Origin of the sequence: Rhodococcus sp. IEGM 1354, from assembly GCF_030056855.1 — a bacterium.
Classification (GTDB): domain Bacteria; phylum Actinomycetota; class Actinomycetes; order Mycobacteriales; family Mycobacteriaceae; genus Rhodococcoides.
Genome location: NZ_JASHKT010000013.1, coordinates 1 through 103,124 on the forward strand (window position 1 = coordinate 1; position 103,124 = coordinate 103,124).

Here is a 103,124-nt window from a genome sequence, read left to right on the forward strand (position 1 = left end):
CCCCGACCATCACGGTCGGGGGTTGTTTGCATTCGAAACCAACACCCACACAACAGTATTCGCCGCTCTCGTTGAACTGAACGCGCAGGCATCGACACCTGCACCCCCAGTCCCATCATTCGCTAGACGGGCCGCCCGTCCAGCCACCCCCGGCCGCGAACGCGCGCGCACTCGCCACACGCGAGCACAACAGCGACACCACACCGCGCGCACCCGACAAACGCGCGCGCGTTTGCGGGTCGCCGAACAGAACCAAACCCCAAGAAGTCGACTACTGCGATCGAAGCTTGGCGACCAAGCGTCAGTCGGCTCACTCGACACCTGGAATCTGCACATGCGCTCCCATTCGCGAGGCGCGCGCAGAATCGTCATCGATGTCGTCAGCGTTCGACAAACGCGCTCGCATTCGCGAGAGAGGCCGGGCACAGGACGGTCGAGTCGTCAGCGATGAAAACGTCAGGGGCGCAGCGCACTGCACCTGCCGAGCCCATCGATCGGGTGGATCAGGCGTGAACGGATTCGGCCTCGTCGGCGGAAACCTTCACGTCCTTGGGGCTCGCCAGAACAGTTTCTGCGGATCGTCCGCGAAGGGTTACTCGATCACCGAATTCCCAGCGGTCCGCTTCGTTTGTGGCAGCACCGTCTACCGCTGTCTTGGAAGCGAGTATCGCACCGGGAGCGTTCTTGGCCAGTTCCGACAGTCGCGCAGCCTCGTTGACCGGATCGCCGATGACGGTGTACTCGAATCTCGACTTTGCTCCCACATTGCCGGCAACGGCTCGGCCGGCTGCAACGCCGACGGCTGCGCTGCACTCGGGTACTTCGACCAGCAATCGGCGGGCAATGGCACGTGCGGCAGAGAGTGCCGATCCGCAGTGATCCGGAATGTCGTTCGGTGCTCCGAAGATGGCGAGCGCCGCGTCGCCCTCGAACTTGTTGATAAAGCCGCCGTGTTCGTCCACCTCGTCGACGACGACGGCGAAGAAGCGGTTGAGCAGGTCAACAACCTCGGTCGGTGGTCGTGATGCGGCCAGTTCGGTCGAGCCCACCAGGTCGATGAAGAACACTGCGATATCGCGCTCCTGGCCCCCGAGTTCACTCTCGGACTGCAGTGCCTTCTCGGCTACCTCGTGTCCGACGTGTCGTCCGAACAGGTCGCGGATCTTCTCTCGATCGCGCACACCGTCGGCCATCCGGTTGAAACCGCTCTGCAGTTCGCCGAGCTCGGTGCCGTCGTACACCGCGAGTCGGACATCCATGTTGCCCTTCTCGACTTCGGCCATGCCCGCCCGCACGTTGTTGATGGGGGAGGTGGTCGCGAAACCGCCCAGGACGGTCAGGGCGAATCCGAAGACGATGGTGATGCCGCCGAGCGCGAGGATGGACACAGCGAGCTGGTTTGCACTGGTCTCGGGTCGAAGGAAGCGGAACACCGCGATCATCATCAGGCCGGAGACCGGAACGCCGGTTCCCAACAACCACGACAGGATGGAACGTCCCATGACTCCGGCGATCCGGATGCGCCGTGGGTCACCTGCTTGCAGGGCACGAGCCGCGATGGGTCGCAGAGCGAACTCACTGAGCAGGTAGCTGAAGGCGCACACGACCGTACCGCCCGCGGCGATGGTGAACGCCACCTTCGGGATCGCCTGGGGGTCGATGATGCCGTCGATCGTCGTGAGCAGAATCAGTCCACCCGTCCACAGCGCAACCTGCATGCGCGTCAGGCGCCAGGGCATGGCCAGCGTCGCGACCTGCTCGGATCGGGTGGGCTCGCGATCCTCTATGCCCCACCGCAGACTGCTGAGCGCGCGTGTGGTGCCCCAGACGACACCGACCAGGAATGCCAGAAAGACGTACACCGGGACGACGATGAAGTTGACCCACCAGTAGTACTTCATGTCCAGAACGTCCGGGCCTGGAACGACCACACTGATCAGAACGCCGACGATCACGGCGCCGATCAAGTTCGACAGGACCAGGAACACTGTCAGCAACAGCTGGATTCGGATCCGGCGTCGGCGTGGCGATTCGGTGGTGTCTCCGAGGAGCCGGGAACCCAGCGGAGCGGCAGATCGTCTGAATTGGGGCATGGTGGTCACAGAGTAACGGCCGTGCTGCCTTATGGTGGTCGAGTGCGTTTAGTTATTGCTCGTTGCCAAGTGGACTACATCGGCCGCCTCACCGCACATCTCCCTTCCGCTCGACGCCTGCTGCTCGTCAAGTCCGACGGATCGGTCAGTGTGCACGCGGACGACAGGGCGTACAAGCCCCTCAACTGGATGTCTCCGCCCTGTTGGATGGTCGAGACCACCGAGGACGAGACCATCAAATGGGTGGTCACCAACAAGGCGGGCGAAGAACTCCGCATCACGATCGACGACGTCGAACTCGATTCAAGTCATGAACTGGGTATCGATCCAGGGTTGGTCAAGGACGGTGTCGAGGCTCATCTGCAGGAGTTGCTGGCCGAACATGTCAACACCCTCGGTGAGGGGTACACCCTGGTGCGGCGCGAATACATGACGGCCATCGGACCGGTGGATCTGTTGTGCCGCAACGCAGATGGTGGCACTGTCGCTGTCGAGATCAAGCGTCGCGGTGAGATCGACGGTGTGGAGCAGTTGACTCGGTACCTGGAACTGCTCAACCGCGACCCGTTGCTGGCACCGGTCAGCGGTGTGTTCGCCGCACAGGTCATCAAGCCGCAGGCGAAGACTCTGGCCACTGATCGCGGTATTCGTTGTCTGACACTCGACTACGACGTTCTCCGCGGCACCGACAGTACCGAGTTCCGACTCTTCTGACGTCTGTCTGCTGTACCGGCACGATTCTCTACACTGGATGCGTGCCTCGACGCAATCAGCCCCGCAAAGCGAGTCGGAGTGGTCCGAGCAGTCTCGGCCCGGCCACCGATTCCGTCCTGGGCGGCAATCGCGTCGAGGTGGGTCCTGACGGGGACACGTACACGACGCGGATGATTCCCGGTGCCAAGGCCGTCAAGACCTACCGTTGCCCAGGCTGCGATCACGAGGTACGGCCAGGGGTCGCCCACATCGTGGCGTGGCCGTCGGACGACTTCGGGGGAGCCGACAACCGCAGACATTGGCACACCGGGTGTTGGAGCGGCAGAAACACGCGAGGCCTCACCCGTAGATGGTCCTAGCGGGGGAGGCCGAGCGTGTGCTGCGAAGTCAGGACGCCGAGTCGGCGGATTCCTTCTCTTCGTCGTTGTCCTTCTCGGCCTTCGCCGCAGCCTTCTCTTCTTCTTTCTTGAGGATGGCCGTCGGGTCGGGGTTGTCCAGCAACTCGCTTTCGCGGTTGACCGAGGCCAGCATGGCCGGTACCGAATCGAGCTGGCCCCGGATACCCAGTAGCTGAGCGAGGACGCGACTTCGCAGCACGCGCAGCTCCTCGGCCAATTCCTTCGAGTGCGCGATGCGCCGCTCGGCCTGCTCGCTCGCGGACTGCAACCGGCGTGCGGCCTCGGTCGTCGCCTCTTCGATACGGCGAGCAGCATCGGCCTTGCTCGACGCTTCCAGTTCTTCGAGCGCGGTGAGCACCTTGGTGCGGCGCTCGGCCATCGTGATCTCGAAGTCTTCCTGAACCTCGGCGCGCTTGGCCTCGGACTCGGCAGCCAGCTTGTCGCGCTCTGCCTGTGCGGCCTCGACGACGCGCGCAGCCTCGGTGCGTGCCTGCGCCATGGTCTGCTCGTGCTCGGTTTCGAGTGCCGTGCGGCGCTCCTCGAGTTCTGCGACCAACGATTCGTGACGGCTTCGCAGGCGAGTGCTCTCCTGCTGCGCAACCGAGATCATCTCCTCGGACTCCGCGTGCGCCTTCGCGCGAACCTCGGAGGCCTCGTCCGACGCAAGTCGCAACATGCGGGAGATGCGATCGCTCATGCCTTCCGCGGTGGTCGGCGGCACCGAGAGACGGTCGATGTCCTTGCGCAGTTCGTCGATCTCGTCGCGAGCGTCGTCGAGTTGCTTGGCCAGATCACGCGCCTGTGCCGCGGCGGCATCACGGTCGGCCGTCGTCAGCCGTAATTCGGCGTCGAATCGCTCGAAGTAGTTGGTGACTTCGTCGCGATCGAACCCCTTCCGAACGATGGAAAAGGGAAGTTGCACCGTGGAAGTGCGTTCATGATCGATGGCCATGGCCGTCAATTTACCGGTGAGTCAAGTGGAGAGCCATACGGCGTAATCACCGAGTTCGGTCAGTGCGCGTTGTGGTTCGGTTCGACCAGTTCGATCAGTACTCCGCCTGCGTCCTTGGGGTGGACGAAGTTGATACGCGAATCGGCCGTACCGCGGCGGGGGGCGTCGTAGAGCAACCGAACGCCGCGAGCGCGCAACTCGGAGGAGATCTCCTCGATGTCGGTGACCCGATACGCCAACTGTTGGAGTCCGGGGCCGTTTCGATCGATGAACTTCGCGATGGTCGAGGATTCGTCGATGGGCGCGAGCAACTGCAGTGCTGCCGACTTTTCGCCTGCCCCGGGGAACGAGAGCATCGCCTCGCGCACGCCCTGTTCCTCGTTGACTTCCTCGTGCATCGCAACCATCCCCAGGTGGTCGGTGTACCAGGCGATTGCGGCATCGAGATCGGGTACCGCGACACCGACGTGGTCGATAGCCGTCACCAGGTCGGAGCGGAGTGGGGCGCCCGTGTAAGACTGCGTGCTGGAGGTCATGGACAAGACGTTATCGTCAGCTGCGTCCCGGTGTTCCGCCAGGCTGGTATCGGTAGGGAGCCTGGCGAGCGTTGATCTCCACAAGGCCGTCTTCACACTTTCGGAGGAAATCGTGACCACAACAGTCATCGTCGCCGGTGCTCGTACGCCCGTCGGGCGCTTCTCGGGTGCGCTCAAGGACTTCTCGGGTTCCGACCTCGGCGGATTTGCCATCAAGGGCGCACTCGAGAAGGCCGGCGTCGCTCCGGATCAGGTCGACTACGTCATCATGGGCCAGGTCCTCACTGCGGGTGCCGGGCAGATCCCGGCGCGTCAGGCCGCCGTCGCTGCAGGTATCCCGATGACCGTTCCGGCCCTGACCATCAACAAGGTCTGTCTCTCCGGCGTCGACGCCATCGCGCTCGCTGATCAGCTCATCCGCGCGGGGGAATTCGAGATCGTCGTGGCCGGCGGCCAGGAATCGATGACCCAGGCACCGCACATGCTGGAGAAGTCGCGGGCGGGATTCAAGTACGGCGATGTCACCATGCGCGACCACCTCGCATACGACGGCTTGTACGACATCTTCACCGATCAGGCCATGGGTGCGCTCACCGAGCAGCGCAATCAGAGCTCGGAGGCGATCAGCCGTGAGGAGCAGGACACCTTCGCGGCCGGATCGCATCAGAAGGCTGCCGCGGCGTGGAAGAACGGGGTCTTCGACAACGAGGTAGTGCCCGTGTCGATTCCGCAGCGCAAGGGTGAGCCCATCCAGTTCACTGCCGACGAAGGAATCCGGGCCGACACCACGGTGGATTCCCTCGGCAAGCTTCGCCCCGCGTTCGACAAGGCGGGCACGGTCACTGCCGGATCCGCGTCGCAGATTTCCGACGGTGCCGCCGCCGTCGTCGTGATGAGCAAGGACAAGGCCGAGTCGCTCGGATTGACCTGGCTCGCCGAGATCGGCGCGCACGGTGTGGTGGCCGGCCCCGACTCCACCCTGCAGTCGCAGCCCGCTCGCGCCATCGCCAAGGCCTGCGCGAAGGAAGGCATCGACCCGAAGGACCTCGACGTCGTCGAGATCAACGAGGCATTCGCGGCGGTCGGAATCGCGTCGACGCGTGAGCTCGGCATCGATCCGGAAATCGTCAACGTCAACGGCGGGGCGATTTCGATCGGCCATCCCCTCGGAATGTCGGGCGCTCGCATCGCACTGCACCTGGCTCTCGAGCTGCAGCGGCGCGGTGGCGGAGTGGGTGCCGCAGCATTGTGCGGCGGCGGCGGACAGGGCGACGCGCTCATCGTTCGAGTCCCGAAAAGCTGAGTCGGTAGTGGCTCCGGTCCGATGAGACCAGAGCCACTACGTTCTGTCGTAGCAAACCGGGCACAATAGCGGGCATGACGAATTTCTTCGACCTGAGCAGCACGGCCAAACGCTTCCGTTTCATTGCCGTGCTCGAAGCGTTCACCTGGCTCGGACTACTGGTCGGCATGGCGTTCAAGTACCTGCCGGCCGACGGCAACGAAATCGGCGTGAAGATCTTCGGGCCCATCCACGGTGCGGTGTTCATCGTGTACCTTGCCGTTGCCGTTCTGACGGCCGTCAAGCTGAAGTGGGACGTCAAGGCCACGCTGCTGGCGCTGGTCGCGGCATTTCCGCCGTTCGGAACCGTGGTCTTCGAGATCTGGGCCGTGCGTACCGGACGCCTTGCCGAGCTGAGCACCGGCCGACCCGCTGCCGACGCGAAGGTTCTGTCCTGACCGCCCGCCAGTGGATGACGCATCGCGTTAGTGACAAACTGTAGGGCGTGACTCGACCCGGTTCCCGTCCTCCTGTCCGCCCGTCGGCCGCCGTCCCCGCATCCATTGCCGGAGCCGTCGACCTGTCCGTTCTCAAGGACCGTCCGGCACCTGCTCCCGCTGCCGAAGCCAGTGGCGATGCGGGAGGGTTGGCTCCGATCGTCGACGTGACCACGGCCAATTTCGAAGCCGAGGTTCTGCAGCGATCGATGCAGGTACCGGTCATCGTCGACCTGGGATCGGCTCGGTCGCCGCAGTCCCAGGCGTTGACGCGTCAGCTCGGGCAACTTGCCGTCGAGGCCGGCGGCACGTGGGTACATGCTCGCGTCGATGTCGACTCCAATCCGCAGATCGCGCAGGCATTCGGAGTGCAGGCCATTCCTACGGTGGTTGCCGTCGCGGGTGGGCAACCGCTTGCCGATTTCCAGGGCACGCAATCCGACGAGCAGTTGCGTCAGTGGCTGCAGGCCGTCGAGCAGGCAACCGCCGGAAAGCTGTCCGGTCCACCCGGGTCGGCTCCCGCCGCCGAACCGGAACCGGAGGTCGAGGACCCGCGCATCGTCGCTGCGGAAGAGGCGATCGACGAGGGGGACTTCGACAAGGCAGCGGCGGCGTATCAGGCCATCATCGACGCCGAGCCGAAGAACACCGACGCCGTCGCCGCGCTGCGTCAGGTCAAGTTCTTGGCTCGGGTGCAGAACGTTGCACCCGATGCCGTCGAGGTGGCCGACGCCGATCCCAATAATGTCCAGGCCCGCATCGATGCGGCCGACGCGGAGATGGCCGGGCAGCAGCCGGAACAGGCTTTCGCACGGCTCATCGACGGAATCAAGATCAGTGCAGGGGACGACCGCACGGCCCTGCGTACCCGCCTACTGGAGCTGTTCGAGTTGTTCGACGCCGCCGATCCTCTGGTGGTCTCGGCGCGTCGTAAACTCGCGTCCGCTCTGTACTGAATCCCTCAGCTGTAGCGCGAATCGCACAGGGGTTTGCCGCCGAGAACTCCCGAGCGGAAAGCGTCGACTCGGGAGAAGCCGGACGGCAGCGTCGTTCCGTTGACGTCGCTGGCGGCCAATCCGTCGCTGAGCAGACCGGAGACGGCTTCGTCGAGATCGCCGGGGGAGAGCCGGATTTCGAGAGCGGCCTCGTTGGATTCGGCGCTCAACGCTGCGGTGATGACCCCGGACAGGCATGCGGATCGAAGTGCGGTCTGAGGGTCGTCGAGCGTCTGGCCCGCTTCCTTCTGTACTGCGAGGGTGTAGCGAGACGCGAACAATACGTACGCGCTGTAGTCACCGGATACGTTGAGTGGCAGGATGTCTCCGCGCTGAGGTGTCTCGGGTTGCCCTATTTCGGCCAGGTCCTCCACATCGACACCGATGGTGTTGCTCGACGGGCAGTACGACACCGGAGTGGTGGCCTCGGCGTCCGTGCACCCGGTGTCCGATCCCGAGAAGTCCACGGTCGGGGGATCGGCGACGGGAAGCGCCGTCTCGAACGATCGCGTGAATGCGCCCAGGGAGTCCTCGGTGACCGGTAGCTCGCCGGAATCGTCGGCGCTGTCGAACTTCTGCGGCAACGACGCTCGGCGTGAATCGATTTCGGTCTCGTCGATGCGTGTGCAGGCAGCTGCACCGTCGGTGAACCCGATCTGCACGGCGGTCACTCGCTCGAATGCGGACCCGTGTACCGATTCGGGATCGTTGGGGTCCACGTCGCGCACCGCGACAGTCGCCGCGAGAACACCGTTGAGCCCATCCGAGGTGTTGATGGTGAAGTGCGGCGAATCGCCCTCTGCGACATGGCGGATGAATGCGCCGGCGAAACAGTCGGCTTGCTGCTCGGCCACGATGGTCGGGGTGTCGTCGCCGACGAGTCCCGACTGATGCTGGATCGCGTGGCCGTATTCGTGCGCGATCACCATGACCACCGACATCGGCCCGAACGCGTCGACCAACGCCGGAAGCAGAATGGTGCGGTCCCACCCGATCGAGTCGTCGCGGGTGCAGTACGCGGCATTGGGGACTCCACCGGTTCTGTCTCCACAGAACCGGATGCCGGATCCCTCGTCCTCCGACGCATCCCACGAGGTCAATGTCGAGACCGGAGTGAACGAGCCCTTGAACAAGGCCGGATACTGCTCGGCCCAGAACTGCTGGATGTCGTCGATCGCGTTGGTTGCCAAGATGTCCGAGTCGGTGCCTTCGGCGTTCTCGACGGCGATGGTCGAATCCGGCACTCCCGGACGCGGTCCGCTCGGTCCGCTGGTGACCGGAAGGCCGGCGACCGTGAACGGATTCTCGTAGATCGACACTGCATTACCGCCGACGGTGGCGGCGCACGATGTCAACAGTAGTAACCCTGCAGTAGCGGCCGCAGCCAGAAGTCGTGGTCTGCGGCCGCCGGTCATCTACTGCTCCAATTTGATCCAGATCGCCCCGTTGGCGGGAAGTGCAACCTGGCCTGATGCCGGTCGACCGTGCCACGAGTGCGATGTTGCCGTCACTTCACCCAGGTTGCCCATTCCGGAGCCGCCGTACTCCGTTGCATCGGTGTTGAGGATCTCGATCCAACGGCCTGGTTCCGGTAGTCCCACACGATAGCTGCCGTGCTCGGAACCGGAGAAGTTGAAAATACACGCGACAACCGAACCGTCGGAGCCGTACCGCAGAAAGCTGAGCACGTTGTTCTCGGTGTCGTTGGCGTCGATCCACGAGTAGCCACTGGGCGAGGTGTCCAGCGTCCACAGTGCCGGATGCGACCGGTACGTCGAGTTCAGATCTGCGACAAGCGATTTCACACCTCGGTGCAACGGCTCCTCGTCGATCTGGTACCAGTCCAGGCCTCGCTCCTCGGACCATTCGCGAGTCTGACCGAACTCCTGGCCCATGAACAGCAACTGCTTGCCCGGATGTGCCCACATGTAGGCGAGCATTCCGCGCAGCCCTGCGGCCTTGGCGTAGTCGTCCCCGGGCATGCGGGTCCACAGCGTGCCCTTGCCGTGCACCACCTCGTCGTGGCTGATGGGCAGCAGGTAGTTCTCGCTCCACGCGTAGACGAGCGAGAACGTGATCTCGTGGTGGTGGTAGCTGCGGTGGATGGGATCGCGCCCGACGAAGCCGAGGGTGTCGTGCATCCACCCCATGTTCCACTTCATGTTGAACCCGAGCCCGCCTACGTTCGTCGGGCGAGTGACGCCGGGCCACGCGGTCGACTCCTCGGCGACGGTGACGACTCCGCGGTGCTTCTTGTGCACCGTGGCGTTCATCTCCTGCAGGAAGGACACGGCTTCGAGGTTTTCTCGGCCACCGTAGATGTTGGGCGACCAGCCACCCTCGGGGCGCGAGTAGTCCAGGTACAGCATCGAGGCGACGGCGTCGACGCGCAGTCCGTCGATGTGGAATTCGTCGATCCAGTAGAGCGCGTTCGCGACCAGAAAGTTGCGGACCTCGCGTCGGCCGAAGTCGAAAACCAGCGTGCCCCAGTCGAGTTGCTCGCCTCGCTGCGGGTCTCCGTGCTCGTAGAGCGGCCCACCGTCGAAGCGGGCGAGGGCCCATTCGTCCTTGGGGAAGTGAGCGGGGACCCAGTCGACGATGACGCCGATGCCGGCGCTGTGCAGGTGATCGACGAAGAACCGGAAGTCGTCCGGACTGCCGAACCTGGACGTCGGTGCGTAGTAGGACGTCACCTGATAGCCCCAGGATCCGCCGAAGGGGTGCTCGGCGACTGGGAGCAACTCCACGTGAGTGAAGCCGGTCTCGATGATGTACTCGGCCAGTTGCTCGGCCAGCTCCCGGTAACCCAGGCCCGGTCGCCACGACGCCAGATGGATCTCGTAGACGCTCATCGGAGCCTGCGTGGGTTCGATGCCGGCTCGGGTGTCGAGCCATTTTTCGTCGTTCCAGGTGTACGTCGACGCGGTCACGACCGACGCGGTGGACGGGGGAACCTCGGTGGCGAAGGCCATCGGGTCGGCCTTGTCCTTCACCGAACCGTCGGAGCCGTGGACGCGGAACTTGTACAGGGCACCGGGTTCGATGTTCGGGACGAACAGCTCCCAGACTCCGGTGGAGCCGAGGACGCGCATCGGCCAACTGCGGCCGGTCCACCCGTCGAAGTCGCCCACCAGCGTGACGCCCTGGGCGGCAGGGGCCCACACCGCGAACGAGGTGCCGGTGACGGGACCGTCGGGAGTGGCGTACGACTGCTGGTGCGCTCCGAGGATGTCCCACAGACGCTCGTGGCGACCTTCGCCGAACAGGTGCAGGTCGAGTTCACCGAGAGTCGGTAGGAACCGGTACCCGTCGGCAGATTCGGACACGTGCCCACCTGGCCAGGTGACCACGAGCCGGTAATCGATCAGGTCCTCGACCGGCACCAGCGCAGAGAAGAGGCCGTGGGCGACGTGGGTCAGCTCGTGATCGACGCCCCCGACGCGCGCGATCACTTTCTCCGCGTCGGGCTTCAGCGCACGAATCGCTGTTCCGCCGGGCACGGGGTGCGCGCCGAGCACGGAATGCGGGTTGTAGTGCCGACCAGCGGCGAGAAGATCGAGGTCGTTGTCGGACGGGGCTGCGACGGTGTCTTCGGGCGTCGTCGGATTCTTGGTCACGTTGAATCCACTCACTTTCGGTTGCCGCGGTAGGCCAGTTCGATTCGTGCCGGATAGGGAATGTGGGGGAGCGTGAATATGTGCGCCACCGAGGTCCAGGGCTCGAGTCGGACGAAGTTGGTGTGGCCCCAGTCGTAATGGACGCCGCTCACCTCGTCCTTGATCGTCAGGGTGTCCTGCCAGTCGTGACCGAGTGCGGGCATGTCCAGGTGGACGGTGCCCTCTTCGGCTCCGAACGGGTTGAGGTTGATGACCACCAACACCGAGTCGCCGGTCTGCGGATCGAACTTGGAGTATGCGATCAGCGCTTCGTTGTCGATCGTGTGGAAATGGATGTTGCGCAGTTGCTGCAGTGCCGGATGGGCACGGCGAATGGAATTGAGGGTGGTGATCCACGGCTCCAGCGATTCACCGCGGGCGAGCGCACCCTCGAAGTCGCGTGGTCGCAACTGGTACTTCTCGGAGTCCAGATACTCTTCGCTGCCCTCGCGTACGGCCTGATGTTCGTACAGCTCGTACCCGGAGTACACGCCCCACGTCGGAGCCAGTGTCGCGGCCAGAGCTGCTCGCAGAGCGAACATTCCGGGTCCACCGTGTTGCAGGCTCTCGTGCAGGATGTCCGGGGTGTTGACGAACAGGTTCGGACGCGCGTCGTCGGCGCGTCGGGCATGCTCCTCGGCGAACTCGGTCAGCTCCCACTTCGCGGTACGCCACGTGAAGTATGTGTACGACTGCGTGAACCCACGTTGCGCGAGACCGTACATGCGTACCGGCCGGGTGAACGCCTCGGCCAGGAACAGCACGTCCGGATCGGTCTTCTTGACCTCGGCGATGAGCCACTCCCAGAAGTCCGGTGGCTTGGTGTGTGGATTGTCGACTCGGAAAATCTTGACACCCAACGAGATCCAGTATCGGACCACGCGTAGCACTTCCTCGTAGATGCCACGACGGTCGTTGTCGAAATTGACCGGGTAGATGTCCTGGTACTTCTTCGGCGGATTCTCGGCGTACGCGATGGTGCCGTCCGGCAACACGGTGAACCACTCGGAATGTGTTGCAGCCCATGGATGATCCGGAGCGGCCTGCAGGGCAAGATCGAGCGCCACTTCGAGGCCGTGCTCCCGCGAGGCGTCGACGAACGCACGGAAGTCGTCCTCGGTTCCCAGCTCGGGATGGATCGCGTCGTGCCCGCCGTCCTTGGATCCGATCGCCCACGGCGAACCGACGTCCTCGGGGCCCGGAGTCAACGTGTTGTTCGGGCCCTTGCGGTTGATCGTGCCGATCGGGTGGATCGGAGGCAGGTAGACGATGTCGAAGCCCATGCGCGCGATGCGCGGCAACTGCTCGATGGATGTCGCGAACGTGCCGTGCCGCGGTGATCCGTCCTCGTTCCACCCGCCCGTGGAGCGCGGGAAGAACTCGTACCAGGCACCGTTGAGGGCCAGGTTTCGGTCGACCCACACGTTCACTGCCCGCGATCTGGTCACCAGCTCGCGCAGCGGGTGCTGGAACAGCAGTTCGGTGACCGACGATGCGAACGCCGAGGACACGCGCGCGGGCAGCGGGCGGTCGGTGTCGCGCAGGCCGGCGGCGACGTCGGCGAGCAGCTGCCTGCTCTCCGCAGGAACGCCGGTGGCAGCGCGGAGGAACAGGCGCGCCCCGATCTCGAGGTCGTTGGCGAGTTCGTGGGCGCTCTGGCCCACTCCGAGCTTCGCCTCGACGGCGTGGCGCCAGGTGCTGATCGGATCGCTCCACGCCTCGATACGGCAGATCCAGTAGCCGGGCCGGGAAGGGACGAACACCGCGTCGAACGTGTCCGGCTCGTGGCCGGGCGTCATCGGGATACGTTCGAGCTTGCCTCCCGGTCCACGCACCGACAGCGTCGCGGCCACCGCGTCGTGACCCTCGCGCCAGACGTCGGCGGAAACTGGAAACGTCTCGCCCACCACCGCTTTCGCGGGGTATTTCCCGGTCGTCGTATCTGGAAGGACATTGTCGATACCAAGTCGACCTGTCACTTCACACTCCATTCTTCGTTAGAGGTATGGCTGCGCGGGCGCAACCTCTGATCGAACCGATATTTGGTGTGCTTCTACTCGTCAACCGTAGTGCAGCAGCGCAGATGGCGCGTGCGCCGACGCATACTGACCGCGACGGGCGCACGAGGAAATTTTCGCCGAGCGCCCCATCGACACAGGTATCCGTGGGTAGGGTTCGGCTCTGTGAAAGCCTTGCGTCGATTCACCGTCCGAGCCCACCTTCCCGCCCGTCTGAATGCCCTCGCCGAGCTGTCGACAAACCTCAGGTGGTCGTGGCATTCGGCCACGCAGGATCTTTTCGAGCACATCGATCCGCTGCTGTGGACCGAACTCGAACGCGATCCGGTGGCCGTGCTCGGTGCCGTCGCACCCGGACGGCTCGAAGAACTCGCCGAAGACGCATCGTTCCTGGCCGAACTGGACGCCGCCGAGGCGGATCTACACGACTACCTCGCCCGACCTCTCTGGTACCAGAACGAGCTCGCCGAGGGGAGAGCTCTGCCGTCGGGCATCGGTTACTTCTCGATGGAGTTCGGGGTCACCGAGGTACTGCCGAACTACTCGGGTGGGCTCGGCATTCTGGCCGGCGACCACCTCAAGGCGGCGTCGGATCTCGGGCTACCGCTGATCGGCGTCGGACTGCTCTACCGCTCGGGGTACTTCCGGCAATCGCTGACGGCCGACGGCTGGCAGGCCGAGCGTTACCCGTCCCTGGACCCGCACGGTCTGCCGCTACGACTGCTCACGGACGACAACGACTCACCGGTGTTGATACACGTGTCGATGCCGGGATCGCGCGTGCTGCGGGCCCGCGTGTGGATCGCTCAGGTGGGACGCGTTCCGCTGCTGCTGCTCGATTCCGACATCGCCGACAACGATCCCGAGCTCAGAGGAGTCACCGACCGCCTGTACGGCGGCGATCAGGACCACCGCATCAAGCAGGAGATCCTCGCCGGAATCGGCGGAGTACGCGCGATCAGGGCCTACACGCTCGCGCACGGACTGCCCGATCCCGAGGTGTTCCATATGAACGAGGGCCACGCCGGCTTCCTCGGGGTCGAACGCATCCGTGAACTCGTCACCGGTAGCGGGTTGGATTTCGATTCGGCGTTGGCCGCCGTCCGGGCGGGCACAGTGTTCACCACCCACACCCCGGTGCCTGCCGGCATCGACAGGTTCCCCGCCGATCTGGTGCGGCACTACTTCGGCGGTAGCGACGGTGCACCGGACTCGGCCCTGTTGCCGGGATTGCCGATGAGCCGAATTCTGGCGCTGGGCGGCGAGAGTGATCCGTCGGTGTTCAACATGGCACACATGGGCCTTCGCTTGGGGCAGCGCGCCAACGGAGTGTCGAAGCTGCACGGAATCGTCAGCCGCGAGATGTTCAACGGCCTGTGGCAAGGATTCGACGCGTCGGAGGTGCCGATCGGATCGGTGACCAACGGTGTCCATGCGCCGACGTGGGCGGCGCGGGAATGGGCCGAGGGGGAGACCGACGGGCCGTTGTCCTCGGAACAGGTGTGGTCCACTCGAAACGCGTTGCGCGCGCAGTTGGTGGACGAGGTGCGCCGAAGGGTGCGCCGTTCGGCTCTCGAGCGGGGGTCGACCGAGGCCGAGATAAGCTGGACTGCAAATGTTTTCGACCCCGACGTGTTGACCGTCGGCTTTGCTCGACGCGTACCGACGTACAAGCGTCTGACGCTCATGCTGCGCGAACCCGAGCGATTGCGGGCGATGTTGCTCGATCCCGCCCGCCCGGTTCAGCTGGTGGTAGCCGGAAAATCGCACCCGGCCGACGACGGTGGAAAGGCGCTCATTCAGCAGATCGTCAAGTTCGCCGACGAGGCCGATGTGCGACACCGCATCGTGTTCCTACCCGACTACGACATGTCCATGGCTCGCTTTCTGTACTGGGGATGCGATGTGTGGCTTAACAATCCGCTGCGACCCCTCGAGGCCTGCGGTACGTCCGGAATGAAGTCGGCGCTCAACGGCGGCCTCAACCTGTCGATTCGCGACGGATGGTGGGACGAGATGTACGACGGCGAAAACGGGTGGGCGATCCCGACGGCCGACGGCATCACCGACGACAATCGTCGCGACGATCTCGAAGCCGCTGCCCTCTACGAATTGCTCGAGCAGGCGGTGCTACCGAAATTCTACGATCGAGGGGAGGACGGTGTGCCGGCTCGCTGGATCGAGATGGTGCGGCACACACTGGAACAGCTGGGACCGAAAGTGTTGGCATCGCGGATGGTTCAGGACTACACGCTCGGCTACTACGCACCCGCTGCGCACTCCGCCCGCGCTGTGTCGGCCGACGGCTACCACGGCGCGAAGGATGTCGCGTCGTATCGCGGCCGCGTCGAGCAGGCGTGGCGCAACGTGAAAGTCACCCGAGTCGACAGCGAGGGATTGCCGGACACACCCGTCATCGGTGCCGAATTGTCGCTGCGCGCCATCGTCGATCTCGGCGGTATGGAACCGGGTGCCGTCGTGGTGCAGGCCGTGGTGGGACGGGTCGACGAGGGTGAGGACCTCAGCGATATCCACACCACCGAGATGTCGCACGTGGGCAGCGAGGGCGGCGAGCACGTGTACGCGGGCGAAACGCGACTGCCGCACAGTGGAGCGGTGGGCTACACGGTGCGGGTGTTGCCGCGGCACCACGGGCTTGCCTCCGATGCCGAGCTCGGTTTGGTGTCGACGCCGTAGGGAGCAGCTACTTTCCGGCCAGGCGGGTGAGGGCCTTGCGGACCACCTCCGGGTCGGAGGTCTCCCAGAACGGCGGCAAGGACGCGCGCAGGTAACCGCCGTAGCGAGCGGTGGCCAATCGCGAATCGAGCACCGCCACAACGCCTTTGTCGTCCACGCTGCGGAGCAACCGCCCGACGCCCTGGGCGAGCAGCAGAGCGGCATGGTTGGCGGCGACGGCGAGAAAGCCGTTGCCGCCGCGGGATTCGACGGCCTGCTGCCGAGCCACCAGTAGTGGATCGTCGGGCCGGGGGAACGGAATGCGGTCCAGGATCACCAGGCTCAGCGACGGGCCGGGTACGTCGACGCCCTGCCACAGCGACAGCGTCCCGAACAGTGAGGTGGCCTCGTCGTCGGCGAACTTCTGCACCAGTGCACCGGTGGAATCGTCACCCTGGCACAGGATCGGGGTGTCGAGGCGCTCCCGCATCTCCTCTGCGGCAGCTTTCGCGGCGCGCATCGACGAGAACAGCCCCAGCGTCCGACCACCGGCAGCCTCGACGAGCGATGCGATCTCGTCGAGCGAGGACTTGGACAGGCCGTCGCGTCCGGGCGGAGACAGATGTTTGGCGATGTACATGATGCCGGCGCGAGCGTGATCGAACGGCGAGCCGACGTCCAACGAATTCCAGCGAATGGATCCGTTGTCCGAGGGTGGTTCCACTCCCGACGCCATGGCGGTGTCACTGCGGGAGGGTTTCTCTGCGGGCAGGCCCCAATTGACGGCCAGGCCGTCGAAGGATCCGCCGACGGTGAGCGTCGCCGAGGTCAGCACCACGGTGGATTCGGCGAACAACCGTGCCCGCAGCAACCCGCCCACCGAGAGCGGAGCAATGCGAACGGTGCGTTTGACGTTTCCTCGGAAATCGTCGACGGCGTGCCAGACGACGTCCTTGCGCTTGGCTGGATCGGGCTCGTCGAAGGCAGTGAGGACTCGTACGGCGCTGTCGTGCACCTCGTCGACTGCCACGAGTGCTGCGCTTCGGGCCGCGGCGGCCTCGGGATCGCTGCCCGCCATGCCCTGTTTGTTCGGTCCGATCGCGGTGCGCACGGCCCAGGCGGCGTCACGGACGGACGCCAGAGCCGGTCCGACGCCGTCGGGTAGGGACTGCCATCGACCGGCCGGCAGTTCGTCCAGGATCGCGGCCCAGTTCTCGGCAGCTCCTTCGAGCTGATCGACGGTCTCTTCCTCGATGAGCTTGGCGCTACGGCGTGCGGCCGCGGTGACGGTGGCAGCCGAAAGCTCTTCTGTGGCAACGCCGGTCACTCGGTCGACCAATTCGTGGGCTTCGTCGACGACCACGACGTCGTGTTCGGGCAGAATCTGAATTCCGGTGATCGCGTCGATCGCGAGCAGTGCGTGGTTGGTCACGACCACGTCGACCTGCGCGGCCTCGGTGCGGGCACGCTCGGCGAAGCAGTCCTCGCCGACGGGGCATCGTGATTTGCCGAGGCATTCGCGGGCGGTGACGCTGACCTGACGCCAGGCCTGGTCGCTCACGCCGGGCACCACGTCGTCGCGATCTCCCGTTTCGGTCTCCGAGGACCACTTCGTCAGCCGGACCACCTCGCGGCCCATCCGCGAAACGGCGAACGGGTCGAACAATTCCGCGTCCGGTGCCTCCTGTGCGGCCCCGGTATGAATTTTGTTCATGCACAGATAGTTGTTGCGGCCCTTGAGGATCGCGAACTTCGGACGCCGACCCACAGCCTCGGTGAGTGCATCGGACAGGCGTGGAAGGTCGCGGTCGACCAACTGTCGCTGCAGCGCGATCGTGGCCGTCGAGACGATGACGGTCTTCCCCGATTCGACCGCATGCCTGATGCTGGGCACGAGGTACGCGAGGGACTTGCCGGTGCCCGTGCCCGCTTGTACCGCGAGATGTTCACCGGTGTCGATCGAATGCGCCACGGCAGAGGCCATCGTCAGCTGATTGCTGCGTTCCTTGCCGCCGAGCGAGTGCACCGCAACCTGCAGGAGAGCGGGAACGGTGGGCAACTCGGTCTTCGACGGCACCGAAGCAGACTACTGCCGATCGCCCCACGGGTTCGGCACCGACACCGACCCTAGGCGTCGACGAAGCGGGTCGGTATCGCCGGTTCGCCCTGGGACAGTGCGAGCCCCTCCCACGGCAGGCTGACCAGGCGTCGAGCGAGGAGCTCCCGACCCTCGGCGAGAGTCGGTAGATCGGCGACACGTCGGCCGCCACGCATCAGCGGCGTGGTCAACGTCTCCACCGTCAGACCGTCCTCGACCGTCGGTGCAGCGTCGAACGGGTGCACTATTTCCTCGACGGCCGTACCGGTCCCACGTGCGGTCCGCAGCGCAGCTTTGGTACCCCCGCGCGATTCTTTGTGACTGCTGCGCTTGGCGACGGGAATGCCGTCGACAGTGACCAGCTTGTAGACCATTCCTGCCGTCGGCGCGCCCGAACCGGTGACCAGCGACGTGCCGACGCCGTACGAATCGACGGGTTCGGCGCGCAGCGCGGCGATCGCGTACTCGTCGAGGTCGCCGGAGACGACGATCCGCGTATTCGGCGCGCCGAGAGTGTTCAGTTGGTCGCGGACCTGACGGGCGAGGACACCGAGGTCGCCGGAGTCGATGCGGACACCGCCGAGCTCCGGACCGGCCACCTCGATGGCATTGGCCACGCCCTGCTTGATGTCGTACGTATCGACCAGCAAGGTCGTTCCCACCCCGAGCGCTCGGACCTGAGCGGCGAAGGCGGCCTTCTCGTCGGGGCCGTCGGCGGTGGTGTGCAGCAGCGTGAACGAATGCGCCGATGTGCCTGCTCCGGGGACGCCGTGGCGTCGGACGGCTTCGAGGTTGGACGTCGCGGTGAAGCCGGCCAAGTAGGCCGCGCGCGATGCAGCGACCGCCGCCTCCTCGTGGGTGCGCCGCGATCCCATTTCGATGATCGGCCTGGCCTCGGCGGAGGCGACCATGCGCGCTGCCGCAGAGGCGATTGCGCTGTCGTGATTGAGAATCGAGAGCACCACGGTTTCCAGGACCACGCACTCGGCGAACGTGCCGCGGACCGTCAGGACGGGGGAGCCGGGGAAGTACAGCTCGCCCTCGCGGTAGCCGTCGATGTCCCCGGTGAAGCGGTAGTTGCGCAGCCACTCGACGGTATCGGCGTCGAGAAACTTCGACACGACACGCAGCTCGTCCGGGCCGAATCGGAAGCGATCGACGGCGTCGAGAATGCGCCCGGTGCCGGCGACGACGCCGTACCGGCGGCCGCCGGGAAGCCTGCGGGCGAAGACTTCGAAACTGCACGGTCTTTCTGCGCAGCCGCTGGCCAGAGCCGCGGACAACATCGTGTACTCGTACTGGTCGGTCAGCAGTGCAGTGCTGACTCCGTCGCTGGAAAGCGTGTGATCGGTGGTCGCGTCATTGCTCACCTCGATCACACTACGAGCGCAGGGGCGAACGTGTGGGGTCGGCCCGACACGCCGTACCCTGTTGCCATGCCTTGGTTGACGGTGGATGGATCGCTTCTGCCCGTGGACGGCTTCTCGGCACTCGAGGTCGCGGCGTCGTCGCCGCAGGCGGTGCCGGCCGAAACCGAGGCCGTCGCTGCCGACGAGGCGCACGACACTCCGTGGGTCACCATCGTCTGGGACGACCCGGTCAACTTGATGCACTACGTGACCTACGTGTTCCAGAAGCTCTTCGGCTACAGCAAGGCCAAGGCCACCGAGTTGATGATGCAGGTGCACTCGGAGGGCAAGGCGGTCGTGTCGAGCGGCGAACGCGATGCGATGGAGAACGACGTCAGGAGGCTGCACGCGGCGGGCCTGTGGGCCACCATGCAGCAGGACAAGTAGTCAGCAGTTCGCCACCTCTACGTCAGAGAAGGACATCACCGACAGTGCGCACGTGGACGAGACGGAATTCGTTGTCCGGGGTCAAGATCAAGTCCGAGATCGACGCTCGTGAGGCGGCGGTGCTCAAATCTCTCGTCGCATCCGTTCTCGGCCTGTTACGCGATCGTTCCGCCGCGGCACCCACCGACGAGCTCGCCGCGCTGACCGGGCTGCGCACCGGCCACAACAGCCCGCCGGACGATGCGGCGCTGGCACGGTTGCTTCCGGACTTCCACCGCGCCGATCCCGAACACGACGATCAGGATCCGGCCGATCTGAACGGTGCCCTCCGCGGTTTGCACGAACCCGAGATCATCGACGAGAAGTTGGCTGCCGGGTCCGTGATCCTCGCGACCCTGCCCGAGTCCGGCGGGAAGATCGTGCTCACCCAGGAACAGGCCGACGCGTGGTTGACGGGTCTCAACGACGTGAGGCTGGCGCTCGGGACCACTCTCGGCATCAGTGCGGACACTCCCGACGTACTCGACGAGGGCGATCCTCGTGCTCCCCATCTGGACGTGTACCACTGGTTGACCTGGATGCAGGATTCCCTCGTCCAGGTCCTCGTTCCCTAGGACGCTGACGTGACCGCAGCCTTCTCGAAGCCCGGGCCCCGAGACTGCTTGACCGATGTGGCGGGTCTGTTCGTCGGCCATCATCACGAACTCGACGACGACGCCGCGATGGGGTCCGGTTCGGCCACCGGGTGCACGGTGGTGCGCGTCCTCGGTGGGGCGACGGCGGCAGTCGACGTGCGGGGCGGCGGACCGGGAACGCGCGAGACCGATCTGCTCGATCCGAGCCATTCGGTTCAGCAGGTCGACGCGATCCTGTTGACCGCGGGCAGTGCGTACGGTCTTGCGGCCGCCGACGGCGTCATGCGGTGGCTCGAAGAACACGAACAGGGCATCCCGATGGACAGTCCGGCTCACGTCGTGCCGATCGTGCCGGCTGCGGTGATCTTCGATCTTCCGGTCGGCGACTGGGCCGCGCGCCCCACCGCGGAGTTCGGCTACCGTGCCGCGGCCACGGCGGCGACCGAGTTCGCGACGGGATCGGTCGGGGCAGGAGTCGGTGCTCGCGCCGGCGTGCTCAAAGGTGGGGTGGGCACCGCGAGCACGGTGATCGAGGGCGGTCCGGCCGACGGAGTGACGGTTTCGGCGCTGATGGTCGCCAACCCTGTGGGCGCGGTGTTCGATCCGCGCACCGGGTTGTTGTGGGGCACCGGCACACTGGGGCCCGCGGAATTCGGCATGCGCAGTCCCGACGTCGACGAGGTGCGGACCGCGGCGGCGCTCGAACCCAAGGCCACAGCTCTGAACACCACGATCGGCGTGGTTGCGACGGATGCGCCGCTGTCGTCGGCGTCGTGCAAGCGAATAGCCGTCGCGGGTCACGACGGACTCGCGCGGGCCATCAGACCTGCACACTCGCCACTCGACGGTGACACCGTCTTCGCCGTGTCCACGGGTAGCAGGGCCGTCGCCGCCGAGTCCTCTGTGCCCGCAGCATTCTCCCCGGAACTACCGGTACTGGCCGCGGTCACCGAAGCCGCGGCGATCGTCGTCGAGCGAGCCATCGTCCGGGCCCTGCTCGACGCCACCTCGGTGGCCGGCATCCCCACCTATCGCCAGATCTTCCCCTCCGCATTCACGGCATCGCGTCCCTGACCGGCGGGTAGCCGCTACCGGTACCGTGGAGAGACAGAGGCTGGAGGCGATCATGAGTGAGACCGGCAAGCTTCCCGGTGAGCGAGAGCGGCCCGCGTGGATGCAGGCAGCCGTCTTCGTCGGGGGCTTCGTGGCGCTGTTGTGGATCATCGAGATCATCGATGTCGCCAGCGGATCACGGCTCGAGCAGAACGGTATCGAGCCTCGTTCCGCCGACGGGTTGTGGGGCATCCTGTTCGCGCCCGTGCTGCACGACGACTGGCAGCACCTGATCGCGAACACGGTTCCTCTGATCGTGCTCGGATTCCTGGTGTTGCTCTCGGGGATTGCGCGTGGTCTGGCTGCCACCGGGATCGTCTGGGTGATCGGTGGCGTCGGTACTTGGCTCACGGCCGGCACCTACAGCAACACGATCGGCGCATCGATTCTGATCTTCGGCTTCATCACGTACCTGCTCGTTCGTGGATTCTTCACCCGACAACTCGGCCAGCTCGCGATCGGGGTCGTGGTGTTCGTGCTGTACGGCAGCGCTCTGTGGGGCGTGCTGCCGAGCGATCCGAACATCTCCTGGCATGGTCATCTGTTCGGCGCGGTGGGTGGGGTCGTCGCGGCGCGGCTGCTGTCCGCCGACGCTCGGGCCGACAGAGCGCGCGCCAGAGCACTCGATCGTCCCACTCCGTAGGCGGTAGGTAACCGCGAGCACAGCTGTGTTCGGGCATGAAATTCGCCGACTCGCGCCGTCAATACTGCCCGAACGTTTCGAGTGACGCGCTCGGCGTGGCAGCATGGCTTTCATGCGAATTACCGTCCTGGGATGTTCGGGCAGTGTGTCCGGACCCGATTCACCCGCGTCGGGTTACCTCCTGGAAGAAGAGGAGACCGCGCCGGTCGTTCTCGATTTCGGGCCCGGCGTCCTCGGGGCGTTGCAGCGTTATGTCGATCCGGGTGACGTGAGCGTTCTGCTTTCGCATCTGCACGCCGACCACTGCCTCGACGTTCCCGGTCTGCTCGTGTGGCGTCGCTACCACCCGAACCCGCCGGAGGGGCGCGCGATCGTCTACGGGCCGAAGGACACTGCGTTTCGGCTCGGGGTGGCGTCGGCCGAGTGTGGCGGACAGATCGACGACATGTCCGACACCATCGATCTGCGCCGTTGGGTGGACGGCCGGACCATCGAATTCGGACAGCTGTCGATTCTGACCCGGCAGGTGTTCCATCCGCCGGAGTCGTACGGCATGCGGGTCACCACCGGTGGCGGAAAGACATTCGCGTACAGCGGCGACACCGGTATGTGTCAGGCGGTGCAGGATCTGGCGCAGGGTGCCGATGTCTTTCTCTGCGAGGCGTCGTGGACCGACAGCCCGGATCGGCCCGAGGGCGTCCACCTGTCCGGTATCGAGGCAGGTCGCATAGCTCGAGAAGCCGGAGTGGGGGAGCTGCTGCTCACACACATTCCACCCTGGACCTCGCGTGAGGACGTCATCGCCGAGGCGAAGGCGGAGTTCAGCGGACCGGTGCATGCCGTCGAGCCAGGGGACGCCTTCACCGTATGACGACGCGCTAGGCTTCGAGTCGTGTCCAGACGAGAAGACGGCAGAGCGGACGACGAGCTCCGCACCATCAAGATCACCCGCGGATTCACCACTCACCCGGCAGGGTCGGTGCTGGTCGAATTCGGCAACACCAGGGTGATGTGCACGGCCAGCGTCGAGGAGGGCGTACCGCGCTGGCGGAAGGGATCCGGCCTCGGCTGGCTCACCGCCGAGTACGCGATGCTTCCCGCTGCCACCCACACGCGCAACGGACGTGAGTCCGTCAAAGGCAAGGTCGGCGGACGCACTCAGGAGATCTCCCGACTGGTCGGACGATCACTGCGCGCGTGCATCGATCTGGCAGCGATCGGCGAGAACACGATCGCCCTCGACTGCGATGTGTTGCAGGCCGACGGCGGCACTCGTACTGCTGCCGTGACCGGGGCGTTCGTGGCTCTCAGCGACGCCGTCACCTACCTTCGAGCAGCCGGGCGCCTGGCCGACCCACAGCCGATCTCGTGCATGATCGCCGCGGTCAGTGTGGGCGTCGTCGACGGCCGGGTGCGACTCGACCTTCCGTACGAAGAGGATTCGCGAGCCGAGGTCGACATGAACGTCGTCGCGACCGATACCGGCACTCTGGTCGAGATTCAGGGAACCGGCGAGGGCGCGACCTTCCCGCGCACGACCCTGGACAAGCTCCTCGATTCTGCGTTCGTCGGTATCGACAAGCTGTTCGAGGTGCAGAGGGAGGCGCTGGCGTTGCCGTACCCGGGGGATCTGCCCGAGCCTGCCACCGCAGAAACGAAGAAGAAGTTCGGTGCCTGACACCAAGCTGCTGGTAGCCAGTCGCAACGCCAAGAAGCTGCGAGAACTGCGACGGGTACTCGACGCCGCCGGCCTCGTGGGTATCGAGTTGGTCGGTCTCGACGAGGTGCCGCCGTTTGCGGAGGCACCCGAAACCGGAGCGACGTTCGAGGACAATGCGGCGGCCAAAGCGCGCGACGGTGCGGCGGCAACCGGATTGCCCTGCGTCGCCGATGATTCCGGGATCGAAATCGACGCATTGAACGGAATGCCCGGTGTGCTCTCTGCGCGCTGGTCCGGAACTCACGGGCAGGACGAGGCCAACACGGCGCTCGTGTTGGCGCAGCTGAGCGATACCCCCGACGAACGGCGCGGGGCTGCTTTCGTGTCGGCGTGTGCGTTGGCGGTCCCGGGCGGAGCCGAGACCGTCGTTCGCGGTGAGTGGCGCGGCGTTGTTGCGCGAGAGCCATTGGGCGACAACGGTTTCGGATACGATCCGATCTTCGTTCCGGAGGGGGACGGCCGCAGTGCCGCGCAGTTGGCTCCGGACGAGAAGGACGCGGCCTCTCATCGCGGCCGCGCGTTGCGCAAGCTGGTTCCTGCTCTCGAAGCGTTGACGGGGCGATAGTCGTGGCGGCGCGGGCAGTGTTGACAAGAACCACGGTCGTGCTCGCTGCCGCTGCCCTGTGTTCGGTGGGCATCCCCGCTTCGGCAGCGCCGGTCGCGGGATCGTTCGCCGAGGCCTTGGTCTACTCGGTGGCCCATCCAGGTGCGACGCCGTCGGGCGCGAACGATTACTCGTGCGTTCCCAGCGCTCGACATCCCGAACCGGTCATCTTGGTGCACGGTTTTTTGGAGAACTCCTACGCGAACTGGTCCTCGCTGTCTCCGGCCCTGGTCGATGCCGGGTACTGCGTGTTCGCACTCGACTACGGCAACACCGGGCCGGTGCCTGCGTTGGGAGCTCTGGGAACGATTCCCGAGAGTGCCGCGGAATTGTCCACGTTCGTCGATTCCGTGCTCGCGGCGACGGGTGCACAGAAGGTGTCGATCGTGGGCCACTCGAAGGGCGGCACGGTGCCGCGCTACTACGCCCGCTTTCTCGGCGGTGATCGCACCGTCTCGCGCATAGTGGCGCTGTCTCCGCCGAACTATCCGACCGCCGGTCCGCCGGTGCAGGACGACGTGCTCGAGCGGCTGAACGAGGGCAGCGACACGGTCGCGGGAATCGATTACACGACGATCGTGACTCGATACGACCAGGTTGTCGTTCCCTACACGGCGTCGTTGCTCACCGGAGCGGGGAATACGAACGTGGTGCTGCAGGACGTTTGCCCCGGCAATGTCGTCGAGCACACTGGAATCTCGTACGATCCGCTGGCTCAGCGGCTGGTGGAGAACGCGCTGGATCCGGAGAACGCGCCGCCGATCACCTGTTGACGTCAGACGCCGAAGTCGGCCTTGACCTGCTCGGTGCGCTTGTGCTCGACGTAGAACGACAGGAACGGAACAGTTCCGGCCAGCAGGGTGCCGATGGTCCGACCGGCCGGCCACCGCACCTTGATCGCGAGGTCCACCGTGAGCACGAGGTAGACGATGTAGACCCAGCCGTGCACGACGGGGATCCACGTCGGCAGGTTTTCGATCTTCAGAATGTACTTGGCGACCATCTCCGCCACGAGGACGAGCAACCAGATACCGGTGACGTAGGCGAGCACACGATAGCGCAGCAGCGCCGACGCGATCTTCCGAGTCTTGTTGGTGGACGCCTTGGTCTTGTCCGGTGCCGAACTCACGTGGTGCTCCTGTCGGTCCCGCGGGATTCGTTCAGCTCCGCGAGGTAGCTGTTGTACTCGAGAAGTTGTCTGGCCTCGGGGTCGTCCAGATCGGCGAAGTCCGGGTCTGCCGCGCGGCGCTGGGGGAGGAGGTCGAGAGGGACCTCGGTGGGCCCGTCGGGCTGCCCGGCGTCGGGCTCTTCCTGGTCCTCGTCTTCGAGGCGGACGAACTTTCGGTAGGCGTAGACGACGAACGCCGCGAACAAGGGCCACTGGAACGCGTAGCCGAGGTTCTGGCCGTTGCCGCCGACTGCCTCGAAGCGTTCCCACTGCCACCAGCCGAGACCGAGGCACACCGCCGCGGACACGATCACCAGCGCAATGAGCGCGGGTCGACGCTTCGGGCGGGATGAGGTCACCACTCGACGGTACCGGAGCAACTACTACCGAAGGTAGTCACGTCGGGTGGTCGGCCGGTGATTCTCACCATGAACGAGCCGGGTGCGACTCACGACCGACGACGGTTCGCCCGTGCTTCGGCAAGTTGCGCGGCACCGGGACCGGTGATGTCGGCGAGAGCACTACTGCGCCCCGTCAGCACCAAGGCCAGGGTGCCCGCCGATCCCTCGACGACGGGCCCCTCGCCGCGACTCCAGTCCACATCTGTTGCGCGCCATTGCAGTCGAAGCTCGGGGCCGTTGAACGGTGCCGCACCGCTTTCCGGCACCAGGAAGTCGAGCATCGTGGTCATGCGGTGCTCGGGAACGTGGTGCTCGATTCCCAGCGGCCTGCACACATCGAGCCCGTGCACGATGACGTCGGACAACGGCGCCAGCGGACCGTGGCCCGGTGGGGTGAATTTCTTGTCTGCATGAGCGGTCAGGAGCGCGGGCAATTCGTCGCCGTGCTTGCGCTTGATTCGCTGGGTCATCATCTGATTGGCCCGGTCGAAGTTCCCTCGGGTACGCATCATGGCGAGTCCGAACTGCCAGAGCGGGATGATCAGGGGCACCACGAGATGGGCGGCGACGTCGCGGACCGTCCAGGCGTCGCACAGCGATGGGGTGTCCCATTGTTCGGGTGTCAGTGTGTCGAAAGTGCGTGCGAGAGAGCGTCGTTCGTCGGAAGTTTCGGCGAAGATCGCGTCGTTGTCGGGATCGCTGGACATACGAGCCACCTTCACACGTCGGAACCTGTAGACCTGGGAGTCTCGAGAAAATCCGGGTCGAAAGACCGTTGTGCGCGAGGGGGGACTTGAACCCCCACGTCCTGAGACACTGGAACCTAAATCCAGCGCGTCTGCCAATTCCGCCACTCGCGCGTGCCGGTGAAGTCTACAACCGATGCTGCTGTGCGTGCGACGCGGTTCTTCGAGCCACGTCGACGTCCGATTAGGCTCGCCGGGTGGTGAAGAAGGAGAACTCGTTCGATCCGGCGCGCATCCTCGAACTGCTGTGGCGGGTCGACGCGAAACCGAGCCGAACCGGCCTGAGCGTCGATGCGATCGTCGACGCGGCAATCGAGATGGCCGATGCGAACGGGTTGGAGTCGGTGTCGATGCGCAATGTGGCCGAGCATCTCGGGGTCGGTGCGATGTCGCTGTACACCCACGTGCCGGGGCGTCAAGAGTTGACGGACCTGATGATCGATCGGTCTCTGGCAGATCTGTACACACACGTCGACGAGCCGGCATCGGTTCCCGGTGGGTGGCGGTCCGCGTTGCGATTCGTTGCCGAGCGCAATTGGGATCTCTATCAACGACATTCGTGGCTGCTCGACGCCGTCGGTGCGCGTCCGGTGCTCGGTCCGCACACCAACGACAAGTACGAGGCAGAGCTGCGCACCCTCGTCGGTACCGGGCTCGGTGATGTCAAGATCGATTCGGTGTTGACACTTGTTCTCACTCACGTGTCGGGGACCGCGAGGGCCTCGGCCGCGGTCGATCGGGTGAAGAAGCAGTCGGGAATGTCCGACGCTCAGTGGTGGGCGGCTACTGCACCCGTCATCGAGCGGGTGATGACGCGCGAGCGTTTTCCGGTGTCGTCCCGCATCGGGACGGCCGCGGCGACGTCGTACGACGCCGCCAGCGACCCCGTGCATGCCTATCGTTTCGGTGTGGAGTGCATCCTCGATGGCGTCGAGGTGATGATCTCGCAGATGTGATAATTCTGCAGAGTCAGCCCGCCGATCGGAGCGCAGCCTCGGAGTGACGCTGCGGCGGTCTGCGCAGCTTGTGCTGGTAACGCCAGAGCGCGTGCTCGAGCGAGGCGAGATCGATGTGGAGTGCGTCCGCTGCGGCGTCGAGAATCACGGGGCAGCGTTCCTCGGCGATGTCGGCGGCCAGGTCTCGATGGAGTGGTTCGAGAGCGTCGGCGACGAACGCGGTCAGATGTGCGGTCGCCTTGTCGGTGCGTATGCCGAGATGCATGAGCATGCACTCCCAGGTGGTCTCGCCGAGGCCAGGGATCGCGCGGAACGCGTCGAACTGTCCCGCGGTGTGCGCCACGAAGTCGGTCGAACAGCACAACCCCACCGAGATCAACGTCTGTGCCGCCACAGCGGCTGCCGCCGCCTTGGTTCGGCTGTTTCCTGGAACGAGCTGACGGTTGGACAGGATCTGCACGAGCTGATCCGGATCCGAAGTCAGTTCTGCAAGGGTTGTCAAGTCGTCCAGTCGGTTATCGCCGCGGTGTGACCGCCACCGTCCGATGACCGCTCGCACCCCACTGGTCGGTCCTCCGTAAGGAGCGCGCGCGGAGAAGATGGCGTCGAGTAGCGCCGCCTCGGATTCGCCGCGCCACCCCGGTGTCCAGTGCGGCGAATTCGATTGCGAGGCAATCAATTCGATGTGCGATAGCATTGCTTCGAGCTCGCCCGTCGTGCAAGTGTCCGTAACCGATGAATACATGAATTCCCCCCGGAGTTCGTCGACCGCCCTATCGGATGCGGTTCGTAGGAGAAAGCTAGGCGACCTCACCGACAGGTCACCGGACGCGCTTGGAGTGCTCGAGATCACATCACAAAAAGATAACGAAAAACGCGAGGGTTCCCTCATGTTCTGCCGTCGCCGCCGAGTCTCCCGCCAGGGTCGATGCCGGTTACTCACGAGTTGGGTAAACAAAAAGTAAAGGCGGTTGTCGGGACGTACTCGCTGGTAGCACTCGGACGTCCGAGCAAACCTGAGGATTTCCTCATGATTTTGTGTCAACCTGGAGCAGCGCGAAGGAGACCTGTCGACGAAGACAGGCTCACGCTCTGCCCTGTTGCCCACGACGCACTACGGCAGTCATCACAGCGAACGCCTCGACCCCCCGAGACGTCCACGAGAGGAATCTTCAGCCTTGACGATCAACGAGAGCACACCATCACACGGACGCGGCTCGCGAAGCACAGGCAACGCAGGCAAAGCCCCTAGAAGCAGTGGCGGCTCTCGGACTCTGGCAGATCGATTCGCCGCGGGCGAGCCGTACGCTCTGGCGTTCGGTGGTCAGGGTGCCCCCTGGCTGAGTTCGCTCGAAGAGCTCGCGCGCGATTCCGCACTCGAGCCCGAACTGACCGATCTCGTCAACGAGGCCGCAGCAGTGCTCGCGCCCGTGTCCGACGAGCTGCTGGTCGTCCGCTCGGTCGGCTTCGACCCGATCGGTTGGATGCTCGAGCAGGACCTCGCCGACGACGACACCGCCGGCTCCTACGGGCCCTCCGAAGCGGCACTGACCTCGGCTGCGGTGTCTCTGCCGGGCGTCTTCCTCACTCAGGTCGCCGCGTTGCGCGCGCTGAAGCTGCAGGGCCTCGACCCCGCCCAGACCCCGCCGGTCAAGGTGGTCGGACACTCGCAGGGCCTCATCGCCGCCGAGTCCGTCGCCGCGGACGGCGCACAGGACGCCAACTTCCTGGCCATCGCGCAGTTGGTCGGTGCTGCTGCCGGACTCGTCGGACGTCGCCGCGGCATCATCGGTGCCGGTGACCGTGCGCCGATGGTCTCGGTCGGCAACGTCGAGCCCGAACGTCTGCAGGCAATAGTCGACGAGCTCGCGCTACCGGGAGCACCCGAGCGCTCCGCCGCTCTGGCCATCCGCAACGGTCGTCGCCGCGTCGTGCTGTCCGGGCCGCCGGCTCAGTTGGCTCGCGTGCAGGAGAAGTGCGAGCAGATCGCGGCTCGGGAAGAACGTGAGCGCGATGCCAAGAAGCGCGGCGGCGCGGTGTTCGCACCCGTCTTCGAGCAGCTCCCGGTCGAGATCGGCTTCCATCACCCCGCATTGAACGACGCCGTGGAGCTCGTCGACGCCTGGGCGCAGCGTTGCGGTCTCGACGCCGCCCTGGCCCGCGAACTGGCGCAGAAGATCCTCGTCGATTCCGTGGACTGGGTCGACGCCATCGACGGTGTCGTCGAGGCCGGCGCGGACTGGATCCTCGACCTCGGACCCGGTGACCTCCTCACCCGCATGACCACCCCGGCGCTGCGTGGACAGGGCGTCGGCATCATCGCGGCATCCTCACGCGGCGGCCACCGCAATCTGCTCACTCCAGGAGCCGCTCCCGAGGTGCAGCCCGCATGGTCTGCCTTCGCGCCCAAGCCCGTGACGCTGCCCGACGGTCGCGTCGTCGTGGAGACCTCCTTCACCAAGATGACCGGACGTTCGCCGATTCTGCTCGCCGGCATGACGCCGACGACGGTCGACGCGAAGATCGTCGCGGCCGCAGCCAACGCAGGCCACTGGGCCGAGCTCGCCGGTGGCGGCCAGGTCACCGAGGACATCTTCACCGACCGCGTCGCCGAGCTCTCCACGTTGCTCGAGCCCGGCCGCGCCATCCAGTTCAACTCGCTCTTCCTCGACCCGTACCTGTGGAAGCTGCAGCTCGGCGGTCGCCGCATCGTGCAGCGTGCCCGTGCAGCGGGTGCGGCCATCGACGGCGTCGTCGTCACGGCAGGCATCCCCGAACTGGACGAGGCAGTGGCTCTCATCGAGGAGCTCTCCGAGGCCGGCATCAGCTACGTCTCGTTCAAGCCGGGAACCGTCGCGCAGATTCGCGCAGTGATCCGCATCGCCAACGAGGTTCCGTCCTACCAGGTCAACGTCCATATCGAGGGTGGCCGCGCAGGCGGACACCACTCGTGGGAGGACCTCGACGACCTACTGCTGACCACCTACGCCGAGCTCCGCTCGCGCCCCAACCTGGTGATCTGCGTCGGCGGCGGTATCGGAACACCCGAGCGGGCCGCGGATTACCTGACCGGAACCTGGTCTGCCGTGCACGGATACCCGAAAATGCCTCTCGACGGCATCCTCGTCGGTACCGCTGCAATGGCCACTCTCGAAGCCACGACGGCTCCCGAGGTCAAGCAGCTTCTCGTCGATACTCCGGGAACCCCCGACTGGGTCGGCGCCGGAACCGCCAACGGCGGAATGGCCTCCGGCCGCAGCCAGCTCGGTGCCGACATCCACGAGATCGACAACGCGGCATCACGTTGCGGTCGACTGCTCGACGAGGTCGCCGGTAACGCCGACGCCGTGGCCGAGCGCCGCGACGAGATCATCGCCGCACTCGACGGCACCGCCAAGCCGTTCTTCGGCGACGTCGCCGAGATGACCTACCAGCAGTGGCTGAGCCGCTACCTGGATCTGGCCATCGGAACGGATTCACGCAGTGAATTCGACTGCGGTGGCGAGTTCACCGATGCGGTTTCCGAGGCCCGTGAGTCGGTGTGGCTCGATGTCACCTGGCGCACCCGCTTCCTCGAAATGCTGCAGCGCGCCGAGGCACGCTTGCACCCGGTCGATCGCGGACCCATCCCCACCCTGTTCGCCGACGCAGAGGTACTCGAGCGTCCGCGCGCTGCACTGAAGTCGCTGCTCGCACAGTTCCCCGACGCCGGTGACGTGATTCTGCACCCGGCCGACATCACCTTTTTCACCTCGCTGTGCCGCATGCCGGGTAAGCCGGTCAACTTCGTCCCCGTCGTCGACGGTGACGTGCGCCGCTGGTGGCGCAGTGACTCGCTGTGGCAGGCACACGACGCTCGCTACTCCGCCGATCAGGTCTGCATCATCCCCGGAACCGTTGCCGTCGCGGGTATCACTCGCGTCGACGAGCCGGTGGGCGAACTGCTGAACCGCTTCGAGAAGGCCACCGCGGACCAGCTTCTCGCCGAGGGTGTCGAGCCGGCGGCCATCGCCAGCCGACGCCACGCCGAGATTGCACCGGGACTGCTGGGCATCGTGCTGGCTGCTCCCGACGTCACCTGGGCCTCGCGTATGACGCAGAACCCCGTTGCACGCCTGGGTGATCCGGCCGACTGGACCGTCGACTCCGACACCGTGGCGACGCACCCACAGACCGGCTCGTCGCTGACCGTGCTCGACTCCGAGCACGTCGAACTGCTGGTCCCGCTCGCCCCGGGCAAGGAAGTACGCATCCGTCTGACGGTGCCGGCCTCCACCATCGACGGCGGCGCTCCGGTCGTCACCGCAGAGGATGCACAGCAGGCCATGTCGGCACTGCTCGGAGTTGCTGCCGGCCAGGAGCTTCCGGCCGTCAAGGGCGGCGTTGCGCGGCTGAACATCGCGTGGATCCCCGATCTGATCGCCGATCACGCCGGCGTCACCGGATCCGGACTGCCCGACACACTGACCGTCAGCGGCAAGGCCGTTCCCGACGTTCTCGTCGGTGCCTGCTGGCCCGCCGTCTTCGCCGTCCTCGGTGCGACCCGTAACGCCGAGGGCATCGACGTCATCGAGGGCATGCTCGACCTGGTTCACCTCGATCACAGTGTCAACCTCGTCGGTGAATTGCCGACCGACACTTCGATTCTCGTGGTCAAGGCCGCTGCAGGGGAGGTGCTCGATACCGACCTCGGTCGCGTCGTCGAGGTCACCGTCGAGATCGGTGCCATGCTCGGTGAGGGTCTCGACGCCCCGGCCGTCGCAACCCTGGTGGAGCGCTTCGCCATTCGTGGACGCACCGGCAAGGGCGAGTTGGTGGATCCGGCTCGCGCCGGCGGTTCGCTGAGCGCCGATGCCAAGGACACCCCGCGTCGTCGCCGTCGCCAGGCCACCATCGTGGCCCCGCGCAACATGGCCGCATTCGCGCAGGTCTCGGGCGATCACAACCCGATTCACACCTCGGATGCCGCGGCATTGCTCGCCGGCCTCGGAAGCCCGATCGTGCACGGCATGTGGCTCTCGGCTGCGGCACAGCAGACCGTCACCGCAGTCGACCACGAGGACACCAAGACTCCTCCGCGTCGTCTCACTGCCTGGACCGCTCGTTTCCTCGGGATGGTCCGCCCCGGAGCGGAGATCGACGTTCGCGTCGACCGCACCGGATTCGATCAGGGTGCCGAACTGGTCGAGGTGTCCTGCCGAGTCGGCGGCGAACTGGTCATGGTCGCCACCGCACGCACCGCCGCGCCGAAGACCGTCTACGCGTTCCCCGGCCAGGGCATCCAGCGCCCGGGGATGGGACTGGACGCACGCGCTCGCTCCAAGGCCGCGCGTGAAATCTGGGAGCGTGCCGACAAGCACACGCGCAGCGCGCTCGGCTTCTCGATTCTCGCTGTCGTGCGCGACAATCCGACGTCGCTCAAGGCCCGCGGGGTCACGCACAAGCATCCCGACGGTGTGCTGCACCTGACGCAGTTCACCCAGGTTGCGATGGCCGTTCTCGGTGTCGCCCAGGTTGCCGAACTGCGCGAATCCGGAGCGTTCGTGGAGAATTCGATTCTCGCCGGCCACTCGGTGGGTGAGTACAACGCTCTAGCCGCCGTCGCCGGTGTGCTTCCGCTCGAAGCCGTCCTCGAGGTTGTCTTCCAGCGTGGCTCGGCCATGCACGCACTCGTTCCCCGTGACGAGAACGGCCGCAGTGACTACCGCATGGCTGCCATCCGCCCGTCCCAGATCGGCCTGGCCGACGAGGACGTGCAGGGCTTCGTCGCCGGTGTCGCAGAAGAGTCCGGTGAGTTCCTCGAGATCGTCAACCTCAACTTGCGTGGCTCGCAGTACGCCATCGCAGGCACCGTTGCCGGCCTCGGTGAACTCGAGAAGAAGATCGCCATCCGCCGGGCAGAGTTCGGCGGCAAAGCGGCCTACATCATGGTTCCGGGCATCGACGTGCCGTTCCACTCGACGGTTCTGCGCGGGGGAGTCGACGACTTCCGTAGCCGCCTCGAGACCCTGCTGCCCGAGCAGCTCGATCCCGCGATCCTGGTCGGTCGCTACATTCCGAACCTGGTGCCCAAGCCGTTCTCGCTCGACCGGGCCTTCGTTCAGGAAATCGCCGATCTCGTACCGTCCGAGCCGCTGAACACCGTTCTGGCGGAGTTCGATTCGTGGGCCGCACGGCCGAGCGATCTGTGCCGCGTGATCCTGACCGAGCTGCTGGCATGGCAGTTCGCCAGCCCGGTCCGGTGGATCGAAACTCAGGACCTCCTCTTCGCAGACGAGTCAGACGGCGGCATGGGCGTCGAGCGTTTCGTCGAGATCGGTCTCGGTGCAACGCCGACCGTGGCCAACCTCGCGTCGCAGACTCTCAAGCTGCCGGGCCGCTTCGGCCACCCGGTCGAGGTACTGAACCTCGAGCGCGACGCCGCGATCGTCTACGGCACCGATACCGACCCGGCTCCGGCCGACGAGGACGAGGCAACTCCCGCTCCCGAGACCGCTGCTCCCGCAGCAGCGGCTGCACCGGCGGCAGCGCCCGCTCCGGCAGCTGCACCGTCGGGCGGACCTCGACCCGACGACATCGCGTTCGTCGCCGCCGACGCGACCAAGATCCTCATCGGACTGTGGACCAAACTGCAGCTCGATCAGATCGGGCCCGCCGACACCATCGAGGCACTGTGCGACGGCGTGTCCTCGCGTCGTAACCAGCTGCTCGTCGACCTCGGCTCCGAGCTCTCGCTCGGTGCCATCGACGGCGCAGCCGACGCCGACATGGGTGCGCTCTCGGGCACGGTGAACAAGCTGGCTCGTACGTACAAGCCCTTCGGTCCCGTGCTCAGCGACTCCATCAACGATCACCTCCGCAAGGTCTTCGGCCCCTCGGGACGACGCCCGGCCTCCATCGCCGACCGCGTCAAGAAGACCTGGGAACTGGGCGACGGCTGGGCGCACCACGTCACCGCCGAGGTCGCTCTCGGTACCCGTGACGGTGCCTCGGTTCGTGGTGGCGCACTCGGTGGCCTGGCCGACGGCGCACTCGCCGACGGCACTGCCGTCGACAACGTCATCGACGCCGCGGTTGCTTCGGTTGCCGCTCGTCGCGGAATCGCAGTGTCCATGCCGCAGGCAGGCGGTGGAGCCGGCGGAACCGTCGACGCCGCTGCGCTCGGTGAGTTCACCGAGCACATCACCGGCCGCGACGGCGTTCTCGCCTCCGCCGCCCGGTTGGTGCTCGAACAGCTCGGCCTGGCGGACGCACCCAACGCGGTGCTGGCCGAGAACCCCGATGCTGCTCTGGTGGAGCTGGTTTCGGCCGAGCTCGGATCCGACTGGCCTCGCCTCGTCGCTCCCGCGTTCGACGCCAAGCGCGCCGTGCTGATCGACGACCGGTGGGCCACCGCCCGTGAGGATCTGGCTCGGTTGTGGCTCGGTACCGCAGGTGACGTGGCCGTCGAGTCCTTCGCCGGTGCAGGCAATGCCGTTGCAGCACAGGCTCAGTGGTGGAAGGCAAAGGCCGACTACGAGAACAAGGCCGTACTCGCCGAGACCTTCGGACGCATCGCAGACATCGCGGTCGCATCCGAGGACAAGGGACAGTGGGCCGACGACGTCGCAGTCGTCACCGGCGGCAGCAAGGGATCCATCGCCGCGGCCGTGACCGCTCAGTTGTTGGCCGGGGGAGCGACGGTCTTCGTCACCACCTCCAGGCTCGACGACGAGCGCCTGGGCTTCTACCGCTCGCTCTACCGCGACAACGCTCGCAACGGAGCGTCGCTGTGGGTGGTTCCGGCCAACATCGCGTCGTACACCGACGTCGATGCCCTCATCGAGTGGATCGGCAGCGACTACATCGACACTGCCGGTGGCGCAAAGACGTTGGTCAAGGCAGCTGCCACTCCGACGATGCTGTTCCCGTTCGCCGCACCTCGGGTCATGGGTGAGATGTCCGACGCCGGAGCTCGCGCCGAAATGGAAATGCGCGTGCTGCTCTGGTCGGTCGAGCGTCTGATCACCGGACTGTCGAAGGTCGGCTACGACAACGACATCGACACTCATCTGCACGTGGTGCTACCCGGATCGCCGAACCGCGGAATGTTCGGTGGCGACGGTGCCTACGGTGAGTCGAAGGCCGCACTCGATGCAGTCGTCGCGAAGTGGGGCTCGGAGAAGAACTGGGCCGAGCGGGTGTCCATCGCGCACGCTCACATCGGGTGGGTTCGCGGAACCGGCTTGATGGGCGGCAACGATCCCATCGTCGAGGCCGTCGAAGCCGAAGGTGTCCGTACCTGGTCGACCGAGGAGATGGCGACAGAGCTGCTGCGGCTGTGCACCTTCGACGCACGTCGTCGGGCCGCGCAGGAGCCCATCGTCGCCGATCTGACGGGTGGCTTGGCCAACACCAAGCTCAACCTCGTCGAGCTTGCTCGCGACGCGGCCGCTGCTGCGGCCGAGAAGACCGAAGAGGCCGTGGACAGTTCGGTCATCGCCGCACTGCCCGCACCTCCGCGGCTCGCCCCGACCACTGCTCCGGCGTGGCCCGCCCTCGATGTCGATCCGAAGGACCTGATCGTCATCGTCGGTGCAGGTGAGCTCGGACCTTACGGTTCGGCGCGTACTCGCTTCGAGATGGAGGTCGACGAGCAGCTCTCTGCCGCAGGCGTTCTCGAACTCGCGTGGAACACCGGCCTGATTGCCTGGGAGAACGATCCCAAGCCGGGCTGGTACGACATCGAGTCCGGTGACCTCGTTCCCGAGGAGGACATCGCCGACAAGTACCACGACATCGTGGTCGAGAAGTGCGGTATCCGCACGTACGGCGACGACGGCGCAATGGTCGGTAACACCGCTCCGCTGATGACCTCGATCTTCCTCGACAACGACCTCACGTTCGTCGTTGGAACCGAGATCGACGCACGGTCGTTCGCGGCTGCCGATCCCGAGCACACGCTGATCACACCGGTTCCCGATTCGAGCGACTGGCAGGTCACTCGCAAGGCGGGCACCGAGATTCGCGTTCCGCGCAAGATGAAGCTCACCCGTACCGTGGGTGGTCAGATTCCGACCGGATTCGATCCCACCAAGTGGGGCATCTCGCCCGACATGGCGAGTTCGGTGGATCGTGTTGCCCTGTGGAACATCGTCACCACGGTCGACGCTTTCATCTCCTCGGGCTTCAACCCGTCGGAACTGATGCGCTGGGTGCACCCGACGTTGGTTGCCAACACTCAGGGCACCGGCATGGGCGGCATGGAGTCCATGCGCTCGCTGTACATCGACACCCTGCTCGGCGATGCTCGTGCGAACGACATCCTGCAGGAGGCTCTGCCGAACGTCGTTGCTGCACACGTGGTTCAGTCGTACATCGGTAGCTACGGCGCGATGGTTCACCCCGTCGCCGCCTGCGCCACCGCGGCTGTCTCGGTCGAGGAGGGCGTCGACAAGATCAAGCTGGGCAAGGCGCAGCTCGTGGTCGCCGGCGGATTCGACGACCTGAGCACCGAAGGCATCATCGGCTTCGGCGACATGTCGGCCACGGCGGACTCGGCAGCGATGTCCGCCAAGGGAATCAGCGATCGACGCTTCTCCCGGGCCAACGACCGCAGGCGCGGAGGATTCGTCGAATCGCACGGCGGCGGAACGATTCTGCTCGCTCGCGGAGATCTGGCACTCGAGATGGGCCTGCCCGTCCTCGGAGTGGTGGCCTACGCACAGTCGTACGGCGACGGAGTGCACACCTCCATCCCGGCTCCGGGACTCGGCGCACTCAGCGCCGGTCGCGGCGGCAGGGATTCGGCACTTGCGCTCTCGCTCAACGCACTCGGCGTCAGCGCAGACGACGTGGCCGTGATCTCCAAGCACGACACCTCGACTGCAGCCAACGACCCCAACGAGGCCGAGCTGCACACCCGCCTGGCCAAGGCCATCGGTCGTTCGGACGGCGCTCCGCTGTTCGTCGTCTCGCAGAAGTCCCTCACCGGGCACTCGAAGGGCGGAGCGGCTGCCTGGCAGCTCATCGGCCTGTGCCAGGTGCTGGCCAACGGCGTCATCCCGCCGAACCGCAGCCTCGACTGCGTCGACGACAAGATGACCGGTTTCGAGCACCTGGTGTGGGCTCGTGAGCCGCTGCGCTTCGGTGACTCGGTTCCGCTGAAGGCGGGTCTGCTCACCTCGCTCGGCTTCGGGCACGTGTCCGGACTCATCGCGCTGGTGCACCCGCAGGCATTCCTCGAGGCCGTTCCGGCCGAGCGGCGTGCGGAGTACATCGCGAAGGCGAACGAACGTCGTATCGCCGGTCAGCGCAGGCTGATCTCCGCGATGGTGGGTGGCGACTCCCTCTACGAACGGCCCGACGATCGACGACTGGGACATGACGGGACGCCGGCCAAGGCGTCACGCGAACTGGAGGCCAACGTGTTGCTCAACGAGTCCGCTCGCCTCGGCGAGGACGACGTCTACTCCTCCGGTCTGCCGGGTGCCATCTGATGGCAATCCTGGGAGTGGGTTTCGACCTGGTGACGGTGTCCGACTTCGCCGAGCAGATGGAGAAGGTCGGCACGACGATGATTCGCGACAGCTTCACCGCGGGTGAACGTCGGCACGCGGCGACCAAGAGCTCCGACCCGACGCGGCATTACGCAGCACGGTGGGCAGCCAAGGAAGCAGTTCTGAAAGCTTGGGCGACATCACGTTTCGCACGGCCGCCGCAGATCGGCGACAATCCGTACCCGTTGATCGAGGTCGTCAACGATGCGTGGGGCCGACCGTCCATCAAGCTGCACGGCATGGCGCAGGAGTTTCTGCCGACGGTGAAGATTCACCTGTCGCTGACGCACGACGGCGATATCGCCGCCGCGGTGGCGATCCTGGAGGAGTAACTCCGCGCTGAACGACGACGAAGGCCCGTCCGATCCACGAGATCGGGCGGGCCTTTCGTGTGGGTGAAGCGGGCGGGTCAGGCGTCGTCGGTGTTGACCGACCCACCCGAGCGCCTGCTCTCCTTCTCTGCGACGAGCAGATACGCCATCATGATTCGCTTGAGTTCGGCCACGGCATCTTCGTGGCTCTGGCCGTCTTGCACCGAGAAGTTCAGCATCGAGTAGACGATGTGCACCAACACCTGGGCCATCAGATTGCGACGATGCCGCGGTGTGCGCGGCGTCAACGGTCCGAGCATGCGTGAGACCTGATCGGCGAACTCGCGCTCGTGAATGACCCCGGTGGCGCGGGTGGACGGTGTCGACTGCATCGCGAGCCATACCTCGCGGCGCGACGGGTCCGTCATCCACATGCCGGCCATGTGGTCGACGAAATTGTTCAGGAACCGCACCCAGTCCAGGGACGGGACCTCGCCGTCGAACTCTGCCAATTCCTGTTGGACGCCCACGAGGTCCTGACGATTGAGTTCGCAGACGATGACGTACTTGTTGGCGAAGAACTGGTACAGCGTGCCGATCGGCAGCTCTGCCCGTGACGCGACTTCTTCACAGGTGAACGACTCGAAGCCCACGTCGCTGAGCAGTTCACGCGACGCCTGGAGCAACGCGTCGAATTTGCGTTGGCTGCGTTCCTGCGTGGGACGGCGCCTCGGCATCAGCTCCTGAGTCTGCGCCGTCGACTCGAGCGCGGCGTCGAGACGGCGCGAGGACTGGGCACGAGCAGAGGATTCCACCCGGTCAGGCTATCCGTCGCGGGTGCACGGTATCCACTTCTGTCGTGCGGGTCGCATCGGCCACTCCGGATTCGGTCGTTCTTGTGGGGGACTGCTGTGTGCGTCGACAGCTGTCGGGCTGTCTTGCTGTGACAATCCCCAAGTTCAATATGGGCCAGCCAAACGGGCAACCGGTATGGTTATAGGTATCGAATCAATTTCCGTGCAGGGTGGCCGTCGTTCGTGTCTGTGGGACGACGTTCATGGTCGGGAGCCTCACCCCGAGCACAGGGAGACTGCAGTGGCAACAATCGGTACAGCGATCGAATCCGGCTCGATGCAGACGGTCCTGCTCGAGCCGACCTCGGGGGAGGTGCTCGCGCACTCCACCACTTCGCTCGACCCCGACATGACCGCCGTTCTACCGCGCGCGATCTCGGATATGCGTGCCGAGGCAGCAACGCTGAACGTGTCGGTCGACGCTGTCGCCGTCGTGCATCGGTCCGAGTCCGAGCGCGCCGAACTCGCCACGGCAGTGACCGACGAGTCGACGGTGTTCGTCTCGGCATCCCAGTCGTTCCTGTCCTGGTTGGCCCGTACGAAGGACCTCGCCGACGCGAGCACGGTGCTGCTCTACTACATGGGCGAACACGGCGTATCCATCTCTCTCGCCGACGCAGTCGATGCCACACTCACGCCCGCCAAGAATGCTGCCCTGGACTCGATGTCCCCCGAACGAATCGGCAGCACGATTCCGCTGGCCTGGGAAGTGGTCGACGAATCCGGCAAGAAACCACAGGCGGTGGCGCTGTTCGGAGACAGATCGAGCAACCGGGACTTGATCGACATTCTCTCCCTCGGTCTCGGTGTGCCCGTCGTGCGGGTGGGTGCCGCTGATCGGGTCGCCGCCTGCGGGGCGGCCTGGCTCGCGTCGGTTTCGGTCGAGGATCAGGCCGCTCTCGTGGAAACGGAGAGGGCCGACGACGCGGAAGAAGCCGCAGTACCGGAGACGGTCCCTTCGGTGCTGGCGTCCCCGGTGACAGCAACGGGCAGGTCGAGTTCAACGACCGGTGGTCGCAAACTGATCTTCGCTGCGGTTCTGCTTGCCGGGGTGGCCTCGGCCGGTGTCGCCGTTGCAGCCACGCTGCCGAGTAATGGGGATGCGACCGCCGAACAGAGCGTCGACCGACGCGACAGCGGTGCCGATTTGGCCGGCGCAACGCGATACGTCGATCCGACCACTATTGCGCCTGCGCTGCCGGTCGACGCCCTGCCCAAGACGCTCCCGCCCACGGCGGATTCAGCCCTCGAGCCGACGACCACACCGCCGACTGGGACGACGCAGCAGTGGACTCCACAGCACGGGACTCCTCAGCAGTGGACTCCGCCGTCCTGGGTGCCGCCGGGCGCTGCGCCTGCAGGTACCCCGAAGCCCGCTGCGGCGACTGTGGATCCGCCGCAATTGACTCTGCCCACCGTCGTTCCCGAGCCGGGCAAATCCCAGGAGCAACTCGAGCAGGAAGCCTGGGATCGGCACTGGCAGCACACAGGTGAGTGGATTGCGCAGGAATTGGCCGGAGGCTGATGTGTCGCTTCGGTAGGTGCGAGCAAATGACAGACTGGCCAGAGCCCGTCTGTCATTTCTCGTCTGGAGGAATCATGCCGACCGATGCACGCCCCGCCGACATTCGATCCGCGATCGCGAAGTCGATGCCTCGTGCGAAATCGGAGCTGGCAGAACTGGTCCGGTTCCGATCTGTGCACGATCCTCGGCAGTTCCCGGTGGAGGAATGCGTCGGTGCAGCGCAGTGGGTGCAGCGGGCGTTCGTCGACGCCGGAATTCCCGACGTGCAGTTGATCGAGACCAACGACGGCTCACTGGCTGTCGTCGGTTCGCGGCCGGCACCGGCGGGGGCACCGACCGTTCTGTTGTATTCGCACTACGACGTCCAGCCTCCCGGCGACAGGAGCTATTGGGACAGTGAGCCTTTCGAGCTGAGCGAGCGTGACGGTCGGTGGTACGGCCGAGGCGCGGCCGACTGCAAGGGCAACATCTTGATGCATCTGCTGGCGCTGCGCGCGGTGGGGGAGTCGCTCGACGTCGGCGTGCGGATCGTCTGCGAGGGTTCTGAAGAGATGGGCACGGGCGGGCTCGAAGCACTCGTCGACGAGCGGCCAGAGTTGTTCGCTGCCGATGTCGTGGTGATCGGGGACACCGGCAACACTACGGTGGGTCTGCCGACGGTCACCACCACTCTTCGTGGGATAGCCAACGTCGTCGTACACGTGGAAACGCTTGCCGGAGAGGTGCATTCCGGAATGTACGGGGGACCGGCACCCGATGCGCTCGGCGCGCTGATCCAGGTGCTGGCGACTCTGCGCAACGAGCACGGTGACACCACGGTCGACGGTCTCGATGGCGCGCAGACCTGGGATGGGGTGCCGTACGACGCCGAGCAGTTCAAATCCGACGCCGGGGTGCTCGACGGAGTCGCTCTGGCGGGTTCGGGCACCGTGGCCGACGCGGTATGGGCGCGCCCAGCTCTGACCGTTCTCGGAATCGACTGCCCACCCGTCGTGGGCTCGGCCGCCGCAATCTCCCCTCGAGCCTCGGCACGGCTCAATTTGCGAGTTCCGCCAGGGATTGATCCGCAGCAGGCGCAGGACGCGTTGGTGGCGCATCTGGAGGCACGCACGCCGTGGAATGCGCGTGTCACCGTCGAGCGTGAGGCCATCGGTTCGCCGTTCCAGGCCAGAACAGACGGCCCGGGGTACGCGGCGCTGTCAGGTGCCTTGGAAGAGGCATTCGGACGTCCCATGGGGACGGCGGGGCAGGGCGGGTCCATTCCGTTGTGCAACGCGTTGGCGGAGGCGTTGCCGGACGCCGAGATCGTGCTCATGGGCGTCGAAGAGCCTCGATGCCGGATCCACGCCCCGAACGAGAGCGTGGACCCGACGGAAATCGAGAAGATGGCCGTCGCCGAGGCGCTGTTCCTGCAGCGGCTGGCCGGTTCAGACGGCTAGGTCGCGGCGGAGCTTGGCGACGTGGCCGGTGGCGCGAACGTTGTATTGAGCCACCTCGATCTTGCCCTCCTCGTCGACCAGGAACGTCGAACGAATGACGCCCTCGTAGACCTTGCCGTAGTTCTTCTTCTCCCCGAACGCACCCCACGCCTGCAACGTCGTCTTCTCCTCGTCGGAGAGCAGCGGGAATGTCAGCTCCTCCTTGTCGCGGAACTTGGCGAGCTTGGCCGGCTTGTCGGGGGAGATGCCGACGACCTCGAGGCCTTCGCCGTTGAGCTCGGCGAGGCTGTCGCGGAAGTCGCAGGCCTGCTTGGTGCAGCCAGGGGTGCTCGCGGCGGGGTAGAAGTACACGATCACCTTCTTGCCGGCGTAATCGGCGAGGGAGACGTCGTTGCCGTCGGCATCGGGCAGGGTGAACGCCGGAGCGGTGTCGCCCGGCTCGAGCTTGCTGTATTCGGTCACCGCACGAGAGTATCGAAATACCGCCGTGCTCTAGGCTCGAGTACGACCAAGACTATTTGCAGACAAGTTGGAGGACACGTGGCCAAGGACACCGACCGAATCGAGCGCGAGATCGAGGCCGCTCGCAATCAGCTGGCCAGCACGCTGGACGAGCTGAGCGTCCGTGCCAGCCCCAAGAACATCGTCGCCAACACCAAGCAGACGGTGGTGGCCAAGCTCAACGAGCCGGCCGTGAAGTTCACTCTGCTCGGAGTCGGCGCAGTGGTAGCAGTTCTCGTGGTTCGCAGGATCTTCAACTGACGCAACAGGTGCTCCGACCAGCCGATTTCACATCTGGCCGCATCTGCTGTTAATGTTTCTCCCGCACCGCAGAGAACACGCGGTGCGGATCGGCGCCATTAGCTCAGTTGGTTAGAGCAGCTGACTCTTAATCAGCGGGTCCGGGGTTCGAATCCCTGATGGCGCACACCGAAACACCCCGTCACCAGCGCATAGCTGGAGGCGGGGTGTTTTGCTTTTGCGGGGTTTTGCACCAACTCATCACTTACTCATCACTTTGAGGGCAAAGTGATGAGTTGCTCGCTCCGTTGCTACTAGGAGCTCTGCGCGACCCCCTGGAGGTCGTCTTCGCGCCTGCGGTCCGTTTATGGTCTCGAAAGTTCAAAGACAGATCGGTTCCAGGTTGCGGCGAGCGCGATCGGTCCCGCCCGCCGAGATCCGGCCAGAATTGCCGATGATGGGGCCAGGGCCAACTGTCCACGCGACCGGCTCAGCCGGACCTTGATGCCTGGGGAGGCCTAAGTCTTGGGCGCAAACTTGTTCAGCGCGTCGCTCATGTCTGGGGCCAAGGTCACTCGCTGGATGTAGTGCGCTTCGGTGACCCTTGTGTTGGCGTGTCCCAGCTGAGCCTGAGCTGCTTCGACCCCGTAAGTCTCCTTCACCAAAGTGGCCACGGTCTTTCTGAGCGTGTGAGGAGTTACCCAGTCGAAGTCGTCGCCGCGTGCAGCTCGCCATGATCTCCGAACGTTCGCCGGCGACACCCAATTGCCGGTGCCCGTCACGAACAGCGCGTTCTCCGGGTTGTGAAACGTTGGCATAGCGCGCCTACGTCGGAGTGCTGTGACTGCGAACGGCGGGAGCACCACCGTAAGCGGAGGTGCATCACCCTTCCGGAAGTTCTGACGGAAGAGGCGTTCGCCTACCGCTCGCGGAACAACAAGAGTTGCGCTGAATGTGACGGTCGGGATCGGCGAGTCCAGATCGACTTGGTCCCACTTCAACGCCAAGAGCTCACCGATGCGCGCACCTGTGGCAATCAGGAGCATAAGAATGTCCTCGAGATCGGCACCGGGTCGTTGTCCGAGCTTCGGCCGTACGACCCCATATTCGTCGATGGTCTGGTGGCGAGAGTAGTTCCGCACGCGTTCGCGCAATTCGTCGAGCTCGTCGGGAGTCAGCGCGCGGACTGCGGACTTCTTTGGGGTCGGTCTCGGCGTATCGCGAACTGGATTGTGGCTGAGGAAGTCGAACCGTACGGCGATACCGAGCATGCCGGACATCACGATCCGCGACATCCGAGCGCCACTCATGGTCCTCTCTCCGATCGAATTGATCAGAGTGTCAACCTTCCCTGCCGTCATTTCACGGATGAGGATCTCGCCTACAGCTGCCGCGCAGTAGGCGTTCCATGCTTGCCTGTAGCCCGTTATTGTCTGCGGCGAAACAGTTTTCGTCTTCTGAGCTATCCAATAGGTGAACAGCTCCGACATCGTGGACGTCTTGCTCAGTTCAGCACGCTGAGAAGGATGTGGCGGTTCGCGGTTGACAATTTTTTCCTGCAGTTTGCGTCGCGCTTCGGCTGCGGTCTTTCCACGAGCTTCGACCAGCCGTCGCTTGCCGTCCTGATCTCTGATGCGAACGCGCGCCACGCTGACGCCACCCGACGTCGTAGTCGAGATTCGACCCCACTCGCCAAGTCTGAAGGGGTCCCTAGCCATCTAGTTCGTCTCCGACCGCCATTCCCAGTTCGGTCATCTTGTGAAAGAGGTCCTCCGACCGCCTGCGCGCATCCTCGTAGGCCATTTGCATGGTTTCGATGTGCTCTGCCGATTCGCTCTTCGACAAACCGTTGCGCAGTTGAACTCGCGCGCGCCGCATCGTCTGTAGCGACTGGAGCCATTCGCGCGTGATGCCGACACGGTCGTTTCGAGGCTCGAACTGCTCACGTACCCACACGCCGACCGACTCTTCGGTGTCGGCCTCGGTCCAGTCTGGCGACGGCTTCATGAGACCTGCTTCGCCGCTGAACCATCTAAGAGCCTCGTGCGATTCTTGCTCCAGCCCAGGAAGGATCTCGACTGGGCCTTTGGGTAGGTCAGGGTACAGAAGTTGGGCCGGCGATACGCCGAGTGCTGCTGCCAAGACAAGTAATTCAGCAACATCGATGCTCTTCTTGCGCCCTGTCTCCAGATCGGCGACTACCGACCGTGAGATCCCGAATCCGATATCGACTGTGCGATCCGAGAGCTTCGCCGCTGACAGAGCCGAGTGCTCCTTACCTCGGAGCCGTCGAACTTCGCCGGCGACGCGGGCCACTAGCTGTTCAGCCCAAGACTGTGTCATAAGCACGCAGTCTAGCTGATTTTTCACAAGTGTTGTGGCAGCGCTACTGAATTGCTACGTTGTGGTGGAACCACATGGATAGGACTCGGTCGAGTGCGCGATTGTGGCTTCGTCACACAGAATGTGGAAAGGAAACACCATGTCTCGACGGTTGTATTCGGTCCAGGAAGCGATGGCTCGGACGGGTCTCGGACGCTCCAACCTGTTCAACAAGCTTGCGGCCGGTGAGATTCGCAGCGTCAAGGTCGGTAAGCGCCGACTGATTCCCGACACGGCCATTGACGAGTACATCGTCGGACTGGAGGAGGCGGCACGCGTCAGCTCGGGCGTTGCCTGACATGCCTCTCACTGCAGACCCGTACGAACTAGAGACGCCCCCGGCGAGTTCCGGTGTTACGAGCACCGGTGCCGAGGGCGTCCTCGAAATCCCCACCTTGCAGGAAGGAGCTTCGTCCTCGGATACTAATCGGTCCTGACGCGCCTCACAAGGCGTTTTGCCGCGCTCATTCCCTCACTCTGCTTCGGGATGTTGTCGACGCAAGAGCGGGGATGAGTGGAGGCCGGATTTATCCATGTCTAGGTGAATCCATCTGCGTACACACTGTTTTCGCGGTTGTCTATGTAACGCCGTACCCCTGCGTGGGTCCGGCGTGCCGTTGAAGTCCGCCCGCAGTCGCTGTCGCAGCGTCGTTTTCTGGCAGAGCCCGACGAACAACCAGCCTGCCGCCGGCCTGTGCACCCTTTGTAAATCCTCGGAGACCGGCCCCGAGGCACCACCAGCTCGACTGATCATCGAACCGGTGGCGATACCGATTAGCCGCGCGCCCACCGAGGCGCGGGGCTATCGGGCGTGGAGCGGACAACGTGGGTGCGGAAATTGGCTCAGGGGCCATGGGGGGTCCGGAGGGAACGAACGAAGTCCCTTGTCTTTCATACGTAACCACTATGGAGGTACCAGTTGAGCTCCCGACCCATCTGCAATGCTGACATCGCCAAGTTGTCCGGCATGACGAACCGTCATTCAGGCCTCGATCTTTCAGTCCACGCCGCTCGATTACTCGTATCCGTTGTGCACGTCGATTCCGTGAAGATCCATACAGAGCAACAATTTGGCTGCTTCAAATCGTGCGCGGCAGTTCGCCGGTGCAGGCCGCTCCCGCTAGCGGTGCGGCGGCGTTCCGCAAAACTGACGTACCTGAATTACCAGCAAAGAGTGCCTCAGATGACTCGCTGGCGACGGGCGTCATACATCCCGCAGTGGCCATACCTCCAATGCCTGCAAAGGATGAGAGTCAAGCTCGGGATGTGTTGTTGGTAAATGCTTCTCATGCCACTATGGCGCGTCTTTCGCCTACGGCAAGGGAATCACGCATCGAGCCCCTTACCTGCAATACATCCAACACTTCTACAGGGTGCGACTCATCCTTCGGTTCCAAGGCGTGCATGACATCCCATTCCCGCTATACCCCCAGTTCGTCCCATTCATCCATGGAAAGTGAGACCCACCATGCCCGCTGACATCTTTGCGTTCTGCAACCAGAAGGGCGGAGTGGGCAAGACCACCACCGTCTTTCACCTCGCCTACGCCGTTGCCCAAGCGGGGAAGCGAGCACTCGTTATCGACGTGGATCCGCAAGGCAACGCCAGCACAGTCCTGACCAGGACCGAGTTAGAGAGCGACGATGTCGGTGTTGCCGACGTACTCGCCGAGTCGTCGAACGCGACCATCGCCGATGCTGTTGTCCCCACCATCTGGCCTGGCGTAGACCTGGTACCCACGTCACCGGGGAACGAGTCCCTGGCCTATGTCCGCGATCAATTGGTTGTCGCCGGGGCCGGCCGAGAACGGCGGCTTCGCGACGCAATCGACGTCGTACGAAGCGTGTACGACGTGATCCTCATCGATTGCCCACCTAGCCTCGATCTGCTGACGATCAACGCCCTTGTTGCAGCGCGCGCCGCCGTCGTCGTGACTCAGTCCGCGCTGTTCTCAGCCAATGGACTCGCGCGATTGCTGCGCACCATCGATGCAGTCAAGCGCAGCTACAACCCGGACCTCGCCGTGCTCGGTGCGATCGTCAACCTCCACGAGATCGCGACTATCAGCGGCCGAGAACAATTGATCGAGATCGCCGCGAGCATCAACATCCTCGGTGACGCCGTACCCAAGCGGGTTGTCATCAAAGACTCGATGGAGGGCCAAACCAGCCTGGTCGACTGGGGGACAACCCAATCTCGCAGCCTATCGACGATCTACCGCGACACTCTTGCGCTGCTCACGAACGGACACCTGTAATGGCCCGCCCCGAACGTATGAAGAGCGCACTCGCCGGATCGAGCCCGGTCGATCCGCCAGAGCACACGCGGTACCCCCACGACACCGTTTCGTCGGCCGAGACCGGTGCGCAGCCGTCACCGGACAACGCAAAACAGAAGCGTTCGTACTACCTGTACCAGTCCACCGTCGACGATCTTCTCAACGCAGCCGAAGCGCTGTCCGCAACGCCCGGCGCGCCGCGGGGCCCGTCGGACCTCGTCAATGCGGCAATCGAAGACTACTTGGAATTGTTGCGCAACAGATTCAACGACGGTGCGCCGTTCCCGCAACGAACGGGCCCCCTCGCACGAGGACCGAGAATCCGATGAGCCGATCACACTCCGCGGCAACCCCGTTGACAACGAAGCCGTCAGACGTCGTTGGGCTCCATCCAGCGATCTTGCAGTGGGCCCTCGCAACGGCCGTTTCGCTGACAGTAGGCATTGCCGGGGCGTCCTTCTGGCTCAGTTTCGCTGTGTTGCGTGATCTCGCGGTGATGGCTGGGATCGGTCCCGGCGAGGCGTGGGTGATTCCAGTGGTGTTGGACGGCGCAATTGTCTCGACAACAGTGACAGCCATTGCGCTGTCGAATCACACGGACAACCGCACGATCAAGGGCCGTCGCTTCGTCGTCACGATCTTGCGTGTTGCCGCATCGGCGTCGATTGCTGGTAACTCGTACCACGCAGTGTTGAGTGCGACCTTGCTTCCGGCCGTAGTCTCGGCGGGTATTGCCACCATTGCACCTATTGCGCTCCTTGCGATGACCGAAGTGCTGGCCGTCATACTTCGTGCGCCCCGCGAGGCCGTCAGAGTGGAATTCGCTCCAAGTGCTGCCACAGCGGAGCCGCACTGTACAAATACCGAGTTCAGCCAAGAAGGCCCCAGTCCGAGCCGGGATGATTCAGAGGGCGCAGACGGCACGCGGGGAGAACACGTCGACACGGCGGACTCGCCTCGACTGCAAATAGACGACCTCACACCGGAAGTTGCGGAAACAGCGCGGCTCCGACACGCCCACCGCGAATGGTCGTGGGCACGAATCGGTAGAGAAACAGACGGCTCCGTTGCATCGACCGCGATGCGACGATATCGGAAGTGGGAAGAAGTCACCGCAGGGATCATCGATGGCCACCAGGACGGGCAATCCAAGTTTGATCACAAGCCAGCCAGCGAGCGTGACCGCATGTCCGCGGGATAGAAGTGCTACCGCGACATCGAGCCTGGTTGCTTCCCGTCGCTCCCGCGCAATCACCCCAGGCTGTTGATGGCTGTGAGGTGGTCGCGCCCGGATGGCTCAGTCTGCGTCGAGGCACGCGCTGCCCTGGGACCACCTCCGGCGGTCTCCGGATTGAGCTCCGCTGCGCTCCGCACAGCAGAAAGAACAATTTCCTTCGCACATCTGGCTCCGATCGAGCATGCAACACCCTGACCCGTCTTACCCAACCCTGACTCCGCGTTGCTCCGGCCCGATGGGCTCCGAAAACTTTTCAAAGCGCCTGCGGCTGAAAACTTTCCGGATCAGGGCCAGGACGCCGGTCCAGTGCGCCGCCTTCTCTCCTTCGAGCCAGATGACGGCGAAACAAGTTGGCAGAGCGAAAGGGCCGGGGGAGCCGGTCCCGCAACAGAAAGAGAGCCCGACATGCCGCAGAATGTTTCCAGCACAGGACGACGGACCACCGCCGCACACAATGCCCGGACCACCGGAATCGTCACCCACACCACCGTCCTGGTCTCCGGACCCCAGCAGGCCACTATCACCGCTACCTCCGCAGGAACCGACGAAGCGCAGATGATCGTTGCACTAGGTCACGTCATGATGACCTTCCGCAGCGCCGAAACAGTATCCGCAGTCATCACCGGATTTGCCACCGTTCGGGCCGCACTCGCCGGAGCCGATGGACAAGCACCCCATCCTGCGCAACCAGGCGCAGAATTCGGGGCCGCCGCGATCTCCGTCCTGTGGCTCGACAGCCCCGAACACACAGCAGTGCCGCACCACCGCTACAGCTCCGAACAACGTCGCACCATCCACTGGGTAGACCTGCACATGGGACCTGTCACCTGGCGCATCACCGACCGCATCGGGTACGACACCCTGATGGCCGAACTCCGACGCGTTCACCGCGCCGCCGTCGGAGTATTTCTCGACGGCAGCCGCTACCGCCGCGACCCCGCCAAACTCCTCGATGTCTTCGACGACGTCTAGTACCACACGTTCGGCCCCAACCCCGGGGCCGAACGTCGTTTATCCACAGGCTGACTCGACACGACAGTTATCCACACCCTCGCTCGATCGGTACCCGCAGCGAACGCCTTGTTCCGGACCTCGTGTGACGCTCGATTGAAGCAGCTGGCGGCACGAGCGACAAGGAACCAACGATGATCACCTGGACAGTCACCACACACCCTGAGGACAACCCGGAAATTCTGACCGCAACCGGAGCAGAACCTAATCTCCAGGTTGCGAAACGCGCCGCCGCAGATGCCGTCCGTACCGCCCTCCTCGACGCGCGCGAGCACGCATCGTCCGACAACGGCAGCCCGCCGTCCTATCTCGTCACACTCGACGGAACCCGTGCCCTCATCGTCGGACTCGGAAGCTGCAGGCCCGAGAACTACAACGCCGTCCTCGACAGCCTCGAGCAGTTCGACGGCACCGCACCACCGAACCTTCTCTACATCTGACCCACACCTCCGCAATGACGACGAACGCGGCATAGCCAAGCAAAGCGCGACCGGAATATCGAATCCAGTTCTCCCGCAACAGACCCGCGAATGGAAACGAGGCGAACAGATGACCCCGTTGAGAGCAGTCGAACCCGCCGACGACGATCACGCTGATCTGACGGACCATCCAGAGACGGCACCGGAAGCACTGGCGATCTGCGCACTGATGTGGTTGCAGAACACCGACGAGGCCGCCCGTATCGCAGCGACATTGCAGGCCAACGATTTCCACGATCCTGTCTATCGCGAGCTGTACGGCATCGTGCAGGGGCTGATCATCGACAACCTCCCGCACGACCCCGCGAGTGTTCTGGGCGTTCTTGTCCGGTCGGGTGCCAGTGGACACCGCGGTGCGCGGTTGCGTCGAACATTGACCGATGTCACCGCAGCGAACGCATGCGGAGCATCGGCGACCGACTACGCCGGCATGGTTCTGTCGGAAAGTTACCGACGTAGTTTTTTCGACGCAGGGATCAGAATTCAGCAGCTCGCCGAGGAAGCGCCGGAAGAATTTCTGTTCGACCAGCTCGTCGAAATTGGAAGGGCGCAACGTGTAGCGACGAACCGCCTGAACGCCTTCCGCAGAGGCAGCGCACAGTGACGGCGCGGGGAGAGACAGAGTCGGGCGATGAGCGGCGTCGAGCTGCCCTCGCTTCTGTCCGGTTGGCCGTCGCAGATGTCGCGCATCTCAATGGAGACGAACTCGAGGACCTCGCTGTCGGTTGTGAGATCCATGATGCTATGGCCGCCGGCAACACGCTCAGTGAGGTTGCGCGGTCCATCGGGTACACCGAGGCCGTCGCTTCAGATCTTCTGGGCAAGTTCCGAGAGTTCCGCGACAGTCTCGCGGCGCGCAACCAAATTCCCCTGTTCTGAGCAACTTTCCACGCACACCTCGCATTGCCGCCAGACTCGAAAAGGCCGACGCCATGAACTTCATCCGCATCGACACCGACCGAGGGACCCTCTACGGGCCGTCCTTCGCCGCGACGTTGACGCACTTCTTCGGGCAGAACCAGCACGTCGAATGGGACTGCCACCAGCTGACCGCTGGATACTCCGGTGGGCGGTGCACAGTGTCGACTGCAATCCGAGTGCATCACCGCGGACAGTGGATTGTCGCAGCCAGGTCCTTCGGCTCCCACACCGTGGACGCGATCCCCGAGTGCGCAGTTCGCAGCGAATCGAATTTCGCCGTCGCACCGTTCGACGCACCTAAGTTGCCACGCTGGGTTTACGAGTGGGCGCATGACCTAGTGATCTGACCCGCACGGTATCGATCCACCGTTGCAGACCGGATACAAACCTGCATCAACGCCACGACGCTGAGGCGGTGCGCACCCGTGCACCAAGCAACGTCCTGCCCACACCGCAAGATCGGCCGCCTGCCGAAACTTCGACCAGTCGTTTGGGGTGCTGCGCAGCGCGCCGCAATTCGAACCCACCACACGAAAGGAACCCGGCCCGTGCCAGCACAAGCCTGGATCACCTTCATAGTCGGCGTCTTCGCCGTCATTGGCGTCGCCGGAACCGTTAACCAACGCACCCGAGCGGACAACCGCTCCCAATCCTGGCAACGAATTACCTGGTGCCTCGAACGCACCGTCAGCGACAACCCCGACGAGGTTGCCCTCGGCTGGACAGTGTTCGGCACCGTTGCCGCGACACCGTTCATCGCCAAGACCGACCGTCGCACACTCCGAGCAATCGCGGACCGTGACATCGACCCCGGCAGCGACGATCTGGCGGAAACCGACGACAATAGTGACAATGGACCCAGACCGCGAGGAGCGCTCATGACCACCACCGAACCACGCCGGGCATGGACCCCCGAGCAACGCCGGAAGGTCCGCGCCGCAACCGCAGGAGCCTCGATCAAGCTCCGTGAATACGACAACGATCCGGTCCCGCAGTGGCTACGCGACGTCGCCGCAGGCAAAGACACCAAGCCGCCGACTGACTGACCAACCCATCAACCCGACAAGGCCCGCCCCCAAACTAAGGGCGGGCCTTCGTCATGTCGCGCACATCGGGAATCGATGCCGTCGACTACGCAGAACGAGTGGCCGCCATGCGGGCGGCAGGCGAATCGAACTCCACTGCGCTCCGTCCTGCCACAGCCCGGGCAGCGAAGAGAACACGAAGCCGCCGCTCGCGTAGACGCAGGCGGCTCACCGCCTGTCAGTGTGCGGCGTTGTACGCCTCTTCAATATTCGCTGGGATGCGGCCACGTTCGCTGATCTCATAGCCTTGGTCGAACGCCCACTGCCGAATCGCCCGCGTCTGCTCTGGATCGCGCTTGGTTGATCCGTCGGCAGCTGTAGCGGCCGACGCTGCAGCGGGGGAGGGCTTGCGCTTGCGGCCACCGACTCGCGTCGCATGCCCGACGTAGTAATCGAGCTTCTTGTGAAACTCGTTCGCGTTCTTCGCTTTTAGGTCGATCGAGTACTCGACGCCGTTGATCGCGAAATCGATTGTCTCGCCGGATTCGTCGTCGATGACCGACCCATCGATATCGTCCACCAATTGGGTTGTCACTCGTTTGGCCATAGCCGGAAAACCTTTCATCGACACAATCGCAATGCGCAACGGCATTTCTCTCCACCAGGATAACAAGCACGATATCCGCGTTCTCCATCGCACGACAATCTGAGCTGCTATAAAGTCGCGCGCGATTTCTCGCAGTCGGGCGTGCAGGCTCCGAGCTAGTAATACAGCTGGCGCGCTGGTGAGGCTACTCCGGCGACCGTAAACATTGCAGTGCAACACCATTCGTCAGCATGGTCGCGTCCGCCCGTCCCTCCGAGGCCGCCCCGTCGGGGTCACCAATCTCGGTCCTACGAGTCGATCGAGTCCGACATGCCGGGAACCTGACCAGACAATCGATGCTACGCAAGCTCCGCTTTTTTCGGTCGATTGGCCGCCTCGTCATGTCGATAGGGGCATCTCACCCGAACCGCTGGAAGGTGTCTTCCCAATGAAGTTCTACGAATCGCTCAGCGGTTAGCAGTTCATCACTGGGCTAATCGGCGCAACCGGGAACGCCCCCGACGGAGATCCGCGTGCGCCCCGGTGAACCACCGAAGCATTCGCGCTGGCCAGTGCAGCAGAGCTTCGCATCCTCGTCGCGAAGGCTCGGACCCAGTAGCTGTTATGTGCCCACACCTGGTTCTGGTCCAGACTCAGCAGCAGAATGCTCTCGTCCGCCCCTGACCCGATAGCGCATCCTGAGGGCGGCGACGTCATCGGGTGAGGTCCACGACGCAGGCGTCGACGGCCTGGACGTCGGTGTCGCCGGGGGACACGTCCAACTCGGAGCTGGCTCGCGGCCAGCTCGTGGTGTTCCGAGCTCCTCCGGTCGAGGAGTAGACGGTGCCGTTGGCGACTACCCAAACATCGGATCGGTTCTCGACACCACCTGTGGCGCCGAGGGTGGTTCCGCCGATGTAGGTGTAGTCGCCGGAGTCGATGACGGTGCCGTTGGTCAGGGTCAGGCCGGATTCGGAGAAGCCGGAGGAGACCAGATCCACGAGGGACTGATTCGCGGGGGCGCATCGGGGATCGGATAGGTACGTTGCGGGGGCAGGGGGAGGGACGGCCACAGCTGAGGTGGTCGTGGTCGTTGTCGGAGAGACGGTGGTCGTGGCCGTCGGGGTGGTTGTTGCCGGGGCGGGCGTGAACGTCTTTTGGGCCGCGGCACTCGACGTCGTGGACGGTGCAGCAGCCTGAGAGTCGTCGGAAGGATCGTCGTCGCCGAAGACGGCAGCGAGCACGCCCATCACGACGCACGCAGCGACGATGCCGCCGACGATCTTGACCGCGCGCGGCACGCCTGCCCGGGCGGGCTGGCCGGGGTCAGTGGCGCCGATGGGCGCGGCTTCCTCTGCTGTCGGTCCGGTGGCGGGTTGTGTGTGTTCGGTCCATTGGGTTCCGTCCCAGTACCTGATCAGTCCTGGTTCGCTCGGGTCTGGGTGCCATCCGGGCGGGGGTGTGGGGCTGGTCATTGCAGTGTCCGTTCGTCGTTCTCGGTGATGCTGTCATGGGGTATTGCGGATGAGTCAGAAGATCGGTTCTTCGACTGGGTTGTTCACTGGTTGGTGTTTCGACGGTTCCTGTACAGCACAGCCATGTGACTGGCCAATTGCGATGTGGGGGGCTCGGCGTCGCTCCACCGGTCCATGGTTGGTGGTACATACGAAGGCGGCTCGGCGTGTAGTCGCGCCTCGGGTGGAATGTCGTTGGGGCGTTCGTCAGAGCGGGGGAACTGGGCGATCAGCATGTTGACTGCGGCGGCAGCTCGGCTGGCGGGGTCGTATTCCTTGAACTGGGCGTCGTCCCACAACGGCGGAGTGCCGTGGCCACCGTAACCAGTCTCGCAGCTCGTTCCGCATGTGGCGAGGCACGACCAGGGAATGGCGTGAGGGCTGACCTGTTCGAGGGGCACGTCCTGATACCTACGACGCGGGCTGATGTTCTTTTCAGCGAGGGCCCGGACGGTGTATGCGGACATCGCGGTGATTCCGCCTGCCAGCTCATGTTGGTCCAGGGTCCGGAACGGACACTGGACCTGGCTTGTCGTCTTGTCGGTGCCGTTGTAGAGGACGTAAATCGGCGCAAGCGTGGGACTGGCTCTGTGCTCGGCGGTGTAGATCAGTCGATCGACTTGGAGCTCGCCGCTCGCTGACTGGGGCGCGTATCCGAAGCCGTAACCGCCGTTGGGGTGTCCCCTCGCCGCATGCAGCTTCTTGGCTTGCACGAGCATTCCGAACCACCTTGTGTTGCCTTCTATCCACCATTCCCAGTCAGCACCGCTGCGTGATTCCTTTCTGCGGGAGTGGGTTGATATCCGCAGGTTCGGCAGGCTGATACTCAGCTCAAGCAGGATGGTCTCAGTGATAGTTTCCTCGGACTGACGGATCCTTGAGCGCTCTCCCGCAACGATGCGGCGATGCGTATCGATCGAAAGGCCCAGCAGTGCGAAAAAGGTCGTCAACCGATCGTCTTTGTCTACGGTCCAGATTGGGGTCATAGCGCCCACTATTGCAGTGTTGAACACCGGCCACCCTGATGATCGGATAGTGACCCTCATGGCGACTGGTGTCCAGTTTTCGAGGACGTAATCGACTCGGGGTAGCAACGTCGCTATTAGTTCTTGCGCCAATAGTCGACAGTATGCTCGGCAAGGTCAGCAGGACCGCTACCGATTCGCGCTAGATCTGCTAGCCATTTTACTCGACGTTCTTTGGGTGAATCATCTCCGAAGTGTCTCTCCTCGAATGGATTTCCTCCCGCGCTCCAGAAAAGGTGTTGAGCTGAGAGCTCGTCCATCGTAAGCAGGAACCGGGGCCTGTTTGGCAGTGCGCGTTTGAGTGCAGCCACCGCGCTGCACCGGTCTAGTGGCTCCATCACACACATCACATCGAAGCTAGCGTTCAGTTTGGTGGAGATCGCTTCTAACTGCTCGGCTGCTGCTTCATTGAACGCGGTGGCGCGGCGTTTGACCTCCACTGGCACCATCCGGCCGTCGGTAAAGAGCAAGAGGACGTCGGCCTCAGCAACCACCTTTCCATCCTCGACGAACTCCACGCCTGGATGAGCTCCGACGATCCCTTGATCGGCGAACATCGTTGTCAACCATCGAAGTGCGAGTACATGGCCAAGTGCATCGACCTCTAGGCATCGGCGGAGGACCTCACCGATGCGGTACGTGAACTTGACCAGTTCGGAACCGAATGGGCGACTTATCGTTCGGCTGCATCCTGGGCAGGTGTGTGGCGGCGACATCTCTTGGGTGGGAAGCCAGAATTTTACCCGGCAGTTCGGGCAGCCAAGTTCGATACCCTGCACCAGTATCCGTCGGTCAACAGCCCATTCAAGCCAGTGATCCGAGGCATCCTTCTTGTTGCCGAAGCATTTTCTGAACCGGGCTTCGGCAAATTGCCGACCTTCATTAGAAGGCGCGACAACGGGCTCGTCACGTCCCAGCTCGGCTGCGAGTGACTCGATTTCTTCTGCTGTCTTGCTTTCCTCTCGAAGCCGTTTTTCTGCATCGTTCCACCTTTGCTTCCACCAGGACATGCCGCTTCGTTCTGCTAGCTCGTACAGGAGTTCGACCAGTTCCATGTCACATAGGTGATAAATGTCCCCAGTGTCACCTAGCGCGCGAAGGAGGTTCATTGCTGCAAGTCCAGGCTGGGATTCTCGTACCTCTAGGCCAAGTTCCAGTGCTGTTGCCGACAAAGACGTCCAACCGCTGGGCCAGCTCACTTCATTGGTGTGGCCTTTGCGGGCTCCGAAGGTCGCCTGAACTTGGGCAGTGCCACGTTGGTAGGCGGGATAATATGATCCACGGAGGGGGCCGACCGCTGGAATCGGCGCTGCCGGAACAAGTACGGACATAACTAATGACGGCTCGCGGGCAGTTGCGCTCAGCACTTTTCTGTCATCGTCGGTTAACGAAGTTATACGGCTTGTTCCGTCAGTCCAGGTTTGCACCTGGCTCCGCGGTCGAGCAGGTGCAGCCTGGGGCTGTAGAAGGTCCATTGGTTCGGCAACATGGACGGAAGGAACAGCGTAAGCAATCTGTTGAAGTTCATGGTGGGAGACTGATTCACTGCAGACGTATAGGTCGCCGCCGCTGAGCCCAAAGCGAGTGGTCGTAGCTGGTTGCCGGAGGCGGCGAAGGGAATCGGCGTCAAACTCCGCTCGGGGAATCCCGAGCGGCATAGGCAATCTGTCTCCCCAAAGGGCCCGTAGATTCCACAGAAGCGCAACGTCGTCGACAGAGTCTGGGCTCACGACAACGACGATGTTGGGTCCAGCTGCTTGCGCTTGTTCCCAGCGGTCCGGGATGGGACTTGATATCCCTAGATAGCCGGTATTGGGTGGTGAACCGGAGGCGAGGTACAGGTTGCTGAACTGGCGAGGGGTGAATTTGTCTCGGTTGCTCACGCGCATCAGAAGGTCATCGAGGTCTCCTGTGGCTGACACACGCTCGATCGGGATGGCCTTCTCGATATTTGCCTCTTCGAGGCCAGCGGTGAAACACAACGCCTCGCTTAACATGTTCGGCATCCATCCGAGGGTTGCCAGGTAGACGAGATGCCATGGATCGTCTTCTACAAGGTTTACGACCTCGACGGGCCGTGCGCCCTGGGCCGGCTCATGAGCAACGATCAAGCCAGCGGGATAGTCCCATGCGCCTTCGTTTTGCAGGTAGGGGATGGATAGTTCTTCCCCGGTGTGGTTCTGGTACCCGTCGACTTCACTGGCGACGAGCACTTTCGAGAGGTAGTCGGCCGGAGCGTTGCCATGGAGCGCGATGATCGGATTGCTCGCCCCGCCCCAGGTCTGGCACAGGTGGATCGCAGTCTCTTTCGCGTCGCTCAAGCTGGTCACGCAGCGAGCCACACAGTAGGGGCGCAACCTGGTCTGCACCTCTAGAGGGCCGTTAAGCAGCTCGTTATCCAAGATGTGCTTCACAAAGGCCTCCACGAGCTTATCGCGCGTACGTGCGCGGGTTCAGTCGGAAGTATGGCTTACGGAACACGCACTCCTTCTGCCACTACAGGATCAGGCCGCTATCGGGTTGGGTATGTCTCGGTTGGTCTTGGTATAGAACAACGGACTCCCCGCCCTCGAACCAAGAGTTGAGCCAGCGGGGTGCCTGAGTGATGAAATCGCGGCCTTCGCTGTGGTCGCCTCGTGCGGGTTTGTCGTCCGAGTAGACTCTCTTGTCGCGCATGGCGAATGCGTCTTGAATGCTTCCGAGATAGAAGGGTTCGAGTTTTCTCAGCAAGGTGTCAGTTTCTTCTCCCCCTTCGTGAAGGGTGCACAGGGTGTAGATCGCCAGCTCGTCGATGAGATGGTCGAGTGGGTGGGTCCCGTGGTTCGCGGCGGGGGTCCATTCGAGGAAGTCGGCGTTGTTGAGATAGATGTAGTTGCGGAACTCTGAGAGCATGGGTTGGGGAATCTTGGCTCCGTCCGCGATGGCGGCGTGTGCGTCTCGTACCGCTGTGTCGCGGACTGTGTTCGGTTCGAGATCTTGGCCTTGCCCCATTCGTTGCTCGATGGTCCACCACAGGACACCGGGGACAGCACCGTAGACGCTGGGGCAGGCCAACGCTTCCCACCCGAACCACGTCCGTCGAGGCGGGATCTTCAGCGCCACGAGCCAGTTTGCGATCGCGGGCTTGTCCATCTGGACGCGGCGTGAGGTCATATCCTGCGCAACGGTGGTCATCAACGGTGTCCATACGTCGACATGGTGTCCTCCGATGCCGCTTTGCACTCGGCCGCACCATGCGTCCAGCAGCAGCGTGCGGTCGTGATCGTTGCCGATAGTTGCGTTGGAGTGTAGATATTCCTGCTCGAATTGAGCGCGAGCTTGCGGGTTCATCGCGAGGAGGAGGTTGAATTCCTGTTCAGTGATGCCGTTGACGTGCCACTCGGTGAGAAAGCTACGGAACGCGGTGGTTCGGTGTTGCCGAGGCAGGCCTACGCCCTCCATGAGGCGTAGTAGTAGTCGGCTGGGGGTCTCGGTGCGAACCAACTCTTTGAATACGGCAGCGCCGTCGTCTCGGTGATAGTGGTACGACTGCAGAAGCAGCTCCGGGAGGACTGAGGTTTCGTCCTTGTCGAATGCTGCCGTGATCTCGCCGACCAATTCGTCGCCGTTTTTCGCGCGTCGCGAGATGTCTTCTGCGGTGAAGTATTCCTGGAAGGTGCGGTGGGTGAAGCGGAACAATCGTTGTCCGCGAGAGTCGGATCCAAAGCTTGCCAGTAGCCAGGCCCGCCCGGCGCAGAAGTCGACGAAGCTTTGAGCATCGTTCTCGGCGTCGGACATCTCGTACCCGTCTCGATCGACCAACGAGTGAGCGAGCACTTTGACCAATTGAGTTTCTTGGATTCCGTCTTGCAGACCTGCGTGCTTGTAGACGAAGGTGGCGATCTCCTGCATGAGACGGTGAGTGGACTTGGGCATGGCCTCGTGATGCTCGATTTGACGGTGGTTGTCCCAGCGCCTGAAAAGCAGATCAGCGCATTCGTGATAGACCCCGCGGCGATCGGTAGGTATTGCACCGTGTTCGCGGTAGAGGGCGCACAGAAGCGAGAGCATGAGCGGATTTTTGCGTAGATCGTCGACTGACTCGGACTCGGCTTCGAAGCTGGCGATCAGGTCGGGTCTGTTTCGGGAGTCGAACCAGCGCCTGCAGTATTCGGAGATCTGTTGGTCGTTGAATTCGTCGAGGCGGATGTGCGAGAACAGACGACTGGGTAACCTAGCGCGGTTGTAGCCCAGGATGCGGGTGGTGACAAGAATCGAGCACATCGGGTATTGACAGGCGATGCTGTTGATTCGCGATACGAGTGTGATCCGTTTGGATTGATCGGTGACCTCGTCGAGGCCATCGAAAACCACGCTCATCCTTCCCAGTAACAGCATGGATTCGACGTCGTCGACTGTCAGTCGAATAGCGTATTCGTTGTTTATACGGTCGACGATGTGTTGGGTGAGGGAGTTACCCCAGGCTGACTTTGCGTAGGTGCGACACACGATCTCGACGACCGGGACCTGGGTCGAACTCGACGCAGTCTTTTTGAAATGTTGCACGAAGGTGGTCTTCCCGGCACCGGGGTTGCCCATGAGTACATGCCGGAACGGGTTCGTGGTGGGCGAGAGTGGTGCCTGAGCGAGCGGAGAACCGTCGTCGGCGTCCACGAAGCTGCGTTCGACGTAGAGGTCCAGAAACGTCGACGGTTCGTCGATGTCCGTGTGCGAAGCGATAGGTTGATAGTCGATCGCGCCGATTGCCTCGGCGACCCGTGCGCTGCGCTGGAGCACCTCGGCCAGCTCGCTGATATCGGTCGCTATCGATACAACTCTGTCCAGGTATGAAGGTGCGGAGATCCCGGTCAGGGCCGGCGCATGGACGAAATCCATGAATTCGTCCAGCTCATCTGTGTCGAAGGCGCTGCTGACACCGGTCAGCATGCCGTCGTAGAGCGCGTCGACACGGTCGATGATTGCGCCCGTCTTCGATCTCCATCCACCCCCTGTTTCAACTACCCATTTCTGTGCTTCGTTGTCGAACAGCTCCCGGTAGCGGATCAGCGCGACCTCGCGAAGATCCTCCGGTTGAGCGAGCTTTGCGACAGCGAAAACGGCCAGGACGGGTTCCATCTGCGGCGAGGACAAAAACTGTTCGACATCGTGGACGTCGGCGGCCGATAGTGCGATAACGTCGGCGTCGCTCGTGGATGCTTCTTCCACATTGAGGACAAGCAGTTCAGGGTCGAAGGTTCCCAAGAGTCGGAACCGGCGGCGTAGCGCTGCGAAACCACCGACCGCCGACTTGCTCAGGCCTACGGCGGCATTGGACGAGCCAATGGCAGTTGCAGCGATTGTCGGTTCGATCACCCACCTACGCTAACCGAAGCGTCCAGGTGAGGTGCGGGCCATCGGGGTAGGTGTGCAATTGGAGGTTGCGCCTTTGAAACGTGGGGTGGTGCGGTGACATTGTGCTACCGCGCTAGCTGAGAATTTGTGCTTGGTAGTCGAGGAGTACGTGGTCGGGGATGTCGGCCCCGAATTGACTGAGGATCTTCTGGGCTAGGTCCACCCCGGTGCGGCGGGTGTCGATGAGTAGCTGTGTGGTGGTGATCGTGTGTGCGGCCGGCACTTGGTCCGACGCGATGATCAGGTCGTTGCGTATGTCGCGTTTGCGGTCGCCGGAAATGAGTTGGCGTCCGGAGACGTTGTTGAGGGCGATGTCGAACGTGATGGTGTCGCATTCCAGGGTGGTAGCCCAGCGGGCACCGAACTCGGCGATCTCCACCATGTAGAGCAGGACGTCCCAGACGGCGACTGCACCGGTCGCTCGTGGGTGCGTGGCCGCCAATTCGGGGCTTTCGGGGTGCATGTCGGTCGCCAGGGCGCGGCGGTGCAGGAACTGGCCGCTCGTGAACAGTCGCCATGCCTCTTCTTCGTGGACGCCCGGAGATGAGATGTCTTGTGCTATCCAGTTTCCGTAGCGGACGGTCGGCTCTCGCTGGTAGACCATCGGTACGGGCCATCCACGCAGTCGCACAACGTGTTCGATGAGAGCGGCCTCAAGGCGTGCGGAGCTGAGTCTTTCGCTTTCGTAGGTTCCTGGGCGGACGGCGATGTCGGTGTACGCCCGCGACCCGAAGAGCCCTCCGCGGGCGTCGGTGGTCGATCCGCTATCGGTCATCTGCGGGGGCCAGGCTTGTGATCGTTCTTGCTCGTATGCCGTTTTGTCGGTGTCTTGCTGGAGGTCATTCAGGCCTAGGGGTAGTCCCGCGGCACCGGCGCGGCGGACAAACTCGCGGACCCCTTTGCTGATGGCGATCTCCAGCAGGTCTCGCATGTCCGATGACGAGGGGACGGTCACTGACTCCGGTTTGCCCCGTGGGCGGACGTACGTGAAGCCGTTCTGCAACACGTCGGGAAAGCTCTTTTTGCACGCGTGGGACGCGGTCGAACTCGGAGACGTCGAGGATGACGAAGGTGACGCCGTTAAATAGCGTGTATTGATCCGTTAGGAATGTGACGGGTGGGTCGCTGTACCGTGCCAGTGCAGCGCTGACGTTGTCGAAGTCCGACCAATCCATGGCTTGGGTGGTAGCGAGGCCGGGCATCATCTCGCGCATGCGTTTGTCGTCGATGCCGAGGCAGACAACCCCGCCGTCGCTGAGGTTGCCCATCGCCATTGCGGCGCGAGCAATCTTTGCGACGTAGGCCTTGTCGGCGAGGTCCCCTGGACCTTTGACCTCGAACGGACGTGTCTCGTGATTCAGCGCGAGCTGCTGTTCGACGTCTTCCCTTTCGATCATGGTCTTGACAATAGGGACAGCCGCCGCGAGCCGTGGGGAAACTTAGCGTTATGCACCCCTACCGCTGCGGTTGGCACGTTGCGTGCCGGGGTGTGTCTGTTCAGGGGTGCAAGTCCCGTCGTTCACCGGCCTGGGGTTCGGCCAAAATCGAGTCATCACGGGCGCTCGACGCTGAAGTGGTGCGGACGCGTGAACACGGATCGAGCAACATCCGGACCACGCTGCGAACTCGCCACTTGACGAACTTTCGCCGAATCGCTAGAAGTTACTGCGCAACGCGCCGGCGACGGCAGCGAAGAAGAATGCAAACACGATTGACGCAACAATCACGCAGATGCGGAATACAACCCCGGCAATGACTCCCGTTGCGCGCAGAGGAGCAAAACGCCAACCAGTCTCAGACTTTCCGGCACGCCACAGCGCTAATACGACGATCAAGCCGATCGCAACAAGTCCGATCACGATCGTTCACCTCCTACCTCAATCCGGATTCACATCAAGCCAACGACATGATCACTTGGCCGCGACTATGTGCAGTGCGAGTGCGTTCCCGTCGCGTCCTCGAATCACCAGTGTGTCGCGCCGAGTTCAGAACCTTCGATGCGTGTGGACGTGAAGCCTGCCGCTCTGCTCCGCTTGTTTGTCAGGCGATGCTGCGTTCGCCATCTCCGTCCGCCCCTGCGTCTTTATCTGTCGAAGGCTCTGCAGACGCAGTTGATGCGGAATCCCCCGGGCTCTCGAAACTCTCCTCCGTGCTAGTCGTGCCAGCCGCGTCATTCTCTGCAGCCGCACCGATATCGGGCCTGGCGGTCGCGCGTGCCACCATCGTCGATTTGACCAACCGCGTCGCTTCGGGCACTGAAAGATCTACCAAGGCCGCGATACTGGCGTATGTTTCACCACGTTTCTTGAGCGCGGCCAGTGCTCTTGCGCGTCTCTCGTACGCCGCATCAAGTTTGGTTTCCGCGTCCCGCCGCAACCTCTCGATCCTCGAGGTCACATCGTCGTTGATTTTTTGTTCGTCGCGAGTGGCATCGAAATATGAAATCAAATCCTGCTCCTGATTCTTCAAACGCAACTGTGCGTCCGACAATCGCTGCGCATTCGCCCGCCGAGCCCGTTCTCGAGCGCTGACCGGTCCACCGTTCGAAGGAGTCATACGAGACAGGCTACCGCCGACATGCCGGCCGGCGAAAGAGTGTCTCGTACCCACGCGCGCCCTGATTCGTCTGTCCTGCTGCAGCTTTCGTCCCCCAAGGTCCATGCACGTTCTGATTCGTCCGAAATGCAGATACTATCGACTTCGAATTTCTTGTAACCGTTTGCGAAATGACCAACTAAACTCCACACACCTCTTGCACTATTAGTGTCCATGGGCGGAATCTGCGTACTATCGCGACCGTGCCGCGCGATTCAGAAGCAGAATGCGAGCGAGATCGGTCCGTGAGATCTCGTCGCACACCAGCTCGTCGGCGGCGGTGCCCGCGATGATGACCGTCCACGCGCTGCACGCCGGCGACGGCTACACCTACCTCACCCGCGAAGTCGCCAGCGCCGATATTCGCCTCGAACGCGGCCAAGACCTCACCGACTACTACGCCGCCGAAGGCACCGAACCGGGCATCTGGGGAGGGCGAGCCTCGGCCGAGCTAGGGGTGACCGGGCACGTCCGCGAGGACCAGATGAAGGCACTGTTCGGTGAAGGCCTGCACCCCGAAGCCCAGGCGCTGATCGAGGCCGCCGTCCTCGACGGTACGAAGGTAAACGCGGCGATCGACAGCGTGCGGCTCGGCCGCAAGTTCGCGAGCTTCCGCAACGAAGTTCCGCTGATGAAACGCATCCGCGCCGAGATCGACAACGACCGCGCCGCCGGCGGAAAACCGCTCACCGCCGAGCAGTGCCAGCAGATCCGCTACCGCATCGGAGCCGACGAATTCCACCGCGAAGTCGGCCGATCACCGGCCAGCGAAGCCGAACTCGTCCGCTACATCGCCTCGCAGCAACGCCGCGAACGCCAACCCGTCGCCGGCTACGACTGCGTGTTCACTCCACAGAAATCGGTGTCCGTTCTCTGGGGGCTGGGCGACGACGACACCCGCGTCGCGATCGAGCGCGCACACAGCGCAGCGGTGAGCGATGCCATCGGCTGGGTCGAGGACAACGCCTCCTACACCCGCGTCGGCAAAGCCGGTGTCGGACAGATCGAATCGACCGGCCTGATGTACACCCGATTCGATCACCGCGACAACCGAAACGGTGACCCGAACCTGCACACCCACGTCGCGATCTCCACCAAAGTGCAAGGCGTCGACGGCAAATGGCGCAGCCTCGACGGCCGCGTCCTGCACAAGCTCGCCGTCGCCGCATCCGAGCGCTACAACACCCTCATCGAGGAGTACGTCACCCGTGAGCTCGGCACCGTGTTCGCCGACCGACCCGGCACCGGAATCAACAAACGCGCCGTCCGCGAAATCGAGGGCATCCCCACCGCACTGCTCAGCGAGTTCTCCCGCCGCGACGCCATCGAGTCACGGCTGGAAAAGCTCGTCTCGGACTTCCGCAAGACCCACGGCAAAGACCCCTCGACCGCGATGCAGATGCGCCTCGCCGACCAAGCGACCCTGGAAACCCGCAACGAGAAAGCACCCCCGAAATCGCTCGGTGCGCAGCGCGCGGAATGGCGCGAACGCGCGCTCGACGTCGTCGGCCGCCGCGCCCTGAACTCAGCCTTGAAGACGAGCATCGGGAACACGATCACCGTCACCGATGCCGCCGCGCTCGATCACCGCGAGGTCGCCCGCACCGCCGTCGCGCGCATCGCGCAGCAACGCTCGAGCTGGAACCGCTGGCACATCCAAGCCGAAGTCCAACGACAACTACGGCCGCTGGTGTTCGCCACAGCGGCCGAGCGCGACGCGGTCGCCGAGAAGGTCACAGAAGCCGCGCTCGGCGCAGAGTCCATCCGGTTGACCTGGCAGGTCGACGCGACACCCAAGGCGCTGCGGCGCAGCGACGGTGCGTCGATCCTGACCGTGCACGGCAACGAGACCTACACCAGCGCAGCGATCTTCGCCGCCGAACAACGCCTCGTCGGTGCCGCCCACACCCCGACCGCGGTGATGGCACCCGGCCACGCCTACACCGCCGCCCTGGCCGCGCACACCCAACGCAAAGGCTGGGACCTCGGCGCGGACAAGAAAGCACTCGTCGAGCACTTCCTGTTTTCCGGTGCCCTCCTGGCCGCCGGTGTCGGTCCGGCCGGCACCGGCAAGACCACCGCCATGCGCGTCGTTGTCGACGCCTGGCGCAGCACCGGATACGACGTGATCGCCCTCGGACCGTCCGCAAAAGCCGCCGATGTCCTGGGCACCGAGCTGGGTGTCACCGGCCGCACCATCGACGACGTCCTCACCCGATACGAGAACGAACTCGACACCGGCATCACCCCGGGCGCGATGATTCTCGTCGACGAAGCAGGCATGGCCTCCACACACAATCTGGACCGGCTGACCTACATCGCCGCCGAGCACGGCGCAGTGGTCCGCCTGCTCGGCGACCCGCAGCAGCTCGCCGCCGTCGATACGGGCGGTGCACTGCGCCTGGTCGCCCGATCGAGCGCGGCACCGGAGTTGGTCGACGTCCACCGTTTCCGCGACAAGGAAGAGGCCGAGATCTCCTTGCGGCTGCGCGACGGCGACACCTCCGTCGCCGCCTGGTACGCCGCGAAAGACCGCGTCCAGTACGGCATGGCCGACGACCTCGCCGAGAAAGTCCTCACTGCCTGGGCGGAGACCTCGGAGACCGAGACGACGTCGCTGATGATCGCCAACAGCAACCACGCCGTCCGCGACCTCAACGACCGGGCCCGCACCGATCGACTCGCCAAGGGACTGGTCAAGAGAGGCGGCAACGACCTGTCCGACGGACTGCGCGCCAGCGCAGGAGATCTCATCGTCACCCGCCACAACGACACGAGCCTGCGAGTCACCGGTACCCGGGGCGAACGAGTCTGCAACGGCGACCTGTGGACGGTCAAGACTGCGCACCGCGACGGATCGCTGACCGTGCGCCACCTCGAACACGGCGGGCGCATCCGGTTGCCGGCCGACTACGTCAAGGAGTATTGCGAGCTCGGTTACGCCGCCACCATCCACCGGTCACAAGGGATGACCGTCGACCAGGTGCACGTCCTCGTCGACGACACCATGAACCGCCAAGCCCTCTACGTCGCCCTCACGCGCGGCCGCGAGAAAAGCCAGCTGTACGTGCCCATCGACCGGATCGTCGACCCGCACCTGATCCACGTGCACCCGGACAAGAAGATCGCCGACGAAGTCGTGCGGACCATCATCGGCCGCGACGGCTCGGACGTCTCGGCGACCGAACAGCAACGCGACGCCGCCGTCGCACACCGCAAGCTCGACTACAACGTCGGCGGATACGAGTACGCGGGCGAGCTCATCGATGCGCACCGTATCGAAGCGATCGTGCGCGAGCAGATGGGTCCGTCGCTGGCGAACACGATGATCGCCGAAGCCGAATGGGACACCTTCGTCCACCAGTACCGCCGCGCCGAGCAGCTCGGCCTCGACGCTGCCCCCACCCTCGCCGCCGCCCGCTCGCAACGGGAACTCGCCAGCGCCGACTCCGTCTCCGCCGTGATGCACTGTCGACTCGAAAAGTACATCGAGAACGGCGCGGACGAGATGCACGCCTGGGCACAGAACATCGAACCGACACTGCGCACCCAGTTCGGTGAGCACGCTGAAACCATCCTCGCCGACGACGGGGCATGGCCCGACCTCGCCGCCCACCTGCGCAATGCCGAACGCGCCGGCAAAGACCCCCACGCCGCGATCGTCGAACTGCGCCGCGGTGTCACCGACCCCGACCCGAGCGCAGCGGATCTGCTCGACGACGCCGAACGACGCTGGCCCCTCGGCCGAGAAGCACGCGACCACGGTGCCCCGAGCTGGGTCCTGCCGCCGATGCAGGACCGCGAAGGAATCGACCCCGAACTCGTCGCCTGGACCCGCCGCCGATACACCGAGATCGCCGAACGCACCCGCGAGCTCGGACAGCACGCCGTCGACGAACAACCCGCCTGGACCCGCCACCTCGGCGAAGTTCCCGACTCCGGCGGTGCCCGACTGCGCTGGCAGATCACCGCCGGCCAAGTCGGGGCCTACCGAGAACAATTCGGCATCGACACCGACCGCACCCTCATCGGAGACCGACCCGCACACGGGGAAGCGGCCCGCGCGTGGGATCAGGTCAACGCCCGCATCAAGACAGTCACCGCACCCGCGTCGGTGCCCGCACACGCAGGCCCCGGACAGCAGTCGACACCAGCACCGCAACCTGCGACGCCCGATCCGATCGTCGACACGGACCGCGCGAGGCGAGAAGCCGCAGAGCAACGCGCGGCAGAACAACGCCGCCTCGCCGAACAACGCAAGGCGGAACGCCGCGAACAACTGCGCCAACAACAGGCCCGCCGATCCGGGCCGACCCGCGGACCACGCGTCTGAGGCCGACCGTCGGAACCTTCGGTTCCTCCGATCAACTGCCGCGGTCCCGATCGGGGTGACTTGAGCGTGCCGACCCGTCAACGAAAAGACGCTGCCCCGCAGAAGCGGGGCAGCGTCGAAGTGTTCGCGCTGAGCTGTAGGAGTTCAGCTCGAGGATTCTTTGCGGGCCTTTTCGTCGCCGTCGCCTTCGTCTTCTTCGTCGAGGAGGTGGTAATCGAGGGCCTCTTGTGCCACGGCGGGTGCGATGGTGATTCCGCTGCCGCCGAGACCGTTTATGTGTACTACGTCGAGTCCATGGGTCAGATCGTAGGTCAGTCGCTCGACGATGACTCGTGCCGCACGGGGGCGTATCCCGAACGCGTAGGTCCCGGGTTCGTAATTCTTCGGGAGGGCTGGGGCAAGGACGGGCATCTGGTCGAGAATCCGTTCTCGGATATCTCGCATGGCATCGCGGGCATAGCCCGGTGCTCGACGGAGATCGATCTGTCCTTCGCGGAGTGCAATCCAGTCGGACTCTTCGGTCAGAAGCGTTCCGGTTGTGCCACCGAACAGCGCGTGACGGCATTCTCGGTGCGGAATCATGTACGCGAGTCGGGCTTCGGAATCCTCGTCCATGATGACGAAGCGCTTGTGGATCTCACTCAGGTCATCGTATGAGCCGCGGAGCAACACTCCGAGGTCGCCATAGGGAATGTCACGGTTGAGCAGAAACCGAGCCCTTGCCCCTGCGGCGATGCAGACCGTCGTGGCACCGAAGTCGGCTGCGAGCTCCGTAACGTCGAAGATGCTGTGCACGGTCCGCCGCAATACTCGAACCGAGGCGTGGGCGGCGATGTAGGCGCGGAGGCGAGGCATCAAAGCACACATCGAGAGCACGCCCCCCTCGTCGAGGTGTGCGCCAAGCGAGTAGGCCGGCAAGCCGTAGTCCGATGGGTCGATGATCGTCGCCCGTCCAGGGTGACCAGGAGGGACGTATACCTGCTCTTCCTGGGATACGAACAAGGTCTGTAGCGGGTCCCTGTAGTGGGATAGTCCTGCGTCGTCGAGGAACTCGGTATCATGGAACGACTGTGTGGCGCGGTCGGGGTTCTTCGTGTCGCTGCTCAAGAAGGGCATCAAGAACCCTCCGCTGAGATCCGACGCGACGTCGAGACCGTCGTGGACGACGAGAATCTCGAGGGGGTAGCGGTGGAGGCGTTGATCCGCGAGGACCTTGCAGGTGAAAACGGCGGACATGTAGCCGAAGCCGACGACCACGAGCTTCCCGGAAGCCCTCACCTTCTCGATCGTCGTTGCTGGCTGGGACCATTGCTTGTCGGGCTGAGAGTTGAGGGCCATCGGGGGAGGTCCTTTCGTGATCTCGCTCCTGCAGCGGGTGGGCCGCGTACCGGTTCCAAGACGGTTTTGGGCCGGAAAGCGAGGATGCAGACCAGGTTACCTGTTGGTAGGCCAACTGTGCACTACTTCGTACTACAAAATTTTTCCAGATGAGCGCTTTGCAGCCGTTGTCTACCACGGTCTGCCCTACTTTGCACTACTCTTCGGTTACCGGCTCCCGGCTGCGGGGCCGGCTGAAGAAGTTCCTTCGCCATCTCTCTGGAAAGAGGAAAAATGTCCAAAACGGATTCGCGCATTATCACGCATGCACGTAAGGCATCGCTCGTACACCTGTCGGTCAGCTTCCTGCCTGCGGTTGCCAACTTCGTCGGCATCGTCGCCAAGAAGCGGGGAAAGACAGGATCTGCTGTTGTCGCGCTGGCGGTTGGAAACCTGGTCGACGAGGTGTCGAACGAGGTGACGGCCAAGCGGCTGGGCACTTACTCGCATAAGCTCCCCGCCGTTCTCGACAGTAATGATGCTGCTGGCTCGGCCGACCAGAACGCGCCGGCGATTCGCAGGAGCGGGCCGGTGCCTCGATACACGAAACGGATGAGTGCGTACGTGTCCCTCGAGGTCTCGCATCGTCTCGACGAGTTGGAGGACATCACGGGTCTGAGCCGGGCCGAGCTCGTTCGAACTGCGGTGGACAAGTACCTCTTCGAGGAGATCGTCACCCATCTGGGGACGGTCAACATCAAGGCGAAGATGTCCGCAACGGGTGGTGTCTAACGGATGAGAACCAGTCCGATGAAGGTAGCTAGACCTTATCGGACCGGATAATCGGTCGTCTTGGCCCGGCAACAGTCAGTGTTGCCGGGCCAAGTCGTTTAAAGAGAAGAATGTTTTTGCAAATTGGCGATGAACTTCTCCGTTCTATGTAAAAACAAATACAGCGCTCAGCCCGAGCGCGCCGATAGCGACCGTTTGGAGAATGTAAGCAGTGAACAAGAACCTGTGTTTGGTCGTACTACCGGACCTGAGACTTTCGATGGTGTCGATATTGGTTTTGGCGACGCAGTTTCGGGCGTCAACCTCATCGTCCATCCATCTGGTGGTGATCATGTCCCGCAGTGTCGAGGCAGGTGCGACGTCGTAACTCCAGCTCATGCCCGCTAAGACGCCGGATGCGGCGCACAGTAGGAGGAAGACCAGAGCCGCCATCATGCAGTACAGTTCCGCGCCCGACAGCTTAAAGTCTTTGCCCAGAACCAATGCGTACACAACCAATGTCAACGACACCAGTCCTACTGCACTGGTTATAACGGTGGCGGCACGAGAATTGAAGTTATCTCTCCGCTGGTACTCAGCGTCCAGCGCCGCCTGAATGTGATTGGCGTACTCGACGCCCTGAACTTCCGGGACGCTCATTTCTCGAATCGAGTTATCTCATCGGGTTCGTGATTTTTGTATATTCCCTCTTTTTTCACCCAGCCCGTATCTGGTGGTTCTTTCTTTGTGGTGTTTTGGTCTGCCTTGTCGGTCTTCGCCTTGTCGGTCTGGTCCGCAGATTCTGTACTACTCATCTTCTTACTCCTCACGCTGTGTTGAGTGCGATGTAGTCGACGGTATGCCTATCCGATCCCACGCCACGGCATATCGTCCAGATCTGGCGTCGCGATCAGAATGTTCGCGTCGATGCCGAACACGGGCTGAGCTCATCGGGCCGGGTTCGGTCGTCCACGTGCGTGAAACCGGCACAGCTTCCGTTGACTGAGTAGAAGCCGGACACCGACCACACGCCAGGGCGGGGTGGACGTGCGATCGGTGGCCGGGTTCGCGGACCCTCAACCTGCGGCTACGAGTGCTGTTTCCGGGCGGGATGTACGGCAGCGCAACCAAGGTTGATTTGCGGGCCCGCAGCTCTGGGGTATTGCAGTCAGGCGGAGGGAACCCAGGCACCCACGCGGGCGTTGAAGGTCCATTCGATGCCCTCGAAGCTCACGTGGCTGTCGGGGTCGGCGGGGTCGAGCGGTTCGGCGAGGCCGGAGTCGATGGCCATGTCCATGTCGTCGGTGGGGATGGTGCGCACTTCCTCGGCCGCGGTGACGTCGACGACCGGTGGCGGCGTGGCCGGCGCTGGTTCGGGGCGGGCGTCGACGTCGGCGTCGACGAACTCCTCGATCCCGGCGAGCGTGGCCGGCGGCAACGGCTGGTGCGCACACCGATCATGGGTGCAACTGTCGAAGTCCGAGATGTCCCGGATACGCGCCATGAGCGGCCGGAACCACTGGGTGTGCCAGGCGGTGAGGTCATCCCGGTACTCGTCCCCGCGGTAGGCATCGGTCCACGCCGCCATCAGGGCGCTCAATTCCTCGACAACGGGATCGTGGCGGTACCAGCACGGCGGAATCTTGGTGCCGAGCTCGTAGCGCTCCCGCAACCACGTGGTCCAGTCGATCAGCTCCGACCACAGGGCCCGAGCCTGCTCGGCGTCGAGATACCGCCAGGTGAACCGCGACGGCACCAGCTCTTCCTGCTCGCCGCCTGGTGCGGTCACGACAGCGTCGTCCCGTCACTGACCTTGTCGAGCACCACCGCGCCGGACCGGAGCTCGGCACGAGGCGCGGTGCCCGATGCCACGATCTCGTCGAACACCTTTTGCGAGCGCAGTACGGCGGCACGTGATTCCTTCTCGTCCCACACCGTCGGTAGATGCACCAGGATCGGCGGCGCGGTCCGGTAGATCAACAGGCCTTGATCGGGGTCCATCTGGCGGATCTGCGCCGGCGACATCACCGGTACCTCCCGCAGCGTCGGGCCGGACTGGGGGTTCCCGGAGGGCTGCCACTCGTATCGGTCGCCGAGCATCTTCGAGATGGCCTGCAGCTCGTCGCCTTTGAGGCCGGGCAGGATCAGGCGCGCGGGGGAGTTGTCGGCGAACATCTTGCCCGCGACCGCGCCCCAGCGGAGCTTGTTCTGCTCTTCGTTGTGGGCGTAGGCGTGGATGGTGATGCCCCGGCCGCCCGAGTCCGACATCAGATCCGGCAGGCCCGGAATCGGGGCGACGTTGTTGACTTCGTCGAGCTCGAACCGGATCGGGGGATCGAACCGGCCACCGGGCAGGCTCTGCGAATGCCGATCGGCGAGGTAATGCACTTCGCTGGCCAGAGCCGCAATGAACGGTGCCGCAGAATTGTCCTTGCCCTTCGACACCAGATACAGCGTGTCCGCGCCGGATCGAATGAACTCGTCGATGTCGAACGACTCGCGCATCGGCACATCGACCGCCTTGAGCAGTGCGGGGGAGGCGAGCGGGGCAAGAAGTCGGCTGGCCGCGCCGATCATGTCGTCGGAGGAATCCGATCCGGAGTCGAGGATCTGTCCGAGCTCGGCTTCCCAACCGGGCATCGTCCGCATCAGGATCTCGCGTGGTTCGCGGCCTTTACGCGAGTTCACCCACACGCGCAGCGTGGCCAGATCCGCACCACTGATCGCGGCCGCGTGCAGGTAGCAGCGCAGCAGCACCATTGCCTTGTCCTCCCAGTAGCCGCCGTTCTTGGTGTCTCCCATCGGCATTGCCGACACCAAGCTCTGCGCGCGTCGGATCGCCACGTCCGGATCCTGGCAACCGGAGAGGATCGACCAACGGATCGGGTCGGGCCATCCGGTGATGTTGTCCGGATCGAAGATCGACACCCGCCCGCGCGCGGCGCGGTGCTCGTATGTCGCCGAGATCAGATCCACTTTCGTCGACGTCACCAGCAGTGCACCGGGTGCGTCCATGCAGCGCCGATACGCCACACGCCAGGTCTTACCCGACCCGGTGACACCCTCGACGAGCATGCAGTCGTTCTGCTTGATGTAGACGACCCTGTCGGGGTCGACCATGTTGCGGCCCAACGCGATCGCGACCTCACTCGCATCCAGCTTCGAGGCCCGCGTGCCCTTCAACGACGAACGCGTGGCGACGGCAGCGGTGCGGACACTCTTGTCGTCGATACCCGCCCGGGCGAGTTCACGTCGGCCGGCGAAACCACGTTGCGCCTGACCGCGGTGGTGCTGCCAGTCGTCGATCTCGGAGCTGATCCATAGGGCCACAGCGGTATACAGCGCACCGAGCACCAGAATGCTCACCCAGGTCACCCACGCCGGGCCCGGCTGCGCGGTGGCCGGCCACGCGGCCGCGGGGTCCGACGGGTTGGTGACCAACCCACGGAAGATCGAGAACAGCTCACCGAGGCTGGTGGGCATCGCGATCACCTTGCCCGAGACCAGCGAGGAGACCATGCCGCCGCCGGCGACAGCGAACACCAGACCCACGATCAGAGCGGCACCGACCCATACCTCGGACGGAAAGAACGGCTCGCTGGGCCTACGGGGAGGGGATTGCATCGCACTCATCGAACTGTCCTGTCGTCAGTGGAAGGGACACGGCGGGAATAGCTTTCGAGCACGTGCAGCTCGGCGGCGAGACCGACAGCGCAGTCCGCGTCGCCCACCGGGTCGAGGGCGGCGAGGTTGGCTCGTAGCTGGGTGATCCGGATGTACCGGGCCACCGCGGCGGCGTCGGCCACGGAGATCGGGGCGGGATGGGTGATCTCGTACCGCCCCTGTTCGGGGAGGTAGGTCACGGTGGCCGGGCTGCGTCGACCACTGCTCTCGGTGATCGAGCGGGCGAGGTCGTGCGCGAGCCGGTGCGCGAGGTCCGGTGGCCACTGTCCGAGCAGCAGTGTCGAGTTCGGCAGCGGGTCGGGTCGGGTCGAGAGCACACGCACGTCGACGCCGGCTTCCACCCCGACGCTGCCCTGCCACTGGATCGGCAGGGCGATCTCGTCGACGGCGGCACGCAGGTAGCCCGGTGCCGGTATCCGCATCGGATCTCCGCCGAGATCGAGTGACGACGCAGTCCGCGCTTTCCGGACGCCGGCGCTGTAGATCGCGATGGCGGCGAGGGCGCAGGCGATCTCGCCGGCGGTGCCGGACACACAGACCTCGTCGTGTCCGTCGGCAGTGATGGTGACGGTGATGGCGGAGCGACCGACGTCGAGGGACGCGGCGTGGGTGACGGCGAATCGTGCTGCGGTGCAGGGGGACGCGAACCTGCCCTCGCTGCTCGAGCGGGTGTCGTCGTACCCGATCGGGGCGGGAGAGCTCACGCGCACGTCGATGGTGCGGGAACGCCGGGCCGCTGACGGCGATGGCGGTGAGGTGCTCATGCGGGCGTGACTCCTTTGACAGCGGCATCGGTGTCGGTGAGGACGATCTCCTGCGGGGAGCGGACGTGTTCCATCAGGATCGGATCGGACGAGCCGATCTTGACCAGGCATTCGCCCTGCCCCAGACCCATGATGATGTCGATGGACCCGGGCGGCAGGTGATACATCTCCGCGGTCTCGCGGGCGTCGTCGTAGCGTTCCTGCGCGAACAGGAACACGATTCCCGCTTCCTGCATGAGCGCCCGGGCGGGGGAATCGTGGGACATGTCGGATGGGTGATGGAAGGCCGAAACGGTCGACAGGCCCAGTCCGCGAGAGAGTTTCATGTTCGACCGGAACACCGTGCCGGTCGATCCTTCGGCGACGTGCCAGCCTTCCTCGACGATGAGAATGGTCTGCTTGGACACCGACGAGCGGGCCGCGAGCAGGTTCGCCAACCAGGTGTTGATCACGGTCATCACCACCCGCAGCGCCGGCCCTTCGGTCGGCAGCGCGGAGACGTCGAAGTGTGCGAAGGGGTGCTCGAGCGCCTCCCGGACCTCCGGGGAGGTTTCTGCGTCGACGAGGCCCTTGAGGTCTCGGTCGACCAGACGCAGCAGGGCCAGGCCCGGCTCGTAGCCCCATTCGAGCGAGCGCTCGGACCAGCGGTCGCCGAAGTACGTTCCGTCGTCGGTGGATGGCTCGACGAGGCGGCGCGCGAGATCCTCGAGCACCGGTGCGCGACGGGACGCGGCGGCGTCGGCGTTGACCAGCTCCAACGCTCGGCCGACGGCACTCTTCTCCGGTGTGGTCAGCGGGCGTTCCATCGTGTCGGCGAGGACGGCGAGCACGAGGGCTTCCTGACCGGCCGGGGTGACACCGTCCAGGCCCCCGGCGTGTTCACCGCCGGTGGTGATCGCCGGATCGAGCAGGTTCAGTCGCGCCCCGCCGCCACCGGTTTTGAACCGGACCGATTCGACCCCGAGGGTGCGGGCGAAGATGGAGTACTCGCCCTCGCTGCCCTGACGTTTCTTGTCGATGACCACCACCTGGCGGCCGAAGATGATCTGCCGCCACAAGAACGCGGTCTTGATCATCGAGGACTTGCCCTTGCCGATGTCCCCGACGACGCAGACGTTGATGTTGGAGATGTCGGTGCCGTAGAGCTCGAACGGATCGGTGATCACCAGATCCTGGGAGATCCGGTTCAGGCCCGTCACCGCTCCCTGGTGGCGGGCACTGCGGCGACTGATGGCCAGGTTCAGCGCTTCGGACTGCCTGGTCGTACTCCACGCACCTTCGGAGCGGGGTTCGTACCAGCCGTAGCGGTCGAGGAGCGCGAACCGCCGAGGTGGCTTACGGCGGGCAATCCGCTTCGGGATTGCCTGCGCGGCCTCAAGGACGGCACCGCCGTCTCCGAGCCGTTCGCGATCGCCGCCGAGCAACCGCGGGCGTACCGGTTGCTCGGTCGCGGCCGGTCGGGTGGACGGGCGACGGGTGGTGTGTTGCGGCATCGAGAACTCCTGGGCTATTTGGTGTAGCGCGTCACGGCGAGACCGCGAGCGAAGGGAAGGGTGGTGAACAGGGCGACATCGTGCGTGTCGTCCTGCCAGGTGATGGTCTTGATGGCCGATTCGTCGGCGGCTTCCTCCACACGCATGCAGGCCCGCTCGAGGTCGTCTTCGTCGCGGCCGGTGACTGCCACCGCGAGAGAGTAGATGGTGCCGTGATGACCCGAGCCCGGCATCAGATCGGCGCGTCGACGCCCGGACGCGGTGTCCATCACTTCGGCCGAGCCGTCGCCGGTGATGCCTTTGCGTGCGGCGCTTTCCTGCGCCGCCTTGTCCTGGGTGAAGTCTTGACTCGCCGCTTCCCGGGCGACGGCGTCGGGCACGAAATCGACTCGGACACTGACTGTTCGGATCGTCGGGGACGGCGGGTTCTCGTCGTCGCCGATGTCGGGGGCGACCCCGGTCAGCAGCGGCGCGAGCCACAACGGGCCCAACGGAATGGGTTCGATGCTCGCCGGCGGGAGGAACCCGACACGGGTGTGCCAGCGGCCGGACACCACCACCGAGTCCTGGCCACCGACGTAGGAGGGCCAGCAGTTCGACCACCGCGCCCCTTGGTGACGATCGAGTGGGTTCGACGGGTCGACGAACGCGCGGATCAACGCACAGGTCCGCTGCTCACCGAGGACCTGGACGCGGCCCATGCCGGCGGCGACGAGTTTGCTCACCGCGCGCATCGTCTCGTCGCGGATCACCTGGGCGACACCGCCCTCGAATCGGGCACCTTTCCCGCCCGCCGCCCGCGCGGCTTCGGCCTCGAAGCGGTCGGTCTGAGGGAACTTGAGCACCACGTACGCCCGGTGCTCTTCCGAGTGCGGCCGAATGGTGTCGATGAGGTCGCCGTAGGACTCCACCGGTGCCCGCAAACGCATGTCGCCGAGCTTTTCGACCTCCCGCTCGACCCAGTCCTCGTGCATGGTCAGATCCGCCGGAATGGAACGGTGGATCAACTGCGTTCCGCGGATGAGCGAGGTCTTGCGGGCCATCGAGGCGCTGAACAGACCGAACTTCTCCGATGTCGTCGCCCAGGCCGCGTCGGTGCGCAGCCCCCCGGCCAGGCCCTGCACGGACAGTACGACCGTGTAGTAGGCCCGCTCACCGGGGTTGGCGGTGCGGACGATGAACATCTCGTCCAGGCCGGTGCCGGCGACGTCGAGCGGGGCGGTCCGCCCGAGCGGCACCGGGTACTCCCACCCGGGGTCGAGGTCGGCGACCCCGTAGGCAGGGTCGTCGGCGTTGCGGTAGACGTGCTCCCCGCGCCGCATCCGCGCCCAGTTCCGCAACCGGTGCAACCGCCGCGCCGCCAGGGAGGTGTCGCCGAATTCGTACGTCGAGGCGAACACCCCGACGTAGAACACGGCCACGAGCCCGACGGTCATCGCGCCGCCGCCGGCCGCGAAGTAGTACACGACGCCGATGATCAGAGCCGCGGTCCAGGTGATGAGCACCGGTGCCGAGATCCCGGTCATGCCGCGGCGCGCGATCTCACCGCCCAGGATCGAGGTTCTCTGCTCGCTGTCGTGCTCGACGATCTCGGTCGACATCGCTTACCTGCCTTCGGCTTCGGACGGTGCGGACTCGGCACTGGATTTGGCTTTGTTCATCGCCGCCGCTGCGGACTGCGCGGCGATCGGCACCGCTGCAGCCCCGGCCGAGGCGACCGTCGCGGCCGATCCCGTCGCGAGCTTTCCGCCGAGTCGGCCGGCCATGCCCACCGCGCCACGGGTCGAGGTGCCACTCTTGTTCCCTACGCCGCCGCTGTGGGCGGCCCCGGTGGTGTGGCCGGGGGTGGAAGTGGTCGACGGTGTCGAATGCCCGGATCGGGTGGCCTTGTCGACGCCGTCGCCGGAGCGAGTCGAGCGCGGTGTGACGGTCGATCCGCCACCTCCGCCTCCGCCGCCGCCGCCGCCGCCGCTGCGGCTGCGGAACAGGGCCGAGCTGCCCACGCCTCCGATGACACCACCGGCGACGGACCCACCACCGCCGCCGAATCCTTCGGAGTCGGCCTTGGTCGGCAGGATCGGTGCCCACTTGAGCATCGCCCACGGTGCCAGACCGACCACGACCATCGAGGCACCGACGAGTACGAGAGCGCCGAGCGAGGTCAGATCTCCCGAGCCGCCGCCGCCCGAGAGCAGAGCGTTGTTGGCCCCGGCGAGCACGATCGCGATGAGCAGGAACAGCATCGGCTTGCTGAGCACGATGCCGACGAACGTGAACAGTGGCCGTAGCGCTTTGGTCCGCCACGTCGGGTGCACCCACATGCCGTAGCCGATTCCGGCGACGCACGCGGTCAGTGGAAGCCCGATCTGGTGCATGAGCAGACCCAGGTAGACCGACATCGCGCCGAGCAGCAGGATGCCGAAGAAGACCAGGCCGACGATCGAGCCGCCGACGACGGTGTCCTTATTCAGCGTGCCCATCGTGGCGTAGATGTTCTCCACCATCTCGGTGATCGTGGATCCGCTGAAACTGGCGATGCCCTCGGTGAGCACCGTCGCGAACTCGATCACCAGTTGCGCCAGGGCGAGGGAGAACAGCATCATCACCACCCCGGCGGGCATGTAGCCGAAGACGTTGGCCACCAGCTCCGACGGTGAGCCCTTGTGCCGTGACCGCATGATCGCCAGCAGGACTGCCAGCGACATGACCATGATTCCCAGACCCGTCGACCCGGCGTAATACGTCACGAACCACTGCTGGGTGGGATCGAAGTCGCCGGTCGAGGTCAACCCCCGCAGCACGGCGTCGGTGAGCGAGAGTGCCCCGCTCTTGGTGGCGTTGACCCAGTCGTCGATGACGGTGGTCGGATCGGTGACGAAGTCGACGACGTCGTTCGCTGCCCCCGAGATCCACGAGAACGCCTGCAGGTAGGCCTTGCCGAGCTTGTACTGCGGGGTGGCCGCGATGACCTTGCCCAGGGTGTCGTCGAGGCGCTCGGTGAACGAGGTGTTCTTGTCGATCCAGTTCGCGGTGCCGGCGAACAATCGCCCGATCGACAGATTCCAATCCTGGCAGCGGCTCGCATCTGCCCGTTCGGCTTTCGAGCAGTCGACGAAGAACGCATGCATGCAGTACTGGTCGCCCGAACCCTGCGAGCACGGGGCCGACCAGGCGGCGTCGGGCACCTTGTCGGCACCGGGCAGCGCTTTGATCGCCGTCAGCGAGTCCGCGTCCGGGCTCGGCGCCCAGGCGAAGCCCCACGTTCCCCATTCCTTGGTGCCCCACCGGGCGAGGTCCTCGGCGCAGGTTCCCGTCGGTGGGTGAAAGCTGGTGTCCCCGGCCGGAAACACCGTCGGCAGAGCGTCGGCCGGTGGTTCGGTCCCGTCGGCGACGGCCTGACGGGTGATCTCGGCCGTGGCCTGGGCCTGCGGGTCGGAGCCGACAGCGCCCGCACCGCCGAGCATGACGGCTTTGTTCTCGTCCGATGCCGTCCAGTACAGGAGCCGGTTTTCGTTCGTGAGTGCTTGGGAGATATAGGTTCCCAAGTCGCCGCCGTGGTCTGCGCAGTTCCCCGTGAACCAGGGCCCGCTCCGAAATTCCTCGGTACCGCCGACGAATTTCTTGAGATCGTCCGGGAAGTGCGCGGGCAGCCTCGATGCCGGTTGCTGGGCGGTGACCGCCCCCGGTGCGGGAGCGGGAACGGCGGAAGGCTGGGCGAGCGCAACAGCGGATGACCCGAACAGAGCCACCAGTGCGGCGGTGACCGCGATGAGAACGAGACGGCGAATCATGTTCTCTCCTAGTCGATGTAGAAGGTGTAGTACCCGGCGGTCAGTTGACCGCCGAGCGCGGAATCAGCGGCCGGGTAGGACGCGTCTTCCGGGCGCGGGCCCTGGCGGTAGGACCAGTCCTTTGCCTTCCAGTCCCCGTCCTGCCAGACCAACGAGATGTCGGTGGTCGCCCACAGCGTGCTCACAGCGACGGTGCCGGTGTTGTTGATGTCGGACTGAGTGGTGGTCATCGACCACACCGAGATCTGCGCGGCGTCGGCGGAGAACGAGGACACGTGCACCGCGGCCGGCAGGGTGTTCATCACGTCGCTGCTCTCGTCCCGGTTGCTGCCGAGTTCGATCTCGCGGGCCAGTTCGGCACCGGGGTCGGCGGCGATCATCGTCGAGCGGACATCGTTCATGTCGATGCGGCCCTGGCTGGCCTGATCGAACGCCTGGAGCACGTTCACCGCGGCCGTCGATGCGCCCTGGGTGTCGCGGGTGTAGCCGCTGGGGACGCCGTTGCTGACGGTTGTGGGTCCGTGTACTGCGCGGATGGCATCGGAGCCACCGCCGCCGGAGTTGTCGGAGCGGCCCGACAGACCGACCACGATCACCGAGACGACGGCAAGGATCGCCAGGGCGACGGCCCCGAGAATGATCCAGCGCCTGGACCCGGGCGTGCTGTCGGTGTGCCGGTCACCGCCGACGTTCTCGGTGTTGGGCGAGCTGGGGGGTTCGGAGCCGACGTTGCGGTAGTCGATGGCCATGATGGGTAACTCGTTTCTGCGGACGGTGCCGCGTCAGGGAGGAGGAAGCGGGGGTCAGACCCGCGATCGGCTATGCGCCGGACCGGAGCCGGGACCGGCTATGCGCCGGGCTGGACGAGGAGCAGGACCGCGCCGACGATCGGCGAGACAGCGGCCACTCCGCCCAGGATGATGAGCGAGAGCTTGAGATCCTCGCCCGACTCGCTCAGATCGCTGGACATACCGCGCTTGCGGGCCTTCCGGGAGCTGAGGAACGAGGTCAGCACCCACAGGCCCGCGATGGCGATGCTGGCTCCCCAGATCGCCGCGAGAATGCGCTTCCATGTCTGGTTCAGGGCGGGGCCGAACAAGCTGATGTCCGGGTTGACCCCGTCGTACGGGTTGACCGTCTGGGCTGCGGCGACCCCGCCGGCCAGGACGGTCAACGCGGCAGTGAGAGCGAGGACGCCGAGTACCCGGCGTGCCCGGTGCGAGGTGCGGGTGGTGGGGGTGGGGGTGGTGACGGATTCTGTGTCCATCGGGGGTTCCTTTCCGAAACATGGTGTTCTGCAGTGAAAGCACGTGAACGAGGTAGCAGCTATTTGTCTTGAATGCGGCTCACCTCCCAGCCGCCGGACCCTCGCCGCAGGATCATCGCGACGACCCTCTCGCTCACCGGTGCACCGTCGATGCGTTGGGTGACGCGGTAGGACCGGTAGGCCGTCGAATCGGTCTGCGGGGGAACGGGTTCGTCGTCGGCGACGAGGTCGGGGGTCAGGACCGCGCCGCGCGCGGCCCAGTCCAGCCACTGCGCGCCGGGGCTCGATTGCGCTGTGGTCGAGGTGATCTCGCGCGCGTAGTCGGAGGTGAGCAGCGGCGCGGTGCGGGCGGCGGCATCGTTGGGTCCGGCGTCGACGGCGGTGTTCCAGGTGAACCAGACCGTCAACGCCGCGGTGGCCACCGAGTCCGGGTCCTGCCGGTCCACCCCGGCCGCGAGGTCGGGCAGCGCGGTCGCGGCCGGAGCCGGGGTACGGGTGGGATCGCTGCCGCTCGGCGGGGGCGTACCCGGTGTCCACTGCTGCGCCGGGATCGACGGGACGTCACTGCCGTTGTCGGTGCTTTCATCACCGCAGGCAGTGAGAATTGTTGCAGCGGTCAGGATTACGGCCACGGCGGTACGTCTGTTTGTTTTCATCCGAATCTCCGTGCTGTCAGGCCGCTCGCGGGCGGGGTCCAGTCCGATACCTTCACGACGTCGCCGGACTGCGGTGCCTCGACGACCTTGTTTCCGCCGAGCCAGATGAAGATGTGGCCCGAGTGGGGTTGGATGATGTCGCCGGGAGCGAGCTCGCCGGGGGTGGCGATCACGCGGCCGCGGCTGTCGGCGATCTGCGCCGAGTCCTGGTGGGGGAGCACGATCGCCCCGCCGGAGGCCTGTGCGACGGCGTAGAGGACCAGTCCGGAGCAGTCGAAGCCGACCTTGTCGAAGTCGCCGATCATGTCCGCGCGGCCGCCGCCGTCGCTGACCCCGCGGGTGGGACCGTTGCGGTCGCCTCCACCCCAGGCGTAGGTGGTGCCGAGCCAGCGCATCGCGGCCGCGACGACGTTCTCACCGAACGGGCCACCGGGGACGATGCCCGGTGTGGCCTGCGGGACGGCGACGGAGAACGCTTCTGCAGCGCGTCGGGGAATCTTCGCGACGTAGTCGAGGGTTTCGGCGTTCTGGCACACCCGGCCCTGCGAGAGAGTCGCACCGGGCCCGCAGTTGTACATCGACAGGTACAGCTCGGTCAGGTCGCCACTGACCTTGCCGGCGGCGAGCGAGTCCTTGGCGATGCCCGCCAGCTCGCAGTCGTAGGCGGCTTGGCTCATCACCGCGTCGGCGATGCTGCGGGTGTCCTTGCGGCCGTCTCCATCACCGTCGACGCCTTTCGCCGCCCACGTGGCGGGCATGAACTGAGCAGGCCCGTCCGCGCCCGATCCTGCGTTGTGGGCGTTGACGTTGAAGCCGCCCTCTTGTTCGAGCTGCGCGGCGACGACCGGAGCGGTGACCTCGGGGCACACGGTGCCGGCCTTGACGATCCACTGCTCGAAATCGGCGGGCACCGACCCCGGCCGCAGTCCGGTCGATCCGGCCGGCACACCGCAGCCGGGTTTGATGGCGGCGGCGAGCTTGACCGATCGACTCGATACGCCCTGCGCCGCGGCACCGGTGGTCGGGGTCGCGGCGGAGGTGCCGGTCGGTCCTGCGGCGAGGACGTCTGCGGTGGCAGTCGGGGCGGTGGCACCGGCGGCGGCGAGCCAGGCCACGGGATCGACCGGACTCGATCCGGATGCGAGGCGGGTGCCGGGCCAGACCTCGAAGTGCAGGTGCGGGCCGGTGGATTGTCCGGCGTTGCCGACGGCCCCGATCGGGTCCCCGGCTTTGACGGTCTGGCCCGCGGTGACCCCGACGCCGTCGTCGTTCATGTGGCCGTAGACCGTCGAGAGCGACTGTCCGTCGACGGTGGTGTCGATGATGATCCAGTTGCCGAACCCGCTGGCGTGTTCGGCCTTGACGACCGTGCCGTCGGTGGTCGCGTAGATCGGGGTCCCGATCGGGGCGGAGTAGTCCTGGCCCTGGTGTCCTTCGGCTTCGCCGGTGACCGGGTTCGTGCGGGCACCGAAACCGCTCGTGGCCTGATACGTGCCTTCACGCAGCGGCATCACCACCGTGCCCGAGTGCGGAGCCACCACGGCCGCGCCGGCAGGCAGGCACGTGCCGTCGTCGACCGGCGGTGTGCGATCGCCCGAGAGGACACCGAACATGCCGATCGCAGCGACGGCGGCGATCAACAACAGGCTCAGTGCGCCGGCACTGCCCTTACTGCCCTGCTGTGATGCTGCCATCGGTGCATGTCCTCACGAATCGAAAAGATGATCAGTGCCCGCCCGGACACCTGTGGTGGTACGCGTAATTCGGTTGTGGTGCTTCTGGTTTGGTTGCTCTGCGTCATGCCCGCCCGGCTGCAGAGCCTGCTCGGTGGCCGCCGGTCAGCCCCCGATCTTCTGGGTGAAGAAGTCGATGAGCCATTGCAGGGCGCTGCGGCCGGTGGAGTCGACCGTGAAGTCGCCGTAGGACTGATGCGCACCGGAGGCGAAGAACGTCGCGGCCTCGATACCGGCACCGACCAGCTCGGCCGCGTCCCCTGCGCCTGGTGAGGAGGCCAGTGAGACGAGACTGCCTGCCAGACCGGCGAAATCGCCGGTGGAGGCTTGCTGGCCGATCGCTGCGGACTGTCCGGTGACCTGGGTCTGTGTGCCGAGTTGGTCGGGGCTGGTCTTGGCGGCCGAGCCGGTCAGCACTCCGACCGCGACCGAGGCGAGGTCGAGCCCGATGGGCAGCAGCTCGGCGGTGGCCGCGAGGTTGCCGGTTTCGAGGATCTTCCACGCGACTTCCTGAATCGCGCCGACATCGTTGGCCAGGCGGATCACGTCGACGTTGCCGAGCAAGCTCAGCACCAGGGAGGCGATCTGCGCCGAGCCGCTGGGGTCGGGGATCATTGCCACCAGCGCCGACAGGGTGTGCAGGTCCACTCCAGCAGCCATTTTCACGATCGGCGCGAACTGGTTGTTCAGGTCTCCGGCGATCTTGTGCGATCCCGCGACATCGAGTGCAGCGACCTTCTGCGGCAACGCGATCAGGTTGTCGACGATGCCTTGGTAGTCCAGGCTCGTGAAGCCGGTCGCGACGTTGACGACCTGGTTGACCACCGTCTTCGGCTTGAGCAGCGAGAGCACCTGCGTTGCCGAGGTCAGCGCATCCGGGGATACGGACTGCAACGGTGCGACCTGCCCGCTCAGGGTCGACGCGGTGCCGGCGAGGCCGGCGGTGGTGCCGGTGCCGCCCAGTACCGACGAGGCGGTGTCGGCGATCGAGGTCGCTGTGCTCAGGACTGCGGGAATGTCGATCTGGTCCAGGGCGTCGAGCACCGTCGAGGTCTTCGCTTCCGGTGATCCTTCCGGTGCGGTGTCGAGAGTCGAGCGGATGCCGGGGTTTGCGGCGATCATCGACTGCACGTCGGCGACCGGTTCGAGGGTGTTGAGCAGCGATGTCGCCGAGGCCCCGACGCTGGCGACCTGTGACTGAGTGCGGTTGGTTCCCACCGAGTCGGGCAGGGTGGCCACCCGCTCCCCGAGAGTCGATGCGGTGTTCGCGGCACCGGCCAGATCGACGCGGGAGAAGTCCGAGACCAGCGACGACGAGAAATCGCTGACCCCTCCGGCCTGTGTCGGCGTCGTGCCGGGCTGTGTCCCGGCACCGGTGACACCGCCCTGCGCGGTCGTCGACGGCACCGCGGTATTCGATGATGCTGCGGTACTCGACGCTGCTGGGTTCGACCCGGTTCCGGCCTGTTCGCCGGTGGTGGCCGGGTCGACGGGCTTGTTCGCCAGGACCTTGCCCAGGCCCGCGAGCAGACCGTCCTTGCCGGCGTTCGTCGAGCAGTACAGGTCCGTGGGATTGCAGAGCTGCTTGACCACCGGGGCGAGAGAGCCGAAGCCTTCGGGCCGGACCCCGCCGATGCCCTGACCGTCGACCTTCGGCCCGACGACGGTGCCGCCGGCGGTGCCCTGGTGCGGATCGGCGACCAGACCGACGCCGAGAATCCGGGCCGCGGGAACGACACCGCGTCCGTTGCCGATCTCGGCGGCGACGTCGCCGGCGGCGTCCGCGCCTTGGGAGTAGCCCGAGAGCAGGAATTTCGACGTGGCGCACGCGGAGGAGAGGATGTTGTTGATGGCGCTCTTGCCGGTTTCCTTGCTGTCGGCGTAGGTGCGGCCCTTGTCGAACGCCGACGCCGCGTACGCGGGGTAGTAGACCTCGATGTCGTTGCCGTACTTCTGTTTCAGGGCGTTGCCGACGGTGGCTAGCATCCCGACCGGGGTGGTGGGATTCGCGGCGGCATTGGTCTCCCACGTTCCCGGGGCCATGATCGCGACGTACTTCGCGCACGAGGTCGCCGCCGTCGCTGCCGGGGCGGCGTGTGCGGGGACGGTGCCCGCGGCCAGGACCACCGCGGAGACGACGACGGTCAGCGCCGACAGTGTCCGGCGTTGTCGTCGCCGCGGGGTGGTGAGCGTTCTCTGGCCGGTCATGGTGTTCTCCTCGTGTGCTCGAGCGGGGTGGGGACGGGTCAGGCTCCGCGACGGTCGCGGCTGCGCCGCTCCCACTGCGAGAGCTGTGGGGGTTGTGCGCTGTCGGGCTGGCGGTTCGCCGGCTGCGGCGAGTACGGATCGGTGAATGGGTAGGCGACGCCGGCTCGTGCCGCGGCGATGTTGTCGGCGACCAGGGCGGTGACGTTGGTGTAGGCCTCGATAGTTTCGGGCGGGAGGTCCTTGTAGACGATCCGATCGCCGCGGGCGAGCGCTGATTCGTACGGGGCCTGAATGAAATTGCTTTTCTGCACACCGAGATTGCGCAGGTCCTCGAAGACCGCCGACGCCAACTGCGGGTTGGAATCGGGCGTTGCACAGGTCACGACGATCGTCGACGCCAACAGGTGCCCGTAGCCGCGGGCGATGATGCCCTCGAGCATTTGATAGACCTGCCGGGCGATGTCGAGGCGTAGCGGGAGCGGAACGACCAGGGCATCGGAATGCTGCACGGCCCACTGCCAGCTCTCGGCCAAGGGATTGGCGGCGGTGTCGATGACGATCAGGTCCCGGTGTCGGCGCAGCACTGCCATCACCGCGGCGCATTCGTCCCACCCCAGGTTGCGTTCACGGTCGGCCGAATTGTCGGCCGCGAGAATGTCTTCCATCGTTGGTTGACGCCGTAGGAACGCGTTGAGCGATCCCGACACCGCAGACGAGGAGGCCAGCTCGTGTGCATGGTCGAGCAGATCCCACACCGTGAGCTCCGGATCGGTGGTGCGGGCGGCGCGATCGCCGAGACTGCCGAGTGATTCGCTGGCGTCGAAGACCGTCACCCCGTGGCCACGGTGCTTGCCGAACGTCGAACCGAGCATGACCGATGTCGGAGTTTTGCCGGCTCCGCCCTTGGGATTGATGACCGAGACCACCGAGCATCCGGGAAGGGGTTGTTGCACAACGCGAATCGACTGACGCAGTCTGACTTCGGCAGAGGTGGGCTTGGGCTTGAGATGAGTTCCCAGGGCGGCGTTGATCCGGCCCCTCAGGCCTGCTTCGGCGGGCTCGGCGGTCGGGTCTTCTTCCTGGCGGTCGAACAGTCGTGCGCGGTAGAACGCTGCGGGGTCGACATCGGGTGTCTCGACCGCTGCCAATGCGTCCTGCCCGACCCCGTACGGGTCCGGTGCGGTGTCGTCGGCCGACTCGTCTGCAGGCTGTTCGTCCGGTTCAGATTCGGGTCGGCGCAGCCGCTGAGCGCGGAGGTTGACCGTGTCCTCGGCGTCGTACCCTGCGACGGGGTTGTCGGCGTCCGGGCGCGGGTGCTGTTCAGCCATCAGCCGACCTCCGCTTGATCGTCGACGAGCAGATCTGAGAGCCGGATGGCCTGCCACGGACGGTGCCCAGGAACCTCGCACCACACGGTGGCCGGGTTCTCGTCGTCGATCTCGAGGCGTTCGAGGTGCACTCCGTATCGCGCGGCGAGGGCGGCGAGCCGGGTGCCGTCGAGGTGAGGGTTGGAGATATGCAGAATCAGCCGGATCGCGGGGGCGTCGAGCTCTTCGCGTAGCTTGCCGGCGAGAAAGGCTGCCTTGCCGGCCGCCGAGTCGTCGGCCGAGGTCTGATCGCCCTGCCGGAACACCGCGTCCTTGGCGTGAAATGTTCCGTACCAGGCTGTTTCGTCACCGTCGCCGACCACTGCGAAGCTGCCGCGCTCATCGCCTGCGGCGTAGAGCTCGACCAGCGGTGCGGCCGACGCCGCGGAGGCGACCGCGTCGGTGACCTGCTCGGCTTCGCTGGCGCGCAATCCGTCGTAGTCGAGGTCGAGCTGCTTGTAGAGCTCTCGTTTGATCTTCTGCCACATCGACCAGTCGGTCAGCCCGGACTTTTCTGCCCAGGCGCGGATCTCGCTCGCGGTCGACGTCTCGAGGGTCTCGCGTGCCTGTCGTACTGCGGTGGCGGCCTCGGCCCATTCGCTCGCTGCATCGCTCATGTCCTGGCGTTCCTTTCGTGGTGGCTGTTCGCCGCGGTGCTGCGGCGATCTCGCGCTGTGGCGGCGGTGGGTGATCACGCTTGCTCGATGGCGGCGATGACGTAGCGACCGTCGACCTGGTCGGTGGTGATCCGTTGGCGGTACTGCGTCCCAGGCCCGTTCGGGCCGCTCTCGGTGAGGGTGAGGGTGTAGGAGCCGGTGCGCAGCGGGTCGATGTCGAGGCAGTAGGTGGTGCCGACCGGGACGGTGGCGATACCGGCGTCGAGGTTGGCTTCGACGGTGAACGGGGCACTTTCCGGGGCGTTCGGTGACACCAGAGCGTGCGCGGCCGCGCCCGATCGCTGGACGTAGTAGGCGTGCTCGAACGCGGCGATGACTCCGGGGCCGCTGTTCTGATCACCGGTCGGCATCGAGCAATCCGGCCCGGCGGCAACGGTTGTCGGCGCGACGGAGGAAGCGGCGATCGTGTCGGTGGCTGTCGTGTCCGGCTCGGAGTCGCCACCGCTGAGCAACACAGCGGCGGCGACGGCCACGAACACGACAGCAGCCCCGGCTGCCGCGATCGCGCGTCGGCGCGATCGCGGCACACGGGGCGGGCTCGACGGCACCCCTGATCGGGCTGGGCCGGTGGCACTGGCAATCGGGGATGTCGTCGAACGGCGGATCATCTGGATCTGTCCTTCCTGGCTGGTGCAACTAGCTGGCTGTAGGGCGAATCAGGCGGGTGCGAACGCCGCCTGCAAGCCGCCGAGAGCGGCAGTGGCCTGATCGACGATCGGTGCGGCTGCGGTGTTGACCGCGGCGACGGTGTCGGCGACGGCAGGCTGCTCGAGGGCCTTCGAGGTGAACCCCTGTGCTGCTTCGACGGCCGGTGCGGTCCACACCGACGCATCGCTGACGGCTTTGTCGACGATCGGAGCCGCGTTCTGAACTGCGGTGTCGGCCGCCGCGAGAACCTGGCGGCCGTTCGGGTCGGCAGCGACAGTGTCGCGAACCTGCCCGATGGGGCCGGGGAGATCGACTGTCGCGGCCGGCGGAATCGCCGGGACGCTGTCGACGGCCGGGGGAACAACCGCCGGGGCGGGGGCAGGCTCTTCGATGATCTGCTGCTCGCCGCCGAGAACGGTGGCACCGAGGATGCCGCCGATGACAGCGCCGGTGCCGGTCAGGCCCAGCACCATCGGTGCCGACAGGGCAGCACCGGCGCCGGCACCGGCAAGTGCAGCCGCGCCGGGAACGAAGATGTACCCCACCGGCCCGGCCCAGATGACCGCGGGTGTAGCCGCGGTCGTCGCAGCCAATCCGAGTCCGCCGCCGATAGCAGCAGCGGTGCCGGTGATCACCGCGGCCGGGACCACCGATGCCGCGAGGCCGACAGCGCCACCGGTGATGACACCGGTCGCAGTACCCGCTGCGATCCGGTCGGCGCGGGGCGCGTCGGCGAATCCGTTGTCCACGAGCCAGTTTCCGCCGTCGGCCTGGAGCGCGGCCACGGTGTTGTTGAACTTCTTCACCTGGTTGCGGTCGACCAGGTTCGGGTCGTACGGCACCAGTTCTCCGCCGACTAGGACGTAGCCTTCAGGTGTGTCGATCGGGGCGATGACCTTGCGCTGCACGGTCGGGACCGGCGGAGGCGGAGCTGCCTGCAATGCGGGTGGTGCTTGGGCCGGTTCGGCCCGCGGCGCGGGAGCGGGCTCGTAATAGCTGTTTTGGTACGAGGACTGCTGACTACCCGACTGATAGTCGTCGAAGCTGCGCCACTGAGTTTCCTGCACCCGCTGAGACGGTGGGATGAAGAACTCGCGCTCCTGAGTCGGGGCAGGCGGCGGGGTGGCCGGTACCGTCTGCGGTGTGCTCGTGACCCCCGGTTGTGATCCCTGAGGACTGGTCACTCCCGGCTGCGATGGTGCAGCCTGAGCAGGAGCGGCCTGCGTGGTCAGGCCGGCGATCGTCACCGCGGCCACGGCGGGCAGCGATTTGATCACCCGCCCTCGCTTCTTTGATGAGCGGTGCTGTCCGGTGCCCTGTGGTGCTGGCATTGGTGTCGATCCCTTCCTGGTGCGACCCGGCGATCGGGTCGTGCTGGTGAATGTGCTTGCGGAGCAAACGTTCTGGCGACAGTTGGTTTTAGGTAAGTCGGTCGAGAGAAGTGGATGGGTGCGTGCGATCCATAGGTTGTGGGCCAGTCGCACGCACCCATCACGTGCTAGAGGCTCAGAGCCAGCCGAAGACCACCGACCAGAACCACGGCTGCTGGAAAATCCACATCGGGTATCGGAATCCTTTCTGTGCGAACGGGTGTGAGTCCGAGGGTTGATGTCCCGGCGGGGCCGCGCAGCGCTGAACATGATGAAATGCGCTCACTGCGCGACCCTCGCGCCGGTCGAGCTACAGGGCGCGGGGGAGCTCCTGTAGCTCACGAGTGGGACTATCAGCGAAAGCCCACCCGAGTCGGGTTGCAGTCCGGACTGTCAGGTCTAGGGCTTACGGGTAGGAATTGACCGCTCATTGCACGATGTGGATGGACCCCACTCGGCTAGCAGGGCTCCGTCGTCACCGATGTATTGGTGGCGACCGGAATGCCCGTGCTCGAGCGAGCAGGCAATCAAGTCGCCGTGTGTCCGATTTACGACGATTGACACGCAGAACTGTTTCTGCGCGAGGAAATTTGGCACCATCGCGTCCCGTGCGGCACTCACCTTGATTCGCCCCCATAAGCCCGGCGAAAGCGGCGATGTCGGGCGGATACACCTGCCGTCGCACCTCTTCCGTAACGGCCCAACGCCGAACTTCGGCGACGGTAAATGCTGATGTCAGCCGTCGACGGCAACTGCGATGCGGCAAGGGCGAAAGACGCGAACATGTAGAACTCCCGACAGGAAAGATCGGACGGAACCTGTGAACAGACCGACCTGACGTCCCGCGCTACAAGCAGTGCCGAGATCGACAAGCACCGAGGAATCCCTTTTGGGCGCGCATCAGGACTGTAGAACAGGTTTGGTACATCGCGCAATTGGTTCAGCGTCGCGGAACTCGAGTCGGTCCAAGGCATGAGTGCAACGGTAGCGCGCAACTATAATTCGCACAAGAGTTTGCAGTCGTCGTCGATGAAGGAAAATGGGACTGTCTTGCAAGGTCGACAGGGAGTTGGGACAGTGCCGCGAAGCGGAGTTCGTGGGTTTCGCGCCGACCGGTTGCGGGAGCTACGGGTACGTGCGGGGTTGAGTGCTGACGACCTCGCGGCGTTAGTGGGTGCAACGAGGCAGGCGGTATCGACCTGGGAGACGGGGCGCTCGACGCCACCGCCTGCGACGCTTGGTCGGATCGCGAACGCCCTGCATGCGTCGGTTGCGGCGCTGGTTCCGATCCCGGAGTCTCAGCTTAAATTGTCCGACTTGAGGGTGCACGCGGCGCTGTCTCAAGGCGACGCTGCGCAGCTGCTTGGGATGTCGACCACCGTTCTCGCTGACATCGAACGTGGGCGCAAGCCCGAGAACGAGGAGCGCATCGAGTCGTTTGCCAAAGCGTATGGGGTGTCGACTCGGACGGTTGCGGCTGCGTGGAGCCGAACTCGCGATGCACGCACGACACGCGCGCAGTCCTTGTAGGCAACGCAACTATTAAACGCACTTCCGACGTTCGCGCTTCAACTGCGCTCAGTCCCTGAAGGGCTATGTGGATCCGTACGGATACGTAAACTTATTTACTTCTCGGACAATTCGGTCAGAGTGACGAGTGCGGCCGTGGTGTGCTGATCGAGCGAGACTAATACCGCGTCGATTGTCATCGGCTTCCAATTTCCGTCGAGAGTTCTGAAGCGAATCATGCCGTTGGTGCGTTCGCGGGCGAGTGCATTCGACATTTGCTTCGCAATTGGTACGTCGTCCGGATGAATTGCCGGTACCGGTTCGTCAGGAAGGTTTTCCCAGCAGATATTCGGTGCAGGTTCAGAGTTGTACCAGCGCAACAAGTTGAGAGTTCTGAGGTTGACAAGCGCGCGGTACTCGCCTTCCTTTGTGGAAGCCTCCAGGACGCGATGCTCGAGAATCGTGGGTGGGGGAGCGATATTGATTTCCCCTGCGGGGCCGATGTCGTGGGTGATACCCCTCAGGATGACTTCGGTGCCCGAAACCCCGCCTTCGGCAATCATCCGGCACGAGAAGTGCGCGGCCCGGAGTTCACCGTCGTCCCGCCTCACTGTCCAGACCGCTTGGTGAGTGGTGCCCGGCGCTGATTGCACGATTTTGGCCATGGCCTCGCTCTCGTCACGGTTGGTGACAAGTCGGGTGAACGCGCCCGCGAGTGCACGCTGGGTCTCGCGCTGGTCTTTCGCCACGCGGTAGAGGTCGAGCAGGTCGTTGCTCCCGCTTGCCGTGCTATTCGTGAGGTTGAACTGCCACGCCCCGGCGGCGTCTCGTGCAGGCGGGATCTCGTCGCGCTGGCCGAGCCACACCCACGCGCCGTGCGTGCGGCCGGCGAACGTTTGCAGTGGTTCGGCCATTACTCGCCTGAATAGGTCTTTGGATAGCCGATCCACTACGGCGCCTGTAGAAAGCGCCTCTGCGACCGCGGCAACTGCCTCTTCGCGGCTGGTGGAGCTGCGGAGTACTTTACGAGGTGGAACAAAGGATTTGGGCGAAGACCCAACTCCGATCACCGACGGCTCCGCGTCTCCGAACGTCTCTATCAGGATCCAGCTATTCGACATAGTTGACCGACCCCCGCAGGTCTGGTGAGTGGATTGTCCGTTGGTGAGGGCTTGTCAGCGTCGCCGCAGTGCTTTGAGCGCAGGTAGCAGTTGCTGGTAATGAGGGCCGAGCACGCGCGTGGTCACGTCGATGAGGCGAGCGTCATTCCCAATTGTCACCCGCGATTTTCCCTTCCACGCACCCGCGATAATCTTGCGGGCGGCCTCTGTAGGGGTGGTTCGGGCAATATGGCTATCGAATAGTTCGGCAGTCCGCGCCTGGTCGACGCCGGGTGCCGCCCGTGCTGTCCGCGCGATCGACGTTTTGATTCCACCTGGGATCACGCATGTCGCACGCGCGGTTCGTGACTCCAGGCGCAGTTCTTGGTTCAGGGCCTCGGTGAAGCCCCGAACGGCAAATTTGGAAGAGTTGTACGCCGAGTAGCCGGGTGCGGACATGACACCAAATGCAGAAGACACGTTGACGATCCGACCTCGACGCGACTTCAGGATGTCCGGCAAGAAGGCGCGAGAGCTGTGAACGACGCTCTCGAAGTTGGTTGCCATCACCAGATCGAAGTCGGCTGGAGGAGTGTCGATGACTTCGCCACTGTAGAGGATGCCTGCGACGTTGAAGACTGCATCGATACCGCCTAAGGCGGAGCATGAAGTTGCTGCCCACGAATCGATTTCGGTCCGGTCAGCGACGTCTAAATGGGTCGCACGTACGAGATTGCCGTAAGCCGAACACTGAGACTGTACGTCGAGTAAGGCATCGAAGTTTTGTCCGCGAGGGAAAGTGACCAGTTCAAACGCGCCAGCTGCAGGGCTACTTGACGGCCAACCCCCGAACCTGCGCCTGTGACCACTGCTTTCCATTCCCCTGGCATCTGTCCTGCGCCTTTCCGTTTCAGTACCATCAGTAACTAGGGACCGTAACGACTTCATGCTTCTTGCGCCAGCAACCAGCTGGTCTGTATTGCGGTTTGTGTTGAAGCGCTATTGCATTTTCCGCACCGTCTGTCATGGCACGCCAGGACAGCGCCGTTTGGCTCTGCACGGGTGTCGGTGACCTGCGTTGGGCGGCTGCTATGGACTTCCGGCCAGGTGGCACACCTGTGTTGCCACTCCCGTGGGCATTCCTGCGAGCGCCGGGTTGGCGACTGTCGAGCCAGAAGTCCCGCCCGCCGTTGCGAGGCGGATCGCGGCCGCTGTGCAGTCCACCCAGTCCAGGGGAACGTGCAAGACGTATGCGGCCGCGTGGAGACGCTTCACTAACCCGGTGCGCAGCAAATGGTCACGTGGCGCTCCCGGCGCACCCGATCACTGTCGCCGCCAAATTTGTCGACGCCGCCGACACCCGCACGAAGGCGGGGGATTGCGCCTACACCGTCGCCACCTGGATGGAGCCATCCAGTGGGTTTGGGTCCACCGCCCCGAACGGGAAGTGGCGCTCCATTTTCAAGTCACCGGTGCGCGCCACAGCCCGACCATGGCATCCACCAGATCCGTCCCGAAGCCCGTCCACTCGCGGGGGTTGCTTCGCTCTCGCTCGGCGCTCATGTGGACCATCAGCTGCCTCACCATGTCTCCGCGCGTCCTGCGCACCGATTCCGGGAGATCGCCGACGCAGCTCCGCACTCCCTCCAGAATCCTTCGTAGGGCAGGCGATTCCAGTGCGGTCTCGTAGACCAGGCCGCGCAGTGTCGGATCCGTCATCACCTGCGCACTGAACCGAGCGTAGGACGAGGGCTCACCGATCGATGCGAGATGCTCGATGTAGGGAAGGACGAGGCACGACACCCAGTCACGAAGATCGGTAGACCCCTCGACCTCCGTCAGCATCCGGACGCGGCGCTCTTCGATAGGCCGCGCATGTTTCTTGACGATGGCCAGTACCAGGTCGTCCTTGGTCCCGAAGTGGTAGCCGACGGCCGAACTGTTCCGCTGTCCTGCACTCTCGCTGACCTGACGATTGGACACCGTGAACACGCCACGCTCGGCGAACAGCCGTTCGGCGGCCACCAGGATCAGTTCGCGCGTGTCGTCGCTGTGCATGTGCACCCTTCCGTTTGCCATATTCAATCACATGACTTAAATTATTTAAGTCAGCCGGTTTAAATACTTTACCAATCAATTACCAGAGGAGCGGCATGTCTGCAATTTCACCCGACGACACGGCACCGAAAACGCTCGGCACCAACGGGATTGTTGCAGTCCTGGCGTTTGCCGGCATCGTCGTCGCATTGATGCAAACACTCGTCATTCCGATCATTCCGCAGCTGCCGACACTGCTGAACGCCTCTGCAGCGAACACCGCGTGGGTCGTGACGGCGACGCTTCTGGCCGGCGCGGTTGCCGTTCCGGTCATGGGGCGCCTCGGCGACATGTTCGGCAAACGCCGCCTACTCCTCGTCGGACTCGCACTTCTCATCCTCGGTTCCGTCGTCGGCGCGCTCAGTGACACCGTCCTGCCTCTCATCGTCGGCCGTGCACTCCAGGGTCTCGCATCGGGTGTCATCCCCCTCGGCATCAGCGTGATGCGCGACGTCCTGCCCCGCGAGAAACTCGCCGGTTCCGTCGCTCTCATGAGCGCCTCGCTCGGAGTCGGCGGCGCGCTCGGCCTGCCGGCCGCCGCGTTGATCGCGGAGTACGCCGACTGGCACGTCCTGTTCTGGACGTCGGCCGCTCTCGGCGTCGTCGTCACCGTTCTCGTCGTTCTCGTCGTCCCCGAATCGACGGTACGAGCGGGGGGCAGCTTCGACTTCCCCGGTGCCGCGGCACTGTCGATCGCGCTCGTATCGTTGCTTCTGGCGATATCGAAGGGTTCGAGTTGGGGCTGGACCAGCACAACGACGATGGGGATGCTGGCGCTCTCGCTCGCTGCGTTTCTGTTCTGGGGTTGGTGGGAACTACGCACACCGCTACCCCTCGTCGACCTCCGAGTGACCCTGCGGCGCCAGATCCTGTTCACGAACCTGTCTTCGATCGCCATCGGATTCGCTTTGTTCGCAATGTCTCTGGTCTTCCCTCAAGTTCTGCAGCTGCCCACCGAGACCGGATACGGACTGGGCCAGTCTATTCTCGCTGCGGGTTTGGTCATGGCCCCCTCGGGCATCGTCATGATGTTCGTCGCGCCGCTGTCGGCCCGCATCACCACTACGCGCGGACCGAAGACGACACTGATGCTGGGTGCTGCGGTGATCGCGGTCGGCTACCTCATCGGTGCCGTCACCTTGCATGCCGTCTGGCTCCTGGTCCTGATCTCGTTGGTGATCGGCGCAGGCATCGGCCTGGCGTACGGCGCGATGCCTGCACTCATCATGGGCGCGGTCCCGGCGTCGGAGACCGGAGCGGCCAACAGCTTCAACACCCTTATGCGTTCTCTCGGAACCTCTTTCGCCAGCGCGGTCGCAGGCGTCATTTTGGCTCAGCTCACCGTCAGCGTCGGCGGACGGGAGATCCCGTCCGAAGCCGCGTTCCACGTCACGATGGGTGTGGCAGCCGGTGCCGCTCTACTGTCCTTCTTTCTGGCGGGCGTCATTCCGAAGCCGAGCAGTTCGTGGGATCCAGCACCCCGCGGCGCGGAGCCTTCGGGTTTCCCAGTATGAGGGCAGTTGGGCCCCTCAATATTCGGGCATCGATAGCTTCCCACCGCGTCCTCCTGTTCGCGTACGGTGCGGATATGAGATTTGCCACCGCGATAACTCAAACAGCAGTACTTTGACCACTGTGGCTGGGTCGACTTATATCGGCCAGTCACACGTCGAGCCTTTTCGATCGGTGTCGCCGAGAGCGTCGCGATTCCCCGTTTCTGTTGATTGGCTTCGCAGATGTGTACCGCCGCCGTAGTGAATTGTTGGAGACGGCGTGCAACGACGTCGCCTGCAGCGGCACCACGGCCTCCGCATCCAACTCCCAACTCCCAACTCCGGGAGTCGATGACCGAACAGGAGTGAAGACCGACCAGAAGATTAGGGGAGCAGCAAAAGCGTTGCTGTATAACAACGTCTATGAGGCCTGCCTGGCCTGCGCCTACATCCCGTGGGTGCAGGGCAGGCGGTATTCGATGGCGGCGGACGACCGTTGGTCATCAGAGTACAAATGCCAAGGCGTGCGGTTGCAGCGCAGCTCGCCACCACCTGCGGGCGGTGATCCTGGCAGCCGAGAGCACCATCCCGGTCCGGGCCTTCTCATGCGTCCACTAAAACCCAGACGGAGCGGGGTCTCTGTACCACCTTTTGCCTTCGACAATTTCAACTCCCGCCACCGGGTTGCTGGGCTTCACCCCGGCAGCTCTGTTCCCCGTCGCCCTGGCGGGCGACGGGGAACGGCTCGTACCTGGTAGCTATCTTCGGCCGCAAAGCCGCCACCAGACCGAAGGCGCGCCGCAAAACGATCACGGACGTGACCGTTTTGACGAATCTGTCTACGGTGTCGAGCTGCTGCTCCTTCTCGGCGCGTTCAAGGCGGTGCATTCCCAGGGTTGATATGGGTGGAACCCCTGATGCGCGAGAGACGACGTTTCGGCAAGGTGGTCACTATGCCCGAGCCGAGCAGGTACTCAGGAGATTCACCCGTCCGGTCCGGGAACATAGCGGGACGCCGCGGGGAAGTCTTCTATTGCACCGCATAGTACTTACACGCCTGACGCCCTGATGGGTAGGAGTTTTCACGCAACAATCAGGCTCGCCTTTAGCGACAATAACCACCCATCACCCGAGTGTTGCCATTCTGACCGGCTGTAGATGGATCAGCAGTGCCGAATTGAGCTTCTGCGCGCGCCCTCGAAACGCGCCTGTCCGCCAGCCCATGCCTGTCGTACGACCTCCGTTCCTTCTTTTGTATCACTTCGCCTTGGGTCCACAGCTTCGTCCCCGACAACTCACGTCGGCTCACAGAACGGACAGCACACTCGTGCCTCAATCACGCTCGGCCCGAATACCGTTCATTGTCGCGTCGATCCTCACATTCGTCATCGTCGGCCTCGCTCTGATCCGTGCCGCTACCGTGCACGAGGTCGTTGATCTCGCGGTCTTCCAAGATGCAGGGACAGCGTATCTCCACAAAATGCCCTTGTATTCAGACGAATTCCCCACACGATCCGGCCTACGCTTCATCTATCCACCGATCGCCGCGGTTATGTTCGCACCACTGGTTCTGCTCGACACGATCACCCTTCAGTTCAATTGGACCGCACTCAATATCGTGCTCGTGTGGTGGGTTCTCAACGCCTTGCTGCGACGACTCGACGTCGTCCGGCCGGCATTGATCGCGTGCTCCGCACTCGGTGTTGCTTTGCTCATGGAACCTGTTCGGTCCAACCTAGATCTCGGGCAGATCAATATCGTCCTCATGGCGCTTGTCGTGGCCGACTGCACAGACTCGGTGCCGAATCGATTCCGGGGCATCGCCACGGCAGTCGCGGCGTCCGTCAAGGTCACACCGGCAGCATTCGGACTGTATTTACTTGCCCGCGGTGATGTCGCGTCGATCAAGCGAGCGCTCGTCACCGCTGCAACGCTGGCGATGGTCGGGTTCTGGTTGCTTCCCGGTGCCTCGGCGTACTTCTGGCATACCGAATTCTTTGCCACCGAGCGCGGAGGGGTGTACGAATTCGGACGTAACCAGGCACTGACCGGTCTCATATCACGGTTGGGTGCCGAGGGCTCAGTCAGAACCGCTCTCTGGCTGATTCTGGCCACGGCTGTCGTCGGCGCCGCGGTGTGGTCCGCGCGACGGTTCGTGCGGTCGGGTGAGACGGTCGTGGCGTTCGCGGTGATTGCGTTGGCATCGCTGCTGGCTGCTCCGTTCGCGGTCAATCATCACTGGGTCTACGGTGTAGTGCTCCTCCCGCTTGCTATCGCCGATCGGTACAGGTCCTGGCGGCCACTACTGATGCTGGCGATCATCGTGTTCGTCCTCAACCCCTATCGAGTGCTCGATGGAATCGGCCCGTCGACAGCATGGTCTGAAGTCGTTGTTCGGCAGGTTGTGGGTAATGCGCAATGCCTCATCGGCGTGGTGCTTCTGATCGCCGCGGTGCTCCAAGCTCGTTCGCGACATGCGACCCGCAAACCGGAGCTGGAAAACTCCCTCGTCTGAGGTTGCACACATGATGCTCAGCGACGCCCGGCATCGCGACTGTTCGGTAGCGTTCCGTGCGCAGTCTCCTATCTTCTTGTCGGAATGGCGATGTTTGCGCAGTAGCGACCGTGACCGCCTGGGAAAGGGGCACGCGACACCACTACTTGACCGATTGAGGGCGAGGCTTCGCATAAATACCTGGGCCATCTGTGCGGCCACTTGTTGGCTGCATCGAGGATGTCGGGCCAGGATGCAGACCCAGCCAGGGCCTGCGTCTACTTCGCCGTACCCACCGCGCAGAGCACTACCGACTAGGAACGGGTGTGGACAGGCAAGCAGGTAGCCGCCCGGCTCGCGGCCGCCCGGTTGTTTTTCTTTCCACCCTCGCGCTACCTGCGCGGTGGGTAGTCTGTTTCTGTGCGACTTCTTCCGTCTGATTGGAGTGCACGTCTACACGAGTGACGCTGCCGGAGAGGTGGGCGTCTGGTCTCCGCGAACCGAAACTCTGTTGCTCGAGAAGCGCGGGTCGTATGTCGGAACGTGTTCAATACGGAGGATGTGTGAACGAGGACCTTGGTGGCATCTATCCCGGTATTTGCGTCGACGTGATCGCAGATGGCGCTATTGCGCGTAGCGCAGACGGGCGCCGGATCCTAAACCGGGACGTGTCGCACGACGAAGCGGTACTACGCGCCCTGTTCGCTGAGCTGGCGGCGCAAGGTTCGTACTGATAGCTGTCGATCGACCCTGCGGCACTAATCGACCACGGTGGCGGACGACATGGGTATCGACCCATTTTGCGACTGGCGATCTGCGACTGATTCGGCACCGCGGCCGGACAAGTGAAAGCCGCCGCCCATGCGGGCGAAAAAAACCTCGACGGGATCTACTTTCGGACAGCGGTATTGATGCAACATCTATCGGTATCGGGACCGCCCATCCTCGCGCCATCGCAATCTTTGACCTTGGTCGATACAGAACTCGGGCCGCATTTGACATCGATCAACGCCGCATCGACAAAATTCTCGCCGAAGCCACGTCGACCGCCCATCGCGCCTGTGACCCAATGGCGGTGGCTTCAGAGTTCCACTGAGCAGAATTGTTCGTTGTGATGCCGATCGCTGCAGACAAGACGGTCATCAGAGGTCCGGGCTGAGCAGATGCTCCTCCGGTCTCTTCTGGTCGGGGCCGGCCCACCGACTCAGGCCAGTAGGCGGCGTTGCATGCCTCTTCGATGTCTGCCGTGATGCGACCGCGTTCGCTGATCTTGCACCCTTGATCGAATGCCCACTGGCGAATCGCCCGTGCCTGGTCGGGTTGACGTTTGACCGGTACCCGAGCGTGCGATTCAAAGGTAGTGGAGGGCTTACGCTTACGGCCACCAACTCGGGTCGAGTGCTCGATGTGGTGCCTGACTTCCTTGTGAAATCCGCTGGCATTCTTGGCTTTCAGGTCGATCGAGTACTCGATTCCGTTGTTGGCCAATTCGATCGGCTCGCCGGAAGCGGCGTTGATGACCGACCCGTCGGTATCGTCTACCAGTTTGGTCGTCATTCGTTTGGCACAGCCGTATCACCTTCCGTCACCCATTACTGGTCTATAGATCTCGGGCCCCTCAATCGGTGGCAGGACGACGCGGTGAACGAGCGATCCAGCCAGAGGTCCACCCGAGCTGTGCACTTGCTCACTGACCGCACCCACAGTGTTCCGCCACACGTGCAGCCAGCTATTCTGAGACAAATGAGGTCACGTGGCGGCGAGCTCAACTCACTCGCACCTGCCGCACAGCAAGTAGTCGATGCAATCCCCCTCCCGGCTCTCGTCCACGACACCGACTTCCGCATTATCGCCGTCAATTCAGCTTGTCGGGTAGCGGCGAACCTGTCCCGTACGTATGGCGTAACCCGCGACGTCTTCGCTTTCGTACACCCGACAGCACATTCGGCCATCCGAGCAGTCACACAGAAGCTGCTCGCCGACTTCTTTCGGACGGGCCGATATCCAGCCCCGCCGATATCGGCGATGCGCCGATTACAGCAAGACGACGACGTCCCGGTCTCGAGCTGGACACACACCGGACTCACCGTCATCGACGGTGTACCGGTCTTCGTCGTTGCACTCGATCTCGCCAATCCGATCAGTACGGAAGCAGAAATATGGAGAGAACGCGCCGAACGCGACGATCTGACCGGACTGTTCCGCCGCAATGTGGTCTTGTCGGTACTCGAAGACTGGCTCGCCGACAGTGGTGCCGTGACGGTGACGTTCGCCGACGTCGACCACTTCAAACGAGTCAACGACGGTCACGGCCACGCGGCCGGCGACACGGTGTTGTCTACGCTCGCCGACCATCTCCGTGCCTTGTCACATAACGACAGAGTTGTCTGCCGCTACGCGGGTGACGAGTTTTTGATAGCGTCCCGCAGACCCATTCAACCTGACGGAGGCTTCGCCTGGATCTTCGACGAACAGCGGTATCTGCGCCGCTACATCGAGGCGGCGGCAGATGCCGCACTCCGTGCCCTCGGGACAGCCGGCAGTGAACGCATATCGCTCAGTATCGGTGCAGCAGAAAGGCTTCCCGACGATACGGCCGCTACACTCATCCACCGCGCAGACACCGCGATGTACACGAACAAAGCTCATCGTCCAACGAAACAATTCCGAGAACCATGATGCAGTCGCCGATCGGTATTCTTTCCTGCAGCAGCAGCCCGTCCGAGGCTGAGACCGACGCTGCGGTTCTAGGGATCAACGCTACCGACTGGCAGAGCGCACGGGTTCGTCATTGTCTTCATTCGCCGCGGGCCTACCTAGCTCGGTAATTGCGTCCAGAACACCCCGGCGAATCGCCACTCCCGCGACCAGTTCTACAGAGAAATCCTCGACGTCGTCTTGGCGGCTCGGGGCCCGGGTGTCTCTGCGGCAGCTGGATTCCGAAGAGTTGATGAGGGTCTGATCTGTTCCGGCGGCGCGTTGAGCAAAAAGATGGATGTCTATCCGAGAGCATCGACCCGGTACGACCCGATCGATACCAAGCTGCCCCGCCAACGCCGCGGCAAGCACTCCACCCGAATCCCACGTTATGAGGAGATCTGCTCGCGAGCGGCGCCCCTGTCCCTACCAGCGGTCCGTTGACGCCACCACACCCGGCGACACCCCGCATCATTGATGACAGGGGCGAGAAGTCACACCGAGTCTGGCGACCGTGGCCCTCGGTTCCAAGGAGTAGCTAAAAGACACCGAGGGAGATCCGGCAGGCACTCGTGCTGTGCGCAGGTTGGACAGCGTTCATCTCTTGGCGACGGGTGGACTCATTGGAAATGCGAATGCGAAAATCCCCGGTCAGCACTTTGCACAGATCAATCGGTCCATTCTCGGCAGCCATCCGTCTCGGTGCTTCGGGGTGTACGCCCATCAACCGCGGTCCACATGCGCAATCGGAGCGGCATCCCGCCTCCTCGCCACCTGGAGAGAGCGACCGTGGGAGGCCGTCCATAATCCTTTGCGTTGCGGGTCATTCGATAGCGGAGTTGCAATCACGGCCTGGCTGTCGATGGCGTAGTCGAACAACATCGGACCACCCACGTTCCATGTTGAAAGCGATAGCAACCGGCCGGTTCCTATCGCCGAACACACAGCCTTCGATGGAGTTCGTTTGCCTCGACCAGCTTCGCGCACCAGTCGAGTCGGATGGTCGTCAAACCTATTGAGCGGACCCTGCACGAATCTCGGATCGCGTAATTGCATGCATCGAAACTGCGTAGGCGCAACGCAACTCGACACTCCGATGCCCTCTGGCCTGGAACGTTCGTTAGGCTCGTTCGGTGACACACTCAAACTGGGACGGGTATGTCCATGTACGTGGTGCTACCGAGCACAACCTGGCCGCTGTCGATGTCGACATACCCCGCAACGCCTTCGTCGCGTTCACAGGGGTGTCGGGATCCGGAAAGTCGTCATTGGCTTTCGGCACCTTGTACGCCGAAGCGCAGCGACGCTACTTCGAGTCGGTCGCTCCCTACGCGCGTCGACTGCTTCAGCAAGTAGGCGCACCCCACGTCGCCTCCATCACGGGACTTCCCCCAGCCGTTGCGTTGCAGCAACGCCGGGGTTCGCCCAGTTCACGCTCGAGCGTCGGCACCATCACTACCATGTCCAACCTGCTCCGAATGCTGTACTCCCGGGCCGGCACCTATCCCGACGGTGCATCGTTGCTGCCGGCGGAAGCGTTTTCGCCGAACACTGTCGCCGGTGCCTGCCCGCGATGCGGCGGCTTGGGTCAGTTCCATGATGTGACAACGGAACTGCTCGTTCCTGACCCGTCGCTGAGCATTCGTGAAGGCGCGATCGCGGCGTGGCCGGGTGCCTGGCAGGGCGCAAACCTGCGCAGCATCGTCAGCGGCTTGGGTATCGACATCGATGCGCCATGGCGAACGCTGAAGAAGAAGGACCGAGACTGGCTTCTTTTCACCGACGAGCACCCCAAGGTGTTCATCGAGCCTGAAGAGGGCCGAGTCGACCACGGTTACGAAGGTAAGTTCTGGAGCGCACGTAGTCATGTCATGCACGTTCTGGCGGACTCGAACAGCGAGCGGATGCGGGACCGCGCGCTGCAGTTCACCGAGACCGTCCGCTGCCCGAAGTGCTCCGGCAGTGGACTACGCGAGGACGCGCTGGACGTCAGCATCGCCGGCCACTCGATTGCCGAGATCAATGCGCTTTCGCTGACAGAACTTGTCGCCGTACTGCGCCCGGTATCCGAACAGTCGGGGGAGGCCGCTGAAGTGGCGGTGCGCA

The 103,124-nt window shown here is 64.3% G+C and carries 83 protein-coding genes, 2 tRNA genes and 1 pseudogene; 38 read left to right on the forward strand and 48 right to left on the reverse strand.

All coding sequences use genetic code 11. The annotated features are described in order from the left end of the window. Positions 1-503: 503 nt before the first annotated feature. Positions 504-2,093 (reverse strand): adenylate/guanylate cyclase domain-containing protein, encoded by a 1,590-nt coding sequence (locus QM588_RS22010; RefSeq protein ID WP_283316542.1) that lies wholly within the window; start codon positions 2,091-2,093, stop codon positions 504-506. 42 nt (positions 2,094-2,135) lie between these two features. Between QM588_RS22010 and nucS the strand changes: the two genes are divergently transcribed. Further along, positions 2,136-2,807, forward strand: coding sequence for an endonuclease NucS (gene nucS, locus QM588_RS22015; RefSeq protein WP_027497682.1), 672 nt, complete (start codon positions 2,136-2,138; stop codon positions 2,805-2,807). A gap of 41 nt (positions 2,808-2,848) precedes the next feature. Beyond that, positions 2,849-3,166: an ATP/GTP-binding protein gene (locus QM588_RS22020; protein WP_072692233.1), complete on the forward strand. Its 318-nt coding sequence runs from the start codon at positions 2,849-2,851 to the stop codon at positions 3,164-3,166. A gap of 28 nt (positions 3,167-3,194) precedes the next feature. Here the strand turns inward: QM588_RS22020 and QM588_RS22025 are convergent, their stop codons facing one another. After that, entirely contained in the window at positions 3,195-4,157 is a 963-nt protein-coding gene (locus QM588_RS22025) for a hypothetical protein (protein ID WP_027497681.1), read from the reverse strand. A 59-nt stretch (positions 4,158-4,216) separates the two neighbouring features. Further along, on the reverse strand, positions 4,217-4,693 hold the full coding sequence (gene mce / locus QM588_RS22030; protein WP_283316549.1) for a methylmalonyl-CoA epimerase: 477 nt from the start codon (positions 4,691-4,693) through the stop codon (positions 4,217-4,219). Positions 4,694-4,805: 112 nt separating this feature from the next. Here mce and QM588_RS22035 point away from each other — a divergent pair, with 112 nt between their 5' ends. From QM588_RS22035 to QM588_RS22045, 3 genes are all read left to right on the forward strand, one after another. Next, positions 4,806-5,996, forward strand: a complete 1,191-nt coding sequence (locus QM588_RS22035; protein WP_283316552.1) for an acetyl-CoA C-acetyltransferase — start codon at positions 4,806-4,808, stop codon at positions 5,994-5,996. Positions 5,997-6,061: 65 nt separating this feature from the next. After that, entirely contained in the window at positions 6,062-6,433 is a 372-nt protein-coding gene (locus QM588_RS22040; protein WP_179274403.1) for a DUF3817 domain-containing protein, read from the forward strand. Between the two features lie 47 nt (positions 6,434-6,480). Beyond that, entirely contained in the window at positions 6,481-7,428 is a 948-nt protein-coding gene (locus QM588_RS22045) for a tetratricopeptide repeat protein (protein WP_230597322.1), read from the forward strand. Between the two features lie 5 nt (positions 7,429-7,433). On the opposite strand, the gene QM588_RS22050 is transcribed toward QM588_RS22045, so the two are convergent. From QM588_RS22050 to QM588_RS22060, 3 genes are read right to left on the reverse strand one after another with little or no spacing between them, the layout of a single operon-like run. Then, a complete protein-coding gene (locus QM588_RS22050) occupies positions 7,434-8,882 on the reverse strand; it encodes a metallopeptidase (RefSeq protein WP_283316556.1) in 1,449 nt (482 codons plus the stop codon). Beyond that, complete coding sequence (gene glgB, locus QM588_RS22055) at positions 8,883-11,084, reverse strand: 1,4-alpha-glucan branching protein GlgB (RefSeq protein ID WP_032368540.1); 2,202 nt, start codon at positions 11,082-11,084, stop codon at positions 8,883-8,885. It abuts the gene before it with no gap. Positions 11,085-11,095: 11 nt separating this feature from the next. Beyond that, entirely contained in the window at positions 11,096-13,102 is a 2,007-nt protein-coding gene (locus QM588_RS22060; RefSeq protein ID WP_283316558.1) for a maltotransferase domain-containing protein, read from the reverse strand. 204 nt (positions 13,103-13,306) lie between these two features. On the opposite strand from QM588_RS22060, the gene glgP reads away from it, so the two are divergent. Further along, positions 13,307-15,838 carry an alpha-glucan family phosphorylase gene (glgP, locus tag QM588_RS22065; protein ID WP_283316560.1) on the forward strand — a complete coding sequence of 844 codons (2,532 nt, stop codon included), beginning with the start codon at positions 13,307-13,309 and terminating at the stop codon, positions 15,836-15,838. A gap of 7 nt (positions 15,839-15,845) precedes the next feature. On the opposite strand, the gene QM588_RS22070 is transcribed toward glgP, so the two are convergent. After that, positions 15,846-17,894: an ATP-dependent DNA helicase gene (locus tag QM588_RS22070; RefSeq protein WP_283316562.1), complete on the reverse strand. Its 2,049-nt coding sequence runs from the start codon at positions 17,892-17,894 to the stop codon at positions 15,846-15,848. Positions 17,895-17,944: 50 nt separating this feature from the next. Further along, the gene (locus QM588_RS22075; protein ID WP_283316664.1) at positions 17,945-19,201 is read right to left on the reverse strand and encodes a nicotinate phosphoribosyltransferase; all 1,257 of its coding nucleotides are present in this window, start codon (positions 19,199-19,201) and stop codon (positions 17,945-17,947) included. 150 nt (positions 19,202-19,351) lie between these two features. On the opposite strand from QM588_RS22075, the gene clpS reads away from it, so the two are divergent. From clpS to QM588_RS22115, 8 genes are all read left to right on the forward strand, one after another. Next, positions 19,352-19,711, forward strand: a complete 360-nt coding sequence (clpS, locus tag QM588_RS22080) for an ATP-dependent Clp protease adapter ClpS (protein ID WP_283316563.1) — start codon at positions 19,352-19,354, stop codon at positions 19,709-19,711. Between the two features lie 44 nt (positions 19,712-19,755). Then, a complete protein-coding gene (gene aosR, locus QM588_RS22085; RefSeq protein ID WP_283316565.1) occupies positions 19,756-20,325 on the forward strand; it encodes an oxidative stress transcriptional regulator AosR in 570 nt (189 codons plus the stop codon). A 9-nt stretch (positions 20,326-20,334) separates the two neighbouring features. Further along, positions 20,335-21,420 (forward strand): P1 family peptidase, encoded by a 1,086-nt coding sequence (locus tag QM588_RS22090; RefSeq protein WP_283316566.1) that lies wholly within the window; start codon positions 20,335-20,337, stop codon positions 21,418-21,420. A 100-nt stretch (positions 21,421-21,520) separates the two neighbouring features. After that, the gene (locus tag QM588_RS22095; RefSeq protein WP_442972962.1) at positions 21,521-22,102 is read left to right on the forward strand and encodes a rhomboid family intramembrane serine protease; all 582 of its coding nucleotides are present in this window, start codon (positions 21,521-21,523) and stop codon (positions 22,100-22,102) included. Positions 22,103-22,214: 112 nt separating this feature from the next. Then, on the forward strand, positions 22,215-22,973 hold the full coding sequence (locus tag QM588_RS22100; protein WP_027497666.1) for a cyclic nucleotide-degrading phosphodiesterase: 759 nt from the start codon (positions 22,215-22,217) through the stop codon (positions 22,971-22,973). 21 nt (positions 22,974-22,994) lie between these two features. Beyond that, positions 22,995-23,780: a ribonuclease PH gene (gene rph, locus QM588_RS22105; RefSeq protein ID WP_027497665.1), complete on the forward strand. Its 786-nt coding sequence runs from the start codon at positions 22,995-22,997 to the stop codon at positions 23,778-23,780. Further along, on the forward strand, positions 23,773-24,387 hold the full coding sequence (rdgB, locus tag QM588_RS22110; RefSeq protein ID WP_283316570.1) for an RdgB/HAM1 family non-canonical purine NTP pyrophosphatase: 615 nt from the start codon (positions 23,773-23,775) through the stop codon (positions 24,385-24,387). The genes rph and rdgB overlap by 8 nt, the downstream gene beginning before the upstream one ends. A 17-nt stretch (positions 24,388-24,404) precedes the next feature. Next, positions 24,405-25,199: an esterase/lipase family protein gene (locus QM588_RS22115; RefSeq protein WP_283316573.1), complete on the forward strand. Its 795-nt coding sequence runs from the start codon at positions 24,405-24,407 to the stop codon at positions 25,197-25,199. A 2-nt stretch (positions 25,200-25,201) separates the two neighbouring features. On the opposite strand, the gene QM588_RS22120 is transcribed toward QM588_RS22115, so the two are convergent. The 4 genes from QM588_RS22120 to QM588_RS22135 form a co-directional block, all read right to left on the reverse strand. Continuing rightward, entirely contained in the window at positions 25,202-25,555 is a 354-nt protein-coding gene (locus tag QM588_RS22120; RefSeq protein WP_283316575.1) for a DUF3817 domain-containing protein, read from the reverse strand. Continuing rightward, on the reverse strand, positions 25,552-25,953 hold the full coding sequence (locus tag QM588_RS22125) for a transcriptional regulator (protein WP_283316577.1): 402 nt from the start codon (positions 25,951-25,953) through the stop codon (positions 25,552-25,554). Before QM588_RS22125 ends, QM588_RS22120 begins: the two co-directional genes overlap by 4 nt. 89 nt (positions 25,954-26,042) lie before the next feature. Beyond that, on the reverse strand, positions 26,043-26,702 hold the full coding sequence (locus QM588_RS22130; RefSeq protein WP_283316580.1) for a maleylpyruvate isomerase family mycothiol-dependent enzyme: 660 nt from the start codon (positions 26,700-26,702) through the stop codon (positions 26,043-26,045). Positions 26,703-26,773: 71 nt separating this feature from the next. Continuing rightward, positions 26,774-26,855: transfer RNA gene (locus tag QM588_RS22135), tRNA-Leu, on the reverse strand. An 83-nt stretch (positions 26,856-26,938) separates the two neighbouring features. Here QM588_RS22135 and QM588_RS22140 point away from each other — a divergent pair. Next, positions 26,939-27,697, forward strand: coding sequence for a TetR/AcrR family transcriptional regulator (locus QM588_RS22140; RefSeq protein ID WP_283316581.1), 759 nt, complete (start codon positions 26,939-26,941; stop codon positions 27,695-27,697). A 13-nt stretch (positions 27,698-27,710) separates the two neighbouring features. Here QM588_RS22140 and QM588_RS22145 read toward each other — a convergent pair whose 3' ends face one another. After that, on the reverse strand, positions 27,711-28,394 hold the full coding sequence (locus QM588_RS22145; RefSeq protein WP_283316583.1) for a hypothetical protein: 684 nt from the start codon (positions 28,392-28,394) through the stop codon (positions 27,711-27,713). 481 nt (positions 28,395-28,875) lie between these two features. Between QM588_RS22145 and QM588_RS22150 the strand changes: the two genes are divergently transcribed. After that, positions 28,876-38,175, forward strand: coding sequence for a type I polyketide synthase (locus QM588_RS22150; RefSeq protein ID WP_283316585.1), 9,300 nt, complete (start codon positions 28,876-28,878; stop codon positions 38,173-38,175). Further along, on the forward strand, positions 38,175-38,567 hold the full coding sequence (acpS, locus tag QM588_RS22155) for a holo-ACP synthase AcpS (protein ID WP_008715184.1): 393 nt from the start codon (positions 38,175-38,177) through the stop codon (positions 38,565-38,567). The genes QM588_RS22150 and acpS overlap by 1 nt, the downstream gene beginning before the upstream one ends. Before the next feature lie 77 nt (positions 38,568-38,644). On the opposite strand, the gene QM588_RS22160 is transcribed toward acpS, so the two are convergent. Further along, entirely contained in the window at positions 38,645-39,283 is a 639-nt protein-coding gene (locus tag QM588_RS22160; protein WP_080729227.1) for a TetR/AcrR family transcriptional regulator, read from the reverse strand. Positions 39,284-39,641: 358 nt separating this feature from the next. Here QM588_RS22160 and QM588_RS22165 point away from each other — a divergent pair, with 358 nt between their 5' ends. Continuing rightward, positions 39,642-40,925 carry a hypothetical protein gene (locus QM588_RS22165; RefSeq protein WP_283316588.1) on the forward strand — a complete coding sequence of 428 codons (1,284 nt, stop codon included), beginning with the start codon at positions 39,642-39,644 and terminating at the stop codon, positions 40,923-40,925. Positions 40,926-40,999: 74 nt separating this feature from the next. Next, positions 41,000-42,364, forward strand: a complete 1,365-nt coding sequence (locus tag QM588_RS22170) for a dipeptidase (protein ID WP_283316589.1) — start codon at positions 41,000-41,002, stop codon at positions 42,362-42,364. Here QM588_RS22170 and bcp read toward each other — a convergent pair. Beyond that, positions 42,353-42,826 carry a thioredoxin-dependent thiol peroxidase gene (gene bcp, locus QM588_RS22175; protein ID WP_032368383.1) on the reverse strand — a complete coding sequence of 158 codons (474 nt, stop codon included), beginning with the start codon at positions 42,824-42,826 and terminating at the stop codon, positions 42,353-42,355. The genes QM588_RS22170 and bcp overlap by 12 nt on opposite strands. Before the next feature lie 78 nt (positions 42,827-42,904). Here bcp and QM588_RS22180 point away from each other — a divergent pair, with 78 nt between their 5' ends. Beyond that, on the forward strand, positions 42,905-43,126 hold the full coding sequence (locus QM588_RS22180; protein ID WP_027497653.1) for a DUF3618 domain-containing protein: 222 nt from the start codon (positions 42,905-42,907) through the stop codon (positions 43,124-43,126). Between the two features lie 92 nt (positions 43,127-43,218). Beyond that, positions 43,219-43,292 (forward strand) — tRNA-Lys (locus tag QM588_RS22185). Positions 43,293-43,623: 331 nt separating this feature from the next. Here the strand turns inward: QM588_RS22185 and QM588_RS22190 are convergent. Both QM588_RS22190 and QM588_RS22195 read right to left on the reverse strand, forming a co-directional pair. Then, entirely contained in the window at positions 43,624-44,754 is a 1,131-nt protein-coding gene (locus tag QM588_RS22190; RefSeq protein WP_283316592.1) for a tyrosine-type recombinase/integrase, read from the reverse strand. A gap of 61 nt (positions 44,755-44,815) precedes the next feature. Then, positions 44,816-45,448, reverse strand: a complete 633-nt coding sequence (locus QM588_RS22195; RefSeq protein WP_283316594.1) for a helix-turn-helix domain-containing protein — start codon at positions 45,446-45,448, stop codon at positions 44,816-44,818. Positions 45,449-45,587: 139 nt separating this feature from the next. Here QM588_RS22195 and QM588_RS22200 point away from each other — a divergent pair, with 139 nt between their 5' ends. The 10 genes from QM588_RS22200 to QM588_RS22245 all read left to right on the forward strand — a co-directional run bounded on the left by QM588_RS22200 (position 45,588) and on the right by QM588_RS22245 (position 52,459). Further along, entirely contained in the window at positions 45,588-45,785 is a 198-nt protein-coding gene (locus QM588_RS22200) for an excisionase family DNA-binding protein (protein WP_032368532.1), read from the forward strand. 1,170 nt (positions 45,786-46,955) lie between these two features. Then, the gene (locus tag QM588_RS22205) at positions 46,956-47,744 is read left to right on the forward strand and encodes a ParA family protein (protein ID WP_283316597.1); all 789 of its coding nucleotides are present in this window, start codon (positions 46,956-46,958) and stop codon (positions 47,742-47,744) included. Continuing rightward, the gene (locus QM588_RS22210) at positions 47,744-48,094 is read left to right on the forward strand and encodes a hypothetical protein (protein ID WP_283316598.1); all 351 of its coding nucleotides are present in this window, start codon (positions 47,744-47,746) and stop codon (positions 48,092-48,094) included. Before QM588_RS22205 ends, QM588_RS22210 begins: the two co-directional genes overlap by 1 nt. Beyond that, on the forward strand, positions 48,091-48,966 hold the full coding sequence (locus QM588_RS22215) for a DUF2637 domain-containing protein (protein WP_283316599.1): 876 nt from the start codon (positions 48,091-48,093) through the stop codon (positions 48,964-48,966). Before QM588_RS22210 ends, QM588_RS22215 begins: the two co-directional genes overlap by 4 nt. A gap of 441 nt (positions 48,967-49,407) precedes the next feature. Further along, positions 49,408-49,974: a hypothetical protein gene (locus QM588_RS22220; RefSeq protein WP_283316600.1), complete on the forward strand. Its 567-nt coding sequence runs from the start codon at positions 49,408-49,410 to the stop codon at positions 49,972-49,974. Positions 49,975-50,147: 173 nt separating this feature from the next. Continuing rightward, on the forward strand, positions 50,148-50,453 hold the full coding sequence (locus QM588_RS22225) for a hypothetical protein (protein WP_283316603.1): 306 nt from the start codon (positions 50,148-50,150) through the stop codon (positions 50,451-50,453). A 109-nt stretch (positions 50,454-50,562) separates the two neighbouring features. Then, complete coding sequence (locus QM588_RS22230; protein ID WP_283316604.1) at positions 50,563-51,096, forward strand: DnaB-like helicase N-terminal domain-containing protein; 534 nt, start codon at positions 50,563-50,565, stop codon at positions 51,094-51,096. Next, positions 51,093-51,371, forward strand: a complete 279-nt coding sequence (locus QM588_RS22235; protein ID WP_283316606.1) for an urea amidohydrolase — start codon at positions 51,093-51,095, stop codon at positions 51,369-51,371. The genes QM588_RS22230 and QM588_RS22235 overlap by 4 nt, the downstream gene beginning before the upstream one ends. Before the next feature lie 53 nt (positions 51,372-51,424). Then, positions 51,425-51,760: a hypothetical protein gene (locus QM588_RS22240; protein WP_283316608.1), complete on the forward strand. Its 336-nt coding sequence runs from the start codon at positions 51,425-51,427 to the stop codon at positions 51,758-51,760. A gap of 201 nt (positions 51,761-51,961) precedes the next feature. Beyond that, positions 51,962-52,459: a hypothetical protein gene (locus tag QM588_RS22245; protein ID WP_283316609.1), complete on the forward strand. Its 498-nt coding sequence runs from the start codon at positions 51,962-51,964 to the stop codon at positions 52,457-52,459. Positions 52,460-52,676: 217 nt separating this feature from the next. Here QM588_RS22245 and QM588_RS22250 read toward each other — a convergent pair whose 3' ends face one another. From QM588_RS22250 to QM588_RS22290, 9 genes are all read right to left on the reverse strand, one after another. Beyond that, positions 52,677-53,045, reverse strand: coding sequence for a histone-like nucleoid-structuring protein Lsr2 (locus QM588_RS22250; RefSeq protein WP_283316665.1), 369 nt, complete (start codon positions 53,043-53,045; stop codon positions 52,677-52,679). Between the two features lie 692 nt (positions 53,046-53,737). Further along, on the reverse strand, positions 53,738-54,499 hold the full coding sequence (locus tag QM588_RS22255) for a DUF2510 domain-containing protein (RefSeq protein WP_283316611.1): 762 nt from the start codon (positions 54,497-54,499) through the stop codon (positions 53,738-53,740). Positions 54,500-54,582: 83 nt separating this feature from the next. Next, positions 54,583-55,524 (reverse strand): DUF6615 family protein, encoded by a 942-nt coding sequence (locus QM588_RS22260; RefSeq protein WP_283316613.1) that lies wholly within the window; start codon positions 55,522-55,524, stop codon positions 54,583-54,585. Positions 55,525-55,640: 116 nt separating this feature from the next. Continuing rightward, complete coding sequence (locus QM588_RS22265) at positions 55,641-57,977, reverse strand: hypothetical protein (protein WP_283316615.1); 2,337 nt, start codon at positions 57,975-57,977, stop codon at positions 55,641-55,643. Positions 57,978-58,059: 82 nt separating this feature from the next. Beyond that, positions 58,060-60,915: an NACHT domain-containing protein gene (locus QM588_RS22270; RefSeq protein ID WP_283316616.1), complete on the reverse strand. Its 2,856-nt coding sequence runs from the start codon at positions 60,913-60,915 to the stop codon at positions 58,060-58,062. Positions 60,916-61,027: 112 nt separating this feature from the next. After that, entirely contained in the window at positions 61,028-61,729 is a 702-nt protein-coding gene (locus QM588_RS22275) for a hypothetical protein (protein WP_283316617.1), read from the reverse strand. A gap of 64 nt (positions 61,730-61,793) precedes the next feature. Further along, a complete protein-coding gene (locus QM588_RS22280; protein ID WP_283316620.1) occupies positions 61,794-62,351 on the reverse strand; it encodes a hypothetical protein in 558 nt (185 codons plus the stop codon). A gap of 258 nt (positions 62,352-62,609) precedes the next feature. Beyond that, on the reverse strand, positions 62,610-62,813 hold the full coding sequence (locus QM588_RS22285) for a hypothetical protein (protein ID WP_283316623.1): 204 nt from the start codon (positions 62,811-62,813) through the stop codon (positions 62,610-62,612). A 181-nt stretch (positions 62,814-62,994) separates the two neighbouring features. After that, positions 62,995-63,510, reverse strand: a complete 516-nt coding sequence (locus QM588_RS22290; RefSeq protein ID WP_283316624.1) for a hypothetical protein — start codon at positions 63,508-63,510, stop codon at positions 62,995-62,997. 265 nt (positions 63,511-63,775) lie between these two features. On the opposite strand from QM588_RS22290, the gene mobF reads away from it, so the two are divergent. After that, positions 63,776-67,882 carry a MobF family relaxase gene (gene mobF, locus QM588_RS22295; protein WP_283316626.1) on the forward strand — a complete coding sequence of 1,369 codons (4,107 nt, stop codon included), beginning with the start codon at positions 63,776-63,778 and terminating at the stop codon, positions 67,880-67,882. Positions 67,883-68,026: 144 nt separating this feature from the next. Here the strand turns inward: mobF and QM588_RS22300 are convergent, their stop codons facing one another. Next, positions 68,027-69,220 carry an FAD-dependent oxidoreductase gene (locus QM588_RS22300; protein WP_283316627.1) on the reverse strand — a complete coding sequence of 398 codons (1,194 nt, stop codon included), beginning with the start codon at positions 69,218-69,220 and terminating at the stop codon, positions 68,027-68,029. Between the two features lie 273 nt (positions 69,221-69,493). Here QM588_RS22300 and QM588_RS22305 point away from each other — a divergent pair, with 273 nt between their 5' ends. Then, the gene (locus tag QM588_RS22305; RefSeq protein WP_283316628.1) at positions 69,494-69,991 is read left to right on the forward strand and encodes a ribbon-helix-helix domain-containing protein; all 498 of its coding nucleotides are present in this window, start codon (positions 69,494-69,496) and stop codon (positions 69,989-69,991) included. Positions 69,992-70,135: 144 nt separating this feature from the next. Here QM588_RS22305 and QM588_RS22310 read toward each other — a convergent pair whose 3' ends face one another. The 17 genes from QM588_RS22310 to QM588_RS22390 all read right to left on the reverse strand — a co-directional run bounded on the left by QM588_RS22310 (position 70,136) and on the right by QM588_RS22390 (position 89,535). Then, a complete protein-coding gene (locus tag QM588_RS22310; RefSeq protein WP_283316629.1) occupies positions 70,136-70,630 on the reverse strand; it encodes a hypothetical protein in 495 nt (164 codons plus the stop codon). Then, positions 70,627-70,785, reverse strand: a complete 159-nt coding sequence (locus QM588_RS22315) for a hypothetical protein (protein WP_283316632.1) — start codon at positions 70,783-70,785, stop codon at positions 70,627-70,629. The genes QM588_RS22310 and QM588_RS22315 overlap by 4 nt, the downstream gene beginning before the upstream one ends. 353 nt (positions 70,786-71,138) lie before the next feature. Continuing rightward, on the reverse strand, positions 71,139-71,759 hold the full coding sequence (locus QM588_RS22320; protein ID WP_283316633.1) for a DUF4913 domain-containing protein: 621 nt from the start codon (positions 71,757-71,759) through the stop codon (positions 71,139-71,141). Further along, positions 71,756-73,603: a type IV secretory system conjugative DNA transfer family protein gene (locus QM588_RS22325; protein WP_283316635.1), complete on the reverse strand. Its 1,848-nt coding sequence runs from the start codon at positions 73,601-73,603 to the stop codon at positions 71,756-71,758. The genes QM588_RS22320 and QM588_RS22325 overlap by 4 nt, the downstream gene beginning before the upstream one ends. Then, positions 73,600-74,418: a methyltransferase gene (locus tag QM588_RS22330; RefSeq protein ID WP_283316636.1), complete on the reverse strand. Its 819-nt coding sequence runs from the start codon at positions 74,416-74,418 to the stop codon at positions 73,600-73,602. Before QM588_RS22330 ends, QM588_RS22325 begins: the two co-directional genes overlap by 4 nt. Next, positions 74,415-75,911 carry an ATP/GTP-binding protein gene (locus QM588_RS22335; protein ID WP_283316638.1) on the reverse strand — a complete coding sequence of 499 codons (1,497 nt, stop codon included), beginning with the start codon at positions 75,909-75,911 and terminating at the stop codon, positions 74,415-74,417. The genes QM588_RS22330 and QM588_RS22335 overlap by 4 nt, the downstream gene beginning before the upstream one ends. A gap of 14 nt (positions 75,912-75,925) precedes the next feature. Further along, on the reverse strand, positions 75,926-77,512 hold the full coding sequence (locus tag QM588_RS22340) for an SCO6880 family protein (protein WP_283316640.1): 1,587 nt from the start codon (positions 77,510-77,512) through the stop codon (positions 75,926-75,928). Between the two features lie 3 nt (positions 77,513-77,515). Beyond that, positions 77,516-79,702 (reverse strand): hypothetical protein, encoded by a 2,187-nt coding sequence (locus QM588_RS22345; RefSeq protein ID WP_283316641.1) that lies wholly within the window; start codon positions 79,700-79,702, stop codon positions 77,516-77,518. A gap of 8 nt (positions 79,703-79,710) precedes the next feature. After that, positions 79,711-80,451 (reverse strand): hypothetical protein, encoded by a 741-nt coding sequence (locus QM588_RS22350; RefSeq protein WP_283316643.1) that lies wholly within the window; start codon positions 80,449-80,451, stop codon positions 79,711-79,713. 98 nt (positions 80,452-80,549) lie between these two features. After that, positions 80,550-80,969 carry a hypothetical protein gene (locus tag QM588_RS22355; RefSeq protein WP_283316644.1) on the reverse strand — a complete coding sequence of 140 codons (420 nt, stop codon included), beginning with the start codon at positions 80,967-80,969 and terminating at the stop codon, positions 80,550-80,552. Positions 80,970-81,028: 59 nt separating this feature from the next. Then, positions 81,029-81,625 carry a hypothetical protein gene (locus tag QM588_RS22360; protein WP_283316645.1) on the reverse strand — a complete coding sequence of 199 codons (597 nt, stop codon included), beginning with the start codon at positions 81,623-81,625 and terminating at the stop codon, positions 81,029-81,031. After that, positions 81,622-83,319, reverse strand: a complete 1,698-nt coding sequence (locus QM588_RS22365; protein ID WP_283316646.1) for a peptidoglycan DD-metalloendopeptidase family protein — start codon at positions 83,317-83,319, stop codon at positions 81,622-81,624. Before QM588_RS22365 ends, QM588_RS22360 begins: the two co-directional genes overlap by 4 nt. Before the next feature lie 144 nt (positions 83,320-83,463). Then, the gene (locus QM588_RS22370; protein WP_283316647.1) at positions 83,464-85,566 is read right to left on the reverse strand and encodes a cutinase family protein; all 2,103 of its coding nucleotides are present in this window, start codon (positions 85,564-85,566) and stop codon (positions 83,464-83,466) included. 38 nt (positions 85,567-85,604) lie between these two features. After that, positions 85,605-86,894, reverse strand: a complete 1,290-nt coding sequence (locus QM588_RS22375; RefSeq protein ID WP_283316648.1) for a MinD/ParA family ATP-binding protein — start codon at positions 86,892-86,894, stop codon at positions 85,605-85,607. Further along, positions 86,894-87,550 (reverse strand): hypothetical protein, encoded by a 657-nt coding sequence (locus tag QM588_RS22380; RefSeq protein ID WP_283316649.1) that lies wholly within the window; start codon positions 87,548-87,550, stop codon positions 86,894-86,896. The genes QM588_RS22375 and QM588_RS22380 overlap by 1 nt, the downstream gene beginning before the upstream one ends. Positions 87,551-87,624: 74 nt before the next feature. Further along, positions 87,625-88,218, reverse strand: a complete 594-nt coding sequence (locus QM588_RS22385) for a hypothetical protein (RefSeq protein ID WP_283316650.1) — start codon at positions 88,216-88,218, stop codon at positions 87,625-87,627. A 48-nt stretch (positions 88,219-88,266) separates the two neighbouring features. Continuing rightward, positions 88,267-89,535 (reverse strand): hypothetical protein, encoded by a 1,269-nt coding sequence (locus QM588_RS22390; protein ID WP_283316651.1) that lies wholly within the window; start codon positions 89,533-89,535, stop codon positions 88,267-88,269. Between the two features lie 1,122 nt (positions 89,536-90,657). Between QM588_RS22390 and QM588_RS22395 the strand changes: the two genes are divergently transcribed. Beyond that, positions 90,658-91,158 carry a helix-turn-helix transcriptional regulator gene (locus tag QM588_RS22395; RefSeq protein ID WP_283316666.1) on the forward strand — a complete coding sequence of 167 codons (501 nt, stop codon included), beginning with the start codon at positions 90,658-90,660 and terminating at the stop codon, positions 91,156-91,158. A 95-nt stretch (positions 91,159-91,253) separates the two neighbouring features. On the opposite strand, the gene QM588_RS22400 is transcribed toward QM588_RS22395, so the two are convergent. The 3 genes from QM588_RS22400 to QM588_RS22410 all read right to left on the reverse strand — a co-directional run bounded on the left by QM588_RS22400 (position 91,254) and on the right by QM588_RS22410 (position 94,295). After that, a complete protein-coding gene (locus QM588_RS22400; RefSeq protein WP_283316653.1) occupies positions 91,254-92,258 on the reverse strand; it encodes a GAF domain-containing protein in 1,005 nt (334 codons plus the stop codon). A gap of 54 nt (positions 92,259-92,312) precedes the next feature. Beyond that, positions 92,313-93,116 carry an SDR family NAD(P)-dependent oxidoreductase gene (locus QM588_RS22405; RefSeq protein WP_283316655.1) on the reverse strand — a complete coding sequence of 268 codons (804 nt, stop codon included), beginning with the start codon at positions 93,114-93,116 and terminating at the stop codon, positions 92,313-92,315. Between the two features lie 582 nt (positions 93,117-93,698). Next, positions 93,699-94,295, reverse strand: a complete 597-nt coding sequence (locus QM588_RS22410) for a TetR/AcrR family transcriptional regulator (protein WP_283316656.1) — start codon at positions 94,293-94,295, stop codon at positions 93,699-93,701. 95 nt (positions 94,296-94,390) lie between these two features. Here QM588_RS22410 and QM588_RS22415 point away from each other — a divergent pair, with 95 nt between their 5' ends. Together QM588_RS22415 and QM588_RS22420 are read left to right on the forward strand one after the other, a co-directional pair. Next, on the forward strand, positions 94,391-95,848 hold the full coding sequence (locus tag QM588_RS22415) for an MFS transporter (RefSeq protein WP_283316657.1): 1,458 nt from the start codon (positions 94,391-94,393) through the stop codon (positions 95,846-95,848). Between the two features lie 1,399 nt (positions 95,849-97,247). Beyond that, positions 97,248-98,342 carry a glycosyltransferase family 87 protein gene (locus tag QM588_RS22420; RefSeq protein WP_283316667.1) on the forward strand — a complete coding sequence of 365 codons (1,095 nt, stop codon included), beginning with the start codon at positions 97,248-97,250 and terminating at the stop codon, positions 98,340-98,342. A 984-nt stretch (positions 98,343-99,326) separates the two neighbouring features. On the opposite strand, the gene QM588_RS25750 is transcribed toward QM588_RS22420, so the two are convergent. Continuing rightward, positions 99,327-99,878: a histone-like nucleoid-structuring protein Lsr2 gene (locus QM588_RS25750; protein ID WP_336620093.1), complete on the reverse strand. Its 552-nt coding sequence runs from the start codon at positions 99,876-99,878 to the stop codon at positions 99,327-99,329. Positions 99,879-100,064: 186 nt separating this feature from the next. On the opposite strand from QM588_RS25750, the gene QM588_RS22430 reads away from it, so the two are divergent. Beyond that, positions 100,065-101,000 carry a GGDEF domain-containing protein gene (locus QM588_RS22430; RefSeq protein WP_283316660.1) on the forward strand — a complete coding sequence of 312 codons (936 nt, stop codon included), beginning with the start codon at positions 100,065-100,067 and terminating at the stop codon, positions 100,998-101,000. 1,151 nt (positions 101,001-102,151) lie between these two features. Beyond that, positions 102,152-103,124: pseudogene (locus tag QM588_RS22435) on the forward strand (ABC transporter); the annotation flags it as partial.

Excerpts from the sequence above, each read along its gene's own strand:
- QM588_RS22375 (WP_283316648.1), bottom strand. The coding sequence starts at position 86,894 with ATGGCTGAACAGCACCCGCGCCCGGACGCCGACAACCCCGTCGCAGGG.
- QM588_RS22170 (WP_283316589.1), top strand. The coding sequence starts at position 41,000 with ATGCCGACCGATGCACGCCCCGCCGACATTCGATCCGCGATCGCGAAG.
- QM588_RS22210 (WP_283316598.1), top strand. The coding sequence starts at position 47,744 with ATGGCCCGCCCCGAACGTATGAAGAGCGCACTCGCCGGATCGAGCCCG.
- QM588_RS22250 (WP_283316665.1), bottom strand. The coding sequence starts at position 53,045 with ATGGCCAAACGAGTGACAACCCAATTGGTGGACGATATCGATGGGTCG.
- QM588_RS22200 (WP_032368532.1), top strand. The coding sequence starts at position 45,588 with ATGTCTCGACGGTTGTATTCGGTCCAGGAAGCGATGGCTCGGACGGGT.
- QM588_RS22275 (WP_283316617.1), bottom strand. The coding sequence starts at position 61,729 with ATGACCGATAGCGGATCGACCACCGACGCCCGCGGAGGGCTCTTCGGG.
- QM588_RS22230 (WP_283316604.1), top strand. The coding sequence starts at position 50,563 with ATGACCCCGTTGAGAGCAGTCGAACCCGCCGACGACGATCACGCTGAT.
- QM588_RS22330 (WP_283316636.1), bottom strand. The coding sequence starts at position 74,418 with ATGAGCACCTCACCGCCATCGCCGTCAGCGGCCCGGCGTTCCCGCACC.
- QM588_RS22145 (WP_283316583.1), bottom strand. The coding sequence starts at position 28,394 with ATGCTATCGCACATCGAATTGATTGCCTCGCAATCGAATTCGCCGCAC.
- QM588_RS22050 (WP_283316556.1), bottom strand. The coding sequence starts at position 8,882 with ATGACCGGCGGCCGCAGACCACGACTTCTGGCTGCGGCCGCTACTGCA.
- QM588_RS22430 (WP_283316660.1), top strand. The coding sequence starts at position 100,065 with ATGAGGTCACGTGGCGGCGAGCTCAACTCACTCGCACCTGCCGCACAG.
- QM588_RS22215 (WP_283316599.1), top strand. The coding sequence starts at position 48,091 with ATGAGCCGATCACACTCCGCGGCAACCCCGTTGACAACGAAGCCGTCA.
- QM588_RS22280 (WP_283316620.1), bottom strand. The coding sequence starts at position 62,351 with ATGATCGAAAGGGAAGACGTCGAACAGCAGCTCGCGCTGAATCACGAG.
- QM588_RS22255 (WP_283316611.1), bottom strand. The coding sequence starts at position 54,499 with ATGACCAGCCCCACACCCCCGCCCGGATGGCACCCAGACCCGAGCGAA.
- QM588_RS22360 (WP_283316645.1), bottom strand. The coding sequence starts at position 81,625 with ATGAAAACAAACAGACGTACCGCCGTGGCCGTAATCCTGACCGCTGCA.
- QM588_RS22370 (WP_283316647.1), bottom strand. The coding sequence starts at position 85,566 with ATGACCGGCCAGAGAACGCTCACCACCCCGCGGCGACGACAACGCCGG.
- QM588_RS22025 (WP_027497681.1), bottom strand. The coding sequence starts at position 4,157 with ATGGCCATCGATCATGAACGCACTTCCACGGTGCAACTTCCCTTTTCC.
- QM588_RS22400 (WP_283316653.1), bottom strand. The coding sequence starts at position 92,258 with ATGTCGAATAGCTGGATCCTGATAGAGACGTTCGGAGACGCGGAGCCG.
- QM588_RS22160 (WP_080729227.1), bottom strand. The coding sequence starts at position 39,283 with ATGCCGAGGCGCCGTCCCACGCAGGAACGCAGCCAACGCAAATTCGAC.
- mce (WP_283316549.1), bottom strand. The coding sequence starts at position 4,693 with ATGACCTCCAGCACGCAGTCTTACACGGGCGCCCCACTCCGCTCCGAC.
- mobF (WP_283316626.1), top strand. The coding sequence starts at position 63,776 with ATGCGAGCGAGATCGGTCCGTGAGATCTCGTCGCACACCAGCTCGTCG.
- QM588_RS22225 (WP_283316603.1), top strand. The coding sequence starts at position 50,148 with ATGATCACCTGGACAGTCACCACACACCCTGAGGACAACCCGGAAATT.
- QM588_RS22415 (WP_283316657.1), top strand. The coding sequence starts at position 94,391 with ATGTCTGCAATTTCACCCGACGACACGGCACCGAAAACGCTCGGCACC.
- QM588_RS22290 (WP_283316624.1), bottom strand. The coding sequence starts at position 63,510 with ATGACTCCTTCGAACGGTGGACCGGTCAGCGCTCGAGAACGGGCTCGG.
- QM588_RS22335 (WP_283316638.1), bottom strand. The coding sequence starts at position 75,911 with ATGCCGCAACACACCACCCGTCGCCCGTCCACCCGACCGGCCGCGACC.
- QM588_RS22350 (WP_283316643.1), bottom strand. The coding sequence starts at position 80,451 with ATGGCCATCGACTACCGCAACGTCGGCTCCGAACCCCCCAGCTCGCCC.
- QM588_RS22410 (WP_283316656.1), bottom strand. The coding sequence starts at position 94,295 with ATGCACAGCGACGACACGCGCGAACTGATCCTGGTGGCCGCCGAACGG.
- QM588_RS22325 (WP_283316635.1), bottom strand. The coding sequence starts at position 73,603 with ATGAGTGCGATGCAATCCCCTCCCCGTAGGCCCAGCGAGCCGTTCTTT.
- QM588_RS22260 (WP_283316613.1), bottom strand. The coding sequence starts at position 55,524 with ATGACCCCAATCTGGACCGTAGACAAAGACGATCGGTTGACGACCTTT.
- clpS (WP_283316563.1), top strand. The coding sequence starts at position 19,352 with ATGCCTTGGTTGACGGTGGATGGATCGCTTCTGCCCGTGGACGGCTTC.
- QM588_RS22075 (WP_283316664.1), bottom strand. The coding sequence starts at position 19,201 with ATGTTGTCCGCGGCTCTGGCCAGCGGCTGCGCAGAAAGACCGTGCAGT.
- QM588_RS22315 (WP_283316632.1), bottom strand. The coding sequence starts at position 70,785 with ATGAGTAGTACAGAATCTGCGGACCAGACCGACAAGGCGAAGACCGAC.
- QM588_RS22220 (WP_283316600.1), top strand. The coding sequence starts at position 49,408 with ATGCCGCAGAATGTTTCCAGCACAGGACGACGGACCACCGCCGCACAC.
- QM588_RS22380 (WP_283316649.1), bottom strand. The coding sequence starts at position 87,550 with ATGAGCGATGCAGCGAGCGAATGGGCCGAGGCCGCCACCGCAGTACGA.
- QM588_RS22405 (WP_283316655.1), bottom strand. The coding sequence starts at position 93,116 with ATGGAAAGCAGTGGTCACAGGCGCAGGTTCGGGGGTTGGCCGTCAAGT.
- QM588_RS22355 (WP_283316644.1), bottom strand. The coding sequence starts at position 80,969 with ATGGACACAGAATCCGTCACCACCCCCACCCCCACCACCCGCACCTCG.
- QM588_RS25750 (WP_336620093.1), bottom strand. The coding sequence starts at position 99,878 with ATGACGACCAAACTGGTAGACGATACCGACGGGTCGGTCATCAACGCC.
- QM588_RS22195 (WP_283316594.1), bottom strand. The coding sequence starts at position 45,448 with ATGACACAGTCTTGGGCTGAACAGCTAGTGGCCCGCGTCGCCGGCGAA.
- QM588_RS22305 (WP_283316628.1), top strand. The coding sequence starts at position 69,494 with ATGTCCAAAACGGATTCGCGCATTATCACGCATGCACGTAAGGCATCG.
- QM588_RS22010 (WP_283316542.1), bottom strand. The coding sequence starts at position 2,093 with ATGCCCCAATTCAGACGATCTGCCGCTCCGCTGGGTTCCCGGCTCCTC.
- QM588_RS22395 (WP_283316666.1), top strand. The coding sequence starts at position 90,658 with ATGAAGGAAAATGGGACTGTCTTGCAAGGTCGACAGGGAGTTGGGACA.
- QM588_RS22300 (WP_283316627.1), bottom strand. The coding sequence starts at position 69,220 with ATGGCCCTCAACTCTCAGCCCGACAAGCAATGGTCCCAGCCAGCAACG.
- QM588_RS22365 (WP_283316646.1), bottom strand. The coding sequence starts at position 83,319 with ATGGCAGCATCACAGCAGGGCAGTAAGGGCAGTGCCGGCGCACTGAGC.
- QM588_RS22340 (WP_283316640.1), bottom strand. The coding sequence starts at position 77,512 with ATGTCGACCGAGATCGTCGAGCACGACAGCGAGCAGAGAACCTCGATC.
- QM588_RS22345 (WP_283316641.1), bottom strand. The coding sequence starts at position 79,702 with ATGATTCGCCGTCTCGTTCTCATCGCGGTCACCGCCGCACTGGTGGCT.
- QM588_RS22100 (WP_027497666.1), top strand. The coding sequence starts at position 22,215 with ATGCGAATTACCGTCCTGGGATGTTCGGGCAGTGTGTCCGGACCCGAT.
- QM588_RS22310 (WP_283316629.1), bottom strand. The coding sequence starts at position 70,630 with ATGAGCGTCCCGGAAGTTCAGGGCGTCGAGTACGCCAATCACATTCAG.
- QM588_RS22205 (WP_283316597.1), top strand. The coding sequence starts at position 46,956 with ATGCCCGCTGACATCTTTGCGTTCTGCAACCAGAAGGGCGGAGTGGGC.
- QM588_RS22130 (WP_283316580.1), bottom strand. The coding sequence starts at position 26,702 with ATGTCCAGCGATCCCGACAACGACGCGATCTTCGCCGAAACTTCCGAC.
- acpS (WP_008715184.1), top strand. The coding sequence starts at position 38,175 with ATGGCAATCCTGGGAGTGGGTTTCGACCTGGTGACGGTGTCCGACTTC.
- QM588_RS22385 (WP_283316650.1), bottom strand. The coding sequence starts at position 88,218 with ATGATCCGCCGTTCGACGACATCCCCGATTGCCAGTGCCACCGGCCCA.
- QM588_RS22095 (WP_442972962.1), top strand. The coding sequence starts at position 21,521 with ATGCAGGCAGCCGTCTTCGTCGGGGGCTTCGTGGCGCTGTTGTGGATC.
- QM588_RS22240 (WP_283316608.1), top strand. The coding sequence starts at position 51,425 with ATGAACTTCATCCGCATCGACACCGACCGAGGGACCCTCTACGGGCCG.